The organism is Microbulbifer thermotolerans (assembly GCF_900112305.1).
GTDB lineage: Bacteria > Pseudomonadota > Gammaproteobacteria > Pseudomonadales > Cellvibrionaceae > Microbulbifer > Microbulbifer thermotolerans.
The window spans coordinates 115,344-230,686 of sequence record NZ_FOKT01000006.1 but is presented as its reverse complement, the minus strand read 5'-3'; the positions used below and the strand labels follow the sequence as shown (position 1 = coordinate 230,686).

Sequence of the window (115,343 nt, the reverse complement as noted above, 5' to 3'; positions counted from 1 at the left end):
TCCGCGTCGGCATCAGCATCTGCGTCGGCATCAGCATCTGCGTCGGCATCAGCATCTGCGTCGGCATCTGCATCTGCGTCGGCATCAGCATCTGCGTCGGCATCTGTGTCTGCGTCAGCATCGGCATCAGCATCTGCGTCGGCATCTGCGTCTGCATCGGCATCGGCATCGGCATCCGCGTCAGTATCCGCGTCGGCATCTGCATCCGCGTCAGCATCGGCATCTGCGTCGGCATCCGCGTCCGCATCCGCGTCAGCATCGGCATCGGCATCTGCGTCGGCATCCGTATCCGCGTCGGCGTCGGCATCAGCATCAGCATCGGCATCGGCATCGGCATCCGCATCCGCGTCAGCATCTGCGTCGGCATCAGCATCTGTGTCTGCGTCAGCATCGGCATCTGCATCCGCGTCGGCATCTGCATCCGCATCAGAATCGGCATCCGCATCACATTCGATATCGATATCTATGTCGATATCGATATTGATCTCGCAGTCTTTGCCATGCCCCCGGTCAATATCTACGTCGACATCAAAATCAATATCTTTGATTTCGCAATCCTTATCACAGTGCCAACCGGGTCCACCCCAGTCTGCATCTGCGTCCGCATCCGCGTCAGCATCGGAATCTGCGTCTGCATCACAGTCACAGTCGATATCTATATCGATATCTATGTCGATATTGATGTCGCAATCGGCATCCGCATCGGCGTCCGCGTCGGCATCTGCATCTGCGTCGGCATCTGCATCTGCGTCTGCATCCGCGTCTGCATCGGCATCTGCGTCCGCATCAGCATCAGCATCGGCATCCGCATCAGCATCGGCGTCGGCGTCGGCATCTGCGTCAGCATCGGCATCTGCGTCAGCATCGGCATCGGCGTCCGCGTCGGCATCTGCGTCTGCGTCCGCGTCTGCATCTGCGTCCGCATCGGCATCCGCGTCTGCATCCGCATCCGCGTCAGCATCGGCATCCGCATCGGCATCCGCATCGGCATCCGCATCTGCATCTGCGTCGGCATCCGCGTCGGCATCTGCATCCGCATCCGCATCCGCATCCGCGTCAGCATCGGCATCGGCATCCGCATCGGCATCCGCGTCTGCATCTGCGTCGGCATCTGCGTCTGCGTCCGCGTCGGCATCCGCGTCAGCATCGGCATCCGCATCCGCGTCAGCATCGGCATCGGCATCGGCATCGGCATCCGCATCCGCATCGGCATCCGCGTCTGCATCTGCGTCGGCATCGGCGTCCGCGTCGGCATCTGCGTCTGCGTCTGCGTCCGCGTCGGCATCCGCGTCAGCATCGGCATCGGCATCGGCATCGGCATCGGCATCGGCATCGGCGTCAGTATCCGCATCTGCATCTGCGTCCGCATCGGCATCTGCATCTGAGTCCGCATCCGCATCGGCATCTGCATCGCCATCGTCGGGTGTATGGTTTCCGGTTTCTCTGAATGGGTCGTCATCGTCATCGTCGCTGGCGATAAGGGCAATCACGCCAAGTGCTCCTAGACCAGCCAGAACCCAGGGATATACTGTTGCCGCCGGTGCAGCTGCAGTTGTAACGGCCGGCCCTGCGGGAACCGGTGTCCCGGGGGGGCCCGCCAATAACACGGGGGTTTCCTCTCCCTCCAGAACCAGTTCGCTGTGAAATCCTTCCTCATCGGGCTTGAAAAAATTCGCAATAACGATGGTCTGCCCTGATTTGAGAATGATTACCAAGTTGAGTCCATCCCTGGCATAGGAGGCAATTTCATCTTGCCCCAGCGGAAGCTTCACTATGCCGGTCGAGGACAGGTCCAGTGCACCAAGCGGCCGTTCTACAACCGTACCGCTGAGCTTGTCGAATATCGTCGCGATCATGCCATCACCTACTACAACCCGATGAAATAGCCCTTGTGAAAACGGACGTCGGGCTTTACTTCTTGAGAGCAAAGCCGTAACTGCTGCGATAGGAAGGGTGAGCTAGCGCGAGAATGATCCTGCTAGTGCAATCCCTGCTTTACGCCACTTACAGCTGTACATTTTTTGAACAGCTTTTATTGGTATGGACTGCGCAGTGGCGCTTTTCAAGCTCGATAGAGGAAATTAAATGTCAGTCCTCGTGCAACACCATTTTTCAAGAAACCGGCATGGCGGCTGGGACATTGACTCCCACAGTGCCTTGTCGAAAAGAAGGTGAAAAAGGCGCTGTTTACACCCGCTATACTGAGCGAGTCAGTGAGGGACGGGCACAGATAGGGAACCTCTGATTGAGCCACTTTCTGTTGGCAGAGACGCTTCAGGGCGGATGTGAAGCTCAGGTGATAGGGCGTACATTTCGAAACCGTCGGATACAGGGATGTATCCGTCGGAGCTACAGGGAAGTACTCGTGCGTTTTCGAAATGTACGTCCTATTACCTGAGCGCCCCGGAAGCTACCATAGTGTTCACGCGAATTAGTCAGAGGTTCTATAGGGAAACAGAAATATTCAATGAGCAGGGATGCAAAGGCTGGGATTCAATCCGGCATTCAAAATAATGAAACTCCTGTCGTGGATTGCCCGACAGGCCCTATTGTCGGCACCGTCGATCAAAAGACCGGGGTTAATAAATTTCTCGGAATTCCCTATTGCCACCCCCCAATCGGAGATCTCCGCTGGCTGTCGCCACAACCAATGCAGCCCTGGCAGACACCTTTCCGTGCCGTGCGTTTCGGTATGCCGGCGGCGCAAAATCCATCGCTGCTGATGCAGGTGCAAGGGCCCTGCGGTGAACCGCCTGAGAGCGAAGATTGCCTGTACCTAAATATTTACGCACCACCCAAACCGGGAACTGGCAAGCTACCAGTGATGCTGTGGGTACACGGTGGCTCCTTTTATATGGGTTCCGGATGCCAGGAAATCTACGATGGCTGTCACCTGGCGGCCAGCGGGCGCGCGATTGTGGTGACTTTTAACTACCGCCTGGGGGCTTTCGGCTTTCTGCGACTCCGGGATATCTGTGATATTCCGTCAAGCGGCAATGAGGGTGTGGAAGATCAAATTGCAGCCCTGAATTGGGTGCACAGGAATATCGCCGCTTTCGGTGGCGATCCAGACAATATCACTTTATTCGGCGAATCCGCTGGTGCAATGAGTATTGCCACTTTGCTCGCCGCCCCAGGTTGCCGCGGTCTGTTTAAGCGTGCCATCGTACAGAGTGGCAACCCTCACGCCCTGCACACACCCAGGCGGGCAAACAATCTGGCATTGGCTTTTGTGGAACACCTGGAAAAAATTTGCGGCCACCAATCGTTGCGCAAAGCCAGCACAAAATCCCTGCTTCAGGCTCAGCATGCGGTAATGACGGACCCGCGCATGGAGCGAAGTTGGGGACAGCTGCCATTTAAGCCGGTGCTAGACGGCAAACTGCTGGATGCCGACCCACTTGAAGCGCTCGCGCGCAAGCGGGCGTCTGGAGTCACTCTGCTACTCGGCAGCAATTTGGACGAATGGAATCTATTCAGTGCAATCACACCGGAAACCTTTACGCTGGATAACAAAAAAATTCGTGCGCGTCTGGAGTGGCTCTTTCCCCATCATCTATTGGCCCCCTTGTTGAAACACTACTACCGGCTGGCAAGGTCTCAAGAGGAAAACCCATGGCCTGAATGGCCGCGCACCTGGAATCTGCTGCTGACAGATATGGTTTTTACAGTCCCCGGTATACGCCTTCTAAAAGCGCATTGCGATGATTGCTATCACTACCATTTTGCCCAGCCACTGGCCGCCCAGCCATTGCTGGGTGCCTGCCACGCAGTGGAACTGGGCTATGTTTTTGGGACTTACGGGGCTGAATCCTTGCGGCCCCTCTATGGCGCGGAGGCAAATCCGCACCGCTTGAGTGGCGCCATGCAGAAAGCTTGGCTAAATTTTGCCGAGTGTGGTGATCCCGGCGCCGAATGGCTGGATTTTGGCAGTGGCCACAGCCGCCGTTTTGGCGATCATCCTCGGGCCCGCCCATTCGATGCGGCGGAGTTGACGGCACTGTGGCAAGATATACCGGATAATTTGCTAAACGGTTATCTGTAACAGTGACAAAAATTTTACTGATACGCCACGGCGAAGCGGCAAAAGGGCCGGATATTCCCGATCCGGAGTTAACGGCGCTGGGACACAAACAGGCCGAAAATCTCGCGCGAGAATTCGCCGCGGAAAACCCCATTGCCCTTGTAAGCAGCCCCAAACTGCGCACACAGCAAACCGCACGGCCGCTGGCAAAGGTGTGGCGGCGTCCCATTGCCTTGGAAGCTGCGGTCACGGAAATTCCGTCCCCCGCGCATATACCACTGCAAAAACGCGCGGCCTGGATACGCTTATTGCTCGAAAGCGACTGGGACGAAAATGATGCGCAGCAGGTGGCGTGGCGCCGGGGTGTTCTGGAGTATCTGCTCACACTTGAGCAAGACACGGCAGTCTTCTGCCATTTTATGGTTATCAATTCCGTGGTGGCACATATTCGCAACCACCGAAAGATACAACAATTCCGCCCGGACTATACGTCAGTGACGGAATTGTGTCGGAAGGGAGGGGCGCTGGAGTTGGTGCGCCTTGGAAAAGAGAAAAGCAGCCGTATTCTTTAGGCAACCTCTGATTAATTCGCGTGAACACTAGGGGCGCTCAGGCAATGGGATGGACATTTCGAAAATGCATGAGTACTTCCCTGTAGCTCCGACGGATACATCCATGTATCCGTCGGTTTCGAAATTTCCACCCCATTGCTTGCGTATCTCTTCCGGCTACGGGGCTTTTTTGAAGTCCGAGACTGAAGACTCAGAAGCTCCGCTTTTCGGTTATTGCAGGCTTTTGCTCACCACCTCATAGAGATCTGCAGACAGCTTGCCGGATTGCATCACACTTTCCAACGACTGCCGCATTTTTTCACCCAGTGCCGAGCTGTATTTTTTCCAGCGGGTCAGCGGTATCACCAGGCGCGCCGCAATCTGCGGATTGAGTTTATCCAAGGCAATCACCTGTTGTGCAACAAACTCAAAACCACTGCCGTCGGTGCGATGAAACTGGGCGAAGTTGCGGTTGGCAAAGGCACCGATTACCGCACGCACTTTGTTGGGGTTTTTCAATTCAAATGCCGGGTGCGCCATCAATGTCTGTACTCTTTCCAAAGTTCCCCATCTGGCGCTGCCGCTCTGCAGAGAGAACCAGAGCTCTACTACCTGGGTATCCAGTTTCCAGCGTTCGTAGAAAGTCTCCAGACTCTTATCCACATCGGTTTCATTACCGTAATTGACCAGTGCCGCCAGGGCCGCCGCACAGTCAGTCATATTGGCCGCTTTATCGAACTGTTGTTGCGCCAACAGCAGTGCGTCCGCGTCTTCCGTGGCACAGAGATAATCCAGGCAGGTATTTTTGAGACTGCGCTCGGCGATATCGGCCGCCTCGGGGCTGTAGGGTTTGTCTTTGTGCAGGCGCCGATAAGATTCCAGCAGATCTTCTTTTAACGCTTCCGCCAGGGCGTGGCGGGCAAACTTGCGCGCTTTGATAATGGCTTCCGCATCGATCCTTTCGGCTTCCTCTGCCAGCGTTTGTTCACTGGGCAGCGCGAGCATTTTCGCTACCAGGGCCGGGTCCAGATCGCGGTTGCGCAGTACACTGCGGTAGGCTTCCACCAACTCCGGCTGCAGCTGTAGCGTTTTACCGTTTCGGTAGTCTTTTTGCAGCTGCCCCAGTGCAGCAAAAGCCAGGCGCTGACCCGCGTCCCAGCGATTAAAGGCGTCGCTGTCGTTGCGCATGAGAAACAGGAGCTGTTCGCTGCTGTAGTCGTAGCGCACTTTGACCGGCGCGGAAAAGCCGCGCAGCAATGACGGCAGCGGTTTTTCCGCGAAACCGCTGAAGTGGAATGTCTGCTCCGCCTCGGTCACCGGCAGAACCAACTGGGTATTGCCCGCTTCGTCCAGTGGCAGATCTTTACCCTCGGCGCTCAGCAGGCCTAGCGCCAGCGGGATATGAAACGGCAGCTTTTCTTTCTGGCCGGGCGTGGGCGGGCAGGATTGTCTTACGGTAAGTGTGTAGCTGCCCGATGCCTCATCGTAACTGTCGGTCACATCCAGTACCGGTGTACCCGCCTGGCTGTACCAGCGGCGGAACTGTGTCAGGTCGACGCCGTTGGCATCCTCCATCGCCTTGACGAAATCCTCACAGGTCACCGCCTGGCCGTCGTGGCGGTCGAAATAGAGATCACTGCCCTTACGGAAGCCCTCGGCGCCGAGCAGCGTGTGAATCATGCGCACAACTTCCGCCCCTTTCTCGTACACCGTCAGGGTATAGAAGTTGGATATTTCCATATAGGAATCCGGGCGTACCGGATGCGCCATGGGGCCCGCGTCTTCGGCAAACTGCTGGGTGCGCAGCAGAGATACATCCTCGATGCGTTTGACCGCGCGAGAATTCATATCGGCGGAAAACTCAGCGTCCCGGAAAACGGTAAAACCTTCCTTCAAGCTCAGTTGAAACCAGTCGCGGCAGGTGACACGGTTTCCAGACCAGTTGTGGAAATATTCGTGCGCGACAATAGCTTCAATGCGCTGGAAGGTGGCATCAGTGGCCGTCTCCGGGCTGGCCAGCACACAGGCGGAGTTGAAAATATTCAGCCCTTTGTTTTCCATTGCGCCCATATTGAAATGGTCTACGGCCACGATCATAAAGATATCCAGATCGTATTCCCGGCCGTAGACCTCCTCGTCCCAGCGCATGGCTTTTTTCAGCGAACGCATGGCGTGGGCGCACTTGCCGATATTTTTCGCCTCGGTAAATATCTGCAGCGTCACCTGGCGACCACTGGCCGTGGTATAGCTGTCCTCCACGCGCTGCAGATCACCGGCCACAAGCGCAAACAGATAAGCGGGCTTGGCAAAGGGATCTTCCCAGGTAACGAAATGGCGGCCGTCCTCGGTGGCGCCGCGCTCAATTTCGTTGCCGTTGGAAAGCAGCACCGGGTACTGTCGCGGCGCCACAATGGTGGTGGTGAACTTTGACATCACGTCCGGCCGATCCGGATAGTAGGTGATTTTGCGGAAGCCCTCTGCCTCGCACTGGGTACAGTACATACCGTTGGACAGGTACAGACCTTCGAGGGAGGTATTATTCTCCGGGCTGATACGGTTACAGATTTCCAGCTCGAACTCGGGCTTCTCCACCTCAATCGACAGTCCGGCCGGGATTTCCTGGTAGCGGCTGGCGGGCACCAGCTGGCCGTCGATGGAAACGGACAAAAGCTCTAGTTCCACCCCGTCCAGTAACAGCGGCGGCAACCCTGCCCCGGCCGCTGGATTGCGCCGGACTTTCAGCTGCGATTTGACCAAGGTACCCTTGGGTTGCAGTTCAAAATGGAGTTTTGTGCTATCGATCAGGTACTCGGGTAGTTTGTAGTCCTTCAGGTATACAGTGTTTGGTTGGGCATCTTTCATAGTGAATACAAGGATATTCCGTTCTGACAAACCGTTCCCTCTCGGGGGCACGCGAATACTGCCACCCACTATATAGATTTCACTGCCGGTGCCAAGTGCCGGCTGTGCTCACGCAAATGCTCTAGAGCTTCCGTAAAATGGTATGGAGCGCCACTATTGCTTAATTTGAGGAGCCCCCGTGCAGAGAAGACGCGCGCTACTACTCGCCGCAATTCTGATCATCACCGCAACCGGCAGCTGGATCTGGCTGGATAGGGAGCGACTGGCAGTGGCACTGATCAATCCGCTGTTGCAAACCAGCCGCATCGATAGTCTGCGCGGCCTGCAACCCGGCATCGATGCCATCACTGTGGACGAAGTGCACTTGTCTCTCGCTTCCGGTGCTTCTATGCGCATGGAGGATCTCCGCCTGAGCCACCCCTGGGAGCTGATATTCACCGGCGAGCGCAATCGCAGCCGGCTCGCAATTGCAAGTCTGCAGTACACCCCACCCCAGCCACAAGCCGAAGCCGCCCCGGCGCCCACCAACACCAATGGCAAAGCGGTCTCAGCAGAGGACGCAAGCCTGCGGACGCTGATCGCCCTGCTCCATAAAACACTGCCTGAGCACGTGCAGGTAGAAGAATTCCGTTGGCTCGATGACACGATGCACCGCGGTCAACTGCATATTGCCCGCAATGATGACCGCCAGTCCGTTAAAGCCAATGCCACTTTCGACCGTCAAGAGCTCACCCTCTTATTGCGGTCCGAAGGTGGGCAACTGCACCTCTCCGCGCAACTGGATGACAAAAAGGATGGACGGATACTGTCTTTCACAGGTGCGTTGCTTGCGGATGCATCGGATCTTTGGCTCGCCACTATTACCCTCCAATCCGACCTGCAAAAGCTGTCCCAGCTACCACTTCCGGACAAACTGGCCCAGTTTAGCCCCGGCGCCACAGGCGCGGTGTCTGCCCGACTCCAGGCGCGGTTACCAGACCGCGTATTGCGACTGGAAGAATACGCGGATATCTCTGTGAAACTGGAAAAATCATCGATTCAACTGGCCCTGCCCCAAGCACTGCTGGGCACGGAAGCGGCGTTCAATCTTACGGTCGACGACCACTTGGAGGTGAAACTCGCCGCTCTACGCCCACTGGAGGCAAAAAGCCTTTCCGGCAGCGGAAACATAACACTGACCCCCAAAGACATGCCCACCCTGCTCCAGGCCCGGTTTGCATCCACGACCAGTCAGGGACAGCCGCAAATCACCGCCGCTGGCAATCTTAACCTGCAGGCGCTCACTCCCTGGCTGCAATCCTCTGTGTTGCAGGACAAGTTACCCGATCTACGGCTGACTTCAGCCGCCGGGAAACTACAATTCCAGGGATCGGCAACCGCAAAGTCTCTCACCGCGCTACCGGACGGCCGGCAAAGCTGGCTGGACCGCTTTGACCTATCTCTACTACCAGACAGCGGGCTCGAACTCTCGGTTTCTCAACCCGGAGCCAGTCCGGATGGCTGGCAAAACGGGAAAATTGCTATCCATCTACCCGAGGTGCTGGCAGTACGGACCGATCAGTGGCCGGGGAAAATGCAGCTTAACAGCGCTGAAATCAGACTGCGCGCACAAGAGAAAGACGGAAATATCAGCGTCAATGCACGGTTGCAACAGATAGAATGTAGTCTCCTCACTCAGACGCGCTGTTCATTGGAGATCTTCGCCGAGTCACCGGAACGGCTGGCGTTACCCGGCACTCTGATGCTGGAAAATTTTTCCATGAATAGTGAGTTGCAATTTCACACGGAAGATAACCACCAGCAGTGGCTACTCTCCCAGGCAGAAGTCTGGGCCGACGACCTGAAAGGTCCCTCATTACAGGCCGAACGGCTGTCTCTAACAGCTCCCCAGCTCCAGTGTCGTGTGACAAATGGCAGTGCACACTGCGAAAGCATGGAAATTACTGCCGCCTTTTCCACGCTGGACACGCCCGGACTGCGCACTTCTGGCGCGCTGACTTTCAGCGACGTGCAGTTCCGCGAGTCGGGCCGAAGAACCGAATTGAATGCGGGGTACCACGCAAACCAAATCAGGCTGAAAACCGCAGAAAATTATGCGTTGAACATCGATATACAGGGAAATCTGCTATTAGAGGACGCGATGCTGCACGGGGAAAGCCAGCTGCTCTCAGGGCCGGTGAAACTACAGGCACAATGGCAGCACAACTTGAACAACGCAGAAGGCACGGCAGATTTTACCTTTCCGAAGACAAGCTTTAGCCGCACACATCCTCTCTCCCGGGCGATAGAAGGACTGCCGGTGGATATTGTCGCCGGAACGCTTTCCGCCAGCGGGCGCTACAGTTGGCCAATGGGCACAAAGGACCACATTCACCTGCAGCTTGAGCAGGCGGCCGCCGTTTTCGGGGATAGCTTTGCCGCGGGCGTTGCTGGCGAAATTTCCCTTTACCGGCGGGGTAATCTATGGCTCACGGACCAACCGCAGGCGGTACAGGTGGATCGGGTCGACGTCGGACTGCCGATCGAAAATATCCATTTCTCAATTTCTCTCGACGAGAAGCGAGACTTGGCTTTTAACGCGGTTAACGCGCAACTGCTCGGCGGCACTCTGGAGTCTTCCCGGCTAGTCTGGAACCTGGACGGAGAAGAGCGCACAGGGAAGATCCAAATCCAGGGCATATCCCTCAGTGAACTGGCAAGGGAAATGGAGGCGGAAAACTTTGCCGCTACAGGCACGCTGGATTTGGAAATACCGATGGCTACCAGTAGCGAGGGCGTGACGGTGAGGCGCGGACAGGTAAAGGCGCGGCCACCAGGAGGCAGGTTACGTTACTACGGCGCCTTCTCCCCGCAGATGCTGTCGGGCAACCCGCAGTTGAAACTGCTCGCAGGCGCCTTGGAAGACTACAACTACAGGGCACTTTCCGGCACACTGGACTACCCGTCCAGCGGCGACATGCGCATGCAGCTCAAACTTGTTGGGCGCAGCCAGTCGGTGGCGGCGGACAGGGACCTGATTATCAATCTGAACCTGGAAAATAACATCCCGGATATGCTCCGCTCCCTGCAGGCGAGCAGGGATTTGACTGAGGCACTGGAAAAGACGCTTCAGTAAAGCCTGGGTTCAGGTTAGTCCATTACAATAACCCCTATGTTAAATCCTGAGGAGCGTCAGATGACGGCCACCAGACTGTTTTCCACACTATTGATGGGGGCGGCCATTACAGCTGGCTGCACGCCCACGGTCGCCGTGCAGGCACCCAGTGAACCGATTACCGTCAACTTAAATGTGAAGATAGAGCACGAGATCCGCGTAAAGGTCGACAGAGAGCTGGACGACCTGTTCGAAGACAAGGAAGGCATTTTCTAAGGAGGCGAACCATGAAACTTTTCAAGACTGCCCTGTTGTGCTTGAGCCTGCTATTCACCCTGCCGGCCCTTGCGATTACTCTGGATCAGGCGCGAAACCAGGGACTGGTTGGGGAAGCAAACAGCGGCTACATTGCCGTAGTCAGCAAAAGCACCCCCGAACTGGAAAAGCTGGTGGCGGATGTGAATGCAAAACGCAAAGCCGAGTACGCCAGGATCGCCAAGCGCAACAATATCGACATTGCCCAGGTCGCGGCACGGGCCGCGGAAAAACTGGAAGCCCGCCTGGCGACGGGACACTACTACCAGGACAGCCGGGGTCGCTGGGTGCAGAAAAAGTAGACGCACAGGCCCACTCCCTAACGACCAGGCAAAAGCAAACCGGGTGGGTACAACCCACCCGGGTGCTATCTACAGATTGCCAAACAGAGACTGGCCGTCTAGTCCCTGTTTCTCCATCACCTCTCGCAGGCGTTTGAGCGCATCCACCTGAATCTGTCGCACCCGTTCACGGGTCAAGCCGATTTCCCGGCCCACCTCTTCCAGAGTACTGGCTTCAAAACCGCGCAAGCCAAAGCGACGGGAGACCACCTCACATTGTTTCTCGGGCAACTCGCTGAGCCAGCGGTTGATACTCTCGAACAAGTCGCTGTCCTGAAGCAGTTCCGCAGGGTCGGACTCCTGTTGATCCGGAATGGTATCCACCAGGGTTTTTTCCGAAGACGGGCCTATTGGTGTGTCCACCGAAGTAACACGCTCGTTCAGACCCAGCATCCGCTCGACATCCTCCACCGGTTTTTCCAGCAGGTTCGCAATTTCTTCCGCGGAGGGTTCGTGGTCGAGTTTCTGGGCCAGTTCACGTGAAGCGCGTAAATAAACGTTCAGCTCCTTGACGACATGAATGGGCAGGCGAATAGTCCGGGTCTGGTTCATGATGGCCCGCTCAATTGTCTGACGGATCCACCAGGTGGCATAGGTGGAGAAGCGGAATCCGCGTTCGGGGTCAAACTTTTCCACCGCGCGAATCAACCCCAGATTGCCCTCTTCGATCAGATCCAGCAGAGCCAGCCCGCGCCCGACATAGCGGCGGGCAATTTTCACCACCAGGCGCAGATTGCTTTCGATCATCCGTTTTCGCGCCGCCGCGTCACCGCGCAACGCCTTGCGCGCGTAATAGACTTCCTCCTCTGCGGTGAGCAGTGGCGAAAAGCCGATTTCGTTCAGATACAGTTGCGTGGCATCGAGGTTTTTCTGCAAATGGCTGTCGTTGTCCAGTTTGCGCGCCCGCGCCTTGAGGGGGGTGGGTCCGGAATCTTTTTTGGCCGCTGTGCTCCGGGGGCGGCCAGGGGAATAGTCCTCTTCTTGACCTGTCTGATGTTCGTTGTGATCAATTGCCAACTCTGGAGGAAGTTCATCTACATGACCCGTCATCAACCGGTCTTGACGTCGTGCTTCCATTTCCCCAACTCCTTGTACTTTGCCAATATCAGCCGCACCACAAACCGAGATCAACCAACCCGGCTATGAGGGGTACGACAGTCTCCGAATCTGCGAACAGCAGGCCGACTGAATGCGAGAAACGCCGCAGCAATTTCCCATCGGCCTTGCGGTCGCCACGAGTCCGGTGACTACCTCAAGTGGTACACATAAAAATCCATTTTTATTTGCAGGGCTTTCTGACGCCTACAGGAGCTATGGCAAATAGGCCAGGGGGTCCACCGGCTGACCGTTACGGCGAATTTCAAAGTGGAGCTTATTGCGGTCGGTACCACTTGAACCCAGTTCCGCTATCCTCTGCCCCGCCTTGACTTTGCCGCCCTCTTTCACAAGCAGCTTGTGATTGTGGGCATAAGCACTCAAAAATTCATTGCTGTGCTTTACGATCAGCAGCTTCCCATAGCCCCTCAACGCACTCCCCGCGTAGATCACGGTGCCATCGGCCGCCGCTACTACAGAGTCTCCCTTTTCACCGGCGATATCAACACCCTTGCGCAAGGGGTCTCCCTTCCGGAAGCGACTGATCACCTTGCCCTTTGCCGGCCATTGCCAGCGAATCGAGGATTTCGATACTCGGGCGGTTGCTTTGGTCGATTTTGCAGGTGTTAAAGATTTTTTATTTGTTTTCGTCGTTTTTGCCACAGTCTTGGTTTTTTTGGCAGAGCTGGACTGGCGTTTCGTTGCGGTCGACGACACCGGGGAAGTTACCTTGGCGACCTGGGACGTCTTGGATACCTTGGTCCGGGATGTCTTGGATACCTTGGCCTGAGATGTCTTGGATGCCTTGGGCGCAGTGGAAACCACTTTCACAACGGGGCGCCCAGTTAAGCGTAATCGTTGTCCGGGATAGATGTTATAGGGGGCAGGAATGCCATTGATAGCGGCAAGTTCCCGGTAATCCTTACCATAGCGCCAGGCGATGGAATAGAGCGTCTCACCACGGCTGACAATATGATGCTGAATTTTGATACTCGGCGGCTGCTGTAATGACGCCGTGGGTGCAGGTGGGGTGGCGCAGGAGCAGAGAAGCAGAGCCAGGAGCACCACGATTAATATATTTAACACTGGGGAAGCTAGCCGGATTACGATAAGACTAATATCCCGCCATGGCCGATGCGCATAATGTGTTAACAAACGACATTCCATTATTCTCTTTTTACATCAGACGGCCGCATTTATGGAAAAAGTGTCTAAAAAAAACGCCGAAATTACCACCAAAATCCTCAGAAAAAACCGCCTTACCGATCTTGGGTAATCCTCTGACTATTGGCGCACTGAGAATGTAAAGCCCGGTGCCTGCGCCCCAGGTAGTCCACGGACAGCACAAGGGTCGCAGCGGCAACGGCGGCGGCCAGAGCAGCGGCCAGATAGGCACTGTCTCCGGTGTGGGCCTCGTAGCCCTGTGGAGAAGCATTGGACATCAATGGCGCAAGTTTATCTCCATCACCGGCAATCCCCACCAGGGGAAGTTTCCACGGCCAAATTATTTTCAAGCTCCCGAGCAGTATACCGGCCAAAAAGGCCAGGGAGCGTGCGATATACCTGTGCATCAACCAGGAAAGCAGACGACTGAACATCAGCAATCCAGTGGCGGCTCCGGCTGCGAAACAGAGAAGATTCAACAGCTGCAATTCGTGTACCGCGGCGAGGACCCTTGGATAAATCCCGATCAACAGCAAAATAAAAGAGCCCGAGATACCAGGCAGTATCATCGCACAAATGGCCAGGGCTCCGGACAGAAAGAGGGTCAACGGCGTAGCAGGTACTTGGCCCGGGCGCAGCTCACTGATCAGAACCGCCATGGCGGCGCCCGCTAAGAGAAACAACACCACCGACCCGGACCATCGCGGAATGCTGCGCAGTATGGGGACCGCCGAGGCGAGCACTAAGCCAAAAAAGAAAGCCCAGAGTACTATCGGGTAAGTCTCCAGCAGATGACCGATCACCCTGGCCAAAGTGAAAATACTGAAGAGAATTCCGCAAAACAGCGCCAGCAGAAAATTGCCGTTGATATATTGCCAGGTCACAGCAATGCCGTGACGCCGCAACACCGTGATGCAGTGGGGACCAATGCGGCTAATTGAATCGAGAAGTTCCGTGTAAATACCGGTGATAAAGGCAATAGTGCCGCCGGACACGCCGGGCACCACATCCGCAGCTCCCATCGCCATACCGCGGGCAGCTACACCAAGGTAGCGGCTGCGAAATAATCTGGTCATATTCATCGAACAACACCGCCGAGCAGAGGGACAAAGCGCACGGATTCCAGCTTCTCCACATCAAACCGGTCACTGTCCTCGCGCCGGGTGACGATTGTCAGGACCTGGCGCTCCGAGCCAACTGGAATTACTAACACGCCATTCGGCGCCAGTTGTTGTCGCAACTCATCGGGAACCACCGCCGGTGCGGCGGCAGTCAGTATGGCATCGTAAGGCCCTTTGTCCGGCCAGCCGAAGCCGCCGTTTCCAAGTTTGAATTCCACATTGTGAATCTCCAGCTCCCGCAGACGCCGACGCGCCTGCTGTAACAGGGGATCGATGCGTTCCACCGAGTAGAGTTTTTCCACCAGGCGCGCAAGCACCGCCGTTTGGTAGCCGGAGCCGGTACCCACTTCCAGCACCCGCTCGAGGGATTTTGCCCGGCCGAGGAGCAACTCGGTCATACGCGCGACAATATAGGGCTGAGAGATGGTCTGGCCGTAGCCGATGGGAAGTGCCGTGTCCTCATAGGCGCGCAGGGCCAAGGCTTCGTCGAGAAACAGGTGCCGCGGGGTGGATGCCATGACATCCAGCACCTGTTCGTTGCGGATACCTTCATCCCGCAGCCGCTGAATCAGGCGGTTGCGGGTACGCTGGGAGGTCATCCCCAAACCTTCACGTCTCAAGCGATCCATATTTGTTTTTATTCCAAACTTCTCGGGTGTGTCTCCACGATCGAGTTTTCGCCAACAGGTGCAAAACGGTCCCACAGCCGCGCCCATTGGCTAATCGGCCTTATTCAATACATTTGAGGCGCCGGTACCGCTTTGGGATCGGATTCTATTGGGCGCCGGATACGTTGACCAGCGCCGCGGCCTCCCGCAGCACCGCCGTTGCGAAAGCGCCCACCGGCAAAGCGAACTCCAGTATCAGATCACCATTTTCCCACTGCCGGGAAAATGCCCGCGGCCGCAGCACCAGAGGGCGCCGCTCCTGCTGCAAACCACAGTGCTCCAACCAGTCACACCAAGGCTTCCAGGGCGCCAGAACCCGGGATTCCAGCTCGGCAAGTTCACCTTCGGCACGATTTCTGCCGCGCCCCCAGATGGGGCCACTGGGCGCCGGCTCGGGCTCGCCGGCGATGGACTCCCGCCAGCACCCCAAACGCACCCTCTCCGCCAGCACAAGATTAAACAACCAACTGCGCGCGGCGGACATGGCAAAAGACTTTTCACTTCTGCGGCAGCGCCCCGCCTCTTCCGCCAGGCGCCGCGCCAGGTCGAGGTTATTGCCCTCGCGGCCAAAGCGCTGTTCGCCGAAGAAATTGGGTACTCCGCTGGCAATCCGCTCCAGCACTTCCTCCGCCTTCGGTCGCTCGCCGCGGATATTGCGCAGCCGAATGATGAAGCGGTTGCCGAGGTGCTCGCCGCGGCGCAGCTTGCGCGGTCCCCGGTAACATTGCAGCACCTTTAATTCGGCACTGTTCACCCGAGTCCAGTCCGGCTCCGGTTTCTGCCCCAACCAGACGCTGAACCATTGCGTAGTGACGGCGTGGCGATCCTTGAGACCGTAAAACCCCACATCCCGGCTATGCACGCCGGCCAGATCCGCCAGTTGACGGGCCACCCAAGCGGTATTTGCGCCGCGCTTGCGTATTTGCAAATAGATGTGCTCGGCACCGCCACTGTCATCCCGCGGCGGTTCAGCCAATTCATCGACGACAAAGTCATCGGGAGTACAGCGGAAATCGCCTGCAATTGCCGCGCCGCCCAGAGCCCGGGGCCAGTCCAGATTCCAGTCAGTCATCGGCGCGTTGAAGCAAAACTGTTGCCTGGGCGGCGATACCCTCTCCTCGCCCGGTAAATCCGAGCTTCTCGCTGGTGGTGGCCTTGACGCTGATCGCGCCGCGATCCACTCTGCAATCCGCAGCGATATTCGCTCGCATCGCCTCGATATGGGGGGCCATTTTGGGTGCCTGGGCGATCAGGGTGCAATCCGCATTCACCAGGCGATAACCGCGCTCGGCAATCAACCCCATCACATGGCGCAGCAGCAAACGGCTGTCTGCACCGGCATAGGCGGCATCGGTGTCGGGAAAATGATGGCCGATATCCCCCAGGGCCAGAGCGCCTAGCAGTGCGTCAGCCAGCGCATGCAGCAGTACGTCGCCGTCGGAGTGCGCCTTGAGGCCGCGTTCATGGGGAATCGCCACACCGCCTAGCATCACATGGTCGCCCGGGCCAAACGCATGCACGTCAAAGCCCTGGCCGATTCGAAAACTCACTATCGATTGTCCTCTGTAGGGGCATAGCGCAGTCGCAGAATGGTTTCTGCCAGCACGATATCGGGGGGATGGGTGACCTTGATATTGTCGCTGCGGCCGGGCACCAGCCGCGGGCTGTGTCCGCAAAACTCCAGCGCACTGGCCTCGTCGGTCACCTCGGCGCCTTGTGCCAAAGCGCGGCGCAGGCAGGCGTGCAGCAGTCCCAGCGGCGCCCGCTGAGGGGTCTGAGCCAGCCAGATACTGCCGCGGTCCAGCGTCCTGTCAACACTGGGCCCGCTTTCATCTTTGCGGCTCAGCTTGACCGTATCGCTGGCGGGCTGTGCAAGCAGCGCAACGGGCTCCGCCCGCAATAGCTTTTCGATATCCTCCAGCGCCACGCAGGGGCGGGCGGCATCGTGTACCAGCACTGGTGTTTCGGGTGCTTCCCGCGCAGCGAGAAAATCGAGCGCGGCCAGTACGGAATCGGCACGCTCCGCACCGCCAGTCACCCGGTGTACCCGCGGGTCCTTCGATTCGCTCAGATAGGAAAAGTCGCTATCGCGGTCAGACAGTGCGACCACCACACCGGCCAGCCCGGGCCAGCCCAAAATATTGCGCAGCGTCAGGGACAGCAGTGGGCGTCCCAGCAAAGGCAGGTACTGCTTGGGTCTGTCCGCCCCCATGCGCCTGCCGACGCCGGCGGCGGGCACGACTACCCAGAATCCGCTAATCACGTTTCTTGACCTCTTCCGGGTCGAGGAAGATAAACAGGGTTTCGCCTTCCTTGATTAGGCCGAGGTCGTAACGCGCCTTGGCCTCGACACCATCGGTACCTTCCTTGAGGCTGCGCACTTCGCGCAGCAGTTGACGATTTTCCCGCAACAAAGCGGCATTCTTTTTGCGCTGCTCGGCCAGCTCGCGCTTCAGACGCGTCACTTCCGCCAAACTGCCCTCACCCACCCAGAGACGGAACTGGGTGGCGATCAGCATGACAGAGAGAAGTGCCAGCAGCCATTTCATGGGAAATTACATTTAATAAAGCGGGGCCGGAAAGCCGTACCGGACCGGGCACCTCCGCTGTCTACGGAAATACTCCGGTCCAGGGCCCGGGTGGCTTAACGGAATTCGGCGCGGCCGCGGTAGGGTGCCGCACCTTCCAGCTCCGCTTCGATACGCAGCAGGCGGTTATACTTGGCCACGCGATCGGAGCGGCACAGGGAACCAGTTTTGATCTGACCCGCGGCAGTGGCCACTGCCAGATCGGCGATGGTGGTGTCCTCGGTTTCCCCGGAGCGGTGTGAGATCACTGCAGTGTAGCCCGCGTCTTTGGCCATTTTGATGGCGTCCAGCGTCTCGGACAGGGAGCCGATCTGATTAAACTTGATCAGGATCGAGTTGCCCACGCCCTTTTCGATACCCTCCTTGAGGATTTTGGTATTGGTCACGAACAGGTCGTCACCCACCAGTTGTACCTTGCCACCAATCTTATCGGTGAGCAGTTTCCAGCCATCCCAGTCACTTTCATCCATACCGTCTTCGATGGACAAAATGGGGTAGTTGCCGGACAACTCGGCCAGGTAATCGGCGAAACCGGCGCTGTCGAATTGTTTGCCCTCACCGGAGAGCTGGTATTGCCCGTCTTTGTAAAATTCAGAGGATGCACAGTCCAGAGCCAGAGTGATGTCCTCGCCCAGGGTGTAACCCGCCTTTTCCACGGCCTCGGCGATCACTTGCAGAGCCGCTTCATTGGAGGGCAGATTGGGCGCGAAGCCGCCTTCGTCGCCAACAGCGGTGTTCAGCCCCTTGGCGGAGAGTACTTTTTTCAGGGTGTGGAAAACTTCAGCGCCCTGGCGCAGCGCTTCGGCAAAGCTTGTGGCCTTGACCGGCTGGATCATGAACTCCTGAATATCCACGTTATTGTCGGCGTGTTCACCGCCATTGAGGATGTTCATCATGGGCACCGGCATGGTGTACTGGCCAGCGGTGCCGTTCAACTCGGCGATATGCTGATACAGCGGAATGTTTTTACTCGCCGCCGCCGCCTTGGCCGCCGCCAGGGAAACCGCCAAAATGGCGTTGGCGCCCAGTTTGGATTTATTTTCGGTGTTGTCGGCGTCGAGCATCGCCTTGTCCAGGGCGCGCTGATCGGTTGCGTCCATACCCTTCAACAGGTCGGCGATGATGGTGTTGACGTTTTCCACGGCTTTCAACACGCCCTTGCCCAGATAGCGGCTCTTGTCGCCGTCGCGCAGTTCCAGCGCTTCGCGGGAGCCAGTAGAGGCGCCAGAGGGGGCACAGGCGCTGCCGATGGAACCATCTTCCAGGATGACCTCCGCCTCAACGGTGGGATTACCGCGGGAATCCAGCACTTCAAACGCTTTTACGGCAACAATCTTGCTCATGAACAAGGGCTCCATGTTTGTGGGTGAATGGCAAATCGATGGTTGTTTTTGTGGGGCCGCATTCTACCGGGCAAGCCGGTGCGCGGGCCCCGGTATCATTTATTGGGTATCCAGCGGCGCAAAGCCCTTGACCAGGTCGTCCACGGCTTTCATCTGCGCCAGGAAGGGTTCCAGTTTGTCGAGCGGCAGCGCACTGGGACCGTCGCACAAGGCCTTATCCGGATCTGGATGGGCTTCCAGGAAGAGGCCCGCGATACCGATGGCGAGGCCAGCGCGCGCCAGCTCCGTGACCTGGGCGCGGCGCCCTCCGGAAGCGGCACCACCGGGATCGCGCATTTGCAGCGAATGGGTGACGTCGAAAATCAGCGGGGCGCCACCAGAAGCATCTATCATGGTGCGGAAGCCGAGCATGTCCACCACCAGGTTATCGTAACCAAAGCAGGCGCCGCGCTCGCACAGTATGATTTTTTCATTGCCGCATTCGGCAAATTTCTCCACCACGTTTTTGACCTGTGGCGGGCTCATAAACTGCGGTTTTTTCACATTGATCACCGCGCCGGTCTTGGCCATAGCCGCCACCAGATCGGTTTGACGGGCGAGGAAAGCGGGCAGCTGGATCACATCCACCACTTCCGCCACCGGTGCTGCCTGGTGCGGTTCGTGAACATCGGTGATCAGCGGCACATTGAAGGTCTTTTTGATCTCCTCGAATATTTTCAAACCCTCTTCCATACCCGGACCGCGGTAGGAGTGGATAGAAGAGCGGTTGGCTTTATCGAAGGACGCCTTAAAGATGTATGGAATACCCAATTTCTCGGTGACCGCAACATAGTGCTCCGCCACCCGCATGGCCAGGTCGCGGGACTCCAGCACATTCATGCCACCAAATAGCGCGAAGGGTTTGTCGTTCGCGACCTGGATATTTCCGACTTCAATGGTTTTCATAGCTTCCTTTTCCCCGTCCCCGGTAAACCGGGAGCGGGGCTCGTCGTTAAGATTTTCTTGCGCGGCTCCAAGTGCAGCCGAGCCGCCGCACCAAAACTTTATTTTTTATGCTGCTCCATTGCCGCAGCGATAAAGCTCTCAAACAATGGGTGGCCATCCCGCGGCGTTGAGGTGAACTCCGGGTGGAACTGACAGGCGATAAACCAGGGGTGCTCCGGCAACTCCACCATTTCCACCAGGGTGTCGTCCGCGGACCAGCCGCCGATTTTCAGCCCGGCTTTTTGCAGGCGGTCGACGTAGTTGTTGTTCACTTCGTAACGGTGGCGATGGCGTTCGACAATGACGTCGGAACCGTATATTTCCCGCGCCTTGCTGTCCTTGGTCAGGCGGCATTCCTGCCCTCCCAAGCGCATAGTGCCGCCGAGATCGGAGTGCTCGTCGCGCTTCTCCACATTCCCGTCGCTATCGATCCATTCGGTGATGAGACCGATGACCGGGTGTGGGGTCTTGACGTCGAACTCTGTGCTGTTGGCATCCTTCAGGCCCAACACATTGCGGGCGTATTCGATTACCACCGACTGCAGGCCGAGGCAGATCCCCAGGAAGGGAATGTTGTTTTCGCGCGCGTAGCGCACCGCTTCCAGCTTGCCCTCCAGGCCGCGCTCGCCAAAACCGCCGGGTACCAGAATGGCGTCGGCGCCTTTAATCAGCTCTATGCCGTTCTCACCCTCCACATCTTCAGCATTGATATAGTCGATATCCACCTTGCAGCGGTGTTTGATACCGGCGTGGGTCAGGGCTTCGATCAGGGATTTGTAGGCGTCCAGCAGCTCCATGTATTTGCCGACCATGGCGATCTTCACTTCGTGCTGCGGGTTCAGCTTGCCATCGACCACCGCATCCCATTCGGACAGGTCCGGCGCATCGCACTCCAGCTGCAGCTTTTCGACCACGATATCGTCGAGACCGTGGCTGTGCAGCAAGCGCGGTACACCGTAGATAGTCTTGGCATCCGGCAAGGGCACCACTGCGCGCTCTTCCACATTGGTAAAGAGGGCGATCTTACGGCGGGAATCTTCATCGATTTCCCGCTCGGAGCGGCACAGCAGTATATCCGGCTGCAGACCGATGGAGCGCAGTTCTTTCACCGAGTGCTGGGTCGGCTTGGTCTTGGTTTCACCGGCAGTGGTGATGTAGGGCACATAGCTCAGATGGATCAGCAGCGCCCGGTTTAGCCCGAGCTCCACGCGCAACTGACGCACGGACTCCAGGAAGGGCTGAGACTCTATGTCGCCCACGGTACCGCCAATCTCAACGATGGCCACGTCCACATCGCGGCCGCCCTCGACCACGCGGCGCTTGATCTCGTCGGTGATATGGGGGATCACCTGAACGGTCCCCCCCAGATAATCGCCGCGGCGCTCTTTGCGCAATACGGTTTCGTAAACACGGCCGGTGGTAAAGTTGTTGCGCTTGCTCATGCGCGTGCGGATAAAGCGCTCGTAATGGCCCAGGTCCAGATCCGTCTCGGCACCGTCTTCGGTGACATACACCTCGCCGTGCTGGAAGGGGCTCATGGTGCCCGGGTCCACATTAATGTAGGGATCCAGCTTGAGAATGGTGACCTTGAGGCCGCGGGCTTCGAGAATGGCGGCCAGGGAAGCGGAGGCGATACCTTTCCCCAAAGAGGAAACCACGCCACCAGTGACAAAAATATAGCGCGTCATGCAAAACCTTGGTCAGTTGAATGCCCGATGGGATCGGGGATGCGGGGCCGGCCCGGGCGACTTTCCGGAACTGCCCTGGAGGCTGCTCCGCCCATCCCGGTGCCTTATAGAATGGGGCGCCACACTACCAGAAAGGCGCTCCCTTCTCAATCAGCAAGCGCGTGGGCCACGGCCTGTACACCGCCGTCAGGGCCCGCGGTAACACCATTCGAGTGAGCCCGCAATACCTTCGTCACAAAGAAAGAGCCCCCCCACTGCGATTAAACGTTCACCGCGGTATACCAGAGGAATCCACTCCCTCAGCCAGGGCTCCAGCGCCGCTTCCTGCAGTAATTTTTTCAGCGTCTGTGAGTGGCGCCGTCCCACGGGCCTGGCCCGCTCGCCGCCACGGCGGAATCGCACGGTGTAATCCCCTTGCGGCCACCCGGAGCGAGCCCGCAATTCCCAGCCGCCGGGCAATTGCAGAGCCGAAGTTCCCTGCCAATGCCATTCGCCGTCCGCCAGTCTCCCCAGGGGCGGCGTTAAGTAGAGGCGATTGCGGTAGCGGCGCGCCACCCGGCCGCCGAGCCCGACCGCCATGCGCCGGTCGGCGCCCGCCTGCAATGCCTGATCCAAGGCCTGTTGCAGGTGCGGCGCCTCGGGCATATCACCACCGCTGTCCGCCAGCCAGCAGCGCAGCAGGTTTTTCTGGCGCCGCCCCGGCAGCCGCCGCAACATCTCAAGGTCCAGGCTTTCACCGAAAGACTCGCGCCTCCGGTCGCAAAGTTCCAGATCCCCACGACCCAGGTCACGCAGCAGTTCCGCGGCCTCGCGCAGATTATCCGCCGCCCGTGTCACCCGCTCGCGCACCGGCCAGCGTTCGCGCAACGGTGGCAGCACCACTTGGCGCAAGTAGTTGCGATCCAGAGTCTGATCGCTATTACTCTCGTCCTCGATCCAGCGCAACTTCCGCTCGCGGGCATAGGATGCCAACTCGGCGCGGCTGGTGCCGAGCAGTGGGCGCAAGACCACCGCGCCCCCCAACGGCCGGCTGGTGGCCATGGCCGCCAACCCCAGGGCACCGGCACCCCGCAACAGGCGCAGAAAGAAGGTTTCCACCTGGTCGTCACCGTGCTGAGCGAGCAGTAGTGTATCGCCCGGCTGCAAAAGTTCACCGAACACGCGGTAACGGGCCTCGCGGGCGGCCCGCTCCAGTCCGCCCTCCTTCGCATCCACCCGCACGCGCCGCGCTGTGAAGGGCACCCCCAGGGCTTCGGCAGTTTCCGCACAGTGTGCCAGCCAGGTATCTGCATTTGGGGACAGGCCGTGATGGACGTGCACTGCGCGCACTTCAACACCCAGCTCACACAACAGGTACAGCAATACCGTGGAATCCAGACCGCCACTGAACCCCAACCAGCGCACGCCCTCGCGCGGCTGCTGCTGCAGTGCATGCTCCACTTGTTTAAGCAGTCGATTCACGCGGCTCTTCCTAAAGTCTGACTTTTTACCCGGTTCAACTTTGTGCAAATACCCAATGTCGGACGATATGCGGTCGCTTTTTAGGCAATGATCACCCGTCGCTGCAGCGGCCATATTTTGGAGGCATGCTCACTCTGCATCCGATAGTCGCGTTTCGAGATACGAACCGAGGAACAGGTCCATCGCGGCCGGCGAATACAGAGTGAACAGGTCCTAAAGCTCAAACAATAACAGGAATAGGCAGTCCCTTATGGAATCAGCTGAGAACATTCTCGAAACTAACCGAAGCCACCGGCAGGAGACCCCGCCCCTGCCGTTCATTATTTTCATCTGCGGAATCGCCACCCTGGGCGGGTTCCTGTTTGGATTCGACAGCGGCGTTATCAACGGTACAGTGACCGGACTCCAGCAGGCGTTTAATTCCGATACCGCCGGCACCGGCTTCAACGTGGCTTCCATGTTGCTCGGCTGCGCCGCCGGTGCCTTCTTTGCCGGCCGCCTCGCCGATGCCTGGGGGCGACGGCAGCTGCTGCTCGTTTCCGCTGTCTTCTTTCTGATCAGTGCCTGGGGGTCCGGCGTGGCCGAATCCTCAATGGAGTTCGTAGTTTACCGGATACTCGGCGGTCTGGCGGTGGGTGCCGCCAGTGTAATGTCGCCGGCTTACATCAGCGAAGTAGCCCCGGCGGACTGGCGCGGGCGCCTGATCACCATCAACCAAGTGGCGCTGATCTGCGGCCTCTTCGGAGCCTTCGTCAGTAATTACCTGCTTGCACAAACTGCGGGCTCCGCGACCACTCCGCTGTGGATGGGCTATGAGGCCTGGCGCTGGATGTTTTGGATGGAAGCCCTGCCCGCTGCCGTGTTCCTGCTCGCCCTCCTTTGGATTCCGGAGAGCCCGCGCTACTTGGTGTTGTCCAGAAAGATAGAAAGGGCCCGTGCTGTGCTCGGCAAGCTGTACGGACAAGAGCGGGTAGAGGAGAAACTGAATGCCATCAGGGGCTCCATTGCGGTGGACCACCGCCCGCGGCTCACCGACCTCCTGGACCATGCCGGCAAAATCCGCACTATTGTCTGGGTCGGCATCGGGCTGGCGACCTTCCAGCAATTGGTGGGTATCAACGTCGTCTTTTATTACGGTGCGGTTTTGTGGCAATCGGTAGGCTTCTCCGAAGCGGACGCATTGATGATCAATATCATCTCCGGTGCCGTGAGCATAGGCGCCTGCCTGATCACTATCGGTTTGATCGACCGCATCGGGCGCAAACCGCTGCTGCTGGCGGGCTCCATCGGTATGGCGGCGACATTGGCCCTGGTGACCATTGCCTTTACCACCGCGAGCCTGGACGGCAACGGCAACCTGGTGCTTTCCGACTCCATGGGTCTGCTGGCACTGGTGGCCGCCAACGCCTATGTCTTTTTCTTCAATGGCTCCTGGGGACCTGTGATGTGGACCATGCTCGGGGAAATGTTCCCGAACCAGATCCGCGGATCGGGGCTAGCGGTTTCCGGGCTTTCCCAGTGGGGAGCCAACTTCGCCATAACCATGACCTTCCCCATTCTGCTGACAGGAATCGGCCTCGCTGGAGCCTACAGCATCTATATGCTGTTTGCGCTTCTCTCGGCCGTTTTCGTCCTTCGGCTGGTACGGGAAACCAAAGGTATGGAACTGGAGCAGATGGTGGGCTGAGCCCACCCCACCGCATCACGCCCGGGCACTTGCCGATTTTTCCTCCGGGCGGTTGCGTTGCCGGTATTGGGTGGGGGTCATCCCCACCAACTTCTTGAACAGGGAGTTAAAGGTGGCCTTGGTATTGAAACCCGACTCCAGCATGATTTCCATCACCGTTTGATCAGCGCATTCCGGGTCGGCCAGGCGGGCCTTGGCTTCCTCGATGCGGTAGTGATTCACAAACTCGAAGAAATTGCGCTCGAAATGGCGGTTGATTGTCATGGACAGGGTCCGCCTCGGCACACCGAGCTGATTGGCCAGTTGCTCCAGAGTTAGTGCCGGTTCGAGAAAGGGCTTGGCCTCCTGCATGTGGCGCGATAGCTTTTCCACCAACGCCATATCAACCGCAATCTTTTCGCCGCCTGCTGGTTCTTTTTTATCGCCGGCTTCCTCTTCCCCACTTTCCAGACCTTCAAACATGGACGAATAGCTGAGGCTGAAGAAAATCATGGCGCTGACAAGGATAAACACCGTGTAATTGCTGGCCAGCCCCATTAGACGGTAGTTGATATATGTGTCCAAATGCGCGGAAAAAATGATGGCGATATTTACCAGCACCGCCCAACCGCGGATGACGAGAAATCCCCACACGAGGATCAACAGCCACTTGAAGTCAATCGTTTCGATATTGGAGTAGCTGTCGCGAATCTGACGCCGGCAGCTGCGGACTTCCAACAAACAAAGAATACCGAAAGTCAGGCGCAATGCCTCGCGCGCAAATCCAATACCGTGAGTCAGTATCGATTCCTCATACAGGTTGTAATTCTGTAGCATCGCTACCTTGGTAGCGGTATCAAAGCGGAAATAGTCGAAATACTCATAGAGTGCGTAGGCGGCAAAGGGCAGCAGGTACACCAGATCAAAACGGGTCAGCCGGTAATCCCGGTAAATCAGCGAACGCGTGTACCAGAGGAGTAGTGGCCCCTCCAACCAGTAGGCGAACCCGAAGACATAAAAGAGGTTCGGTGAAGTCTGTATGGCCCACTGGCGAAAACCGGCCCCGAAGCTGATCAGGATATCTATTGGGATCAGCGCCTGTGAGAACAAAAACAGCGCCAAAAACAGATTGCTCAGTCGATTTTCCCTCTTGACGACAAACAGCAACAGCCCGAACAGGGTGCATTGATAGCTGGTCATCAACAGCACGACATCGTGGAAATTGAACAGCAGGATATCCATCCTCAGCGTCTTCTCTCAATCATTGTTGTTATGCGGCCGAAGGTTAATTGGCCAGCTCCCACCGTGCAAGTGCGCGTAAACAGCCCGTCGCGCCCGCGTCTGACTTTGGGATTTACCGGTATTTGAACGTCCAAACTTGCGATCAATCACGCATAAAGACGATCGGCCGGGCGACTTGATTCAAAGTGCTCCGATGCCGGCCCCCGCGCCGGCAACCTCTGACACAATAAAAAAGGAGTAACAGTGATGATGAGATTCAAGAGAAACCAACTGGCCGGGGCGGTAATGGCATTCACGGCCAGTATTGCCACAGGCTCTTTATCTGCGCAGAGTGGAGAACAAGCTGAACACAGTGCACTTGAAGAAGTGGTGGTGACCGTGGAACGTCGCGAGCAATCGCTGCAGAGCGTAGCCGGCGTTGCCCAGGCATTCGACCAGGATAGCCTCAACCGCCTCGGCGTGGGGACCTCATTTCAAAATCTACAAAATATCGTACCTGGGATGAATATTGCCGATCAGGAAGGCAATATGGAAATTTATATCCGCGGGGTTGGCTCCAGCAACAACACCGAGCTGGGGGACCCAGCCGCGGCCACCCACCTCAACGGTGTCTACATCCCCCGCCCCAGAGGGGTCGGCGCCATGTTTTACGATATCGAACGGGTGGAGGTGAAAAAAGGTCCCCAGGGCACGCTGCGCGGGCGCAATGCCACTGCGGGAACACTCAATATCGTCACCAAGCGGCCTGACTTCGATAACTTTGGTGGCGACTTCGAAGTGACTACAGGCAACTACAGTACCTTCGGTGTGCGCGGTGCGGTCAACCTGCCAGTGACTGATAACTTTGCCGTGCGCTTCGCAGCCTATACCGAAGAACACGATCCCTACTTTAGCAATGCCTCTGCCGACAGCAGCCTGGACGCCGCGGGCAGTGAGGATGTGCAATCCTTCCGCCTTTCCGCCCTGTGGGAAATCAGTGAGGCGACCAGCCTTTATGTGGTTGCCGACAGCACCGACGAGGGCGGCACCGGCTATCCCGGTGCCCAGATCAAGCAGGCACTGCAGAACGGCTACGACTTCGATGACCTCGACGACCCTCGCGAGGTGCTCTATCGCGGTACCGAGGGGGATCTGGACTCCAGCCACACGGGCGTGATGGCAGTACTGACCCACGAATTCGACGGGTTTTCCGTGGAGCTTTCCAGCAGTTACCGCGACCTGGACTTTGAGCAGGTCAACGCCGCCAACGACGGGGTCTACTTCCCGGGCCACGACGAGGTCAACCAGCAGAATTACAGCAGCCAGTATTGGATAACTCTGTCGGAATCCACCGTTCACGAACTGCGCCTATTCTCCAATGGCGACGGCCCCCTCACCTGGAGCACCGGTATCTTCCACTTTCAGGAAGACCAGCAAGCGGCGCTCTTTAGTCTGACAGATGGCGGTACCTGGTACACGGGCACCGAGTGGGTAATGCCGGATGTCGACAGCAGTTCAACGGCGGTTTATGCCGATCTGTCCTACGACTTCACAGACGAACTGACCGCATTCGCCGGTATCCGCCATACCACGGAAGAGAAATCCCGCTTTGGCACTGGCGGCAACTGGGCCTTCGCTTTCTTTGAAGCTGGCGATGAATGGGGCACCGCCCTGCCCTCGCGTATCGGCACCCCCGGCTTTGAATACGATGGCCTGGGCCGGAGCAACTATGACATCCTGGGCGCCAGCGACGCGGAGCTATACGCCTACCTGCTCGACGGTATTGGCAGCTGGGGAGTTGACGACAACCTGGATGACCAGATCGCCTGCGTGACAGACCCCTCCTGCACCGACATCACCATGCCCTGGACTGTCGGTGCACCGGTACAGCAGAAGGGCAGCTATGAAGACGACTATATCGACTTCCGCACCGGCCTCACCTACCAACTGACCGACAGCAGCATGCTTTTCGCCAGTATCGCCAGTGGACACAAGTCCGGCGGCTTTAACGATACTCTGGTGATGCCCGACGGCGAGCTGGTGGCCGAGCCCTACGCGCCGGAAAAACTGGTGATGTATGAAGTGGGTACAAAAAACGAATTCGACCTCGGCCCAGTACCAACACGCTTGAATGCTTCATTCTTTTATTACGACTACACCGACCAGGTCTTTCAGATGATCGTCGCCACCGGCGACGACGAAAGCGCCAGCTCTCTGCAGAACCGCAATATTGCCGACTCGGAGATTACGGGGCTGGAAATTGAGAGCAAGTTCCTGCTGCCGGCCAATCTGACCCTGGATATGACCGCCCTATGGCTGAATGCCGAAATCAAAGAAGGGGTGATGGCCGACACTCGCCAGGGATGGGGCACCGATCTGCCAATCGTCGACCTCAGTGGCAATACACTGCCCCTGGCCCCGGACTTCACCTTTAATCTGGCACTGTCACAACAAATCGAATCGGATCTGGGCACATTCGACTGGACACTGTCAGCCCAATATCGCAGCGATTATTACCTCACCATCTGGAACAATACCGACTACGATCTGGTGGACGGTGAAACGGTGGTCGGCAGTGACCCGGATTACGCGGATGCCGTGGACGGTTATCTGAACCTGGACGCGGGCCTGGGCTTTACCGACAACAGCGGCCGCTTCCGGATCGAAGCCTATGGTGCAAACCTCACCGATGAAGTGGTCTCGCAAAAAGGGATCATCGATCACGGCAACAACCTGCGCTTTACCAATTTGCCGCGCACCTACGGCATGCGCTTCAAAGTCAACTTCTGACTCGATCAAAAAGCGGGGGCTGGCCCCCCGCTTTTTTACCCGATATTTACCGCATCCCAGGAGTATCTATGTCCTTTGGAAAAGTTGTATCCGTCGGCATATTGCTGATCTGCGCGGGACTTACCGCCTGCGGCGACGACACCCCACCCAAACCCACCAATAATGAACGCACCGACACCTGGCCCAGGCTGGCACCGGCACTGCCGCAAGATCCGGAACTGGAGGCCAGAATTGAAAGCCTGCTGGCGCAAATGTCCATAGAAGAAAAAGTCGGCCAATTAATTCAGGCGGAAATCAAATACGTCACCCCGGAAGACGTGAGAAAATACCATCTCGGTTCCATCCTCAACGGCGGTGGCACCTACCCGAACAACGATAAATTCGCTTCGCCCCAGGACTGGCTGGCAATGGCCGACGCCTACTACGAAGCCTCTATGGACACCTCCGATGGCGGCGTGGCGATACCGATTATCTGGGGTTCCGATGCTGTTCACGGCCACAATAACCTAGTGGGCGCGACACTGTTTCCCCACAATATTGGCCTCGGCGCCACACGCGACCCGGATTTGATCCGCCGCATCGGTGAGGCGACCGCACGGGAAGTCGCCGTAACCGGTGTCAACTGGACCTTCGCTCCCACCGTCGCCGTGGCGCGGGACGACCGCTGGGGACGCACCTACGAAAGCTACTCCGAAGACCCGGAGATACTGGGGCCTTACGCCGAACAGATGATCAAAGGCATTCAGGGGGAAGTAGGCAGCACAAGTTTTCTCGACGGATACCACTTAGTGTCCGCTGCCAAACATTTCGTCGGCGACGGCGGTACAACGCGGGGCAGAGATCGCGGCGACACCCGAGTTTCAGAAAAGGACTTGGCAGAAATTCACGCCGCTGGTTATATCTCCGCACTGAAAGCCGGTGTGCAGACCATCATGGCATCCTTCAACAGCTGGAACGGCGAGCGCCTGCACGGCCATGCCTATCTGCTGACGGAAGTATTAAAAAACCGGCTCGGTTTCGACGGTTTTGTAGTCGGCGATTGGAATGGACACAGATTCGTACCCGGCTGCACCGTAGAGAGCTGCCCCCAGGCTATCAACGCCGGTCTGGATATGTTTATGGTTCCCTCTGATTGGAAGGCTCTATACGAAAATACCCTGGCACAAGCCAAAAGCGGGGAGATTTCCGCAGAGCGACTCAACGACGCCGTATCGCGGATTCTGCGGGTCAAACTGCGCGCGGGACTCTTCGAGCGCAATCAGCCACTGGCGGGCAAAAGCGGCATCCTGGGCAGTGCCGAACACCGGGCCATCGCCCGCGAAGCCGTGCGCAAATCCCTGGTACTGCTGAAAAACAACGGCGGCCTGCTGCCGCTAGACCCCCGCGGGAAAATTCTCGTCGCCGGAGACGCGGCGGACAATATCGCCAAGCAAAGCGGCGGCTGGACCATTTCCTGGCAGGGCACAGGCAATACCGATGAAGATTTTCCCGGCGCCACCTCAATTTACGACGGTATTCGGGACGCGGTAAAAAAAGCCGGCGGTGAAGTCCTGCTGAGTGTTGACGGCACTTACACCAAAGACAGTTTCAGTGACGGCGGAAAACCGGATGTCGCCATAGTGGTATACGGAGAAGACCCATACGCCGAATGGCACGGTGACCTGGCCAGTATTGAATATCAGCTGGGCATAAAAACCGATCTGGCGCTGCTGAAAAAACTGAAGGCGCAAAATATACCCGTGGTCAGTATTTTTATTTCGGGGCGCCCCCTTTGGGTCAACAAAGAGCTGAATGCATCCGATGCCTTCGTTGCCGCCTGGCTACCGGGTTCCGAGGGAGCAGGTATCGCCGACGTGATACTGACCGATGCCGAGGGCAATATCCAGCACGATTTCACTGGACGCCTGTCCTTCAGCTGGCCGCGGCTGGTGCACCAGACAGTGCTGAACCGGCGGGATGAAAACTACGATCCTCTGTTTGCCTACGGCTACGGTCTCAACTATGGCGATCAGACACAAATCAGCAACAATCTACCGGAAGACGGCGAAACCTATGTCGAAGGCAGACTGGAAGACGCCTGGCTTCTGGTATCCCGCCCGCGCTCGCCATGGCAGCTGTTTATCGCCGATGCGGACAAAGCGCCATTGCCTGTTACCGGGAACCGCGCCAGTAGTGGCAGCGACGAGAATATCACCGTGGCATCCATCGACATGGAATCCCAGGAAGACGCGCGTCTGATCCACTGGAAAGGACTGCGGGACGGCAGCGTGCAGCTGGTGGCCCCAAAACCGCAAAACCTAAACCGCTATTTGAAGGAAAATGCCGCTCTGACCATGGATATCCGCGTGGACCAGCCGCCGGAAGGTCCCGTTGATGCGATTATCGCCTGCGGGGACGACTGTGCTGCGGAGTTGCCACTGCAAGGCCTGCTGCAACAGCAGTCTCCCGACACTTGGTCCAATGTATCCATCGATCTGCAGTGCTTCGTCCGCGCCGGTGCGGATTTCAGCCGCATTTCCAGTGGCCTAACACTCCGCAGTAAAGGCCCCCTGTCTCTGGCTGTGGCAAATATCAAATATGTGCCTGGCGCCGCGGAATCGGCGGAATTGAAATGTCGCGGTTGATTGAGAAAAAGGACCTCTGAATTTTTTCAGTGAGTGCCGCAGTTGATTCTGGGGCACTCAGACAATCGCACGGACATTTCGAAAGCACACTTCCCTGTAGCTCCGCCGGAGACACACCTGTATCCGGCGGGTCTCCCCTCCGGACTCGAAACACCTTTAAGCCTGGCAGAGAATTAATAAGAAGCGCCCCCAGGGGGCCGTTTCATTGAGCGTCGAAAGACGTGATCAATCTGCTGGCACTATCGTAGGCAACGCCTCAACCTCCTCCGCCTGACGATACTGGGAAGGGGTCATACCCACGGTCTTCTTGAAGAATGTGTTGAATACGGATTTACTGTTAAACCCTACGCTGAGGTAAATGTCTGTGATGGTCCTGTCCCGCGCCGCTTCTGAACGCAGCAACCTGCAGGCCTCCCCGACACGATAGCGATTGATGAACTCGTAGAAATTAACCCCAAAATGGCGGTTGATCACCATGGACAGGTCCCGCGCCGGCATGGACAGCCGTTCCGCCAGGATATCAAGGGTGATGTCAGGCTGCAGATAGGGTTTGTCGCGCTCCATCGCGGCATCTATCTCCGACGCCAACTCCGGGTTCAAAATCTGCTCAGTGGCCGGCTTGCGCCCCTTTTCCCGCTGGTGCACCCCCTCAAAATAGGCGAAATAGCGGATACCGGTAAACACCAGCAGATTAATCAACATAAACAATGTGTAATAGCCAGTGAGTCCGATCACCTCGAACACCCTTAAATCGTAGTGTTGACGCAGGCTCGCCAGCTTGGCGACACTCAATACGACCTCCATGGACATTACCACCAGGAAACCCGAAACCAGCACCTGCATCCAGGTGAGATCCACTTTTTCGACATTGGAGTGGGTGGACTTCAACAGGCGGATGTACTGCAGCATCAGCCGCAGAGACCAGAGGCAATAGGCCACCCGCAGGCATTTGCACAGGAATTCCACTAACACATAGTGCCAGCTGTACACCAGATCCTCGCTGTGAATCACTGCCAGGCGCTCCGCTAGGGGCAACCTAAAGAAAACCACAACCATGTAGATAAAGAAGAGCACCACAGGCAGTAAATGTAGGAGGTCCCGCCGGCGAAGAGCAAAATCGCGGAAGACGAGGGATTTCACACAAAAGAATAGCAGAGCTCCGTCGAGGTAATAGGCAAATCCCCCGAGGAAGTAGAGCTGTGGCCAGAAATCCCGCACCTTAAACTTAAACTCAGCACCCCAGAGGATCAGTTCATGCAGAGAGATAAAAGCATGGGCAAACAGGAAAGCGGCCAGAAAGCGGGTGCTTGTCTGTTTATGGCTGTTGGTCGCAAGCAATAGCACAGCGAAAAACAGGCACTGCATGGCCGTCATCCACAGGATGATATCGTGGAAATTAAATAGAACTTCACTCATCGCTTTTGTTTTTATTGCCAGTTAGAGAATCAAAATTTTTATTTTCTGGCTTTTCCGCAACGTTCGGCTAATCCACGGCAGCCGAACCTCGCCAATCCGTTGAGGTTCGCCTGCAGTTCGGATTCTCTCCCTTCAGCCGAACGACCTTATTGTGTCCCAAGTATAAATTGACCCAGCGACCACAGCTTCTGTGTATCGCATACCAAACCAATATAATAAAGGACTATCGAGATGAGAAAGATAATACCCACAATCGGTGGTAAATGGTCCACCTCCCACAAAAAAATTTCCTCGCGAGACAGGTCGCCAGGGATCGCCAGTACCCTGTTGTTGGCCTTGGCCTTTCTCTGGGGCGATACAGCTCAGGCGCAATACCTGCACACTGAGGGTACACAGATTGTCGACGGCAACGGCAATCCTGTTCACCTCAACGGCATCAATCTGGGCAACTGGCTGTTGTGGGAGGGTTATTTGATGATGGGAGATTTCAATTACCGCACCCATACCCAGTTCCTCAACAGCCTGGCCGACACCTTTGGCAGTATGGCCCAGGCCAAGGAATTCGAACACCAGTGGCGCCTGAACTACGTGACGGAACGGGAAATCGCCGATCTGAAAAGTCTCGGGTTCAATGCGGTGCGCGTCCCCTTCCACTACAACTTGTTCTGGGAAAATGGGCAACTGTCGGATCACGGCTTCCAGTACTTGGATCGCCTGATCGACTACTGCCGCACCCACGGTCTCTATGTACTGCTGGACATGCACGCCGCCCCCGGCTACCAGAATCCCGGAGACCACAGCGATAACATCGATTCCAACGCCAGCCAGCCGCGGGATTCCGTCAAATTCTGGGATGGCGACAATGTGCTAATCGCCAGCCAGGTATGGCGTCATATCGCCGACTACTACAAGAACGAACCGGTGATCTGGGGTTACGACCTGATCAATGAACCCGTCCCTCAGGCCGGGCGCGAGTACGAGCTGTTGCCCTCGCTAATCGCCATGCGTAATGCCATCCGAGAAGTGGACAATAACCACGCGATCATCGCGGAAGGCAGTTGGTGGGCATCAGATCTGCAAAAGATCGACTGGACCGACTCAACTACTCAGACCAATACCGGTGTCAACAGCCGCTGGGACCACAACCTGGTGTATCAGACCCACCACTATGTATTCGGCAATGCCGGTGCCGTCTCAGACCTCTACCCTCGCGCGGACCGCACCAACAACATGGGGGTACCGTTGATCCTGGGGGAGTATGGTGAAGACAACAACGACATCATCCGCCAGCTCACCGACTGGTCCGCAAACAACATCGCCGGCCAGTTTCCCTGGTCGTTCAAAAAGATGAGTCACGATCGCACCCTATGGACCATTCAGCCCAATAGCATTTACAGCCAAGTCGTGGATTACATCAATCACGGCGGTACCCCCCCGGCCAATGCCTATGCGGGCATGATCGATTTTGCCCAAAATCACATCGGCAATGGTTCCGCCAATGTGAGCTGGCATCAGGATTTCTACGATGCCATCAAAACCAACAGCAGCACACCGCCACCAGCCAGTTGCGACAGCGTCACCCCGCACAGTACCGGCCGTATTGAAGCGGAAAGCTACTGTTCCATGTCCGGAATTCAACTTGAAGACACCAGTGACAGCGGCGGCGGACAGAATGTGGGCTGGATCGATAGTGGTGACTGGCTGGAGTACCGGGTCGATGTGCCGCAGAGTGGTGTTTACACATTGACCTATCGCATCGCCAGCACCACCAGCACCGGGCAGCTGCGACTGATGAGCGACGGCACTCAGCTGGCCGACACCAGCTTTCCAAACACCGGCGGTTGGCAGAATTGGCAGTCGGTATCCCTGAATGTAAACCTGTCTGCGGGCATCCAAACCCTGCGCCTGCAAGTAGCCGGCGGCGGGTTCAATCTGAACTGGATTGAACTGGGAGCAAGCAGCCAAGATCCTGGCAGTATCGCCAACGGCGAATACCAGATCCGCAACCTGGCCAGCGGCCTGTTGCTGGGTGTTGCCGACAGCGCAACCACCAATGGGGGTAACGTAATCCAAGGCGGCAACCAGTCCTGGCAGATCACTGCCCTCGGCGATGGCAGTTACCGGCTGGAAAACACCTACAGCGGCTTAGCACTAGATGTGCAGGACGCATCCACAAGTAACGGCGCCAATATCCAACAGTGGGAATACGGCGGCGGTGACAACCAGAACTGGCTGATCGAGCAGGTCGACGCCAACCGATTCCGCATCATATCCGTCCACAGCGGCAAATCCCTGGACGTTCAGGACGGCTCCACCGAGCCCGGAGGCAACATCCAGCAGTGGACTTATCACGGCGGTGACAACCAGCTATGGCTGCTTGAAAAGTAACCCAAAAGCCAACAATCTAAGCCGAAATACAGGAGCCGCCGACACCTGTCGCGGCCCCTGTCACTTGTGGAAGCCAACTGGCGCCCTCAACTGAACACACACTAACCCATTGATTTTAAAAGACTTTTAAAGCGTACGACTGATCAAAACTACTCGAACCCCCCAAAAAGCTGGATTTTTCGTTCGAGTAACGGTACCCGAACGCACGGCCAAAAGGTCTTTGGCAGAGTTCCTCCTCCGTCACAGCAGGCGGCATAAAACAATAACCATATCTCAGAGGAAAACGATGATGAGACTGCACAAGCCTTTGGCGCTCTCCATTGCCCTGGTCAACACGGGAATGGCTCTTGCCCAGGAGGAAGAGAGAAACTCACAGTACGACGCTTACCAAACCAACTCTCTGGAAGAAGTTACCGTTACCGCCACCAAGCGGGAAACCAACCTGATGGAAACCCCGATTTCCATCACCGCCTTCAGCCAGGAAAAACTGGACCGCGAGGGCCTGACCAACATCAAGGATATGGCGCAAATGGTGCCGAACATGGAAATCTCCATGGACTCGTCCCAGACCGCGCCGGTGGTTGCCATGCGCGGTGTGCGGTCCACCAATATCACCGAGCTGGGTGATCCCTCAGTGAGCTTACACCTGGACGGCATCTACTCTCCCCGCCCGCAGGGCGCCATGGCGTTGATGTTCGATGTGGAGCGGGTGGAAGCCATGCGCGGTCCTCAAGGCACGCTGTTCGGGCGCAACTCAACCGTGGGTAACGTCAACATCATCTCCAAGCGCCCGGACTTCAACGAGTTCGACGCGTCCATCGGCATCGAACTCGGTCGCTGGAACCACCAGCAGACCCGCGGCATGATCAATATCCCGGTCAGCGAGACCTTTGCCCTGCGCGCTTCCTTTATGCAGGAAACCCGCGACTCCTATCTCGACGGCTACTACGACCCCAACCAGTGGGATGTGCGCTACCTGCCGGAAGAAATTCAGAACGCCCCAGTGTATACCGGTGCTGATGAAGACCGCAGCCTGCGCCAGCGCGAGCGCTGGGGCAGCGGTGAAGTACAGGAGCTGGTCAAGGCCGACCCTTCCGACTTCTACAACAACTCCGATCAATACGCCTTCCGCATCAGCGCTCTGTGGGAACCCGTAGAATCCCTATCGTGGATGCTGGCCTATGAGCAATTCCAAGACGACAGTGCCGGCGGTACCGACACCCTCAACTGTGATATGGCCGCCAAGCGCATCCGCAAAGACGATGATGGCAACTATCTGGATGCCGACGGCAATATTTCCGATGTACCAATACCCGGCCAGCTGGGTTGTGAAAGCGTATATGGCCCCGGTGCCGACGACTACACCGTCAACGTCAGTGTGCCCGGATTTCTCGACCTGAATATCGAATCCGTACGCTCCAATTTGAGTTGGGATCTTTCCGACGAAATCGCCTTGGTGTACAACGCCGGCTGGAGCCAGCAGGTGCGCTCACAGCGCTCCGATCAGGACCGCGGCATCACCGGTTGGGATATGTCCATCTTCTTTCGCGATGCGACCTTTACTTCCCAGTCCCACGAATTCCAGTTGCAGTCCACCGGCTCTGGCCCGCTGCAGTGGATTGCCGGCGTTTTCTATTTTGAAGAAGACAACAATATGCAGGGTGGCTGGATCAACAGTGGCCAAAATGCGGACTACTGGAATCAGCCTGAGCGTACCCTCAAATCCCAGGCCCTTTTTACCCAGGGCACCTACGCCATCACCGACCAGCTGAACCTGACTCTTGGTGTGCGCTACACCGAAGATACCAAGCAGGATGTGGGCGGTCACAATATGGCCTGTAACGCTGACACCATTAATCCACAAACCGGCGAGGCTTGTTTCCCGGCGTGGGATCGCGATGCGTTCAATCAGTTGCCCACGGATTACTTCGAGGACTCCTCCATCTACAGCATCGTCAGCGACAACCAGACCAAAGGCAGTTGGGATTTTACCAACTATCGCGTGGGCCTGGATTACATTGTCAACGACGACCTGATGGTATTCGGGTATATAGCCAACGGCTTCAAATCCGGCGGCATCGGCGACGTGTTTGTACAGTATGAGCAAGACCCCACCACTGCAGAATACCTGACCGATGCCAATGGCGACCGCATCATTAAAGAGCGCCATCAGAACACCTACGATCCAGAAATCGTGACCACCTACGAGCTGGGCGCCAAGGGCACTTACCTGGACGGCAACCTGAACATCATGGCGACGCTCTTCTACAGCGACTACGAAGATATGCAGGCAGCATCGGCCAAAGGTATCTTTCCCTACTATGTGGAAGAGCGGGATGACGAAACCGGCGAGTTAACCGGTGAAATCACCACTGAAACTCAGACGGTTTTCCAGACAGACAACATCGGCAGCGCCGTAATCAAAGGTCTGGAAGTGGAATTTGACTGGGCACCGATTGAAAACGGTCGCTTTGAAGGTTACCTGACCTGGCTGGACACCGAAATCACCAGTGATTTTATCTATCACTGGGATTTCGCAGCCACTGACCTTTTCGAAGTGGATCACGGCGTAGCCACCAACCCAGACAACGATGCAATGAAAGTTAACCTCAAGGGCAACGAACTGGCGGCATCCCCGAAACTCAGTGTCAAGCTGAACTACACCCATACGTTTCGTTTCGACAACGGCTTCGCCATTATTCCTCACCTCAGCTACTTCTGGCGAGACAAGTCATACCACACCTTCCTAAACGTGGATAAACACTACGATATCTTCGCCACGGAAACTCCCGACGCCTTTAGCGATGTGCGCCCGGCATTCCACAGTGTAAACAGCACCCTGAAGCTGGAAGCGCCGGATAACAAGTGGAGTGTGGAAGCCTTCGTTTACAACCTCACCGACCAAAAAGAAACCTATTGGGCCGGCGGTGGCGACGGCGTTATCAAAGGCCCGGTTTCCATGCCGCGTTTCTATGGCATCCGCGGCAACTACAACTTTTAACCGACTGCCGGATTAACAGTAAAGCGATCTTCACCTTCGCTTGTCGTCCTAGCCCCCACCTATGCTGGCGGGGGCCTTTTTCCCCGCGCCGATTTTACGCGCAAGCAAACTGATGTCAGTAGTACCTGAGAGAGATTAGTATGAAAAAGTATCCCATTTATATTGCCGCTATGGCCGGGCTTCTCTCGCTCGCCGCCACTCTGCCACTTCAGGCCGCCAACGAATCTGTGGCTACCACCCAATCCCACAGCCAACAAAATGCCATCGAGTCCCGTATCCAGAGCCTACTCGCACAAATGTCCGTGCAGGAAAAAATCGGTCAGCTGGCACTGCGCGACTGGGGAACCTTCAAGGCCGAGGATATGAAAGATATCAAGCAGGCAATACGCGAAGGACGCGTCGGAGGGTTCCTGAATGTCAACTTCAGTTCCGTGGATAACAATGCATTCGAGGAATTGCAACGCCTCGCCGTGGAAGAAAGCCCCCGGGGCATTCCGCTTCTGTTTGGGCAGGATGTAATCCACGGCTACGAAACCATTTTCCCAATTCCTCTCGGCCAAGCCGCCAGCTGGAATCCGGAACTGATTAGAAACGGGGCGCGCATCGCCGCACAAGAGGCCAGCGCCGATGGCATCCGCTGGACCTTTGCACCCATGATCGACATCAGCCGCGACCCGCGCTGGGGCCGCATCGCCGAAACCCTGGGGGAAGATCCTCTGCTGACCTCGATCCTCGGTGTCGCCATGGTGGAAGGTTTCCAGACTGACAACCTCTCCGATCCCACCAGCCTCGCTGCCTGTGGCAAACACTTTGCCGGCTACGGTGCCGCAGAAGGCGGCCGCGATTACAACAGTGCTTATATTCCCGAGCGCCTGCTACGCGATATCTACCTGCCGCCGTTCAAGGCCGGTATAGACGCAGGTATGCAGAGTATCATGAGTACCTACAGCTCCCTCAACGATGTCCCCGGCACTGGTAGCCCCTTCCTGTTCAAACAGATTCTGCGAGACGAATGGGGGTTTGACGGCTTTGTAGTAAGTGACTGGAACGCGGTGATGGAAATGATTCCTCACGGCTATGCTCGCGACGCCAAGCACGCCGCCGCCCTTGCCGCCAATGCGGGCATCGATATGGAGATGCACACGGACACCTACGAACAATTCCTGGCAAGATTAATGGACGAAGGGGAATTTACCGAAGCACAGTTAGATACAGCGGTGGCCAATATCCTGCGGGTAAAACTGCGCTTAGGACTGTGGGAAAACCCCTACCCCCGAGCAAAAACGCCAGCCGAGCGTGAGCAGATCATCCGCAACGACCAATTCCTGAATGCCGCCAAAGAGGCCGCCAAGGAAACCTTCGTCCTACTCAAAAACGACAAACAGCTGCTGCCGCTGAAGAAAGGCCAGACGGTCGCACTTATTGGCCCATTGGCGGATGCCCCTCACGAGCAGATGGGCACTTGGGTGTACAACGGTAACAAAGAGCACTCGCGCACCCTGCTACCTGCACTGCGCGCGATGGTGGGTGATAAAGGTAAAATTCTCTACGCCGCCGGCCTCGAATACAGCCGGGACACCAGCACGCGCGGTTTCAAAGCGGCAATCAAAGCGGCCAAAAAAGCCGATGTAGTGCTTTTTGTCGGCGGCGAGGAAGCTATCCTCTCCGGCGAAGGCCACAGCCGCGGCGATATTCGCCTGCCCGGCGCACAGGCGCAACTGCTGGCAGAGCTGGCCAAGACCGGCAAGCCGCTGGCAATGGTATTGATGGCTGGGCGCCCGTTGCAGCTGGATCAAACCCTCGAACAGGCCGACGCAGTGATGATGGCCTGGCACCCGGGAACCATGGCCGGACCGGCACTGGCGGAGGTGCTCTACGGAGAAACCTCACCTTCCGGCCGCCTGCCGTTGAGCTGGCCGGTGGGCGCGGGCCAGATCCCTATCTATTACAACCACCTACCTACTGGCCGTCCGGCAACCGATGACAATTACACTCGTATCGAAAAAATCGGTCGCGAGGTGTTTCAGCATCAGCCGGGCAACTCATCCAATCTGCTGGATTACGGGCACAAACCGCTGTTCCCATTCGGTTACGGCCTCACCTACAGCGAATTCCATTACAGTGAACTGGAACTTTCCGACAGCACTCTGGATGCAGATGGACAATTGCATGTTTCCGCCACCATCACCAACACCGGCAAGCGCACCGCCACCGAAACCGTGCAATTGTATGTGCGCGACTTGGTGGGCAGTGTGTCGCGACCGGTACGGGAATTAAAGGGTTTCGAGCGTATTACCCTGGCGCCCGGAGAATCCCGTCGCGTGAGTTTTACACTTAAAGCCAACCAGCTGGCCTTCCACAACGCGCAGATGCAACAGGTGATCGAGCCCGGTGAATTCCATGTATGGATTGCACCAGACGCAGAATCGGGCTTGCAGGGCAGCTTTACCCTGCAATAAGTGCTCCATAAAAAATAGTTCAAAATAAACGGATAGCGCTGCCCCGAGTTCCGTAAATGGGGTGGCGCGCGGGTAAAAGAAATATGGCAGTGAATACAGAATTCGCTGCCCCACAACTTCCCTTTTTTTCGGCACCAACTGATAGAAACGTAATTCCAACCGTTTTCGCACCTTACTTAGTAAATCCACACAAAGTGGAACAGTTTTGTCACACCAAAATATCGCAATCAACGGCCCCTGCGGATTACGTAAAGAAGAACTTCGAACCCAACACAATAACAACCAAACACCTAAAAGCAGGAAGTAACCAATGCAAGCGTATGAGAAATCCACTGAAGGCAACCTGGAGCCTCTACAGGAGCGCCAAGACGCGGCGCCCCTTCCCCTGATAACCCTGATCTGCTGTGTGGCCACCATCGGTGGCTTCCTGTTCGGGTTCGACAGTGGCGTGATCAACGGCACTGTGACCGGGCTGCAGCAGGCATTTCATTCCGATACCGCCGGCACGGGCTTTAACGTAGCCTCGATGTTGCTGGGCTGCGCCGCGGGTGCCTTTTTTGCCGGTCGCCTGGCCGATCTTTGGGGACGCAAGACACTGCTACTGATTGCGGCGGTCCTGTTTGTCGTCAGCGCCTGGGGTTCCGGCATTGCCACCGGCTCCGTGGAGTTTGTTTTCTACCGCATTCTCGGCGGTCTCGCGGTGGGCGCGGCCAGCGTAATGTCACCGGCGTATATCAGTGAGATAGCCCCGGCGGCCCTGCGCGGTCGGCTGACCACCATCAACCAGATAGCAATCATTTTTGGTCTGTTTGCAGCATTTGTAAGCAATTACTGGCTGGCCCAGGCTGCTGGCTCTGCGGTTAATGACTGGTGGCTGGGCTACACCGCCTGGCGCTGGATGTTCTGGATTGAAATCGTTCCGGCGATGCTGTTCTTTTGCACCCTACTACTGATTCCGGAAAGCCCCCGCTACCTGGTGCTTTCCCGCCAGACAGAGAAAGCCAGGGCTGTATTGAGCAAGCTCTACGGTAAAGCGGCTGCAGCCGGCAAACTGGAGAGCATTCGCCAGTCCACCGTTAGCAACCGCCGCCCGCGCCTGTCAGACCTGCTGGAATCCAATGGCGGCGGTGTGGGCAAGGTGCGCAAGATTGTGTGGGTGGGCATTGGCCTGGCTACCTTCCAGCAGCTAGTCGGCATCAACGTTGTCTTCTATTACGGCGCGGTACTGTGGCAGGCGGTGGGTTTTTCCGAAGCAGATGCGCTGCTCATAAACATCATCTCCGGTGGTGTCAGCATTGCAGCCTGCCTGATTACCATGACACTGATCGACAGGATCGGCCGCAAACCGCTGCTGCTAGCGGGTTCCATCGGCATGGCGGTGACGCTTGGTCTGGTGGCCTTCGCCTTTGCCGGCGCCACCGTGGATGCAAACGGTAAACTGCATCTCTCTCAGTCCATGGGCTTGCTGGCACTGATCGCGGCCAACGTCTACGTGTTCTTCTTCAACGGTTCCTGGGGACCGGCCATGTGGACCCTGTTGGGCGAGATGTTCCCCAACCAGATCCGCGGCTCCGGCCTTGCAGTTTCCGGCCTCTCCCAATGGGTTGCCAACTTCGGCATTACCATGACCTTCCCGATCATGCTGACGGGAATCGGCCTCGCCGGAGCCTACGGCATTTACACACTGTTTGCTCTTCTGTCCATTGTCTTCGTGGTCTACCTGGTGCAAGAAACCAAGGGGCTGGAACTGGAGGAAATCCGCGGATAATTGCGGCGGAAGGGATCGATCCCCGACCGCTCGCGCCGGTTTATTCCGGGACTGGTACCAACAGCCCCACCCGTACTATCGCGCGATTGCAGGGGGCGGGGCGCATGGCACGGGCCAGCAAAGATAAAAACAGAAAGGTAAGGGCGAACCCTGTGTTCGCCCGAGCGGGTATCAGGAAGCGATATTGCCGTAGCTCATCAACCGCTGGTAGCGCTTCTCCAACAGCTCGTCGATGGGCGTGCTGGTCAGCCGTTCCAACTGATCGCCGAGGCGTTCCTTCAAGCGTGCGGCCATGGCATCCGGATCGCGATGAGCCCCACCCAAAGGTTCCGGAATTGTTTCGTCGACGATACCCAGCTCTTCCAGCACACTGGAAGTCACCCCCATGGCCTCGGCCGCCAGCGGCGCCTTCTCCACGGTTTTCCAGATGATATTGGCGCAGCCCTCGGGAGAGATCACGAAGTAAGTGGAGTACTGCAGCATGTTCAGCTGGTCGCCCACACCGATCGCCAGCGCGCCGCCGGAGGAGCCTTCGCCAATCACGGTGCAGATGATGGGGGTGCGCAGACGGGACATCACCGCCAGATTTTGGGCGATGGCCTCACTGATGCCCCGCTCTTCACTGTCGATGCCCGGATAGGCTCCGGGAGTGTCGATCAGGGTCAGCACCGGCAGTTTGAAGCGCTCGGCCATCTGCATGATACGCAGCGCCTTGCGATAGCCTTCCGGCTTGGGCATACCAAAGTTGCGCGCCACCTTTTCGTTTACGGAGCGCCCTTTCTCCTCACCGATCACAGCCACCGGTTTTCCGTTCAGGCGCGCGATGCCGCTAATAATGGCTTTGTCATCGCCGAAATGGCGATCGCCGTGCAGCTCATCCCAGTCGGTGAAAATACGCTCAATATAATCCTTTGAATAGGGGCGCTGTGGGTGGCGCGCCACCTGCACCACCTGCCAGGGGGTGAGGTTGGAGTAGATGGATTCGGTCAGGCTCCTGCTCTTCTCGCGCAGCCGGGCCACCTCGTCGGCAATATTCAGATCGACATCGTCACCCACATGCTGCAGCTCTTTGATCTTGCTTTCCAGCTCAGCGATCGGCTGTTCAAATTCGAGAAAGTTGAAATTCATGAAGTCCGCGCCTTGATATTTGGGAACCCGGGAGCGCCGGCCCCCGTTCAGCTCGCGGGCCGCGGGCCCGCATATTCGCTGTTACTTAAAAATGTCGGCTAGCTTACCAGATAGAACCGCCTAGTCGAGCCTGCGCCCAGGGAATATCTCGCAAGCGGCCAGGGCCAATTTAGCCACGCCGGCGCCGCTCAGTGTAGTCGAGCGCAACGCGCTCCCGCCCGAGCAGCTCGCGCAGGGACTGGACCAGTTGATCGCTCGGCTCCACCTGCCACTGCGACGGCAGCCGGTAGGTGCCGCGAGCATCGCTGCGCACCACCTCGAGACTGACGGTGCAGGCGCCGCCGGTATAGGGCTGCAGGCAGGCAGCCAAACGCTTGGCCAGCCCCGGCGTGGCCGCAGCGCTTTCCAGCCGCAGTTGCACCCCGGTGACACTGTCGCGGCGCAATTCATCCAGGCTGGCGACGCTGTTGACGGTCATTTTCAGGCCGCCGCTGTAGTCGTCGTGGGCAACCGGGCCGTCCAACACCAAGAGGGCGTCTTTGGCCAGTTTCTCGCGGCACTCGGAGAAAGTCTCGCTGAATACCGCCGCCTCTATACGCCCGCTGCGGTCGTCGAGGGTGACAATGGCCATAGTGTCGCCGCGTTTGGTTTTCATCACCCGCATGCCCACTACCAGGCCGGCCACCTTCTGGCTGTCCTTGCCCGGTTTCAAATCCGCAATTCGCGCCTTGACCAGCTGCTTGAGCTCATCCTCGTATTCATCGATCGGGTGGCCGGTAAGATAGAGACCGAGGGTATTTTTCTCCCCTTCCAGGCGCTCGCGGATACTCCAGGGTCGGGTGCGGCGGAAATCCGCATAGACATCACCATCGGAAGCGCTGGGGACCACCTCGCCGAACAGATCCATCATCCCGGCGCTGGCGTTGGCGGCCTGTTGCTCAGCGGCCTTTACCGCCTCATCCAGTGCATTAAACATCACTGCACGAGCGTAATTGAGACCGTCCGCACCGTCAGCGCGCGGGCCGATACTGTCCAGCGCCCCAGAGCGCACCAAGGCTTCGAGGGCCCGCTTGTTGACCTTGCGCGGATCGACGCGGGAGCAAAAGTCGAACAGGTCGGTGAAGGGGCCACCCTCCTTGCGCACCTTAATAATGTTCTCAATGGGCCCTTCGCCCAGCCCCTTGATGGCGCCAAGACCGTAAATAATGCGATTGTCCGCATCTACGGAGAACTGGTAGCTGCCCAGATTCACATCCGGCGGCACCAGCTCCAGGCCCATGGCCCGGCATTCCTCGATAAAGGTCACCACCTTGTCGGTCTTATCCATATCCGAAGACATGGTGGCGGCCATAAACTGCGCCGGATAGTGGGCCTTGAGCCAAGCAGTTTGGTAGGACACCAGGGCGTAAGCCGCGGAGTGGGATTTGTTGAAACCGTAACCGGCGAATTTCTCCACCAGGTCGAAGATCTTCATCGCCAACTCGGGGTCCACGCCCTGCTTCTTGGCGCCCTCCTCGAAAATGGCGCGCTGTTTGGCCATCTCCTCCGGCTTTTTCTTACCCATGGCACGGCGCAGAAGGTCCGCACCGCCGAGGGTGTAACCGGCCAGCTCCTGGGCGATCTGCATAACCTGTTCCTGGTAGACGATAACCCCGTAGGTGGGCTCCAGGATGGGCTTGAGCTTCTCGTGCTGGTACTTGGCGTCCGGGTAGGCCACCTGGGCGCGGCCGTGCTTGCGGTTGATAAAGTCGTCCACCATGCCCGACTGCAGCGGGCCCGGACGGAACAGCGCCACCAGGGCGATCATGTCCTCGAGATTATCCGGCTGCAGGCGTTTGATCAGATCCTTCATACCGCGGGATTCCAACTGGAAGACCGCGGTGGTCTCGGCCCGCTTGAGCATCTGGAAGGTCTTTTCGTCGTCCAGCGGCAGGGCGGCGATGTCCAGCGGCGGCAGTCCCTCGCGGGCCCGCTGCTCATCCACCATGCGCTTGGCCCAGTCGATAATGGTCAGGGTGCGCAGGCCGAGGAAGTCAAACTTCACCAGGCCCGCGTCCTCCACGTCGTTCTTATCGAACTGAGTCACCAGGCCCGCGCCCGTCTCATCGCAGTAGAGAGGCGCGAAATCGGTGAGCTTGGTGGGGGCAATCACCACACCACCGGCGTGCTTGCCCACGTTCCTGGCCACGCCCTCCAGCTGCACCGCCATTTCCCAGATTTCCTGCGCCTCGTCGTCTGTCTCGAGGAATTCCCGCAGTACCTCTTCCTGTTCATGGGCCTTCTGCAGGGTCATGCCCACGTCCGGCGGGATCATCTTGGAGAGCTTATCGGCCAGGCCGTAGGATTTGCCCTGTACCCGCGCCACGTCGCGCACCACCGCCTTGGCGGCCATGGTGCCAAAGGTAATGATCTGGCTCACCGCCTGGCGACCATAGTTGTCCGCCACATAGGCGATCACCCGGTCGCGCTTTTCCATACAGAAATCCACGTCGAAGTCCGGCATGGACACCCGTTCCGGGTTGAGGAAGCGTTCGAACAGCAGGTCGTATTGCAGCGGGTCCAGGTCGGTGATTTTAAGTGCATAGGCCACCAGCGAGCCGGCACCGGACCCCCGCCCCGGCCCCACCGGGATATCGTGATCCTTGGCCCACTGGATAAAGTCCATCACGATCAGGAAGTAGCCGGGGAAGCCCATCTGGATGATGATGTCCAGCTCGAAGCGCAAACGCTCCTCGTAGACAGCGCGCCGCTCGGCGTAATCCGGTGCGGACTTGTCGAGGATCTTATCCAGACGCCGCTCCAGTCCTTCAAAGCAAACCTTCTCGAAGAACTGGTTCTCGTTCATCCCCTCGGGGATGGGGTACTCCGGCAGGAAATACTTACCCAGTTGTATCGGCGCTGAACAGCGCTTGGCGATCTCGACAGTGTTTTCCAGGGCTTCGGGAATATCCGCGAACAGCTCCCACATTTCCTCCGGCGTGCGGAAATACTGCTCCGGTGAATAGCGGCGCTCGCGCCTTGGGTCGTCCAGAGTGCGCCCCTCGTGGATGCACACCCGCACCTCGTGGGCCTCGAATTCGCTCTCATCCAGAAAGCGCACGTCATTGGTTGCCACCACCGGCAGTTCCAGCGTCTGCGCCAGGTTTACCGCCGCGTGCAGATATTCCTCATCGCCGGGGCGGCCGGTGCGCTGCAGTTCCAGATAGTAGCGGCCAGGGAAAACCTGCGACCATTCCCGGGCCAGTTCCTCCGCCTGCTGGCGCCGCCCGGCGATCAGGGCGCGGCCCACGTCGCCAAACCTGGCACCGGACAGCATCAGCACACCCTCGCTGTAATCCTTTACCCACTCCCGCTTTACAAAGGCATTGCCGTGGTACTGCCCCTCCATCCAGGCACGGGAAATCAATTCGGTGAGATTGCGATAGCCTGTGCCATTCATCGCATAGAGAGTGATCAGGGTCGGCTTATCCTCGCCGCCCTCGCTGAGCCAGAAGTCAGCGGCGCTTAAAGGCTTGATTCCGGCCCCCAGGCAGGCGCGATAAAACTTGATCTGCGCGAAGAAGTTGGTCTGATCACTGAGCGCCAGAGCGGGCATCTGCAGTTCCGCCGCCCGCGCCACCAGAGGTTTGATTCGTACCAACCCGTCGATCAGGGAATATTCGGAGTGAACTCTTAAATGGACAAAAGGGTTTGTCATTGTGTGTTTGCTTCTCGGCATTAACTCTATAGACGTACCCCTCAGGGACACATCTACATTGCATTCTTCAATCAGCTACCAGATGCGGCCCATCCGGCGCGCGCGCTCGGTACAGCTTCTCAAAACGGCACGGCGCTCCTCATTACTCATCCTCCCCCAGCGGCTGATCTCCGCGCCGGTGCGGAAACAGCCTTCGCAGATATCCTCCGCGTTGAGCGCGCAAACTGAGATACAGGGGGACTTTACCGGCTTTTCAGCCTTGTTCCTGTGATCGGACATCACGTATCGGAAACAGGTATCAGCTGTTCGGCAAAGCGTTTACCGTTAGCTACATAGTGATCGCTGCTGGCCTTGAGCAGCTCGAATGTGGATTCATCCAGACTTCTGACTACCTTGCCGGGACTGCCCAGCACCAGCGAGTAGTCCGGGATTTCGGTATTCTCTGTCACCAGCGCATTGGCGCCAATAATGCAGCACTTGCCGATCCTGGCCCCGTTCAACACCACCGCATTGATACCGACCAGGCTGTAGTCGCCAACGGAGCAACCGTGCAACATCGCCTTGTGGCCGATGGTTACCCCATTACCGATGGTGAGCGGAAGGCCCGGATCTGTGTGCAACACCGCCCCGTCCTGCACATTGCTGTAGGCGCCGATGGTAATCGGGTCGGAATCGCCGCGCACCACGGCGTTGAACCAGACAGAGCTGTGGCCGAGCATCCTCACATTGCCAACCACTTGGGCCCCGGGAGCGACATAGTGCCCCTCACCTTCCAGTTGCGGCTCTTTGTCCCCCAGTTTGTACAGCATTTGACCTCCGCGCCCGGTGAAATCGAGGGGCTATTATCCCGGTCGCAGAGGGCGGTGACCAGAGAATCTCCGTTTGATACGCGCCGGGGAATAAAAGAAATACGTTTTCTGAGAAAAGGCGCGCGGGAATGGGGTGAATATTGCACACAGGCAGGCAGATAAACCCGCAATTACAGCGAGTGCTCCTGCTGTACAAAACGGGCCCCCTCCAGGGCCAACAGGCGCGCTTTGATGTCCAGACCGCCAGCGTAGCCGGTCAGGCTGCCGTCGGCGCCGATCACTCTGTGGCACGGAATCACAATGGCGATAGGGTTGGCGCCGTTGGCCCGCGCCACGGCGCGCACCGATTTCGGATTGCCCATCGCTTCCGCCTGTTGGCGGTAACTGCGGGTTTCGCCATAGGGAATCCGCTGCAGCGCCTCCCAGACCCGACACTGAAAACCCGTACCGCGCGGGCACAACGGTAAATCGAACTCCCGCCGCTTACCGGTGAAATACTCTTCCAGCTGCCCCGCCGCGCTATCGGTCAGCGCCGACGAGCGCCGATCCCAGTGGGACCCGGCGCACACGGGCCGCGCGTCGCTGTGAAATGCCAGCGCCACCACCCCCCGGGTATCCGCGGCGATGGCCACCGCACCGAAGCGAGTGGTGTAGATTTCATAGTTGATCATTTCAATTCTCCCGGTTTCGCCGCTTGCCACCGCGAATCCGCGACACCCGGAGAGAAGCGGGCCGGATGCGCTGCAGTTTTTCCCAATGCTCGGCGCAGTGTAGAGCTAGCCCCCCTTGCAGACCAGTGATTTCCTCACCACCGCTTGCGGTGAGCAAACAGCAGCTCCAGCCCCCGTTTGACAAAAAGGGCAAACGCCGCCTCATGTGTCGAACTGCGGTGCCAATAGATGGACGAGTGCCGGAACCTGGCCTAAACCTGATGCGCGGACCACAAGTCCGCAACGCATTTCCTTCTCCGGAAATAGCACACGGCCAAACAGGGATGTCAGGCTGTGGCTCCGGCGGCCACCTGCCGCATCGGTATACGGTAGCGCCAGCGATAGTTTGCTGGCCCCGGCGGCGCAAGGCACCTGCCCCAGAGCTATCGCCCCTCCCTGTGGCCTACCCCACCATACACAGCGGCACTTGTGCCAAGGAGATTTCGTTCATGTTACGAATACCTATTCTGTTTTTCGCTTTGGCGATGGCAGTCCTAACGGGCTGCGACGCCGACGGCAGTACCGGCCACCCGCCACCATTCGTGGATTCGGATTCAGATACTATCCCCGACTCCGAGGATAACTGCCCAACTGTACCCAACCCCAACCAGAGAGACCTCGATGGCGACGGCCTCGGCGACCTCTGCGACGACGACGATGATGGCGATGGCCAGCCCGATGGCTTCGACAACTGCCAATTCGTCTCCAACCCCGACCAGGAAGACTCCGACGGTGACGGCATCGGCGACGCCTGCGACGACATCGATAACAACGATGACGACGGCGACGGCATTCCCGACGACGACGACAACTGTCCCAACACCCCCAACCCCGGTCAGGAAGATTCGGACGGTGACGGCATCGGCGACGCCTGTGACAACGACGGCGACAACGACGGTGTCAACGACGACGCCGACAACTGCCCCAATACGCCTAATCCGGGCCAGGAAGACCAGGACGGCGACGGCATCGGCGACGCCTGTGACGACGACGTGGACGGCGACGGCGTGGACAACGACAGCGACAACTGTCCGCTCGTGGCCAACAGCGATCAGACAGATACAGACGGTGACGGCATCGGCGACGCTTGTGACAACGACAAGGACGGCGACGGTATCACCGACACAGAAGACAACTGCCCGCTGACACCCAACCCCGGTCAGGAAGACGCCGATAGCGACGGTATCGGCGATGTCTGTGACAGCGACCGGGACGGCGACGGTGTCGACAACGGCGTTGATAACTGTCCGGACACCCCCAATCCCGACCAGATGGATACGGACGGCGACGGACTCGGCAATGCCTGCGACAGTGATGACGACGGCGACGGCATCGACGACGGCGCCGACAACTGCCCGCTGATCGCCAACGCCGATCAGACCGACACCGACGGCGACGGCATCGGTGACGCCTGCGACAGCGACGACGACGGCGACGGTGTGGACGACGGCAGCGACAACTGCCCGCTGGTACCCAACCCCGGCCAGGAAGACACCGACAACGACGGCGTCGGCGACGCTTGTGATTCACTCACCGACTCCGACAACGACGGTATCGGCGACGACGTGGACAACTGTCCGACAGTGCCCAATCCGGGACAGGAAGACCTGGACAGCGACGGCCTCGGCGACGCCTGCGACAACGACGATGACGGCGACGGCGTGGACGACGGTGCGGACAACTGTCCGACAGTCCCGAACGTGGATCAGAGCGACACCGACGGTGACGGACTCGGCGACCTATGCGACAGCGACGACGATGGCGACGGTGTCGACGACGGCGTCGATAACTGCCAGTTCATCGCCAACCCCGATCAGACCGACACCGACGGCGACGGCATCGGTGACGCCTGCGACAGCGACGACGACGGCGACGGCGTCGACGACGGCGCCGACAACTGCCCGCTGATTGCCAACCCCGGTCAGGAAGACCAGGACGGCGACGGCATCGGCGATGCCTGCGACGACGATGTCGATGGCGACGGCGTCAACAACGATGTCGACAACTGCCCGACCACAGCCAACGTCGGCCAGGAAGACCTGGATGGCGACGGCATCGGCGATGCCTGCGACGATGACACCGACGGCGACGGTGTGGACAACGGCGTCGACAACTGCCCGCTGATCGCCAACCCCGGTCAGGAAGACCAGGACGGCGACGGCATCGGCGATGCCTGCGACGATGACGTGGACGGCGACGGCGTGGACAACGACACCGACAACTGTCCGCTGGATGCCAACCCGGCCCAGACCGACACTGACGGCGACGGCCAGGGCGACGCCTGCGACAGCGACGACGACGGAGACGGTGTGGACGACGGCAGCGACAACTGCCCGCTGGATGCCAACCCCGGCCAGGAAGACCAGGATGGCGACGGTATCGGCGACGTCTGCGACGATGACTCCGACACCGACGACGACGGCCTGGACGACGGCAGCGATAACTGTCCGTTGGTTCCCAACGCCGATCAGACCGACACCGACGGCGACGGACTCGGCGATGCCTGCGACAACGACGACGACAACGACGGCGTTGAAGACGGCACCGACAACTGCCCGCTGATCGTCAACCCGAGCCAGACTGACACCGACGGCGACGGAATCGGCGACGCCTGCGACAACGACGACGACGGTGACGGTATCGACGACGGCAGCGACAACTGCCCGCTGGATGCCAACGCGGATCAGCTGGATACCGACGGCGACGGACTCGGCGACGTCTGTGACAGTGACGACGATGCCGACGGCGTGGCCGATGTTGCCGACAACTGCCCGCTCATCGCCAATCCCGGCCAGACCGACACCGATGGCAACGGTATCGGCGACGCCTGTGACAACGACGATGACGGCGACGGTATCGACGACGGCGTCGACAACTGCCCGCTGATCCCCAACCCCGCCCAGGAAGACACTGACGGCGATGGTCTGGGCAACGTCTGTGACAACGACGACGACAACGACGGTGTCGCCGACGGCCTGGACAACTGCCCGCTGGTGGCCAATGCCGATCAGCTGGATACCGACGGCGATGGACTGGGCAACGCCTGTGACACCGACGATGACGGCGACGGCATCGAAGACGGCAGCGACAACTGTCCGCTGAATTCGAATTCGGATCAGACCGACACGGACGGTGACGGCATAGGCAATGCCTGCGACAGCGACGACGACGGCGACGGTGTGGACGACGGCGCCGACAACTGTCCGCTGGTACCCAACGCCGATCAGACCGATACCGACGGCGACGGACTCGGCGATGCCTGCGACAGCGACGACGACAACGACGGTGTCGACGACGGCAGCGACAACTGTCCGTTGACCCCCAACCCGGGACAGGAAGACACTGACAGCGACGGTATCGGCGACGCTTGCGACGCCCTTACTGACTCCGACGGTGACGGCATCGGCGATCTCGTGGACAACTGCCCTGCTACACCCAATCCCGGCCAGGAAGATCTGGACGGCGACGGTATCGGCGATGTCTGCGACAGTGACGATGACGGCGACGGCGTCGACGATGGCACCGACAACTGCCCGCTGATCGCCAACGCCGACCAGACCGACACTGACGGCGACGGACTCGGCGACGCCTGCGACAACGACGACGACAACGACGGCGTTGACGACGGTGCCGATAACTGTCCGCTGGTTTCAAACGTCGATCAAACCGACACCGATGGCGATGGCGCAGGCGACGCTTGTGACAACGACGACGATGGTGACGGTGTCGACGACGGTGCCGACAACTGCCCGCTGATCCCCAACGGCGATCAAACCGACACCGACGGTGACGGTGTGGGTAATGTCTGCGACAGCGACGACGACGGCGACGGTGTAGATGACGGCGTCGACAACTGCCCGCTGGTATCCAACAGCGACCAGACCGATACCGACGGCGACGGACTCGGCGATCTATGTGACGCTGACGACGACGGCGACGGCCTCGACGACGGCGCTGACAACTGCCCGCTGATCCCCAACCCCGGTCAGGAAGACACCGACGGCGATGGTATCGGCGATGCCTGTGACAGCGATGTAGACGGCGACGGTGTCGACAACGGCGTCGACAACTGCCCGCTGACCCCGAATGCCGACCAGGCAGACGTGGACAGCGACGGTATCGGCGATGCCTGTGACGATGACCTGGATGGCGACGGTGTGGACAACGACAGCGACAACTGCCCCATCGACCCCAACCCGGGTCAGGAAGACCAGGACGGCGATGGTATCGGCGATGCCTGTGACAACGATCTGGATGGCGACGGGGTCGACAACAACGTCGACAACTGCCCGAATATCGCCAACGCAGATCAGGCGGATACCGACAGTGACGGCATCGGCGATGTTTGCGATCCGGACTTCGCCAGCTGCGGTAACAACCAGGTGTACGAGCCAATCACCGTGCCCAACGCCACCGTCAGCAGCGGCACCGAGGGCATCTGCCTGCTGTGCACTGTGACCGACGAAGCGGACGTGATTGACAACAACCTGAACAACGCAGCGCGCATCTCGGTTCCGGTCGGTGTGGCAGGCAGCGGTTTTGTCCGCGTCACCGATACCGGCACTACCTATACCGGTACCAACAGCGTCGGCTTTGTGCTGGAAAACCCGGATACTCTGCTGGATCTGACCATACTGCAGAGCATCACTATCTCCACACTGCTGAACGGCACCGTGGTAGACAGTGCATCCGGTGGCAGCCTGCTGGCACTGAACCTGCTGGGCAGCGGCGACCGCAAACTGGTAGTGTTCGAAGCCAATGGCAACTTCAACCAGTTGCAAGTCAATGCGGGAGCACTAGTAGACCTGCTGAATCAGATTGATGTCTACGCAGCCTGTGTTCGCCCAATAACCCCCTGAGGAAAATAACAGTATCACCCGGCCCGCTCACAAAGCGGGCCAACACCTGGCCCCGGCACTTGCCGGGGCTTTTTATTTTTGCAAAGCGCAAAAACCGACAGAGCCAACCGCTCAATCACTTCGTGGAGTTACCGCACTGGCTCCGCGGCTAAACAAATACTCTGGTGAACTCCCTTGGCAGGCTACAAGCGGGGGCTTCAAAAATAAAAAAACCCGGCAGATGCCGGGTTTTTATTGCGGGGCAAATACAAACTTACTGAAGTCCCAAAACTTCCTTGCCCTGAATAAATGTCACATCCACGGGAATATCCGCTTCCGACAAACGATCCAGATCGGCCTGCAGCTCGGCACCGACCACACCTTTGGTTTCCAGCAGTTCTTTCGCTTTCTCGTAGTTGCCGTCGCCCTGAATGGTCAGAATCAGATTGGACAGACTGGTCATGGCTTTCTGCATCTTTTCGAAATCCACGCGATACTGGCCAGTTTCTGAGTCCCGGGTAAAGGCGCCCTGCTCCTTGAAGTAGTTGAAACGCACCATATTCGCCTTGCCGTGGGCACTGGCGGCACCGAAGCGCACGCTGCGGAAGATACTGGCGAGGAAGGTGACGTAATTGTCCATCAGCTCGCCCTCTTCTATTTCTCCCTTGTTGTGCAGCTCGGTCACCATATAGAGGCCGAGGATATCCGCCTTGCCTTCTTCCAGAGAGGATGAGGTTTCTTTCAGCGCCTGACGCACATTGCTGCCGTCGGTGACGGTTTTCTTGATGCCGAGGCCGTGGGCCACTTCGTGGAACATGGTATTGGCGAAGAAAGCCGGGAAGGTGATGTGCTTGCGCTGGTCCTCGGCGATCAACACTTCGCTGATGGGCACCAGTATTTTGTCGAACTTGGCGCGCATAGCGTTCTTCAGCTGCAGACGACGGGTGCCCTTGGCCAGTTGCACTTCCTCGTCGTTGGGCAGGTTGATGGCGATGGTTTTGGAGCCCGCGTTGCTGTGGCCCGCATAGTACAGAACATCGTAGGCATTCAGATCCGAGTCGGTGCCCGGTACTTCGGCCTTGTATTTTTCCTCCACCGGCAGCCCCTTCTGCAGCTCCGGCAGGAAGGCCGCGTACTTGGCCAGCTTCTCGCTCCAGGCCATGTCTTTCAGCAACACGTAGGATTCATAGGCAGTGCGGTAGGCAAACAACTGATCCTCGTAGTTTTCGATTGGGCCGATCACTACGTCGATACGGTTGTTCTTCATATCCATCCAGGCCATATCACTGGGGCGGAAATCATCGCTTACCAGTGCTTTGGCGCGCATCCGCAGGTAATTGCCAAATTCCTTATCCTCGGCCAGCTCAGAAGCCTTTTGCAGAAGATCTGCGGCCTTCTGCAAGTCGTCTTTATATGCCTCGTGATAAGGCACCAGTTTGAGCTTACCGTCTTCATCACGGCGTACCAGAGAGTACAGGCCGTCCTTGCCGGCCTGATCCCAGGCCTCGAATTCGGCCTTGGTCATGTCTTCAGGATAAAAACGTGCACCCAGGGGCTTGGGACCGTAGCCTTCGATAAAGGGTTCGTTGTCGTCCAGGCGATCCCAGGGGCCGTAATTGATTTTGGCAAACTCGCGCGCCCGGGCGTCCTCGATGCCTGACAACAGATCTTCCGGGGAACCGTAAGACTGCAGCCAGAAGAGGCGGTCCATAATCTGGCTGGCCTCGATCAGAAGACCGATCATCTGCCGCTGATCGTCACTCAGATCTGAAAGATCCGCATTCAGAGCCACGGGAGCATAGATATCAAAGCGAGCCTGGCTTTCTTCTGCGGCCTGTTGCTGTGCAACTTCCTGCACTTGCTGTGGGGCCGCTTCGCTCGCGGCATCGGACTGCTGTTTGTCTTTCGGCGAACAACCGCTCACCACAGCGATTGCCAGCAGCGCTGCGGCGATCTGTTTGTACTTAATAGGGGTTGTCATAAGAATTCTGCCTATCGTTTCTTTTGATCCGGCGCCACATTAGTCCGGCGGAGGGCAATTATCAAGGCACTGGGGTAACGGTATATGGCGATCCCGGAATGATACCGCCGACGGCGAGAGGGCGTTTCAGCCCAGGACCCGCATAGGGACGCCATCCCGGTGCCCGATGGGCGCGCCGAGAATTTTGACCAGGAACTCGGTCAGTACGCCAGCAGTGAACCCCCAGATTTCGTAACCGCGGTATTGGTACGCGGGCAGGTAGATATCGCGCTTGTCGATAGTAATGCGATCCGTGCGAATGCGCGGATCGGCGAAGAAGAAAGACAAGGGAACGCGGAAAATCGCATCCAGCTCGCCGGGATTCGGCTTGAGGGGAATATCCGGGGAGATAACGCCCACCCAGGGGGTCACATGCACCTGCCAGCGGGTGGTGCGCGGCCACAGAGGGCCGAGCATCCGCACGCGCTCCGCCGGCAGGCTGATTTCTTCCTCGGCTTCCCGCAGCGCAGTGTATTCCAGGGATGGGTCCGTCTCATCCCAGCGGCCGCCGGGCAGGGATACTTCACCGGAGTGGGTGGAAAGATTCGCGGAGCGCTTAGTCAGTATCACCTGCGGGTCCGGCTCGTCAGTGAGGGCCAGAAGCACCGCTGCGTGCCCGTGCAGGTCCGGCCCACTGGGTACCCGGGCCTGTATATGGTCCCGCAGCTGGAATACTTTTTCTTCGATACTGGCTAGCATGGTAATGGGTCACACTTCTACTACGCACATGGCGCAGCTTCCATCATATCTGTTCCCTGTGACAGGGTAAGTCAATTATTGCTGATTCCCGAAGCCGCTTATTCCACCTGTATCACTCTTTAGGGGTCTGCACGCCTTTGATCTTCTCTCGCAGCCCCTGTACCAGGGCATAGTACACAGGCACCAACAAAGTCGCGAAAATACTCGCCGCAGTCATGCCACCGAAAACAGCCAGTCCCAGGGATACGCGGCTAACGGCACCCGCGCCTGTGGCTAACAACAGAGGCACCACCCCGAGAATAAACGACAGGGCCGTCATCAAAACGGCGCGGAAGCGCAATTTGGTAGCGCTTACCGCGGCTTCGACAATAGGCTTGCCCTTTTCCCGTTCCACAGAGGCAAATTCGGTGATCAGGATGGCGCTCTTAGCTGCCATGCCGATCAGCAACACCAAGCCTATTTGAGTGTAAAGGTTATTTATGGAGTCCGTGACCCACACTGCAAACATCGCGCCAGCTATGGCAATAGGCACACACAGGATCACCGCGAGCGGGATGCTCCAGCTCTCGTACTGCGCCACCAGAAACAGGTAAACGAACACTATCGCCAGTGTAAACAGTATCGGCGCCATATTGCCGGAACTGATTTCCTGCAGACTGGCCCCCGTCCACTCATAGCCGTAACCTTCCGGCAGCTGCGCGGCGAGCGCCTCCATGGTTTTCATCGCCTCGCCACTGGAGCGGCCCGGCGCCGGCGCGCCGTTGATGGTGACGCTATTGTAAAGGTTGTAGCGGGTAATATTCTGCGGAGCCACCATGGGAGCTATATCCGCGACGGATGTCACCGGCACCAGACCGCCGCTGTTGGCGCGCACATAAAAACCCGCCAGGTCCTCTTCCTTATCGCGGAACTGGGCGTCCGCCTGCACCATTACTTTGAACACCTTGCCGTACAAATTGAAATCATTGATGTAGTAACCGCCGAGCAGCGTCTGCAAGGTGGAGTAAACCTCCGGCAGTGGTACGCCGAGCACATGGGCCTTATCTTTATTCAGAATCAGTTGCAGTTGCGGAGTCGTGGCTTGGAAACTGGTAAAGGCCTGGGCGATTTCCGGGCTTTGGTTGGCCTCCCCCAACAAACCGTACATCACTTGTGCCAGTTCACTGGCGCTGCGCCCCTGTAAATCTTCGAGTACAAATTCGAAACCACCCACGGTACCGATACCCGGCAAAGGCGGTATTGCAAAGGTCATGACCTGTGCGCCGGGAATTTCCGCAAACCTTGCCTGCACCCGCTCCATGATTGCAAACTGATGGTCCTCTTTTGCGGTGCGTTCCTCCCAGGGCTTGAGAATCGCGAACATCATGGCGGCATTGGACACCGCACTGCTGGACAACATGTTATAACCGGGAACACCCACCACGTGGGCCATCCCCTTTTCCTCCATCAAAATGTCCGTCACCTTGTCCACCACAGGGCCGGTGCGCTCCAGAGATGCGCCATCCGGCAACTGCACGTGCAGCATGAACGTGCCCTGATCTTCATCTGGAATAAACCCGGTGGGGACATGGGTAAAAAGCCAGTAGCAGAGCAGTAACAGCCCCACGATGGATGCAATGCCCAGCAATGGTATTCCCACCCAAAAACGCACCATGCGCATATAGAAATTGGTCGCGCGGTGCAGAATTCGGTTGAAAAAACCGAAGACGCCTGTTTCCCTGGCGCCAGCCGTCTCACCGCCCCGCTCGGCTTTTAACACACTGGCGCACAATGCCGGGCTCAAGGTCAAAGCGTTAATGGAGGAGATGATGACGGCCATCGAGATAGTGATGGCGAACTGCTGATACATCTTGCCGGTCAGCCCCGGCATCAACATCACCGGCACAAATACGGCGAGCAGCACCAGCGTGGTGGCAATAACCGGACCCGTGACCTCGCGCATGGATTCCAGCGCCGCTTCTCTGGGCGCCAATCCTTCCCCCATTAAACGCTGGGTGTTTTCCACCACCACGATGGCATCGTCCACAACAATGCCGATGGCGAGAATCAGTGCAAACAGCGTGATGGTGTTAATGGTCATGCCCAGCGCCAACATCAGCGCAAAAGTACCGATCAGGGATACCGGTATGGCAATGGCGGGAATCAGTGTGGAACGCCAATCCTGCAAAAAGATAAACACCACCACAATAACGAGGATCAAAGCGATAATCAGGGTCTCGGTCACCTCCTTCATTGATGCCTCAACAAAAAGCGTGGTGTCGTAGAGAATTTCCGCTTTGAGGTCCTCGGGGAAGCGACGGGAGAGCTCCGCTACCTTGGCTTTGATTCCGTCCGCCACCTCAATGGCATTGGCATCGGGCAGTTGATAGATACCGATCACCGCGGCCGGCTTGTTGTCCAGTTGCCCATAAGAGGCATAGGATTCACTGCCCAGTTCCACCCGCGCTACGTCCTTGATTTTCACCATGCCCCCATCCGGTTTGGCGCGGATGGTGATATCGGCAAATTCCTCCGCGCTCACCAGTCGGCCCTGGGCGATGATGTTGTACTGAAATTGCTGCTCTTGCCGGATGGGCGGGGACCCCAGCTGTCCCGCAGCCACCTGGATATTCTGCGCCTCTACGGCACTGATCACGTCGCTGGTGGTAACATCCAGAGATGCCATTCGGTCCGGGTTTAACCAGATACGCATGGCGTAGGTACTGGTGCCGAAAATCGTCACGCTGCTGACACCGGGTACCCGCGCCAGCTCATCTTTTAAATAAACCTCACCGTAATTGTTCAGGAAAAGTTCGTCGAAGGTTTCATTGGGGGAAAAAAGGTTCACCACCAACAGCAAGGTGTTGGACTGTTTCTTCACCGTGACACCATTGCGCTTGACGTCTTCCGGCAGCGACGGCGTCGCCTGCTGAACCCGGTTTTGGACATTGACCTGGGCCATGTCGTCATCTATCCCGGATTCAAAGGTAACTGTCAGGCTGTAGGAGCCGTCGTTGCCGCTGGTGGAGGACATATAGGCCATCCCCTCCACCCCGTTGACCTGAGTTTCAATGGGCACCGCCACGCTGTCGCGCATTACGTCGGCGCTGGCACCGGAGTAAGTGGCGGTGACACTGATGGTCGCTGGCGTAATATCCGGAAACTGCGCCACCGGCAGCAGCGGCATGGACAAGAGCCCCGCCAGGGTAATCAATATCGAGATGACAAAGGCGAACCGCGGCCGCCGGATACAGAAGGCACTGATCATGTAATGGTCGCTTCGCCCTCCGGCAACAGTAGGTTATTTACTGTCATCGAATTCCCCTGTGTCGCGACGACGCTCTCCGTCCGCGTCATCGGACATCCCGTTCTGATCCGGTGACGGCGGCTCGGGCGGCACCGCCTGATCGTAGGGATTGCGCGGTGTGTTCTGCGGTGTAACCGGCTTGTCCGCCACCACCCGCTGCAGGCCGTTGACGATCACTGTCTCCCCGGCCTTGATACCGTCTTCCACCGCCCAGAGCTCACCCTCCCGCTGTCCCAGTTCCAGGTAGCGTTTCAGCGCCACATTGCCCTCACCCAGCACGTAGACATAGCGGCCCTGCATGTCCTCCATCACCGCCGACTGGGGCACCAGCGGCTTGATGGCCTCCTCTCCAGTGAAGACGCGAATCGATACCCGCGCATACTGCCCCTGGACCAACAGTTGTTGCGGATTGGGGAAACGCGCCCGCACGGCGACGGAACCGGTATTCGGATCTATCTGGTTGTCCACAAATACAATGACGCCCCGGTAGGGATAGAAGGTGCCGTCCGGCTGCTCGATTCGTACATCCAGTTGTACCGGGGCCAACCCCTCCTGGCGACGCTGCCCCTCCGCCACCCGCACGGAATAAAGGCGGTCTTCAGGCACTTCGAACAACACATAGATCGGGTCCATCTTGACGATGGTGGCCAGGGGATCAGTGGCGGGTCCCACGAGAGATCCCTCGGTGTAGTCGGTGCGGCCAATGAGTCCGGTCAGCGGCGCATAGATCTCCGTATAGGAAAGGTCGAGCTCCGCCTTGTCCACATTCGCTCGCATGGCTTGCACTTGCGACTGCGCCTCCTCGAATGTGCCGGTAAGCTCATCCATCTGCACCTGGCTGATAGCACCCTGATCGACCAGCTGCAGGCCGCGGCGGTAGTTCCGCTCCGCCACCCGCAACGCCGATTGCGCCTGGGACAAATTGGCGCGCTGGTTTTCCAGCACGGCGATAAAAGGCTTGGGGTCAATCTCAAACAGCAGCTGACCTTTCTGTACCGTATCGCCCTCGGTGAAATGGCGGCTCTGGATATAGCCCTCCACCCGGGGGCGCACTTTGTATTCGTCCGTCGCTTCTACCCGCCCAACATATTCGAAGCGCGGTATCACCGGTTGTTCGCGCACGGTCAACACTTCTACCGGCGGCGGTGGCGGCGCCTGCTCCTCACCTTTTCCGCCACCGCACGACACCAGCGAGACCAGTAAAACGCCAAACAAAAAAAATCGCGCCATGGGACTACAACCATTGCCAACAGCAAAGGAACTCCACTATCAACTATAGGCGGTGGCTAAAAAGCCCACTGGCGGCTTTTGTCCCGGCGGGTATACTGGCTCGATGAAATACTGCAGTCATTGCGGCAGCGATGCCGTTACCTTTTCGATTCCCAAAGGCGACGACCGCCCCCGCCACTTATGTGGCAACTGCGGCGCTATCTACTACATTAACCCCCGAATTATTGTCGGTACCCTGCCCTACCTCGGAGACAAGGTGCTGCTGTGCAGGCGCGCCATAGAACCCCGCCGGGGCCTGTGGACACTGCCGGCAGGATTTATGGAAAACGGCGAGACCAGTGAGGAAGGGGCACTGCGGGAATCCTGGGAAGAGGCGCGCGCCAACATACGTGTAGATGATCTCTACACCATCTATGACATACCGTACATCAACCAGCTTTACCTGATGTACCGCGGCGAATTGACCGACACCAGCTTTGGTCCCGGCCCCGAGTCACTGGAAGTGAAACTGTTTGAAGAAAAGGAAATCCCCTGGGATGAAATTGCCTTCCCCATCATCCAAGAGACGTTGGCGCACTACTTCGCAGACCGCAAAACCGGCAGTTTTCCGCTGCGCCGGGGAGTGATTCACCGCAAGTTGTGATTTTTATTACCCAAAGAAAGTGCCCAGTGTTTGCTGCTCGCACAACAAATCCGCAAGGTATTCACGCTGAGTTGCAAGTATCCGAAAACAGATAGGCGCCAGTAACGGCGCCATCAGAGAGAAGCCATCCTGGGAATTAAGGATTCAACCGCAGCGCTCATCCAAGCGCCACAGGTCAAAGGCCGGCTCCTCGTAGGGGTGGGCCTGGCGCAGGGCCGCCAAGGCTGCGTCCACCAAATCGTCAGCGCACACCATTTCCACCCGGTATTCCGTCACCTGTTCCACCTCCCCGGTCTGGCCAATATAAGGTTGGCTACCGTCCAAGGGACGAAATTGACCACAGCCTTTCACCTGCCAGCAGCAGTGGTCATAGTCACCGATACGTCCCGCACCGGCGGCAAACAGTGCCTGCTTGACCACTTCGAGATGAGACTCGGGGATATATACGCAGAGCTTGTACATGATCAATAAAGAAGGGTCATTAACTTGCGCTGGTATTGGCTTGCCAAGGGATCTCCGGCACCGAGACTTTTGACGATATCCAGATAGGCCTGCTTGGCGGCGCCGTCGGCAAAGTTCATATCCCTGCGCAACACATCCAGCAGAAGATCCAGAGCCTCCTGGTGGCGGTGTGTCTGACTGTACTGTATTGCCAGCTTGTAGGCGGCTTCGCTGTCCTGAGGGTTTTGCGCCAAAGCCTCCTGCAGGGCTTTGATTTCCGGAGACTCGGCAGCCTTCTGCTTCAATTCCAGTTGGGACATCAACTGCTGATAATCGCTATCCTGATCCGCCAGCAATATCTTGCCCAATACCGTCTCCGCTTCCTGAACCCGGTTCAGCTCCAACAGCACCGCCGCCAGCTGCTTGGCGATATCCGCGCGCTCAGAGGATTCTGTATAGGCCTGGCGCAACACCGGCAGTGCTTCCGTCAGCTTGCCCTCTGCCACCAGTTGCTGGCCCTGGGCCAGCTTCAAGTCCCAGGGTTTCGGCAGGTACTTGTCGAGCATCTCGCGGATCTGCTTTTCCGGCTGCGCGCCAGCAAAACCGTCCACCGGCTGCCCCTCCTTGAGCACCAATACTGTGGGGAGACTCCTCACGCCCAATTGCGCTGCGAGCATCTGCTCGCTGTCCGCATTCACCTTTGCCAACAGAAACTGACCCGCGTACTCATTAGCCAGTTTCTCAAGCACTGGCATCAGCTGCTTGCACGGCTCGCACCAATCGGCCCAGAAATCCACCACCACCGGGCGCTTCATGGATTCCTCGATCAGTACCTGCTGGGCGTTTTGCGCCGTTACCTCGACAATAAATTCGTTCACAACCACTCCTGTGTCAGATGGGACTAGCGGTATATGGTATCAGTACCGTATGCCAATTCGAGAGTCTGCCGTTCCGCTTTGCGCAATCCCCGGACCACAAGCCCATAGGACTTGTCCATCATGCGCTCGATTTCGCCATCTGGTACGCTGCCATCGAACAACACCGTGTTCCAGTGCTTCTTGTCCATATGGTAGCCGGGCAGAACGCCAGCAAATATATCGCGCAGCGCCTGAGCTTCATCCGGATCACATTTCAGATTGGAGCGCACCACCCCATCCTTGCCGACGGTCAGGGTGGCAAACATTTTTGCCTTGATTTTGAACACTGCCACTTCGGGGCCAAACGGAAAGTCCTCTACCGCTTCGGGGCGGGAGAGCAAATAATTTCGTGCAGATTGATAATCCACGATCCTCTCCGACCAGTTGTGTGACGGCGGCAGTCAGGGCTTGGCAAACCTTCGACCGCGACTCAAATAGCAATTCACTTGTGCATAGACAACAGAAAAGCGGCTATGTAAAAGCCGCTGTTTAATACATGCGCCGCTACAATTGTTTTTGCACCGCTCCGACAAAGGGTTGGGCATTTCGAAAACACTCGGGACGTCCCTGTATCCGGCGGTTCTGAAATACCAGAGCCGGGGAGAATTACCTAGGGAACCTCTGATTAATTCACTTCCTGACGTAAAAACTCTTTGGAGCCAGATGAGAAGCTCAGGTGATAGGTTGGCCATTTCGAAACCGTCGGATACAAGGATGTATCCGTCGGAGCTACAGGGAAGTACTCGTGCGTTTTCGAAATGGCCATCCTATTGCCTGAGCGCCCCTGATTCCGCGGCACAGGCCTGCCTCAGCTCCCGTCCGCATCCCGTCGAACCGGTTCCCCAGCAGCTTTTTCCGCCGCCGCTTTTACATCCCTGGCTTCCGATACGGCTTCCACCATTTCGGCCTCTTCGGAAACCGGCGCCCGGCTCAGTACCAGAAAGCCCAGCACACCCGCGATCACTGAGGCCAATAGCACACCCGCCTTGGCCTGCACCAGCAATTCCGATTGCCCCGCGAAGGCAAGTTCTGAAATAAAAATCGACATGGTGAAACCTATACCGCCAAGCAGTGCAACACCGACAATATGGTGGAAGCTGGCCCCTCTGGGCAGACGCCCCAAACCAAGTTTCCAGCCCAACCAGGTGGCGCCGGTGATTCCCACCAGCTTGCCCACCACCAAGCCGGCGATAACCCCCATGGTCAGGGGATTAAACACTGCCTCGCTGCTGGTGAAGCTGTCGAAGGGTATCCCCGCGTTCGCCAGCGCAAAAATCGGTATCACCAGGAATGCCACCGGTATATGCAAACGGGTCTCCATACGCTGCAGCGGCGATTGCGCCAGGTTGACACCGTTACCCAGGGCCATTACCCGGGCCCGCAACGCGTCGTTGGCAATGATGTTATCGCCGGGGCGAAAGCAGCGGTCGAAACTGCGGATAATATCTTTGACAAATGAGCTGAACGCCACCGGGTCATATTTTGGCCGCGCGGGCAAGGCCAAAGCGGTAATGACACCCGCCAGGGTAGCGTGCACCCCAGCCTCGTGCAGCTCATACCAGAGCAGCATACCGACGAAAACATAGGCTGGAGAACGGCGCACCCCAGCCGCCTTGAACAGCCACATAATCAACACCAGGGCGCCCGCGGTCATCAGCGCCGTCATCTTGACGTCCTCGGTATACCAGATGGCGATCACCAGAATCGCCCCCAAGTCGTCGACAATCGCCAGAGCCACCAGGAACATGACTACTGAGCGCGGTACCCGGTTGCCGAGAAGCGCGATACAACCCACGGCAAAGGCAATATCCGTGGCCATCGGGATGCCCCAGCCGGGCTCCGCCTCGGTTCCACTGTTTAAGCCCGCGTAGATCAGTGCCGGAACCAACATACCGCCGACGGCGGCGAGCACCGGCAACACCGCCTGCTTGAGATCGGAAAGCTCCCCCACCAGAAATTCACGTTTCAGTTCCAGGCCAACGAGAAAGAAAAAGATGGCCATCAGGCCGTCATTAATCCAGTGGTGCACCGTGAGTGAAAAGGTCCAGTCGCCGATATTGAGGCTCAGCGGCATGTGCAGTATATGTTCGTATGCGTGCTGCAGAGGAGAATTGGCAATCAAAAGCGCCGCCACGGCACTTAGCATCAGCAATATGCCACTACTGCTCTGGCGGTGGATAAATTCCTCGAACGGGGTTACCAGCCGTCCAAAGGCATTTTCCAGGGGCGCCTCAAACACCTTCCCCTTGCGAATCTTGAATTTATCCAGCACCCTTTTTGCCATCGGCCACCGACCTCCTTTCTTCTAGAGTAGTTCGCACCCGTGCCGCCAAGCATCCAAACACATGCGGCAACCACCGTAGTGCGCCGGTACTTCTATCAACGGGAGTCGGAGGGTAGCATGGCAATCATTTCCTCCTCTACACCTTTTGGACAATAGCCTGTTTCGTGACCCGTCTGGATATTTTGTTAGTACAACGCAACCTGGCCAACTCCCGCACCCACGCAAAAAAACTGGTGGACGCAGGCAGGGTAATGCTCTCCTCCGGCGGCCACTGGCAACCCGCACGAAAAGCGGGCCAGCCGGTTGGCGAAGACTGGGAACTCAGAGTGGAACCACTGCCGGAAGACTGCTATGTATCTCGCGCCGGACTAAAGCTGGCCGCCATACTCGACCACACGGGGCTGGACGCGAGCGGCTGGAATGCCCTGGACGTAGGCTGCTCCACAGGTGGATTCAGCGACTGCCTGCTGCAGCGTGGCGCGGCACAGGTGGTGGGCGTGGATGTGGGCCGCGATCAGCTGGCGGCCAAACTGCGCGAGGACCCGCGCATGCATCTATTCGAAGGCATCAACGCCCGCAGTCTGACCGCCGCTCAACTGGCACCCTATGGCGACAGCGGTTTCGATGCAATCGTCATGGATGTGTCCTTTATCTCCCAGACATTGATACTGCCGCGGCTGCCGGCACTGCTCCGCCCCGGTGGCGAGCTGCTCAGCCTGGTGAAACCCCAATTCGAGGTGGGGCCGGAGGGCATCGGCAAGGGCGGTCTTGTGCGGGACACAGCACTCTATCCCAAAGTACAGGAGAAGGTCACTGGGATGTGTAAAGCGCTGGGATTGGAGGTCAAGGAGTACATCGACAGCCCCATCCGGGGCGGTGACGGCAACCGGGAGTTTTTGCTCTGGGCAAGCCGCGGCACCGGTATACCCCGGTGATGCCACGGGCACCGAGCGGCCCGTCTCTTCCCGGCAAAGGGCAACTTATTTCAGCAATTTTTCCAGTTTGGCCTTGAAGCGCTGCGGCGGCCGCTCCGTGGGTGAGTGGCTGCGGGGCGGGCGCAGCACCAGCTGCCCCTGACAGTTGGGACAGCACATCTCCAGCTGCCGGGCACAGTGGGGGCAGAACGTACATTCAAATGAGCAGATAAAAGCGCGGTCGGTGAGCCCCAGCGGAGCGCTGCAGCGCTCGCAGGTGGACTTCATTCTCAGCATGGCGGTCCCGTACCTTTACAATCCTGGCATCAGACATAAGCGGCGGTCCGATGAAAGTGGGACCACCGATCCTGACGAAGCGGGCCGCCAGTGGAAACTTCCGGCTACTCCGCCTCAAGCTGCTGGTCGGTACGTGCGGCCATGATGAAGTCGTTCTTGTGCAGCCCCTTGGCTTCGTGGCTCCACCAGGTCACGGTCACTTTACCCCATTCAGTCAGCAGCGCCGGGTGGTGACCGGCCTCCTCCGCGATGGCACCCACGCGGTTGGTAAACGCCAGCGCCTGCTTGAAGTTACGGAACTTAAAGACCCGCTCCAGTTGCAGAATTCCGTCGCGGGTTATCGGTGTCCAATCGGGGATCTGCCGCAGCAGCTCTGGGAGTTCTTCATCGCTGACCAAAGGGGCATCGGCGCGGCAGGCTTCACACTGTTGTTGGGCGAGTTCGGTCATAGGAGAGTCCTCAAGATATTGTGTTTATTATGGCTTGTCTTGACTTGGACTGACTCTAACCGCCACACCCGAAGGAAACAAGTGCACCGACCAAAAACCGATTTTATATGGTTTTGACCGCGCTAAATGGGACAGATTACTAAAAACGACACAGGAAAGTGCCGTTTGAGCCCCCTATCCTTCTCCGCCTTCCCCAAAAAAAAAGGCCGGTCTCAAAACGAGACCGGCCTTTTACCCACAAGGGATCGCCCCTTAAACCGCACTCTCTGCGATTTTTTCTTTCCAGATCAGCGGGCCGCTGCTGTGTACAGAGTCTCCCTGGCTATCTACAGCCACGGTCACCGGCATATCCTCCACCTCGAACTCGTAGATGGCTTCCATCCCCAGCTCCGGGAAGGCGACGACCCGGGCCTCCTTGATCGCCTGAGCCACCAGATAGGCGGCACCGCCGACAGCCATCAAATAAACGGCTTTGTTGTCGCGGATGGCCTCGATCGCGGCGGGGCCGCGCTCGGCCTTGCCTATCATCCCCAGTAGACCGGTTTGCTCCAACATGGTGCGGGTGAACTTGTCCATGCGGGTCGCGGTTGTGGGACCTGCAGGACCCACCACTTCGTCACGCACGGGGTCCACCGGGCCCACGTAATAGATAAAGCGACCGGACAGGTCCACCGGCAGTTTCTCACCTTTGGCAAGGATATCCACCATCTTCTTGTGCGCGGCATCGCGGCCAGTGAGCATTTTACCGTTGAGCAGCAGGGTTTCGCCGGGCTGCCAGCTCAGCACATCCTCGCGGGTGACGGTATCCAGATTCACCCGCCGCGCACCACCGCCCGCTTCGCGGGTGATTTCCGGCCAGTCTGACAGTGCCGGCGGCGTCTGACGCGCCGGACCGGAGCCGTCCAGAGTGAAGTGGGTGTGGCGGGTAGCGGCGCAGTTGGGGATGATCGCCACCGCCTTGTTGGCGGCGTGGGTCGGGAAATCCTTGACCTTCACATCCAGCACAGTAGTAAGGCCACCCAGGCCCTGAGCACCGATCCCCAGCCTGTTGACCTTCTCATACAACTCCAGGCGCAGCTCTTCGGCGCGGTTGGCGGGACCACGCTCCTGCAGTTCCTGAATATCGATCGGGTCCAGCAGGGATTCCTTCGCCAACAGCATGGCCTTCTCGGCGGTTCCACCGATGCCTATGCCCAGCATTCCCGGGGGACACCAGCCTGCACCCATCTGGGGCACCATCTGCAAGACCCAGTCTACGACGGAGTCGGAGGGGTTCAGCATGGCGAACTTGCTTTTCGCCTCACTGCCACCACCTTTGGCCGCCACATAGACTTCTACGGTGTCACCGGGCACGATTTCATAGTGAATCACCGCCGGGGTGTTGTCGCCGGTGTTCTTGCGGGCGCCGTCCGGGTCCGCGAGGATGGACGCGCGCAGAACATTGTCCGGGTTTGTGTAGGCGCGGCGCACACCCTCGTTGACCATCTCGGTCACACTCATCTCCGCATCCCACTGAACATTCATACCCACCTTCATCTTCACCGTGACGATGCCGGTGTCCTGGCAAATGGGGCGATGGCCCTGGGCACACATGCGCGAATTGATCAGTATCTGCGCCATGGCATCCTTGGCCGCCGGATTGGCTTCCTTTTCGTAGGCTTTGTGCAGGGCCTGAATAAAGTCCCGCGGGTGATAGTAAGAGATGAATTGCAATGCGTCGGCGACGCTGTCGATCAGATCATCCTGGCGGATAGTGGTCATGTCCGACTCCGGTTAACGTCTCGGGGAGGCGGGCAATTTTACACAATTTGTGGGGGTATTGCGGGAAATGCTGAGCTGACCGGCTAACACGATCGCTGATCGCTCTAAGAGTCCTGAGAATGATCCTGTGGGAGAGTAGACTGTTCGGCGATTCACAACCCTCCGTTAGTGCCATCGGGTACGTCCCTGTACCCCGCTGCTTCAACTCGCCGATCCCGTCACATAAGCTTTCGATCCGGGACTACCGCTCGTTGAAGCTTCATATGAAATTGGTCAGCGGTTCCTTAAAGGGACGATGCGGCAGTGCTGGAACCGGACTGCAGGCTGCGAATGGCCTCGCGCAGCTGCACCAGGTCTTTATTCACTGAGCGGCGATAGGCGTCCATGGATTCGACCGCTTCTTCGTTGGCGCCCACACGGGCGGTGAGATCAGAACGCACGGAAGCCAGCTGGCGTTCCAGGCTAACCAGTTTGTCCGCCGTTTCGCGCTGCTTTTCGGTAGTGCTCTTACGCAGCTCCGCCAGGGAGGATTCCACCGCGGCAATCTTTTGCACACTGGCGCTCAGCCCATTGACCTTGCCCGCCAGGGCAGCCAGCTCTTTCTTGTTGGCAGCCGCGGACTTCTTATTGGCGGCAATGCTCTTGCGGTTGGTGTCGTATGACACGCCCCAGAGCTTGCGGATTTCGGAGGCGTTCTCTTTGACCTTGGCGTTGAGCACCTCGACAGACGCCGATGCCTCTTCGTCCGACATTTCAAAACGCTTCTCCAGCTCGGCGATACGGGCCTCCGCATCGACCAATTGAACCCGGCTGGCCTGCCACTGCTGATACAGGAAGGCCGCCGCACCCAGTCCCGCCAGAGCCAGTATCAGCGCAAACAGGGCCAGTACCGGGAAGCCGCCGCCCGGTTCCTCCGCAACGGGCGCGGGCTGCGGCGTACGCGGGCTGCGCCCGATGGGCCCGGTATCCAATTGCGGCTCGATGGCGGCGCTGCTGTCCAATGTTGGCTCTCTGCGTTGCATATTGACTATTTACCTGATGATTTCACTGATCCGGGCACCCGACACTTGGTATCCGGATCTGTCATGACTTGAATCCAGCGGCAGTTATACCAAAAGCTGACGAAAAAGTAAGCGCTCCTCTATAGCCTAGCCGGAGGCCACAGGCGGGACAAACGGCGTCTCGTAACCGCGCAGACACCAAAAGCCAGAAGGATTCTACATCCCCCCTTGCGATTGAGAAATCCGCCCCCATACGCGTTTCTCCGCTATCCCGGCTTAATAACGCCCGATGGCCCGTGTAGAATGCCCTCACCAACAACCTGTCACAAAGGAAGGAAAACACCATGGCTTTCGAACTGCCTGAACTCCCCTACGCGAAGAATGCCCTGGAACCGCATATCTCTGAGGAAACCCTCGAGTACCACTACGGCAAGCACCACAAAACTTACGTAGACAAACTGAACGGCCTGCTGGAAGGTACACCCGACGCCGACAAATCTCTGGAAGAAGTCATCAAAACCTCTTCCGGTGGTGTGTTCAACAACGCAGCCCAGGTTTGGAACCACACTTTTTACTGGAACTGCCTGAGCCCCAATGGCGGCGGCGCCCCCACTGGCCCTGTTGCCGAAGCGATCGACAAGGCGTTTGGCTCCTTTGACAAGTTCAAGGAAGAATTCAGCACCAGTGCCGTAAACAACTTCGGCTCCGGCTGGACCTGGCTGGTCAAGAAGAACGACGGCACCCTCGCCATCGTCAACACCTCCAACGCCGGCACACCGCTGACCGAAGCCGACCAGACTCCCCTGCTGACCTGTGACGTTTGGGAGCATGCCTACTACATCGACTACCGCAACCTGCGTCCGAAGTACCTCGAAGCTTTCTGGAACCTGGTGAACTGGGACTTCGTGAACCAGAACTTCGGCGCCTGAGAAGACACCGAAAACGCATAAAAGCGGGCCCTGCGCCCGCTTTTTTTGTAGAGACCGCACCAAAAACAACAGCAAAGATAACAGGGGAGATGACGATGAAGCTAATAACCACCCTGTTCGCCACTGCCATCAGCGCAATAGCGATGACCGGCTGTGACCGCGATCGTAATTCCGAAATTTCACCGCAAATCAAGCGGGAAAGTACCGAGGCCACTCAAGCAGCCCCACAGACGCTCCCGGCTCCGGGAAGTGCCGACCCGGCGGCCATCGCCCAAGCCAACCGGCTGTTCGAGGACTTTTTCCAGGAGCATCTATCCCGCAGCCCGCAATTTATGACCTTCCTGGGCGTAAAAGAGGACTACGGCAAATGGGACGACCTCTCCCCCGAGTTTGCCCAGGAGACACACGATATCAACCTGCGTCAGCTGGCCACACTGAATAAGCTGGACCCGTCCAAACTCGACGACGCCACGTACTTGAGTCTGCAACTGGCCAAGCGCAAACTGGAACAGGAGATCGAGGCCTACAAATGGCGCCTGCACAGCTACCCCGTCAATCAAATGTATGCGGTGCACACGGGCGTCGCATCACTGTTGATCAACCAGCACCGCATTGATAACGCCGATGACGCAGAGGCCTATATCGCACGCCTCAACGCCCTGCCAGCGCACTTCGACCAATTGCAGAAAAACCTGGAGGCGTGCGCCGAAGCCGGAACCATAGTGCCTAAATTTGTCTTTCCCTATGTGATCAGCGATGCCAGAAACCTGATCACCGGCGCTCCTTTTGACGACGGCGATGACAGCACCCTGTTCGCGGACTTCAAGGGTAAGGTGGAACAGTTGGCGATCGACAGCGAACGCAAAGAACAGCTGGTAGGCAAAGCCAAGTCAGCGCTGCTTTCCAGCGCCGGCCCCGCCTACAGGAAACTGATCGCTTACCTTCAGCAACTGGAGAAGCGCGCCACTACCGATGACGGAGTCTGGAAACTCGCCAACGGCGACGAATTCTATGCGTTCAAATTGCGGCAATACACCACCACAGATCTGAGTGCAGACGAGATCCATGAAATCGGCCTGCAAGAAGTGGCGCGCATACACGGCGAAATGCGCGAAATCATGCAGCGAGTGGCGTTTGACGGCAGTCTGCAGGATTTCTTTGAATTCATGCGCACCGATGAGCAGTTCTACTATCCCAACACCGCGGACGGTAAACAACGCTACCTGGAAAAGGCCACAGAAATTATCGACACCATGAAAGGCCGCCTGGACGAGCTGTTTATCACCAAGCCCAAGGCGGATTTAATCGTCAAAGCCGTGGAGCCTTTCCGCGAAAAATCCGCGGGCAAGGCTTTCTACCAGCGACCCGCCCCGGACGGCTCACGCCCCGGCATCTACTACGCCAACCTGTACAACACCAAAAACATGCCCACCTATCAGATGGAGGCCCTGGCCTATCACGAAGGGATCCCCGGCCACCATATGCAGCTATCCATTGCCCAGGAACTGGAGGGAATTCCCAAATTCCGCAAGTTCGGCAGCTACACCGCCTACACCGAGGGCTGGGGGCTCTACGCCGAGCTGGTTCCCAAGGAAATGGGTTTCTACCAGGACCCCTATTCCGATTTTGGCCGCCTGGCGATGGAACTCTGGCGCGCGGGCCGCCTAGTGGTGGATACAGGCATCCACAGCAAGCGGTGGACCCGCGAGGAGGCCATTAACTACTTGCTGCAAAATACCCCCAACCCGAAAGGTGATGTCGTCAAAGCCATAGAGCGCTACATCGTCATGCCGGGCCAGGCCACCGCCTATAAAATCGGTATGCTCAAAATCGTGGAACTGCGCGAAAAAGCGAAACAGGCACTCGGCGACCAGTTTGATATCCGCCAGTTCCACGACACCGTTCTGGCCAACGGCGCAGTGCCGCTGGACATTCTGGAAGTACTGGTGGAACGCTGGATTGAACAGGAAAAACAGCGCTGAAGAAAACCTTGGTGAATTCTTCTGAGGGGCCTCTGATGTATTCGCTTCCAAGCGATTGAGCACTTCCGGGGCACTCAGGCAATAGGATGGCCATTTCAAAAACGCACGAGTGCTTCCCTGTAGCTCCGACGGATACATCCTTGTATCCGACGGTTTCGAAATGGCCAGCCTATCACCTGAGCTTCTCATCTGGCTCCAAAGCGTTTTTACGTCAGGAAGTGAATTAATCAGAGGTGCCTTAAGAAGCCCGGGTGATGGGATGGGCATCGCGAAACCGTAGGGGGGGCTGAGACCTACTCGTGCGTTTTCCAAATGCCCATCTCGAGGAACATCACCAGCTCGATATCCCGCTGGATACTTCACGCTTTCACCGGGGAAACAAAATTGCTCGGTTTCATCGCCAGGAGCGAACAGCGCACTTTCTGCAAAATATTTTCCGCCGTGTTCCCCATAATAAAGCCGGGGATACCAGTGCGCCCCACTGTGCCCATCACCAAAATATCAAAGCGTTGCTCATCGATCAGCATGGGAATATAGCGATCCGGTCGGGCAATTTCATGGTGCACCGCCAATGTTCCTCCGATGCCCGAGGCATCAATCAGTGCATCGAGCTTTGCCCGGTGCGTCGCCCGTGCCGCTTCGACGGCCCTGTTCAGCTCCTCGTCGGACGCGCTGAGGGGAAAATTGTGGCGCAGGTATTCGTCCACGTCGTAGTCCCAGCAGGAAATGATGTGTAACTCGCCGCTGCACGTATCCGCCAGCGACCTGGCACAGCGCAGCAGGCCAATTGCAAGTTCGTAAACACTCGCTTCCCGGCATTCGGGATCCACAGCTACGGCCACACGGATTTCCCGATGCGGTTTATCGATTGGGCGGCACAGCCACACCGGACAGGGACATTTGCGCAACAGCTCCATATCCATGGCCTTGAAACCCAAACGCTGAGCTGCGCCCTCAACATTTTTGACCACGAGATCGTACCCTTCCGCGAGCACCCTGCGAATCACCCGCTCCGCCGGGCGACTGCCGCAGTCCGTTTCCACTTCCAGCGCCAGCGCATCCTTCTCCAACGCCAGTTTTGCCCGCACCTTGTCGAGCGCTTCATCCAGCCGCGCGGCCAACGCATCCATACAGACCTGGCTGAATTCCTCGAACCCATCTGGTATCGCAGGACAAACGATCAACACTTTCACCGCCGCGCCGTTGTTGCGCGCCGCTGCCAGCGCCTGCAGCAGCCCTGCAGTCTCATCGCCTGTGGCATGGCTGACATAAAGAATATTGTGAAAGTTCTGCATAAGGCTTACCCCGGCTGCGCGACTTCTGAAGTTTGCGGGCACTATAGCCTTGCCCCGGCCACACGCTGAGAACCTCTGATCGGCCCGTATCTGGGACCAAAAGCGCGCCATACGCTCGCACCAATGCGTCAGGGGTTCCCCAGTAAATATAGTGGCAGCAGTACTTCCAACCTGCTTTTTACGGAAAAACGGGACATAGGGAACCTCTGATTAAGTCACTTTCTGGTGGCAGAGGTGCTTCGGGGGCGGATGTGAAGCTCAGGTGATAGGACGGACATTTCGAAACCGTCGGATACAGGGGTGTATCCGCCGGAGCTACAGGGAAGTACTCGTGCGTTTTCGAAATGTCCGTTCTATTGCCTGAGCGCCCCGGAAGCCACCATAGTGTTCACGCGAATTAATCAGAGGTTCCATAGTGCGGCGGTGCGGCCACAGGGCCGCCACAAGTGGATCGAAGCGCGGGTCAGATATTCAAGACCTGCTTGACGAAAGGAATGGTGATCTTGCGCTGGGCCATCAGGGAGGCGCGGTCCAGCTGCTCCAGGCACAGGAAGAGCGCACGGGTGTCGCGGGGGGCGCGGTGAAGTATGTACTGGGCCACATCTTCCGGCAGATCGAAGCCGCGCAACTGGCTGCGGCGACGCAAGGCCGCCACCTTGTCGCTGTCGCTGAGCGGGCGCAGCTGGAACACCAGCGCCCACTGCAGGCGCGAACGCAGATCCGCCAGCCCGATATCCAGACCGCGCGGGGACTTGCGCGCCCCCAACAGCAGCTGACCGCCGCCATCCTTGACCCGGTTGTAGAGGTGGAAGAGCGCCGTCTGCCACTCAGAGTGCCCCTCGAGCAGGTGCAGATCGTCGATACACACCAGCTCCAATTGTTCGAGTCCGTCCAAAATCACCGCCGGCTCCATCGCCAGCAGGTCTGCCAAAGGCAGGTACTGGAAGGAGCGGCCGCTGGTTTCGGCACTCTGACAAACCGATTGCAGCAAATGGCTGACCCCGCTGCCGGCATCACCCCAGAGGTAAATAACCGGCTCGGGGTTCTCCCCGCTGGCGAAAGACTGCAGCAGAGCCACCACCTGGCGATTGGGGTCCGCCTCGGAGAGATAGAAGTTATCGAATGTGGCGTCATCCCGCATGGAAACTCCCAGCGGCAGTTGCTGCGGTACGCCCTCGTGTACGCTCATTTCAGTGCCAGCGGTAATGCAGAGGGTTATCCGCGCTGCCAAGAGGGGCGCGGTAGCCAGTCAAATCTATGGGGTCACTGTCCGCCCCAGCCTCCAGCTTGCGATTCAACGCCAGTGCGTCGCGCAGCTTCTGCAGCGTGGCGGAGGTGGTCAGGGCAAGCCGCATGCGGTCGCTGTCGACCGACAACAGATCCGCACTGCTGACCTGGGCCAGCCCCTGCAGATAGGCGGAGGCCTCTGTGTAATCGGCGAAACTGTCGATCCCCGAGATTTCAACGATAACTGTGCCCCGGGGGCCACTGTCACCGCTCGGTCGCACAGCGTAGCGCTGCGCCATCAAATTGGCGGCCTCATCGATCCCTCGCAGGGCCACCTCTTCCAGGGACGTACCGCTGGCATCAAAGGCGTAGCTGCGCCCGCCGTGTATCAACAGCCAGCTGGCCTGCCAGCGCTCGCCGGACACTTCCAGCAATCGGCCCATCAGGGTGGCGTCCGGGCCATAGCGGACGCTGGCGCGCTCGGCGGCGCGCTCGTCCAGGGCCCAGAGATTGCCCAGGGGCATATTGCGCTGGTCATTCAGGTCCATTACCGGGAAGTCCACCGGCAAGCCCCGCTCTAGCGCCATGGCTTCCAGCGCCGCGTAGAGTTCCGGATACTGCTCCTCGCGCAGAGCGCTGCGACCTTGCTGCAGAGTGTCCACCGCTACCCAAACCAAAGTCGCCGGGCGATTGTTCGGCCACATGGGTAGGCCCAGGGTATGAACCTGGTCGGACACGGCCTGGGGATCAAAGGAGAGATGCAGATAAAGCTGGTTGTCCTCCCGCGTGTATCGATACCCCTGCAAGTACTGTTGGGCCCGCTCCAGCACCGTCTTCAATTGAGGGTTGTCGCCAATTGTGGCGTCACCGGTCACGCGCACGAACACCCGCTCCAGCCCACGACTGCTGGCAGAAGCCCGGTCCATAGCACCGCGGCTCGGCACTGCCTCCACCACTTCATACAGATCCGGTATCACCCGGGCCTGAGCGGGCAGAATCAGTGCGCACATCAACAGTGCCAGTACCTTTGACGCCAGCCCGTGCCTGAGCAACTTACGCATCGGATTTCCCCCAAAACCTCTTGTCTTTGGAAGCGACCACCCCACGGAAAGACGCGGGGCGGTGTAAAAAAGGGGCTATTGTATCAGTGTCGGCTATTTCTCCCAGTACCTGGCACGCATTTCTCGACATGGATTTCGCTGAGAAATGGCGGTCTATTCCCACAATCGGTTGAAATTCCACTAGAATACGCGCCCTCTAAAAGTCCACGCAGGATGAACCATGAGCGATTCCAAGCCGCAATCTCTCTCCTATAAAGACGCCGGTGTCGATATCGACGCGGGCAATGCCCTGGTCGATCGCATCAAGCATGTCGCCAAGCGCACCGCGCGCCCGGAAGTGATGGGCGGACTGGGCGGTTTCGGCGCCCTGTGCCAGCTCCCCAGCGGATACAGGGAACCGGTACTGGTGTCCGGCACCGACGGGGTGGGCACCAAGCTGCGCCTGGCCATGGACCTCGGCATCCACGACAGCATCGGTATCGACCTAGTAGCCATGTGCGTCAACGACCTGGTGGTGGCTGGCGCCGAGCCGCTGCTGTTCCTTGATTACTATGCCACCGGCAAGCTGAATGTAGATATCGCCGCTGAAGTGGTTTCCGGTATCGGTACGGGGTGTGAGCAGGCCGGTTGCGCCCTGGTGGGTGGAGAGACCGCTGAGATGCCGGGAATGTACGCAGGTGAAGATTACGACCTGGCCGGCTTCTGTGTGGGTGTGGTGGAGAAGTCCGAAATCATCGACGGCAGCCAAGTCAGAGCGGGCGACGTGCTGATCGGCCTGGCTTCCAGTGGCCCCCACTCCAACGGCTACTCCCTGATTCGGAAGGTACTGGAGATCAGTGGCGCCGACCTGCAGCAACCCCTGGGCGACACCACCCTTGCCCAGGCGCTGATGGCACCGACACGTATCTACGTCAAAAATCTGCTGCAACTGATAAAGAAAACCCAGGTAAACGCCCTCAGCCATATCACCGGCGGCGGTTTGCTGGAAAACCTGCCGCGGGTGCTACCGCAAGGCACCCGCGCACGCATCGATGTCAACAGCTGGGAAATGCCGGCCGTGTTCCGCTGGCTGCGCGAAGCCGGCAACATCGACCAGCGGGAAATGTACCGCACGTTCAACTGCGGGGTTGGTATGGTCGTCTGCGTGCCCGCCGACTCCGCCGATACCGCGCTGGATACACTGCGCCAGCTGGGCGAGGATGCCTTCGTGATCGGTGCTATCGAGGCCGCTGGTGATAACGCGGACCCTGTGGAGCTGGCGGGTATTTAATGACCGGGAGCAAGTGTAAAACAGTAGTACTTATCTCCGGCAGCGGTACCAACCTGCAGGCACTCATTGATACTGCCGCAAGTGAAGGTGCCGAATTCTCCGTCTGCGCGGTGATCAGCAACAAATCCGATGCTTACGGCCTGATCCGCGCCTCCGATGCAGGCATAGCCACCTCGGTAGTCAACCACCGGGACTTCGACGATCGGGGTAGCTTTGACCGCGCCCTTATGGAGGAAATTGACCGCCACCAGCCAGACCTGGTAGTGCTCGCGGGCTTTATGCGCATATTGACGCCGGAATTCGTACGCCACTACAAAGGCCGCCTGCTGAATATCCACCCCTCACTATTGCCCAAGTACCAGGGATTGCACACCCACAAGCGGGCACTGGAGGCAGGTGATGATGAGCACGGCGCAACGGTGCACTTTGTTACCGAAGAGTTGGATGGCGGTCCCGCCATTGTGCAGGCCGTGGTGCCAATTGAAACCGGCGATACCCCCGAGCGGCTTGCAGAGCGCGTGCAGGTACAAGAGCATGTAATTTATCCGCTGGCGGTTACCTGGTTTGCCCAGGGGCGGCTGCGCATGATGGGGGACCAGGCCGAACTGGACGGCGAGATCCTTCCGCGCAGCGGTAAAAAAATTACAAGCTAAGGAACCTCTGATTAATTCGCGTGAACACTACGGTAGGTTCCGGGGCGCTCAGGCAATAGGATGGCCATTTCGAAAACGCACGAGTACTTCCCTGTAGCTCCGACGGATACATCCTTGTATCCGATGGTTTCGAAATAGCCAGCCTACCACCTGAGCTTCTCATCTGGCTCCAAAGAGTGTTGACGTCAGGAAGTGAATTAATCAGAGGCTCCCTAAGACGGCACTTTTTGCGGCCGATGTTGGTCTAAGAGTTCAGGGAAGCCACAGCGCCCCGCACATTGGGCGGGGCAGGACAAAAGGAGGCCGCTGTGTCCTTGCGCCATAATCTTTATTTTCTTTCACTCCTATTCCTGCTCTCTTTATCCTTCCGGCTGCAAGCCGCGGAGCTTCAACCCTTTTCCGCCACTTACTCCGCCAAATTCAACGGATTCAGCGTCACCGCCAAACGTGAACTTTCCGGCAGCAATGACAGCTGGCGGTTGGACTTCCGCGCCGATTCCATTTTCGCCAAAATCCGCGAATATTCCCGCTTTGCCAGCAGCAACAGCCAACTGACACCGCAACACTACGAGTACCACAAGACAGGGCTGGGCCGGGACAGACACACAGTGCTCAATTTTGAGCCAAACGAAGGGCGCGTAGTCAATTTGTCCGATGCCGAGCACACACTGGAAAATACCCCCGAGGACATCCAGGACAAAATCAGCTATCAACTGCAGCTGGCCCTGGATGTCGCTGAGGGTGATAAAGACCTGAAATATCAGGTGGCGGACGGCAAAAAAATTCGCGAATACCGCTTCGCCGTCACCGGAACCGAAAAACTGCAAACGCCACTGGGAGAAGTAAACACGGTCCTGGTGGAGCGCATCCGGGACGGCGGCGCCGAGCGCGAAACCAAAATCTGGTTTGCACCGCAGTGGAACTACGCGCTGGTGAAATTAATGCAGACGGAGGAAGATGGCAAAAGCTATCAGATTTCCTTGACCAAATTGATCATTGACGGAAAAACCATCAGTATCGACTAACAAATTTTCCTTTCCACTCTATTAGCCGACAAAATATCACTATATTCCATAGATTTTTCGGCATTTTATCTTTATAAAGTCGCTGGTTTCCACTGTCCGAGAAGTTTGGCGCTGCTACACTTTTCGGCGGGGAACAACTTGCAATAACCACATACATACTTAATAGGTTTTACAGCCACCGTTCAGCGTTATCTCAATCCTGTTTGTGGCTTTCTATTAACAGCGATAAGAGTGGGACCTTATGAAAAAGACAATTCTGCGTCGCGCAGCCCTGGCTGCCGCAATCAGCACCACCTCCAGCGGGGCCATGGCCGCCGGCTTTTACCTGAATGAAACCAGCATCTCCGGCCTGGGCCGCGCCTTTGCGGCAGAAAACACTGTCGGCGACAACGCCGCAATCCTGGCGCGCAACCCAGCCGGTTCCGCTCTCTTTGACACTATCACCCTCTCTGGCGGTGTTATCTATGTCAATCCGGAAATCGACGCTGAGGGAGACGTTACCTATTTCGCCGCGCCGGATACCCCTATTGCCACCCTCTCTGACCAGAAGGCCACTGACTACGCCCCAACCGCCTGGGTACCCAATGCTTACCTAGCCGTGCCATTCAACGAAAACTGGTCCTTCGGCCTGGCCATGTATTCCAACTACGGCCTGGAAACCGATTTTGACAGTGACTGGCCGGTGACCACCATTGCCGACAAGACCGAGCTGCTGACCGTCAATATCGCTCCGTCGGTAGCCTACGACTTCAACGATCAGTTCAGCATTGGCTTCGCAGTGAACTTCCTCTATGCCGACGCCACTCTGAAAACCATGGTTCCAACCAACTTCGGGCTAAACCCAACCGTCGCTGGCGCCGACATTTTGTCCTATGACGACGCGGATGACTGGGAAGTGAGCTGGACCATTGGCGCCCTGTGGAATATCACCGACCGCACCCGGTTCGGTATTTCCTACCACGCAGAGCTGGATCCCGAACTGGAGGGTGACGTCAATTCCGATTTGGTACCCTTACCCCTGTCTCCGTTCAACGACGCCAAAGGCAAGGTGACACTGGATCTGCCGGACACCCTGGAACTGGGCCTGTACCACCGATTCAACGAAAACTGGGGCCTGGCTCTGGGCGCCCTGTGGACCGACTGGGATGACTTCGAGCGACTCGAAGCCTTTATTCCCGCCGGTGGCGAAGGCTTCAACCCGCTGCTGTTCAAGGAGGAAAACTTCCAGAGCGGCTGGCGCTACAGCATCGCCGGTGAATACTACCCCTGCGAGGAGGTCACCCTGCGCATCGGCTATGCCTACGACGAAGGTGCGGCGCGGGACGGCTTCAATACCGGAGACGCCGCAGCCAACGCCTACGGCCTGCCCATCACTTGGCGGACCCTGTCCATCCCGGATACCGACCGCAACTGGGTAACCATCGGCGGCACCTACAAGTTCAACAACCAGCTGAGTATTGACGGCGGTCTGGCCTACCTGTGGGGTGACGACGAGACCATCCAGGAATTCACTACCGTGCCGGCACCCACCTACTTCGATGGCGGAACCACCAATATCGAAGCCTGGCTGGCAGGTGTTTCCCTGAACTACGCCTTCTGATTGGGCACAGCCCACAAAAAAAGGGCCGGATTGCAAAATCCGGCCCTTTTTTTGTCCCAATCCCGGCTCTCGATATTCACAAGCACCATCCGGCGCTAAGCAGAGGCTGTCCCCGGGACCAGGTATGGATAACTTAACAAGTACGCGTTACTCCCAGCCGCACTGACGCCCTTTATTCTGTTCCTCCAGATACGCCATCAGCGGTTGGAAGTAATCGATGATCGCCGAGGCATCCAGCTCGCGCTGGCCGGTCAGCGCCTCCATGGCATCCGGCCAGGGTTTGCTGGCCCCCATGGCGAGCATATCCCGCAGTTTTTTGCCGGCGGCATCGTTTTTATAAATGGAGCAACGGTGCAACGGGCCAGTCTCGCCGGCGGCCTCACAGAGTGCGCGGTGGAACTGGAATTGCTGTATACGCGCGAGGAAATAACGGGCATAGGGTGTATTTCCAGGGATATGGTACTTGGCACCCGGATCGAAATTGGCCTCGGTGCGCTCAACCGGCGCCTGTATGCCCTGATACTGCTCGCGCAGCTTCCACCAGGCCTTGTTGTAATCTTCCGGTTTTACTTCGCCGTTAAACACCTGCCAGCGCCACTTGTCCACCAAAAGACCGAAAGGCAGGAAGGCAATCTTGTCCAGCGCCTGCTGCATCAGGAAACCGATATCTTTGCTCTCGTCCGGAATTTCATCCATCAGGCCAATCTGCTTGAGGTATTTCGGCGTGATGGACAGGGCGATGGTATCGCCAATCGCCTCGTGGAAACCGTCGTTGGCGCCTTCCTTGTACAGGAAAGGCTGGTGCTTGTAGATACGCTGGTAGAAGTTATGCCCCAGTTCGTGGTGAATGGTGACAAAGTCCTCACCAGTTTTCTGAATGCACATTTTGATACGGATATCATCCTGGCCGTCCATATTCCAGGCACTTGCGTGGCAGACGACATCGCGATCACGGGGCTGGGTAAACTGGGAGGTTTCCCAGAAACTCTGCGGCAACGGTTTAAAGCCGAGAGAGGTGAAGAAATTCTCGCCCACCTTGACCATGTCTTTTTCACTCATGCCGGAATCCACCACCAGCTGAGTCAGGTCATAGGGCGCCTGCATATCCTCGTCCTTGACCAAGTCGTAGATATTGCCCCACTCCTGGGCCCACATATTTCCGAGCAGGTGCGCCGGAATCTTTCCTGTGGACGGCACCACCTCATCCCCGTAATGCTCGTTCAGTTTGGCCCGCACATGACAATGCAAGGCCTCATAAAGCGGCTTGACCTTGTTCCACTGGGCATCCATATCGGCAGAGAAGGCGTCCGGCTCCATGTCGTACTTGGAACGCCAGAAAACACTCAGGTTGTCGTAGCCCAACTCCTGCGCACCGGCATTGCCTATCTCTACCTGGCGCTCGTACAGAGGCTTCATCGGCGGAGAGATCTCGCGCCAACCCACCCACAGCTCCTCGAGCAGCTCGGGGTCGCGGCTCTCGGCCATCAGGCGGCCCATTTCGGTCAGGGTATAACACTTCTCCCCGCCATCTTCCTCGCGGCAATATTTTCCGGCTCCGTACATGCCCTGCATCTTGGAGCCGATCTGCGCAAGCTCCGCAGTCAGTGCCGGATCTTTGGGCGCCGGGAATACCAAGCCCTGTTTGAGCATGGTTAACTGACGGCGAGTATCTGGATCCAGATCCAGGCCGTTGAACTTGGCAGCTTCCGCAGCCAACTCCACCGCCATAGCGGTGTAGCGCTCAGAGGCCAATGCCTCGACAAATTGGGAGTCCCCGTTGATATAGGTAGCCGCCAACCAGCTTGCGCGGCTCGCCTCTTCTGCCATTGCCTCCAGACGCGACTGTGCGTCCTGCAGAAATACCTTGGCATCCTCCGCGGTCAATTGCTTGTTAGCATCCCCGCCAGACACAGAATCGGCCTTTTCGCCTTGACATCCGGCCAGAGCCACAGTCGCGGCAATCGCTAGGGCAATTTTCTTCATGCTCTCCCCCAAATCATTATTGGTTCACTTATTCACTTATAAGTGCCGCCGTTTATAGCATAAGGAGAGCAAGCAAAGGGACGGGACCACTAGTGGCAGGCACATATCGGTACAAAATTTCCCGCAACAAAACAATTTTGGAGAAATATCTTGAGAGAGAAAGGGTGCAGCAGCGGAAGGGAAATATGGAGGCAGCCCAACCAGCAACACCCCCGGCACATGACGTCACTGCTACCGTTGCTCCCTTCCGGGCCTGGCGGGGTTCACAGCTGTTCATTGCGGGGGGACCGGAAGGGCCGCCACAACACTCTTCGCGATATCCGAAGAGGAGCGGCATTATAAGGGAACCGCTGTTGAAGTCCATAGTCCCGTCCCACCAATCCCACTAAAAATGCGGCCCGGGCGCGCCGCAGCAACCCCAGCGGCTGAGCGAATTAATCAGAGCTTCCTTAGGGAACCTCTGATTAGTTCGCGTGAACGCTTTGGTTAGTTCCGTGGCGCTCAGGCAATAGGAGGGCCATTTCGAAAACGCACGAGTACTTCCCTGTAGCTCCGACGGATACATCCCTGTATCCGACGGTTTCGAAATGGCCATCCTATCACCTGAGCTTCTCATCTAGCTCCAAAGAATTTTTACCGTCAGGAAGCGAATTAATCAGAGGTTCCTTAGCGGCTCGCGCTCCGGACCGTTATACTGTGCGCGCCTAAATCCTTCCCGGCCAAGAGTTATTCATGCACCTGTTCGTCGACAATCTCACCAACGTAGATTTCAGCTATCTGGACCACCAGCGCGGGCTGGTGGGCGAGACTTGGCTGGCAAGCGCAAGCCTCGATGGCGCCCTGGACAGTCAGGGTATGGTGTGCGACTTCGGCATTGTCAAAAAGACACTGCGCCGCTGGCTGGACGAACAGCTCGACCACCGCCTACTGGTCCCCATTCTTTCACCGCATTTACAGCTGCAAAAAAACGCCGGGGGCATTGCACTGACCTGGGCACTGCACAGCGGCGGGCAAATTTGTGTATCCGGGCCCGAGCAGGCATTCGCACTGGTTGAGGCAGAAGCGATCAATGCGGACAGCGTCGCCGCCTGGAGTATTCGACAGCTGACCATTGCCTTTCCGGCCAGTATCGAACGGCTAAACCTGTGTTTCGCCAGTGAGAAAATTTCCACGCCCTACTACCACTACAGCCACGGCCTCAAGAAACACGCGGGCAACTGCCAGCGCATCGCTCACGGCCACCGCTCCAGAATCGAGATCTACCTCGACGGAGAGCGCTGTCCCGAGTGGGAACGCCGCTGGGCCGAGCGCTGGCGCGATATCTACCTCGGGACACGCGAGGACCTGTGCAACGATAGCAGTGAGCAGGTACTGCATTTTGCCTACTCGGCACAGCAGGGCGAATTTTCCCTGGAGATCCCCGCCGAACGCTGCGAGCTCGTGGAGTGCGACACCACAGTGGAGCAACTGGCACAACACATCGCCGATACCATCGCCCGGGCACAACCGGACACGGAAGTGCGGGTACGCGCTTACGAGGGACTTGGAAAAGGGGCCGTGGCCGCGGCGAAAATCTGAGCCCCCCAGGTGCCAAGTGACAACAACGAGTAAGGCAGATTGAATCTAATCATTCTGGAACAGAGCGACTTTGTCGCGCCCGACCGCGTGCGGTTGCGCGGGCGCCGGCAGCAACACATCCGCGAAGTACACAGAGCCACTCCCGGTGACCGGCTTCGCGTTGGCCTCTTGAACGGAGATATCGGCCACGGCGAAATCACAGCCCAAAACGGCGATTTCATTGAACTCAAGGTGGACCTGCACCGCTCCCCCCCTGACGCCCTGCCCCTCACGCTGGTACTGGCCCTACCGCGGCCGAAAATGCTCAAGCGGGTAATAGAACACGCCACCGCACTGGGGGTAAAAAATCTCTACCTGATCAACGCCTACCGGGTGGAAAAATCCTACTGGCAAACCCCCTGGCTGCACGAAAACAAATTGCGTGAACTGTGCCTGCTGGGCCTGGAACAAGCGGTCGACACCCGGATGCCGCAAGTGCATTTGCGCAAACGTTTTAAACCGTTTGTGGAAGACGAGCTGCCAGGGATTGCCGCCGATTCGCTGAAGCTAGTGGCGCACCCCGTGGCGGAGCGGCCCTGCCCGGTGGATATCGCCGAGCCCGCGACACTGGTGGTGGGACCAGAGGGTGGCTTTATCCCCTACGAAGTGGACAAATTGCGGGAGAATGGATTTGAAGCAGTGCATCTGGGGCCGCGGATACTGAGAGTGGAAACAGCCCTGCCGGTGTTGCTCGGCCGCATCTTTCCGGGGCGCTGACCGCCCCAACTCCGGGAGTTGCCACACATACCTGCAGCGAGGAGACACAAAAAAGCCGCGCATGGCGCGGCGGTAAAAGATGGCTCCTGTCACCGAGCCTCACAGAGTGGGGGAAGAGACGAATCCCCCGGAGAAAACTGTTTACCCGAAAAAGACAAGCGCGTTACGAAATACCATTCACACGGCGGCCAAAGGGCCGCCGCTTGTCATTAGGCCAGTGCGTCTTCCGCCACGGCGGATTTCTGCAGCGCCAATTTCGGGTCTACATATTCGTAACCCAGCACGTCGGCCACTGCCTGGTAAGTCACCATGCCCGCATGGACATTCAGCCCCTCCAACAGGTTGGCATCGTCCAGCAGTGCTTTCTTGGCGCCCTTGTTGGCCAGTGCCACCGCGTACGGCAAAGTGGCGTTGTTCAGAGCCATGGTGGAAGTGCGCGCAACACCGCCGGGCATATTGGCCACACAGTAGTGCACCACGCCGTCGACCACGTAAGTCGGCTCCTGGTGTGTGGTCGCCTTGGAAGTTTCGAAGCAGCCTCCCTGGTCAATGGCCACATCCACCACCACGGCACCTTTCTTCATGCGGCTGACAATGTCGCGAGTCAACAGCTTCGGCGCGGCGGCTCCCGGGATCAAAACGGCACCAATCACCAGGTCCGCTTCCAGCGCGTGCCGCTCAATGGCATCGTTGGTGGAGTACTCAGTACGTACCGCGCCGCGGAAGATATCGTCCAGCTGGCGCAGACGCGGCAGAGAGCGGTCGAGGATGGTCACATCGGCACCCATTCCCACTGCCATCTTGGCGGCATTGGTACCCACAACACCGCCGCCGATAATCAGCACCTTGGCCGGCGCCACACCGGGAACACCGCCCAGCAGCACCCCCAATCCACCTTGCGCTTTCTCCAGGTGATGGGCGCCACACTGTACAGACATACGGCCAGCAACTTCGGACATGGGCGCCAGCAGCGGCAGGCCACCGAAGCGGTCGGTTACGGTTTCATAGGCAATGCAGGTTGCGCCGGATTTCACCAGCAGTTCAGTCTGCTTGGGATCGGGCGCCAGGTGCAGGTAGGTGTAAAGCACTTGTCCGGGGCGCAGCATTTCACATTCGTTGGGCTGCGGCTCTTTTACCTTGACGATCATGTCGGCGGTGGCGAAGATCTCCTCCGGCGTATCCGCGATGCGGGCGCCCGCCTGCTGGTACATTTCGTTGGTAAAGCCGATGGCCGCACCGCCGTCTTTCTCTACGACAACCTCGTGGCCGTGGCTGATCAGTTCACGAACACTGGCCGGGGTCAGACCGATACGGTATTCGTGGTTTTTGATCTCTTTTGGGACACCAATCAACATTATTTTCGCTCCTCACTTTCGGCCGACACGCCGCGAAGGCGGAAGTGGCCTTATCTTTACCTCAGCGATCTGGCTAGTATAGATCCGTCTTAAAAGTGGATTTATAAAAAAATTCTACTTAAATTAGTGGAACCCACTGGTTCAACCCTTTTTCTGATCATTTATTGATCTCACAAAAGCATCGGAGCCCCTGTATGCGCAAACGCGCCAACGAACTGAGCACCATTGACCGCAATATATTGCGTGTCCTGCAGAAAAACGGCCGTACAAGCTATGCGGAACTGGCGCGGCAGGTGGGGCTGACGCCCACCCCCTGCGTAGAACGGGTAAGGAGGCTGGAGAGTGAAGGCGTAATCCAGGGATACACAGCTCTGGTCAATCCGGAATTTCTCGATGCCGCCCTGATGGTCTTCGTACAAATACGCCTGAACCGGTCAGCCCAAGATGCTTTCGAGGAATTCCGCAACGCTGTGGCCGCACTGCCTGAAGTCCAGGAGTGCTACTTGGTATCGGGCAACTTCGATTACCTGATTAAAGCGCGGGTCGCCGACATGAATGCCTATCGCAAATTTTACGGGGAAACTCTGCTGAGCCTGCCGGAGGTACTGGAGTGCACCAGCTACGTAGTGATGGAGCAGGTAAAGGAAACGCTGGAAGTACCGGTGCACTACAACCGGTAAGTGAACTGGAGGAGCCACAATTGCTTCGCCGATTCCAGGCCCTCGGGCAATGGGATTGCGGTTTGCGCGAACGCTCCCGCACCCAGGGGCCTAGAACCAAGGCCCCGCTGGTCACTAGGGATATGCCCGAGACCTATACATCGCCAGCCCCTGTAAACAGGTCAGTATTTGATACCGAACTTGCGATAAATAAAACCGATAACCCAGGCTGGACCAATCAATAAAAACTGCAAATCTTTGAAAAATGAGGGTTTCTTACCCTCTATGTAGTGGCCGATAAACTGCAAGATCCACATCAAGACGAAAACGGCCAACGCCGTCTGCCAAACGGGAAGCCCCAGCCGTTCCACCACCGACCACCCCCACAGGCACACAACACTGATTGCCGCTATACCCAGAGCCAAAGGGAAAGACAACAGCAGGTAAAAGATCAATGTCGGCACCAGCGCCACTACCGCCCAGTTCAGCCATGGAATGGCCTCCATAAAGGCCGGTTGCGGAATGGCCCACAGAAGGCCCACAACAGTCGCGAATATAACCGGAACAGCCACCCAATGAATGGCTTTGTTGGTGGGATTTTGATGGCTCTCGCCGTATTCGGCGAACCATTGTTCCGCGCTGCGCATGGTCTCCTCCTCGCTGTTTTTATTGTTGGAAGCGGATCAATCATCCGTTATCGATGACTGCAAATCAATATTTATTCACGATCGTGAATAATTAGTCAACGTTCTTCACTGACCCCGAGTTTCTGTCGGTACAGTCTATCCAGCATCTCATCTAAGCAGCAGAAGACTATGCGTTGAAGCTGACAATTGCCATCCAGGTGCTGGCGCACCTCCGCCACCGCGATATCCACCGCCTGCTCCGGTGGATAGTCGTAAACACCGCAACTAATGGCGGGAAAAGCAATGGATCGCATATGTTCCCGCCGGGCAAGCGCCAGACACTGGCGGTAACAGCTGGCGAGCAGCTCAGGCTCGCCCAGGCTGCCACCCCGCCAGACCGGGCCCACGGTGTGGTAAATACGTTTCACGGGTAAATTGAAGGCCGGTGTGGCGCGAACCTCCCCTACTGGACAGCCGCCTATTTCACGGCAGACTTCCAGCAGACCGGGGCCCGCCGCACGGTGAATGGCCCCGTCCACACCACCGCCGCTCTGAAGGTGCTGATTGGCGGCATTGACGATTACATCGACTTGTAATCGAGTGATATCACCGAGATGAACTTCAATCACTCAGTTTCTCCAACCGCTTTTGGAATAATCGCTGCGGATGGACGTCCTTATCACTTCACAACAGACTCGCGACGACAGGCGGCTACTATCCCAGGGACGGCCGCAGCCGCTGTCACCCCAGCAACTGGCGGTGGCGCGAGGCCACTGCCGCGGGGCATTTCGTCACGGCGCTAACTATGACAATAGCAGCTGCAGAGAAAACAAAGCCGGGCAACAGCTCATAAATATCGAATATACCTCCGGAGAGCTGCCCCCAAATGACCACCGTCAGGCCCCCAACCACAACACCTGCAATGGCACCGGCGCCGGTCATACGCGACCAGAAAAGACTGATCAAGGTGACCGGGCCAAAGGCTGCACCCAAGCCGGCCCAGGCATAGGCCACTACATCGAGCACTTTGGAATCGGGGTCCATGGCCACCCAGACCGCGATCAATGACAGGGCCACCACTGCCCAGCGTCCCACCTTCACCATCGCTTCCGGACTGGTTTCGCGTCCCCACCACACATGGTAGATATCCTCCGCCAGGGCGGCAGAACTCACCAGCAATTGGGAATCCGCAGTGCTCATGATCGCAGACAGAATTGCCGCCAACAGGATACCGGCCACCAGCGGGTGGAACAGGGTTTCCACCAACGCCATAAATACCCGCTCCCCATCGGGCAGCACCTGTTGCAATTCCAGGTGGCCGAACAAACCCACCGACAGGGCCCCGATAAACCCGAACAATGACCAGATAGCGGCAACCGAGGCGGCCACCGGCACATCGCCTGGATGACGCACGGCCATGAAGCGCGCCAGTATATGGGGCTGGCCAAAGTAGCCCAGCCCCCAGGCCAGCGAGCTGACAATCGCCGCCAGCCCCAGTGCCTGGCCCGTATTGTCGCTCATCCAATGCATCAATTCCGGCACCTTCGCGTGCAACTGTGCCCAGCCAGCGCTCAGCCCTCCCACGTCCCGAATGACGATTACCGGCACTATCACCAGCGCCAGGCTCATCAACAGCCCCTGAAACACATCCGTCCAGGAAACGGCCAGAAAACCACCGAAGAGTGTGTAGGAAATCACCGCCACAGCGCCAATAATCACCGCCCAGCGGTAATCCCAGTCGAACACAGTTTCGAACAGCTTGCCGCCGGCAATCAGCCCCGAGGCCACATAGAAAAGAAAAAACAACAAGATGAACACGGCACAGACCGTACGCAGATAGGGATGCCCCATGTCAAAACGCCGGTGCAGATAGGCCGGTACAGTCAGAGCATCGTCCAACTCATAGGTATATATCCGCAGCCTCCGCGCCATGCTTACCCAGCTGATGACAATGCCGCTGAACAGCCCGATGGCAATCCAACTCGAAGAAAGGCCCGCTGTGTAAGCTGCACCGGGCAGCCCCAACAGCAACCAGCCGCTCATATCCGAGGCGCCGGCGCTGAGCGCAGCTACCGCTGGCGGCAGGCTGCGGCCACCGAGGAAGTAGTCACTAGCATTTCTAGTGCGCAGATAGGCATAGGCACCGATGGCGAGGATCAGGGCCAAGTAGGCGACAAACGTGAGGGAGACGAGCCATTGTTCAGACATAGAGAACCTGTTATGTGGAGTATTATGGCGGTGAAGTGTAGGGCTCAGATTATGATTATTTTTTAATCAATTTCCAGCTCTACAGGAGCTGTTACAGTCAAATTTTGTGTTTATTACGCACAAATCTACTCATTCACTGGCAGCGGCTCAATCCGCCAACTACATATTGGGGGACACACGGAAAAACCTGACAACACTATGGGCATCTGTCTGGACGAACTACGGCTACTGGTCATTCGTCCCACCCTCAAGCACTTGAAGGCCTGGTCGCCGGGAATGGAAAACCTGCTACTGGGCACCGCCGCGCAGGAGTCGCAGCTGGGCTTTCACCTCAAACAGGGGCGGCGCCACGGCCTCGGCATCTACCAGATTCAGCCGCACACTCACCGAGAGATCTGGGATGAATACCTGATCGACCACCCCGCTCTGGCATCCAAAGTGCGCGGACTGGCGAGTCAATGGGACTTTCTGGACCACCCGCACGAGGAGCTGACCACCAACCTGCGCTACGCCACTGCGATCGCCTGGCTGATATACCGCGCCGCCGGCGTGAACAAGGTACAGGAAAACGACGTGGTGGCCATGGCGCGGCTCTGGCACCAGCACTTCCACCACGGCCCCGCGGCAACAGTGCGGGATTTCCAGTGCAGCTACGCGCGCCTGGTCAGTGCCGCAGATCCTACAGATTCAGCGCCTCGATATACTGCGGCGGCGCCTCCGCTTCACCATCGGGAACCCACGTCTGCACCTGTCGCTGGAGCGCATAGTCATCGCGCGCGGCAGCCGATGGCGTAGAGCGGTCCAGCTCAAGGCTTTCGAAATCGTACAAATCCCTGTCCGCCAGTTGTGAAGGCGATACCCGTGTGAGCGCGGCAAAGATGTTTTCACTGCGGCCCGGAAACTTCTTGTCCCATTCCCGCAGCATTTGCTTAATCGCCTGGCGCTGCAGGTTTTCCTGGCTGCCACAAAGGTTGCAGGGAATGATGGGGAATTCCTTGTACTCGGCAAAGCGCGCAATATCTTCCTCGCGGCAATAGGCCAGGGGGCGGATCACGATATTGCGCCCGTCATCCGCGCGCAGCTTCGGCGGCATCGCCTTCAGGCGCCCGCCGTAAAACATATTGAGAAACAGCGTCTCGACAATATCGTCCTTATGATGGCCCAGCGCGACCTTGGTCGCCCCTATCTCCTCGGCAAAGCCATACAGAGTACCGCGGCGCAGGCGAGAGCAGAGGCCGCAGGTGGTCTTACCCTCCGGCACCACCTCCTTGACCACCGAATAGGTGTCCTTTTCGATAATGTGATAGGGCACCCCCAGAGACTGCAAATATTCCGGCAGCACATGTTCCGGAAAACCAGGCTGTTTCTGGTCCATGTTCACCGCTACCAGATCAAAGTGCACCGGTGCCGTTTTCTGCAGATTCAGCAGGATATCCAGCATCGCATAAGAATCCTTGCCTCCGGACAGGCACACCATGATCTTGTCGCCCTCCTCGATCATGTTGAAATCCGCAATGGCGCGGCCCACATTGCGGCGCAGGCGCTTCTGCAGCTTGTTGAATTCCAGGCGCTCGCGGCGACTTTCCAATTCGGGCATGGCGGTTCTCTTACGACTGAGCTTAGTGCTTGCAACAAGGGTGTAAGGAAGGCCGGCTGGCGGCAGCCGGCCTCTCTAAACAGGTGGTGACACCTTAATCATTGGCCCGCGATTGTACGCATTCCAATCACGGAGTACAGGACTCATCGCCAACCGCCTGTCCCAGCAGCACCTGAACACAGGGCCAAATATGGTCAAGCAGCACCGGCTGGGCCACAGCCGTGGGATGAATACCGTCGCTCTGCATGGCGCCATCCATCAGCGCCACAGGTTCCAGAAAGAAGGGCACCAGCGGGATTTCTTCGGCCTCGGCCACCTTTGGATAGACAGCGGCAAAAGCCTCGGTATAAGCGCGGCCATAATTGGGGGGCATACGCATTCCCAGCAAAAGCACCTCGGCCCCCGCATTTTGCGCCAGATTCACCATTTTCTGCAGATTGCGCTGCAGAGCCAGGGGCGGATAACCGCGCAGGCCATCATTGCCCCCCAGCTCCACGATCAACCAGCGCGGCCGGTGTTCCTCTAACAAGCGCGGCAGACGCGCCAGCCCACCGGACGATGTCTCCCCACTGATACTGGCATTGATCACTTCAATGGGCTTCTCGGAGCCCTGCAGGCGTTCGCGCAGCAACTGCACCCAGCCCTGCGCCTCATCAATTCCGTAGGCGGCGCTGATACTGTCCCCCAACACTACCAGCCTGTCCGCGGCCCGCGCCTGTCCGAGTGGGATAGACAGCATTAGACACAAGCCAAAATACAGGTACAGCCTCCGGAAAAAATCTGTCGTCATGTCATACTCTCCAATTCTCCTGTGTAAGACGCTGCAGAAGGAACACTGAATGTCCGCCATGCTAAGGGCCGAAAACCTGTACCACCAGGTCAGCACCGGCGAGGGACCGCTGACCCTATTAAATAATATTTCCCTGCAACTCGCCCGCGGCGAAAGTCTCGCGATCACCGGTGCCTCTGGTTCCGGCAAATCCACCCTGCTCGGGCTGCTGGCCGGTCTCGACAAACCGACCGGCGGTCGCATATGGCTCGCCGGCGAAGAGATCACCCGGATGGATGAGGAACAGCGCGCCGCTCTGCGCGCCCGCTGCGTCGGTTTTGTGTTTCAGACCTTCCAACTGCTGCCCGGGCTCACCGCGCTGGAGAACGTCATGCTGCCGAGTGAACTGCGCGGAGAAGGCGGCGCCGCCAAGCGTGCCGGCAATTTCCTCGACCGGGTCGGCCTCTCACACCGGCTGCATCATTACCCGCGCCAGCTATCCGGCGGCGAGCAGCAGCGGGTCGCCATCGCGCGGGCATTTGCCAGCTTTTCCGGTGACGACGGCATTCTTTTCGCCGACGAGCCTACCGGCAGCCTCGACGCCGCCAACGGCGAACGCGTGATCGAGCTGCTGTTCAAACTCAACGCAGAGTCCAACACCACCCTGGTGCTGGTCACCCACGAACAGCGTCTGGCCGAGCGCTGCGGCGTGCAGATGCGTATGGTAGCGGGCGAGATAGCGGCGGGAGAAACTGGCAGCGGGTCCCTGCCGGAGGTGTCCACCTGATGCTGCCCCTCAAACTGCTCTTCAGAGACTGGCGCGGCGGCGAACTGGCCCTGATCGCCTCGGCGCTGGTATTGGCGGTTGCGTGCGTGACCGCCATCTCCCACGTGACCGACCGCCTCGCCCGTGCGATGCAGCAACAATCACTGACCTTTCTCGCCGCCGAGCGGGTGCTGCGCAGCAGTCAGCCGGTGGATCCGGCCTGGCTGCAAGAAGCCCGCGAACGCGGCCTGCAAACAGCGCAAGTAGTGCAGTTCGCATCCATGGTCGCCGCTGGCGACCAGTTCCAGTTCGCGTCGGTCAAGGCCGCCGGAGAGGGCTATCCGTTACTCGGCGAGCTGGAAGTGCGCGATCGCGAAAATGGCCCCACACACCAAGTGCAACGAGGCCCCGCGCCCGGTGAAGCCTGGGTCGAGCCGCGCCTGCTGCCCCTACTGCAATTGCATTTGGGCGAGTCCCTGCAACTGGGCGACACCAGTTTGAAAATCACCGGCCTGCTCGAACGGGAACCCGACCGCGGCACCAGCCTCTTCGACATGGGCGCCCGGGTATTAGTGCACCTGCAAGACCTGCCCGCCGCCGGTGTCATTCAGCCGGGCAGCCGGGTGCGCTACCGCTATCTGTTTGCCGGCGACGACAAAGTGCTGCAGAGCTATTTCACCTGGCTGAAACCGCAATTGACCGAACACCAGCGCGTTATCGACCTGCGCGATGGCCAGCCGCGAGTGGCCACGGCTCTTGAACGCGCCGAGCGTTTTCTGTTCCTCGCTGGCAGCCTTGCCGTACTTCTGGCCGGCATCGCCGTCGGCTTGGCCGCGCGCCGCTACGGTCTGCGCCACACGGCTTACGTGGCGGTGATGAAAAGCCTCGGCGCCAGTCGCGGCAAGGTCTTGACCATCTACCTGGGCCAGCTGACCGCACTGACCCTGCTGGCCACCGCTGTCGGCCTGCTCGCCGGCAGTCTGATCCAGTCCCAGGCCGTGGCCCTGATGGCGGATGTTTTTCCGGTGGAACCACCTCCCAGCCGCTGGAACCCACTGCTCGTCGGCCTGGCCACCGGCTTCGCCTGCGCACTCGGCTTTGCTGTGGCTCCCCTCGTGCGCCTGGCGCGCACCGACCCCATGCAGACTCTGCGGCGCGACTGGAGCAACCCCGACCGGCGTGAATGGCTGGGGCTGGTGCTCGGCCCCACTTCCATGCTGATCCTGATCTGGTGGCTGTCCGGGAGTCTTGCGATCACCGCGGCCCTCTTTAGCGGCCTGGCACTGTTGGTTAGCGGTGCGGCCCTCGTCAACCGGCTATTAGTGCGCGGGCACCTGGCATCCTTCGGTGGTGCCTGGCGTATCGCCCTGGGCAGCTTGCAGCGCCGCGCCGCCTTTAACACCCTGTTGATCGCCGCCTTCGGCACCGGACTGCTGGCAATGCTGGCACTTGTGTTCGCGCGCACGGCGTTGATCGATGAATGGCGCATGCAGCTGCCGGAAAAGGCCCCCAACCACTTTCTGCTGAATATCGCCCCACACGAAGTTGAATACCTGCGCAAAATGCTGGCAGACAACCGTATTGTCAGCACCGAAATCTACCCAATGGTGCGCGGGCGCCTGGTGGCCATCAACGGTGTGCCGGTAAAGGAGATCAAAGAGAAAGACAACGCACTGCGCCGGGAACTCAATCTCAGCTGGACTGAAACACTGGCGCCCGACAACCGGATTTTGGAGGGCGAGTGGTGGGACAAAGTCAATGAAGGCGTGTCGGTGGAAGTGGAATTGGCGGCGCGCCTGAACTTGTCCCTGGGCGACCAGCTGCGATTCTCCGTCGGCGGCCTCACCATCGAGGCGCCGGTCGCCAGCTTCCGCTCCCTGAACTGGAACAGCATGAGGCCCAATTTCTATATGCTGTTTGCCCCAGGCACCCTGGAGGATTTCCCCGCGACCTATATCACGAGCTTCTACTTGCCGCCGGAGCAAAAGCTGTTGATCAACGACCTGGTACGCGAATTTCCCAGTGTCAGCGTGATCGAGCTGGACAAGATCATCCAGAGTATCCGCGATACCATCGGCCAGGTGTCCCTGGCCATTGAGTCCGTCCTGGTATTGATGCTGGTGGCCGGTGTGTTGGTACTTTTGGCCGGTGTGCGCGCCAGTATCTCCGAACGTTTGCAGGAGGCAGCGATTATCCGCACACTGGGCGGTCGCCGGCGGTTGCTGCTGCAGAGCCTGATACTGGAATTTGGCCTGCTCGGTGCCGCCGCCGGTATGCTAGCGGCCATCGGCGCCGAGGCGACACTGGCGGTACTGGCACAACGGGTTTTCGAGCTGCCGCTCACCTTCCACCCACAATTGTGGCTGCTGGGCCCGCTGGCGGGCGCGCTGCTGGTCGGCACCGCGGGCACCCTCGCCTGCCGCCGCTCAGTCAGTCAGCCACCGCTGAGAGTACTGCGCGAACTCGCGTGAATGTGAATTTATCTCCCAGCGGGAGCGGCCGGAAGCGGGCCGCTCCCGCTGGGGCAACTCCGAACTGAGTCAAAAAAAGCTGTATGGATCTGGACTTCGATCGCGCCCATATATGGCACCCCTACTCCTCCCTGATTGACCCGCCGCCTGTCTATCCCATAGCGCGCGCGGAGGGCGTACACCTCTACCTCGAAGATGGCCGCGCCCTGATCGACGGCATGTCCTCCTGGTGGTGTGCCCTGCACGGCTACAATGTGCCGGAGCTGAACACCGCCTTGCAAAAGCAGATGGAAAAGATGTCGCACGTGATGTTCGGCGGCCTCACCCATCAGCCAGCCATCGACCTGTGCAAAAAATTGGTGGAGATAACCCCGCAACCGTTGCAGCGGGTTTTTCTGGCCGATTCCGGCTCGGTGTCTGTGGAAGTTGCAATCAAAATGGCGCTGCAGTACTGGCATTCCCAGAGGCGCCCGGAAAAAAACAAACTGCTGGCGCTGCGCAACGGCTACCACGGCGACACCTTCGGCGCTATGGCCGCCTGCGACCCTGTCACCGGTATGCACCACCTGTTCGCGGGCCAACTGACTCAACACTTCTTCGCCCCCGCACCGCGGCCCACCTTTAACGAGCCTTGCGAGGACGCGGATATCGCCGAGCTGCAACAATTGATCGAGGAAAACCACGGGCAACTGGCGGCGGTGATACTCGAGCCAATCGTCCAGGGCGCCGGCGGTATGCGCTTTTACTCACCGGAATATTTACAGCGTGTGCGCGAACTCTGCGACCAGCACGAGCTGCTGTTGATCGCCGACGAAATCGCCACCGGTTTCGGCCGCAGCGGCAAGCTATTCGCCTGTGAACACGCCGGTATCAGCCCGGACATCCTGACCCTCGGCAAGGCACTGACCGGCGGCACCATGACCCTGGCCGCAACCCTGTGTACCGATAAAGTTGCCGAAGGCATCTGCCGGGGCGAAGCGGGCGTTTTTATGCACGGCCCCACGTTTATGGGGAATCCCCTCGCCTGTGCCGTATCCAATGCCAGTATCGACCTGCTGCTCTCCAGCCCCTGGCAACGGCGTGTCGCCAGTATCGAACAGCAACTACAGAGAGAACTGGCTCCATTGCGCAACGCCGATGCCGTCGCCGATGTGCGCTGCCTGGGCGCTATCGGCGTGGTGGAGATGCGCGAGCCGGTAGACATGGCGCGGGTACAAGAGGCGCTGATCGCGCGCGGCGTCTGGCTGCGGCCCTTCGGCAAACTGGTTTACGCCATGCCGCCCTATGTAATTTCAGAACAGGATCTGAGCCAACTGACAAACGCCATGGTCGACGTCCTGGCCTAACAATTCCCGTGGTGGGTGGATTGCGCTTAGTCCACCCGGCAAATGTATTTTCCCGGAATTTTCTCGTGCAAGCGCTGTTAAAAGTTACTGACCTTGAATGCCGTTACGGCGAAAAAGTGATTCTCGAATCTGTCTCCTTCACGCTCGACAAAGGGGAGATCGCCTGTCTGCTCGGCCCCAGCGGTTGTGGCAAGACCACACTGCTACACGCCATCGCGGGCTTCCAGTCACCCTACAGAGGCTGTATTGCACTGGGAGGGAAACCAATCGCCACCCCCGACGCCATCACCCCGCCGGAGAAGCGTCATATCGGTGTCGTATTTCAGGACTACGCCCTCTTCCCCCACCTGAATCTTCAACAAAATATCGCCTTTGGCCTCAAATCCCTGCCCGCCCCGGAACGGGAGGCCCGTGTGCGCCAACTACTGCAACTGGTGCGCCTGGAAAGCTTCGCCAACCGCTATCCACACCAGCTCTCCGGTGGTCAGCAGCAGCGCGTCGCCCTGGCCCGGGCACTGGCGCCGCGCCCGCAGCTGCTGCTGATGGATGAGCCATTCTCCAACCTGGATATGGAGCTGCGGCGCAGTTTGGCCACCGAAGTACGTCAGATATTGCGCGAAGAGGGTATGGCTGCACTGATTGTCACCCACGACCGCGACGAAGCCTTTGCAGCCGGGGACAAACTGGGCGTACTCAGCGGTGGCCGGCTGCAGCAGTGGGACACACCGGAAAATACCTACCGCACACCGGCCAGTGCAGCGGTGGCACGTATCGTCGGAGAAGGCAGCCTGCTGCGAGGAGAATTGCGACAACCGGACCTGATCGAAACAGAAATGGGGCGGATGCCGCTGCCTCCATCCGTCCAAGCGACCTGTACTGAATTCCAGATTTTTGTGCGCAACGAAGACCTGCTACCCGGTGAACATCCAGATGCGGTAAACGCCGAGGTAGTGGATAAGCGCTTTCTCGGCAGCAGTGTACTGTACAAGTTCCGCCTGCCCTCGGGGCGGATAATAGAAACAACCTTGAGCGCAGAACTTCAGTTCGCCCCGGGCAGTGAAGTTCCCTTGCGCATCAACTCACCGGTAATCTTTACTGAACCTCAGCGAGCGGATCTCAAGCAATGAAGGGGAATCTCTGATCAATTCGCTCTCAGGGCTTAAAGGTACTCCACTCTCGGGCGAGAAGTATCTTCACCATCGGGAAGCGAATTCATCAGAAGCTCCCTAAGGGCGGCCAGCGGTGGGATCACAGAGTAGGCGCCTCACTCTCCACCAATTCAGCCACCTGCCCTTCTCTGCGGCGCCCCATCGAACGGCTCAGAAGTATTACCGGCAGCAACCCCACCAACACAATCATCAACGCGCCCAATGCGGAACGTTCCAGCATCTCATCGGACGCAAACTGATATACATGGGTCGCCAGCGTCTCAAAACCAAAAGGACGCAGTAACAGCGTGGCCGGCAGTTCCTTCATACAGTCCACAAACACCACCAGCGCACCACTCAGAAGCCCGGCGCGCACCAGAGGGAAGTGAACCGCCCACAGTGTCTGCCAGCTGTTGCGCCCCAGAGAGCGGGCCGCGCGGTCCATCGACGGCGTAACCTTGTCCAGACTGGATTCTATGGCACCGGCAGATACGGCGAGAAAGCGCACGGCATAAGCAAATACGATCGCAAAAACACTGCCGGACAGTAGCAGCCCGGTTGAGATACCAAAGTGCTCGCGCAGCAGCGCGTCCAGTGCATTGTCGAAGGCCGCCAGTGGAATCAGCACACCGATGGCCATTACCGCACCGGGCATGGCGTAGCCCAGCTTGGCAAAACCGACAAGAGACTTAACCGACCGCCGTGGATACAGGCGCTTGCCGTAGGCCAGTAACAATCCCAGAACCGCTGTCACCACTGCGGCTGCACCGGAGAGCAGAAAGCTATTGCGCGCTATGGCGAGGAAATCTCCGCTCCAGTAACTGGAAAAGTTGTCCAGCGCATAACCGCCCAACACAACAATCGGCACACCAAAACCGCTGATCAGAAGCAACGCACAGAAAAGACTGGCTGACAAAGCGCGCCAACCACGAAGGCGATAGAAATCGCTGCCCGCCACGGGAGACTGCACAAAATGCCGTTGTCCCTTGCGCCCCCGGCGCTCAAGCGCGATCAACAGCACCACGAAAACCAGCGTGCTGCAAGCAATCTGGGCGGCGCCTCCCAAATTGCCGCGGCTCAGCCAGGTATCGTAGATGCCCACACTGAGTGTGCGCACCGCAAAGAAATCCACAGTGCCGAAATCATTCAGTGTCTCCATCAGCACCAGAGAGAGGCCCACTGCAATCGCCGGGCGCGCCATGGGCAGCGAGACCCTTAAAAAGCTCTGCCAAGGTGTGCAACCGAGGGAGCGGCTGGCGGCGCGGATACTCCCGCACTGCTCGATAAAGGCGGCCCGCGCCAGCATATACACATACGGATAGAGGACCAGAGATAGCATGGCAATAGCACCGCCCATGCTACGGATTTCCGGGAACCAGTAATCCCGCGCCGTCTGCCAACCACACAACGCCCGCAGAAATTTTTGCACCGGCCCCGCGTATTCCAGCAGATCCGTGTACACATAGGCGATGACATAGGCCGGCACCGCAAAAGGTAGCAACAGCGCCCATTCGAATAAACCCCGCCCCGGAAAGCGGCACATGGTCACCAGCCAAGCGGCGCCCACGCCTGCCAACAAGGTCAGCACAGCGACGCCAAACGCCAACATCAGGGTCGCAGAAATATAGTGGAAAAGTACCGTATCCAGCAGATGCGGCCAGATATTCTCCTCGGGAAACAGCGCCAGCCAGAAAACTGACAACAGCGGCAGAGCCACCAGCAGTGCTATCGCCGCCACCGACAATATCCACCGCAAACCGGAAAAATTTCGGCGGGAAAGTGAAGATGCAGGGGTCATAGAATCAAAAAACGCGGCTCCCGCCGGAAAGCGGGGGCCGCGCCACAACAATTAATCGGGTCCCACGATTTTAAAAATCGAAGCCCACCTCGTCCACCAGACGAGAGGCAGCAGGTACCAGGGCGCCGATTTCCGTCAGGCTTAAACTATCTTCCTTAAACTCGCCCATATATTCCTCGATCAGCTCGGAGCGTTTCGTACCAGGCCGCACGGGGAATTCGAAGTTTTTCTCCGCATACAGGTACTGGGCTTCAGAGCCACTCAGGAACTCCAGCAATTTGACCGCGTTTTCCCGGTTGGGGGCATGCTTGGTGAGCACCGCTCCGGAAACAAACATATGGGTGCCGCGATCCTGCTGGTTGGGGAACACCAGATTGACCGATTTGGCCCACTCAATCTGCTCCGGCTGCTCGGTATTGGTGATCATCTTGCCAAAGTAGTAGCTGTTGCCCAGAGACAGATCGCACACCCCTTCCTTAATCGCTTTTACCTGGGCGCGATCGTTCCCTTGGGGTTTGCGCGCTAGATTCGCTTTCAGTCCCTGCAGCCACTTTTTGGTCTCCGCCTCACCGTGGTGGGCAATCATGGAGGCAAATAAGGATAGATTGTAGGGGTGTTTGCCACTGCGAATGCAGATACGGCCTTTCCACTTGGGGTCCGCCAGATCCTCATAGCGGGTAATCTCACCGGGCTTGACCCGCTCCTTAGAGGCATAGATCAAACGCGCGCGTGTCGTCAGGCCAAACCAATTTCCGTTCTCATCGCGAAACTGTGCGGGGATATTCCCTTCCAGCACGTCACTGCGCACCGGCTGGGTCAAGCCCTTGGCGAGCAAATCCATCAGGTTGCGGGTATCGGAAGTCAGCACCAGATCCGCCGGGCTGTTGCGTCCCTCCCGCTGCAGCCGCTCATTCAGGCCGCTTTTCGCATAAACGACCTTGGTTTCGATGCCAGTTTCCTCTGTAAACTTGTCCAGCACCGGCTCGATCAGAAACGGCTGGCGGTAGGAATAGATATTCACCCGCTCCGCAGCACAAACCGCAACCGCACTGCCCAGTCCTGCAACAAACATTGCGATGAAAGAAAAAGATCGGATACGCATCATTAATCCATGCCCTGCTCCAGTAAGTTGAGAAACATTCTCATTTTTACCCCAGATAAAGTCAACCGCCTGCAGTGCCGCCAAATTCCACCTATGCTTAGAAACAAACGGCGACTTGCGGAGGCCCCATGTACCACCACCTAGCACTCATCGCACTCGTACTCACCATCGGCCTAGCCGGCTGCGGCCGCAACAGTGATACCCACGATCCCGGCGATCACCAGACTACACCGCCGGATCAAGGCGCCACCGAGATGATGGAAGAACCGGTTACGCCACCTGCCCCACCCGAATCCGCGGAACCCCCATCTGACGATAGCGCCGCGGCCACCATCTGCACGCCGGAGTGGTTTGTATGGGTACACGAGCAAGTAATAACGATGCAAAACGGCGACATGGCCGAACTCTACCCCGCCGGCCTGCCGGAAGTCGGAACCGATGAATGGTTCCTGGCGATAGACAAACTCACCGGCGGCGACGGAACCCACGGACCTGACGGCGGAAGCGAAGAATGGTGCCGCATGATTCAGCAACGTCTGGAACAGAGCGGGCAGTGAATCATCTGCCCGCTGCGTCTCAATACCAAAGAATTTCTGGTTAATTCGTTCCTGTAGGATAAAGAGGCACCTTACCCAAATGAGGTGCTCGGGCAATGAGATTGAACATTCGAAACCGCCGGATACAAAGACGTGCCCAGCGGAGCGACAGGGAAATACTTGCGCGTTTTCGAAATATCCATCCCACCACCCGAGCACCACGGAACTGCCAACAGTGTTTATACGATTAATCAGAGGTACCTGGGAAACCTCTGAATAATTCATTTCCTGGTAGCAGAGGTTCTTCGGGGGCGGATGTGTTCACGTAAATGAATCAGAGGTTCCCTAGTGCGGAATTCTGCCCGAATAAATATGGGAATTTTGGTCTCCTCACATTATCAATCAGTATTCTGGGTAGTGAGAGGAGTTACACATGAGTTTTGTTGCCACGGTATTGCTCGTAAACGCCCTAACCTTTCCCATTCCCCCGAACCTGAACCCCAACACCCCGGCTCCGATTTACGATAGCCCCGATCTGTATGGCGATAAACCCTCCGAAATCGCCCTAGATTACTCCACTATTCGCAGCAAACTACACAACCTCGGTTTTAGACCGATTACCGAAGCAACGTTTGCCGGAGGACGTTGGAAAATAAAAGCGCTTTACGGAGGCAAGCCGCGCGCGCTGGAAGTGGATCCAGACAGCGGCTTAATTATTTCAGACCGCCCGGACCGGAACTGAGGATATCGGTTTTCCCGATGTCCAAAGTGGCCTTTACTCGACGCCGGGGAACGGCACTTACTCTCCTTTGCCGTAGTCTGCCATTCCCTGGAAATCCACAACCACTACCGGCTCATTCCCTACCACCCAGCATCGTGTCCCGTGGGAAGTAACAGCACATCACCGGGCTTACAATCAAACTCTGTGCCGTCATCCATTAATATCCTCAATCTGCCGAAAACTTAATATTGAAAATGCGGTGCATCACAGCTCTGTGTATTTAAAATCGGCCTCACTGATTCCGACCATCGCCAGCCCGGCTCGAAAATAGCGCGGCCGACGACACCGCCACCGATCTTCATCAACTCTACCCTTACCTTTGGAAACTCTCGCACTTCATCCGGCTCAGAGAAACTTCTAAGTTCTGCCTTATCCATTCGAAAGCCCTATTGCTGACATTGATTGAATATAGGTCGCAACAAAAATTAGCTTAAAAAAAGAAAAACATGATTTACTGTATGTTATCTCGCGCTGCAAAAACAAAAAATGACTAACGTGGCCTTTATATTCACGCATCGAATACAGGGAAGAGTCCACTCAAGCTGAAAATCAGATCATTGAATACAAATATTTTACGGCTGTCTTATGCAGTATTTGACGCCAAAATAGGACGCCAACCCCAAGACAACTCAGAAAAACATGTAAAACCTAACTTGCATCACATACTTTTCATAGCCATATGAAACAATCGGATAGAAACTCGCAGTCCATAAAGTGCTCCCAAGAAATCATCGTGCTGGGATACTCTCTAAGATCCAACAGGTAAATTTTAGTCAAACCACCTATTTCCGTGCCCATATTGCCCAGCACCGTCAATCACTGAGCATTTAAACAAGAAAATTTGAACTGCGCTATAGCAGCAGTTCCAATAAATAAATAGAGACCTACCTTCTACTGCCGTACTTATTCGAATTAATTAAAGTCTAACTCATCAAACCGAAAGGTATTCATATGGACAACACGCTCATTCTACTCAGTTTTGCAATGGTTAATCACGGCTCTACATTTGCCCATTGGCTACGGGACAAATTAATGAAACATTACAATTTGTATCACGTAAATGCTGTATACCTAGATTCTGTTGTATCCCGATCTGGTAATACCATGCATGCAAATACATTTGGAAATGCTGTCCCGCCCCCAAATGTCGCTTTTGTCTCACCAGATTATCGCTCACATATGCGATCCCCAACGGGAGCCATACCCATTGGCGCCAGAAGAACTGACTGGAATGAGCTCTACACCAAGGCCATGTCAGAAGCCAAAGCGATGATTTTTGTGTATACAGACGAATTTGCCCACAGCCAGTGGTGCATGCAAGAGTGGAGCCAGTTCATAAGCGAAAGCAAACGCCGCCCACTACAAAGACCGCTTAAAGGTATTGTTCTAGATCTCTCAGGAAATTCATCCTTAGTACTAAATGGCGTCCCTGTTCAACGAGTAAGTGCCGCAAAGTTCCAAGCGAAACATGATCCTCTAGCCTGGGACAAAGGCGATTTTATTATTACAGAATCCGCTCTTCAGTCACTGATCGACGCCATAGGCAATCTGTAATTAAAAAGACTGGTAAACTGTCTTTCTATAAATTTAACCATACGCGACCAATTAAAATCAGAGCATGTTAAACCAATTAACGCAAAGTCTTAGACTTTCTAAAGAAAGAAGATGTAACCCGAGACAGTGAATATAAAAAATATCTAAGGAACAACAGATTATTTCGTTCCTGAATAATAAAGAAACGTCCAAAATGAGAATCACAGGCTGCGGGGTGGATTTTTCAAAACTATCGGGCACAAGGGCATACCCGTCGGCGCTACAGGGAAGCACCCGTGCGTTTCCGAAATATCCATCCATTGTTTAAGCGCCCAGAAGCAATGACAGCACTCAAACGAACCCATCAAGCGCTCTTGATGATTAGTACCCGTTCTCGAGTAGCTAAGGATCAATCTGCACCTCTACCCGAATCGAAACATCGAATGCCACTTCAAATTTCTGATTGATACTGTCCATTCAACCCACTCAACATACCAACTACTCAGTGATGGTAACTTTTACCTATGGCCGCGCATATACTACATGCTCATTTTTCCCATCCTTCATTTGTAGGCGTTCATTACTCTCCACCCTAAACTATAATCCAGCCATTTATCGATAAATTTTCAGAATTCTGCACGCAAAGGTAATTATCATACCGATAATAAGTGAAAAATTTATCTGTCGCCTCAGAAATGAGATTTTCCTTATTCAGTATATGCCCAATAACTTCATCTTCGATATCCGCCACTCTAATCGGTCTCACACTTCCCGCTTTCGAAAATAAAAAACCAACCGCTTTGCGTTCTACATAAATTTCAAAAGATTCTGAAGCCAATCCGAAAAAATGCCCCCTATCATCAATAGTATAATTATATGAAGGATGAACATCTGCGCAGACAACCTCAAAAGTTCCTTCTATTTTGTCGCATTCAACATCGACAGAAAATGAATCCATCCAGACAGGAGAATTATGGGCCAATCCCCACACGGCCCTATCCAGCCCCAAAGGCTCTATATACCCGGAAAATCTGTCATGAAATTCTAGCCATTCTGGAATACATGGATATTCATTATCAGACAGAATGCGCTCTATCTCTCTAGTCGGAATAGAGGGCACCCGTTCGAGAGTCGCCAGATACTTTTTTGCCCTGTCAGTCAACATCTTTTCTTCCTTATATCAATAATGGAGACCACCACCCGAGGACATTTCACACGGTTTATAAGTTGCAAAAAGATCACGCACATGGATACAGCTTCTTTTATCTAGCCTAACGTCTTTCGATCAATTTGCTGGTTCATCAAAAGAGCACCCTCCTTCAGTTGCCGGCATAAAGACAGAATATCCGCAATCAACAGTGCCAGGTCATCCTGGGGAAGCACTATTGGAATAAAGGGCCACGGAGAATAGTCTGCTCCTGCAATTGATACGGAACCGCAATTTACATCTTATCGCACTGATGACCACCAACTAGCGAGACTCAAGCAGTTAGAAATCGGTCCGAATCGCTAACACTACCTGAACCGCAAACCCGAAAGTGGAAATTGCGGACCACACAGACAGCCGTGGCAACGACGACTACAACCTGCAACTATCCAGTGAACGAGCCGAAGCTGTACGCGCTTTCCTAATCCAAAACGGGGTCGATGCCACCAGATTGACAGCAAAAGGTTATGGAGAACAACAACCGGTAGCAAGCAATGAGGCTGAAAGCGGTCGCGCCCAGAACCGGCGGGTAGAAATGCGCTTCTGCTGAGCAGTCAGCGAGAAGTAACTTTTCAGCCGGGCTTGCTCACAGTGTAAGTAGCGAACAAGCCCGGCCAGCATAGATACCTCGAATACCTACACACCCAATCAAGTCGGGGCGCTCTTGCCTACAGGTAGTGGCGAAGCAAAGACACCCCAGCTGATAGCCACCTCATTCTCATCCATATCGTCCACAGATACAGTGGATAACTCTATGTATATTCCGCTTACAAACGCCTCCAGCGCCCGTATAACCAGCACAACCCTTTTGTGGAGAAAATTTAACCAACGCTATAAATACTGACAAATCAACAAATTATGGGCCACACTAAAAAAACCTTGACAAAAGCGAGGTTAACTATATGCAAATACCGAATCTTGTACGACATAGCCCCAACGACTCTATGAACGCTCGCAGAAGGGCGCTCCCGGGTACTGATCTCATTCTATCAACATCAGCTCGTTGAGCAGAACCAGGAAAGCCGAGGCCAGCCCATCAAATCCTTGATCAGAAAGGATTTCAGCCATAGCTGATATTGCTGCTGTATTCTCATTATCGTGGGTCACGGTTATCTCCTTTTAGACTGAATGTTTGGCGACTATCAGTCTAACCGTGGCCCGCTCCTAGATCACGCGCGGGTAAACTAACAGAAAGGATGATTCACTACCCCGCAATATGCGCACAAGATAAGATATCCCGCGAAGGGACAAAGACCTGGAGCAAACGGCCCGGCCTTGTTATGCATAGCCACTACGCAGCCAGCTTTTGTACCGCCAAAACTATGGCAACAAAGAGCCCAAGGTAGTATGCGTTCCACAAGTTGAACTGCTTATCACGTAGTTTCTGGATACCGCCAAACAGTAGAAATATAGAAGGTATAAGAACGAAGTTCATTAAAAGGCCAAATATTACGGGTAAAACTGCTGCCTCATTTTGAATGATGGCAACTGGAGCCAGTGAAACTAGCACACCGACGACAGCCAGTGCAATTGCGATTTCCTTAGGGAATTTCTTCTTTTCTTCCATTTCTACATTATTCACTTCAAGTCACTAAGATGCATAACACTGCCAGCAGGAGCACGAAAACCGCAGCAAAGCGGCGAGTTTTGTGTCCCTCTGACTGGCCTTGTCAGGTGCTAGATTCACGCTATTCATGGACACTTTTAAAACGCCATTCACTTTCTAAAGTTTTTCCTTTCCTTGAAAAACACTATCGCGAGATTCCGCGAAGGACTACTGCGCCACAAAAAAACGGTTTGGCGCAACTCCGCTCGGAACGTCGGCTCTATTTCCCCGTATAGCAAGCTGCGAAAAAAAGACTAAATATGTACGACCCCATAAACTTACTTTTAAATTATCGAGAGTTCAATTTTTCTATGGCTATAACTTAAAAATGAAAAAGAAGACAACACCCAGGGAAGCAGCCAATAACCCACCGACAGTGCCATAGGCTGCAACTCTTTCAAACCCATTTGCATATGACCTGACATCCAGCCCCGGGTAGATTAACTGAAACCTTTCAAGCTTCTGAACGCGACGCATTGTGCAAGCCCAGGCAAATATTGCGGTATTTATAAAACCAAAATCGATGGTACCACTCTCCCAGTAGTCTCCGGTTGCCTGCAGTTTTTTCTTAAGGCGACGAGTTAGCGTTAGGCGGAGAAGCAGAAGACCGAGCATCATGCTTGCCACACCTCCGAGGGCTATGACGACAAAAAATAGCATCAAAGAATGATTATTCATGATTACCACTAGTCATATATCCACCCAACAATTTCTTTGACTCCATAGCCCACTCCAACGGCGGCTGCACCTCCCACAAAAACGCCAACAATAAACCCAACAGACGTCATCGCTATAAGCGTACCAACCAATACCCCAGTAGCAATGCCGGCCCCAAATGAAACGCTCACAACAACCGCTTTTCGCTACCAATCTAAATCTTTGTTCCTTCAACTATTGTAAACACTGTTAGCACGTAGATAGCCATCGAGAGCGATAGTGCCAGGGTCCACCACCCTGCCAACCTTCGCAAGACATTTTATCCTAGCTTTTCCATCACGTTTTCAATTGGTGGGTGTCCAGTTTTGTCACCACAGGCTCATCCCCAACCACCCAGGCATCGTGTCCCGTGGGCAGCAACAGAACATCACCGGGTTTACAATCGATTTCTGTACCGTCGTCCGTTAATACCCTCAATCTTCCGGATATTTGATATTGAAAATGCGGAGCATCACAACTCTGTGTATTTAAAATTGGCCGCACTGATTCCGATCAACGCCAGCCCGGCTCAAAGACAGCGCGGCCGACAATCCCACCGCCTATCTTCAGCAACTCCACCCGTCCCTTGGGAAACTCACGCACTTCATCCGGCTCAGAGAAACTTTTCAGTTCTGCCTTATCCATCCGAACTTCCCATTGCTGCCATGGGTTGAACACAGAGTCATCGGATACACTTGTGCAGGCGATTTTCCGGGTTTTCTATGGTTAGTATCTATAGTAGCCCCTCAAGATAAAATCAGTACATTTTCTTATACCAAGGCTCCATTAAGAATTGGAGTATGCCACATTAATATACAATGCCGTATTTCTTGATTTTGTTGTATTCCAGCTCGGGAATAACCTATGTAAAGGAATCTCTGATTAATTCGCGTGAACACTATGGTAGTTTCCGGGGCGCTCAGGCAGCAAGACGGATATTTCGAAAACGCACGAGTACTTCCCTGTAGCTCCGACGGATACATCCCTGTATCCGACGGTTTCGAAATATCCGTCCTATCACCTGAGTTTCACATCCACCCCGAAGCGCATCTGCTACCAGAAAGTGACTTAATCAGAGGTTCCTTAAATACAATTAGCACGGCACCACCGAGAAGGCAGAACCGATCGCATTAGAAATGCCATTTAAAATTTCACTCGTGATCCTTGCTTTATTAAATACAATATCTAATAGTACAGCAAAAATCACCGATATATAGGCCAGATACCCAAACCCCATATAATCATTATACAAAATTGTATAAAACCAATCCTGACCCCAAATATATATAGATGAAGATATTATCGTTGATAATAGCAAAAGCATTCCTGGTAAAAACAGGTGGACAACAGCTTTCGGCTTAGCAAAAGATATTCCCAAAAGAATCAAAAACATTACAAAATTAGTGCCAAGAAATATCCGAAGGTCTACTTTTAAGTTACCCACAATTTCAACATATTTACTCTTTACAATATCACCTAACGTGTTTTGAGCGATCTCAATACTTTTAATACGCTCTAAATAGCCAGACGTTATAGATTGCGCCAAAATTTTCTTTTTTTCACAATCATAACCGCACATTGCGGCAACTATACTCGCAATCTTCTCGGGTAGCTTATTGTCGATATTCTCTTGAATTTTTTCCTTTTCAAACCCCAGCCTACTAGCAATATTCAAAGCCTTGGTAGCGACATCAGATTCTGTCAAAACTTGATGCTTTTCACGGATTTCTTTCTCAATTTGATATTTTACAAAACCCTTGGCTGAATGCTCGATTCTCTCAGGAGAAACAAAGGTTACAAAGAACAAGACTCCAAATAATAGGACACCGAAAACTCCAATTGATCTTAACGTTATATTCATAATTTCCTTAGGGTAAAACTGATCATTATCCAATGTTGAAAACTCTCCTAGGCATGTAACTCCCACGGTAGGAGCGGCTTACCTTATTCGCGATTTGCGGCTGGTTTGGAGCGCCTTCCAGCGGGAGGCCGGTCCGACAACAGCGCCTTGTTAAGGAACCTCTGATTAATTCGCGTGGACACTATGGTAGCTTCCGGGGCGCTCAGGCAATAGGACGGGCATTTCGAAAACGCACGAGTACTTCCTTGTAGCTCCGACGGATACATCCCTGTATCCGACGGTTTCGAAATGCCCGTCCTATCACCTGAGCTTCACATCCGCCCCCGAAGCGCCTCTGCCACCAGAAAGTGACTTAATCAGAGGTTCCTTAACTCTGCTCTGGATATAGCTCTTGAACCTTCTTCTCAAGAAACTCACCAAGCTCACCATACCCATTAAGCATATTCGAACACCAGATTTTCCCAATGCCATCAACCACAATGAAGTCAGCTTGGAGTAGTTTAGAGTAACCTACATCTATGAGATTACCCCACGGCTCTTTCTTTGTTCCCACCAAGGGGCTTTTATAATAAACGAATTCGTCATCGTAGCTAAACCTTACGAAGAAAGCTTGGTAAGGGAAAAATATGGCACCCGAAACAAAACCCAATGCAACAAGAAACGCCGGTATTTCTTGACCTTTATATGATTGGGAAACTGCATAGACCACGAAAACGGAAAAAGGAATTAGCAGCAAAGCAAATATCTTGAAAGGCTTCCCGTAATGTAGATGTCTTATACTGCCTTCATGCTTTCCTTGATCTTTAGTGAATGCGACTAACGCCCAGACAAAGAGTCCGCCCGCTAACCCGCTAAGTATTGGTCTTACCCAGTTAAATATTTCTTCCATGCGGCCTCATAGAGTTAACACTTGTAGCAGTTGCGCGGGCTTTTTCGCGTCGACTGCCTGTGATTGTTATGCGAGGTCTAGCAATAAAGCTTGGCCTCGTGCAAATCATTAGTTAAAAGCTTTTTTAACTGACTACAAAATTCAATTAAAGCCTGCATCACGGGCTTGAGTCAACTTTAACACAAGCGATTTCCTCAGTACGGCAGCCCGTATAGGGATGATCTGCGAACTCAACTTGAACACCTACGCGATAATTTGAAAGTGAGTAGAACCGAAGAGATAATAGTTTGTTTATCAAACTCCCCTCGCCATCCAAATTACCCCCAAAGATTTCTGGAGGGTTTTCAGTGGTTTTAGCAAAGTGCTCTAACTGCTCTGAAAACTCAATGACTTGAGATACGTTAAACCAAGCTTCGCCCGTACCTGAAAACCCTCGTGCTGAAACGATTCCGTTCAAACCTACGGTCCCATCATCTTCAACATCTGCAGTGATTACCAAATAGTTGTCTTTCATTTATTTCACATAACTCCTTGCTCAGAGGCAGGAAAAGTTGGGTGACTTTTGTGTGACACGCGAAGCAAATACACAAAAGGCGCACAGCTTTGACTGTCCGGTGGAGACGCGAAGCGCCCGAACGAACTGCAGCAATTTGTTAGGGCTGGCCATGGTAAACACTCTACTAATGACCAAAAACATCTGGTCGTTTTTCTTTAATAAACTCTATTTCTCTCTGAATAATTGAAAGAACTTTTTCTGGGTGTTTTTCATCGAACTCACTAACACCAAATATCTCAAGACTACCATCTGGCGCTTTCATAGATTGATTAAATGTTAGGTCATATTTGGTATTTTTGTGGACTATAAATGGGAGAATAAAAACGTTGAACCCCTGTAATTCAATATCATGTTCATCTAGCAGCACTTTAGGCCAGTTATTATGATTTTTAAATATATCTTCAAGGAATGTATTAGGAACATGAGCCGAACCAGAACCTTTGGCGACGTCTGTAAGCAAACTAGGTTGTTTTAAGTGCAGTAAAGTATGCATGGCCAACCAAGGGGTCAGACCTTTTGCATTAAACATGTATTTTGGATCTATCAGGGCTCCCGTGCTAATTGATGACTGAACCTTTACCATCCGAATTAGACCTTGTGCCATTTGTTGATTTAAGCCAACTTCGCTAATTGGGTGTTTGGTGATACCAAAGAAATATAGATGTTTCCAGTCACCTGCACTAATTTCACCTGTATTGTCAGCCAACTTAACTTCCTCTTTTTTCGTATTACTCGCAAAACTGTTGCTCGACAATAAAATGTAACTTAGACCGAGAGCAGTGATGATAATGAATATAAGTTTGATCATATATGTGCCCTAACGCCGCCAGCAGGGGAAGCTTAACTTGTGCGCCTTTTGCGCGAAACTGGGATGCGCAAAACGCGCACAAGGTAAGCCGTCCCACGGAGGGCCGAAGGCCTGTAGCAAACTGTCTGGCCTTGTTATAAATTTTCACCGGCCTCCGAACCTACCTGAACTAGATATCTCCTTAACCTCAAAAAGAAGACGATCCAACACACCTAACTCTTGAAGAGCGAAAGCGAGTACAAGTAGATCGACAGAGAGCCATAACAGAAACGATGGTGAAACTGCTGAGTAATCTCTGATGTATTTTTCATTCGGATTGAGCTTTGCGATTTCTTCCTCAGATAGCCTATTCACTCTCTTTTCACTCATTCGATTTATAACGCCCTGCAGCATGGGCCACAGTGGAGTTGTTGGTTTTTGCGGTAGCGTAGCGCCAACTGCATAAATCAACGACAGAACGGATGTCCTGCCTGGCTGAGTTGGTTATGCATTTATATACCGCCAAGGCCAGCCAATGCTATAACACTAATCAACTTACTAACTAACACTAGTAAAATAAGGTCTGGCCAAATATCCGATTCCGTGCACTTTTTTAATAAATAGAAAAAAGCGATTATTGAAAGCAACCAGCCAATACCTGGAATGAAACCAAGCACCGACGACATACCCACGCAAATCACAGCGTCTTTAAAATCAATTTTCACCGCAGTTAATTTGCCAGCCAGAAATACGATAAAGCCTGTAATGACTGCGTCTAAAACTACGTAAACAATTGCTTCCATATTTTTTCAATTTTCTCTAATAATGCATAACGCCCAGCGCAGGCGCAGCCAGCGAGGAGCACTTTTGTGTTAATGTTTGAGCGCCAGCGAGCAGCACAAAAGGTGCGTAGCGTTGGCTGTCGCTCTGCCGCTGATTTTTATGCCTAGCGGCTGACATACGCTTCATACTCCTTTCCTCTATTGTCTTTCAAATAGGCTTTAACCCATATTTGATGTGATGGAGTACGAAATATATCGGTACGCATTTCCGTGATAATACTTGCATCGACGCCGTGGCTTGCTAAGTGCTTGGGCAGCCAATCCTGGTTTATCGCTATGGACTTTCGAACTCTTTTTGAAAAATTCGATGAGTCGTAGTTTATTCTCGGAATCCATTGAATCGAAATAGTTTCACCCTTGGCTTCCCGTGCCATGACAATCAAATCATCAACAACGTAACCATCATCAATATAATTCATTAGACTCACGAATGAGTGACTGAAGTTGTGAGACATTGACTTTAAATTTTTGTATTTCATAGCTAGAGTTTTGACTTTTGCGGAGCAAAAAACAGACAAAAAATAGTTGACATTGCGGCAGAAAATTTTTGCCGCGCCCTTTACGCCTTGCTATGCCGAAGGCATGGCGTAAAGGGCGCGGACTCCAGAAATGTGTAAGTTGCACTACTGGATCTGGAGGCCGCAATGAACGCGAAGAGATGGGCCAAAATCCCTCGCGAACTGCTTAATTGGATTACATTTCTAGCACAAAGTCTACCTGCGAGGTCGGTGCGCACTTTTATCGAACTGCTGATCGGCGCCATGCTGACACCCGCAGGCTTTGTAACCGAGGCCTACCTGATGTTGGATATGCGCAACCACTGGACTAGTTACTACAAGTGGTTACAGAAGGGAAAGTGGTCATGGCTCGCGCTGGTGAATCAGTTTTTGCGGTTAGCGTTGTCCTTACATGGTGAGGAAGTCATCCATCTGGCCATTGACGACACCCTGACTCTAAGGGCATCAAAGAAGGCACCGGCCAGCCAGATACACCACCAGCACGGCAACAAAACCAATTTGGCGAAATTCGTACGAGGCCAATGTTTTGTCAGCCTGGAGATGGTAGTCAAGCGCGGAGCCCGGCAGTTTGTGGCCATACCGCTGTTGAACCGGCTGAGCCCAAGCGCCGGTAACACCGGCAAGTTGAGAGCGGCGCAGGTGCTGATTCGCGCCATATACCAGCGATTTTTGGGCAAGCCGGTTCGGGTACTGATGGACTGCTGGTACATGCGGCAAAGTTTGATAGAAACCCTGTGTGGTTATGGTTTCGCGGTGATCGGTCAAGTGCGTATAGATACCCGGCTATGCGATAGCCCGCCACCGAGAAAGCCCGGGCAACGCGGTCGCCCCAGGAAATACGGAGATCCTTATACCCCAGCGCACCTGAAGAGAACCGAAGTCACCCTTTGGCTGCATGGGCGCTAGCAGAAGGTCCGCTATCGCAGCAAGGTGCTCATGGCCCGGTTCTTAAGTGGTCGGCAGGTACGCGCGGTCTGGTGCGAATACTGGGACAGCAAAAAACAAGACTCGAAGGCCGAACGATTACTGCTCTCGACGAACATCAGTCTGACTGCGGAAGAAGTGATTGATAGCTACAGCCGGGTCAGTCGCAACAGTGTCCGTACTACGCTGTATATGGCGACACATAGCGCGATATGGCGACACATAGCGCGGTCCGGTGTAACCCAATAATCGGCGGAATCTATCGACACCTAGTCAAACAGGGAAAACATAAAAAGGTCGCACTGACGGCCGCAATGAGGAAGTTTTTGACGATTCTTAATGCAATGGTACGAGATGGCGGAGTGGGCGTACTAAATATTTTCGCTAGCGCTTGAACCACAGTCGCTTGTTACGTGGTTGTGGCACGGACTATGACTCTCGCACATGACTTCGGGGCCGTTTGAGCAATGAAGTGTCCGCCTTCCACAGATTCGATACTTAACTGGGGATAAATATTACTCAAAACTTTGATTGCATCATACGAAACCAAGTGATCATTTGTTGGCCGGATATACACGGCTGTTGTTGATTGATGACCTTTTGGCTCATCAAGTTCAGCAATATTCAATAAGCGTTGCTTTAAGACGTTTGGCCCAACCTGAGCAATAGCTTGGCGAACTTGATCCATTAGCGCCCTATTACCACGGCCATCAAAACATAGCATTTTCATAAGCCAGTTTGGGAACAGATTAGGCTTAAGAAAACACTCCGGAAGGACAGCAGCAAGCTTTGCTAGCCTTCCAGGGCAGGAAACAAAGCTAGCGATAAAAACTACCTTCGAAACTCTGCTGCCAAGGATATTGCATAATTCATACGCAATTTTTCCAGAATATGATTCAGCGACTACTACAACACTTGACGATCCGATTTTTGCGGCTATCTGCTCAGCTTGCTGGCGATAGCTCACACCCTGTATTTCGTTGAGGCAAACAACCTCTCTATCTATTTCTTTTGGGATATTCAGGATTAGCTTATTGAAGAGTAATCCCGTTCCATCCATTCCTGGTAGAAATACAAGTTTCAATGTTTAGCTACCATCATGTAACGCTTTTGTAAAAGGCGCGACGTCAGGAGTGTCCTTTTGACAAACTTTTTAACTGCCGCCTGCGCCATAGGTAACCTTAACCTTGTTCAGAATACCCCAGCTAGACTCAGCTTTATGTTCAGAACCGTTCAAACTTCTCTCTATTCTCAGTTCTTTGTTAGAAACCCACCTTACTTGAGGAGAGACATCCTTTGGGTGACCTTTGATAATGTATATATTGCCACCCTCATTTTCGAGCTCATCGTCAGATACGATTATTGAAACCTGGGTGCTGAAACCAGTCGTTGCTCCACAATCCCTTTGAAACACGACTACTTTATGCTCTTTATTGGGCGACATAACCTCAGTGTAAACTTCGTTCCCGCACATGTCGCTGGTTGCATAAATGAATAGTCCTGCGATTGCTAGCGGAACGCCAATAACCAAAATACCGAAAGAGATAGCAATTTTCTTCCAAACTTTCATAGGCAGTTAACGCCATGGATTTGCGGCGTACCGGAGCGCCAGCGCAGGTGCGTCCGACAACAGCAACTTGTTATGCG

Annotated in this window: 94 protein-coding genes, 1 other RNA gene and 1 pseudogene (2 of these 96 cut by a window edge); 35 read left to right on the top strand and 61 right to left on the bottom strand. The window is 56.5% G+C overall.

The window, feature by feature from the left end:
• On the bottom strand, positions 1–1,856 hold the 5' portion of the coding sequence (locus tag BM155_RS11465; protein WP_139223238.1) for a BapA/Bap/LapF family prefix-like domain-containing protein. 805 nt of this gene lie to the left of the window's left edge; 1,856 of the gene's 2,661 nt are visible here — the first part of the coding sequence; it begins with the start codon at positions 1,854–1,856; its stop codon lies beyond the left edge, outside the window.
• Between the two features lie 611 nt (positions 1,857–2,467).
• Here BM155_RS11465 and BM155_RS11460 point away from each other — a divergent pair.
• Together BM155_RS11460 and BM155_RS11455 are read left to right on the top strand one after the other, a co-directional pair.
• The gene (locus tag BM155_RS11460) at positions 2,468–4,045 is read left to right on the top strand and encodes a carboxylesterase/lipase family protein (protein ID WP_074903195.1); all 1,578 of its coding nucleotides are present in this window, start codon (positions 2,468–2,470) and stop codon (positions 4,043–4,045) included.
• Positions 4,046–4,047: 2 nt separating this feature from the next.
• Positions 4,048–4,596 (top strand): histidine phosphatase family protein, encoded by a 549-nt coding sequence (locus BM155_RS11455; RefSeq protein ID WP_074903193.1) that lies wholly within the window; start codon positions 4,048–4,050, stop codon positions 4,594–4,596.
• 210 nt (positions 4,597–4,806) lie between these two features.
• Here BM155_RS11455 and pepN read toward each other — a convergent pair whose 3' ends face one another.
• Complete coding sequence (gene pepN, locus BM155_RS11450) at positions 4,807–7,437, bottom strand: aminopeptidase N (RefSeq protein WP_074903191.1); 2,631 nt, start codon at positions 7,435–7,437, stop codon at positions 4,807–4,809.
• Positions 7,438–7,615: 178 nt separating this feature from the next.
• On the opposite strand from pepN, the gene BM155_RS11445 reads away from it, so the two are divergent.
• The 3 genes from BM155_RS11445 to BM155_RS11435 are packed head-to-tail and all read left to right on the top strand — an operon-like array spanning position 7,616 to position 11,148.
• The gene (locus BM155_RS11445) at positions 7,616–10,552 is read left to right on the top strand and encodes an intermembrane phospholipid transport protein YdbH family protein (RefSeq protein WP_074903189.1); all 2,937 of its coding nucleotides are present in this window, start codon (positions 7,616–7,618) and stop codon (positions 10,550–10,552) included.
• A gap of 60 nt (positions 10,553–10,612) precedes the next feature.
• Complete coding sequence (locus BM155_RS11440; protein WP_067154201.1) at positions 10,613–10,807, top strand: YnbE family lipoprotein; 195 nt, start codon at positions 10,613–10,615, stop codon at positions 10,805–10,807.
• Between the two features lie 11 nt (positions 10,808–10,818).
• Positions 10,819–11,148, top strand: a complete 330-nt coding sequence (locus BM155_RS11435; RefSeq protein WP_067154204.1) for a YdbL family probable chaperone protein — start codon at positions 10,819–10,821, stop codon at positions 11,146–11,148.
• A 69-nt stretch (positions 11,149–11,217) separates the two neighbouring features.
• Here BM155_RS11435 and rpoS read toward each other — a convergent pair whose 3' ends face one another.
• From rpoS to tilS, 12 genes are all read right to left on the bottom strand, one after another.
• Complete coding sequence (gene rpoS, locus BM155_RS11430) at positions 11,218–12,264, bottom strand: RNA polymerase sigma factor RpoS (RefSeq protein WP_067154205.1); 1,047 nt, start codon at positions 12,262–12,264, stop codon at positions 11,218–11,220.
• 234 nt (positions 12,265–12,498) lie between these two features.
• Positions 12,499–13,368, bottom strand: coding sequence for a peptidoglycan DD-metalloendopeptidase family protein (locus BM155_RS11425; protein WP_254773176.1), 870 nt, complete (start codon positions 13,366–13,368; stop codon positions 12,499–12,501).
• 173 nt (positions 13,369–13,541) lie between these two features.
• Positions 13,542–14,522, bottom strand: a complete 981-nt coding sequence (locus BM155_RS11420) for a DUF368 domain-containing protein (RefSeq protein ID WP_231902358.1) — start codon at positions 14,520–14,522, stop codon at positions 13,542–13,544.
• 2 nt (positions 14,523–14,524) lie between these two features.
• On the bottom strand, positions 14,525–15,196 hold the full coding sequence (locus tag BM155_RS11415) for a protein-L-isoaspartate(D-aspartate) O-methyltransferase (RefSeq protein WP_175487795.1): 672 nt from the start codon (positions 15,194–15,196) through the stop codon (positions 14,525–14,527).
• 145 nt (positions 15,197–15,341) lie between these two features.
• The gene (truD, locus tag BM155_RS11410; RefSeq protein ID WP_074903186.1) at positions 15,342–16,307 is read right to left on the bottom strand and encodes a tRNA pseudouridine(13) synthase TruD; all 966 of its coding nucleotides are present in this window, start codon (positions 16,305–16,307) and stop codon (positions 15,342–15,344) included.
• A complete protein-coding gene (gene ispF, locus BM155_RS11405; protein WP_074903184.1) occupies positions 16,300–16,785 on the bottom strand; it encodes a 2-C-methyl-D-erythritol 2,4-cyclodiphosphate synthase in 486 nt (161 codons plus the stop codon). The genes truD and ispF overlap by 8 nt, the downstream gene beginning before the upstream one ends.
• Complete coding sequence (gene ispD, locus BM155_RS11400) at positions 16,785–17,498, bottom strand: 2-C-methyl-D-erythritol 4-phosphate cytidylyltransferase (protein WP_067154220.1); 714 nt, start codon at positions 17,496–17,498, stop codon at positions 16,785–16,787. The genes ispF and ispD overlap by 1 nt, the downstream gene beginning before the upstream one ends.
• A complete protein-coding gene (locus BM155_RS11395) occupies positions 17,491–17,784 on the bottom strand; it encodes a septum formation initiator family protein (RefSeq protein ID WP_067154223.1) in 294 nt (97 codons plus the stop codon). The genes ispD and BM155_RS11395 overlap by 8 nt, the downstream gene beginning before the upstream one ends.
• Before the next feature lie 95 nt (positions 17,785–17,879).
• Positions 17,880–19,166 carry a phosphopyruvate hydratase gene (eno, locus tag BM155_RS11390; protein ID WP_074903349.1) on the bottom strand — a complete coding sequence of 429 codons (1,287 nt, stop codon included), beginning with the start codon at positions 19,164–19,166 and terminating at the stop codon, positions 17,880–17,882.
• 99 nt (positions 19,167–19,265) lie between these two features.
• Positions 19,266–20,111: a 3-deoxy-8-phosphooctulonate synthase gene (gene kdsA, locus BM155_RS11385; RefSeq protein WP_067154226.1), complete on the bottom strand. Its 846-nt coding sequence runs from the start codon at positions 20,109–20,111 to the stop codon at positions 19,266–19,268.
• A gap of 98 nt (positions 20,112–20,209) precedes the next feature.
• Positions 20,210–21,838, bottom strand: a complete 1,629-nt coding sequence (gene pyrG, locus BM155_RS11380) for a CTP synthase (RefSeq protein WP_074903182.1) — start codon at positions 21,836–21,838, stop codon at positions 20,210–20,212.
• 186 nt (positions 21,839–22,024) lie between these two features.
• Positions 22,025–23,299: a tRNA lysidine(34) synthetase TilS gene (gene tilS, locus BM155_RS11375; RefSeq protein WP_254773175.1), complete on the bottom strand. Its 1,275-nt coding sequence runs from the start codon at positions 23,297–23,299 to the stop codon at positions 22,025–22,027.
• A gap of 250 nt (positions 23,300–23,549) precedes the next feature.
• On the opposite strand from tilS, the gene BM155_RS11370 reads away from it, so the two are divergent.
• The gene (locus BM155_RS11370) at positions 23,550–24,986 is read left to right on the top strand and encodes a sugar porter family MFS transporter (protein WP_083421167.1); all 1,437 of its coding nucleotides are present in this window, start codon (positions 23,550–23,552) and stop codon (positions 24,984–24,986) included.
• A 15-nt stretch (positions 24,987–25,001) separates the two neighbouring features.
• Here the strand turns inward: BM155_RS11370 and BM155_RS11365 are convergent, their stop codons facing one another.
• Positions 25,002–26,207 carry a helix-turn-helix domain-containing protein gene (locus BM155_RS11365; protein ID WP_067154231.1) on the bottom strand — a complete coding sequence of 402 codons (1,206 nt, stop codon included), beginning with the start codon at positions 26,205–26,207 and terminating at the stop codon, positions 25,002–25,004.
• A gap of 246 nt (positions 26,208–26,453) precedes the next feature.
• Between BM155_RS11365 and BM155_RS11360 the strand changes: the two genes are divergently transcribed.
• Entirely contained in the window at positions 26,454–28,976 is a 2,523-nt protein-coding gene (locus tag BM155_RS11360; RefSeq protein ID WP_074903180.1) for a TonB-dependent receptor, read from the top strand.
• A gap of 68 nt (positions 28,977–29,044) precedes the next feature.
• The gene (locus BM155_RS11355) at positions 29,045–31,600 is read left to right on the top strand and encodes a glycoside hydrolase family 3 protein (protein WP_074903178.1); all 2,556 of its coding nucleotides are present in this window, start codon (positions 29,045–29,047) and stop codon (positions 31,598–31,600) included.
• Between the two features lie 225 nt (positions 31,601–31,825).
• Here BM155_RS11355 and BM155_RS11350 read toward each other — a convergent pair whose 3' ends face one another.
• Positions 31,826–33,016, bottom strand: a complete 1,191-nt coding sequence (locus BM155_RS11350) for an AraC family transcriptional regulator (RefSeq protein ID WP_067154239.1) — start codon at positions 33,014–33,016, stop codon at positions 31,826–31,828.
• 231 nt (positions 33,017–33,247) lie between these two features.
• Between BM155_RS11350 and BM155_RS11345 the strand changes: the two genes are divergently transcribed.
• The 4 genes from BM155_RS11345 (at position 33,248) to BM155_RS11330 (ending at position 42,632) form a co-directional block, all read left to right on the top strand.
• Positions 33,248–35,404 carry a carbohydrate-binding protein gene (locus BM155_RS11345; protein WP_083421166.1) on the top strand — a complete coding sequence of 719 codons (2,157 nt, stop codon included), beginning with the start codon at positions 33,248–33,250 and terminating at the stop codon, positions 35,402–35,404.
• Between the two features lie 286 nt (positions 35,405–35,690).
• Positions 35,691–38,405 (top strand): TonB-dependent receptor, encoded by a 2,715-nt coding sequence (locus BM155_RS11340; RefSeq protein ID WP_254773174.1) that lies wholly within the window; start codon positions 35,691–35,693, stop codon positions 38,403–38,405.
• Between the two features lie 140 nt (positions 38,406–38,545).
• Positions 38,546–40,864: a glycoside hydrolase family 3 N-terminal domain-containing protein gene (locus BM155_RS11335; RefSeq protein ID WP_231902361.1), complete on the top strand. Its 2,319-nt coding sequence runs from the start codon at positions 38,546–38,548 to the stop codon at positions 40,862–40,864.
• Positions 40,865–41,174: 310 nt separating this feature from the next.
• Entirely contained in the window at positions 41,175–42,632 is a 1,458-nt protein-coding gene (locus BM155_RS11330; protein WP_083421165.1) for a sugar porter family MFS transporter, read from the top strand.
• A gap of 171 nt (positions 42,633–42,803) precedes the next feature.
• Here BM155_RS11330 and BM155_RS11325 read toward each other — a convergent pair whose 3' ends face one another.
• The 5 genes from BM155_RS11325 to BM155_RS11305 all read right to left on the bottom strand — a co-directional run bounded on the left by BM155_RS11325 (position 42,804) and on the right by BM155_RS11305 (position 48,937).
• Positions 42,804–43,760 carry an acetyl-CoA carboxylase carboxyltransferase subunit alpha gene (locus BM155_RS11325; RefSeq protein WP_067154250.1) on the bottom strand — a complete coding sequence of 319 codons (957 nt, stop codon included), beginning with the start codon at positions 43,758–43,760 and terminating at the stop codon, positions 42,804–42,806.
• Positions 43,761–43,929: 169 nt separating this feature from the next.
• The gene (gene dnaE, locus BM155_RS11320) at positions 43,930–47,457 is read right to left on the bottom strand and encodes a DNA polymerase III subunit alpha (RefSeq protein ID WP_074903172.1); all 3,528 of its coding nucleotides are present in this window, start codon (positions 47,455–47,457) and stop codon (positions 43,930–43,932) included.
• Positions 47,458–47,532: 75 nt separating this feature from the next.
• Positions 47,533–47,736, bottom strand: a complete 204-nt coding sequence (locus BM155_RS11315) for a DUF1289 domain-containing protein (RefSeq protein ID WP_067154256.1) — start codon at positions 47,734–47,736, stop codon at positions 47,533–47,535.
• Positions 47,736–48,266 carry a gamma carbonic anhydrase family protein gene (locus tag BM155_RS11310; protein ID WP_074903169.1) on the bottom strand — a complete coding sequence of 177 codons (531 nt, stop codon included), beginning with the start codon at positions 48,264–48,266 and terminating at the stop codon, positions 47,736–47,738. The genes BM155_RS11315 and BM155_RS11310 overlap by 1 nt, the downstream gene beginning before the upstream one ends.
• A 170-nt stretch (positions 48,267–48,436) precedes the next feature.
• Positions 48,437–48,937 carry a methylated-DNA--[protein]-cysteine S-methyltransferase gene (locus BM155_RS11305; RefSeq protein WP_139223236.1) on the bottom strand — a complete coding sequence of 167 codons (501 nt, stop codon included), beginning with the start codon at positions 48,935–48,937 and terminating at the stop codon, positions 48,437–48,439.
• A 488-nt stretch (positions 48,938–49,425) separates the two neighbouring features.
• On the opposite strand from BM155_RS11305, the gene BM155_RS17890 reads away from it, so the two are divergent.
• Positions 49,426–53,835, top strand: coding sequence for a thrombospondin type 3 repeat-containing protein (locus BM155_RS17890; RefSeq protein WP_074903339.1), 4,410 nt, complete (start codon positions 49,426–49,428; stop codon positions 53,833–53,835).
• A gap of 253 nt (positions 53,836–54,088) precedes the next feature.
• On the opposite strand, the gene BM155_RS11295 is transcribed toward BM155_RS17890, so the two are convergent.
• The 4 genes from BM155_RS11295 to BM155_RS11280 form a co-directional block, all read right to left on the bottom strand.
• Positions 54,089–55,795 carry a DUF8614 domain-containing protein gene (locus BM155_RS11295; RefSeq protein ID WP_067154262.1) on the bottom strand — a complete coding sequence of 569 codons (1,707 nt, stop codon included), beginning with the start codon at positions 55,793–55,795 and terminating at the stop codon, positions 54,089–54,091.
• Between the two features lie 126 nt (positions 55,796–55,921).
• Entirely contained in the window at positions 55,922–56,533 is a 612-nt protein-coding gene (locus tag BM155_RS11290; RefSeq protein WP_083421164.1) for an NUDIX hydrolase, read from the bottom strand.
• A 112-nt stretch (positions 56,534–56,645) separates the two neighbouring features.
• On the bottom strand, positions 56,646–59,780 hold the full coding sequence (locus BM155_RS11285) for an efflux RND transporter permease subunit (RefSeq protein WP_067154266.1): 3,135 nt from the start codon (positions 59,778–59,780) through the stop codon (positions 56,646–56,648).
• 33 nt (positions 59,781–59,813) lie between these two features.
• Positions 59,814–61,049 (bottom strand): efflux RND transporter periplasmic adaptor subunit, encoded by a 1,236-nt coding sequence (locus BM155_RS11280; RefSeq protein ID WP_074903167.1) that lies wholly within the window; start codon positions 61,047–61,049, stop codon positions 59,814–59,816.
• 103 nt (positions 61,050–61,152) lie between these two features.
• Here BM155_RS11280 and BM155_RS11275 point away from each other — a divergent pair, with 103 nt between their 5' ends.
• The gene (locus tag BM155_RS11275) at positions 61,153–61,692 is read left to right on the top strand and encodes an NUDIX hydrolase (RefSeq protein WP_067154271.1); all 540 of its coding nucleotides are present in this window, start codon (positions 61,153–61,155) and stop codon (positions 61,690–61,692) included.
• Between the two features lie 144 nt (positions 61,693–61,836).
• On the opposite strand, the gene BM155_RS11270 is transcribed toward BM155_RS11275, so the two are convergent.
• The 4 genes from BM155_RS11270 to nhaA all read right to left on the bottom strand — a co-directional run bounded on the left by BM155_RS11270 (position 61,837) and on the right by nhaA (position 65,334).
• Positions 61,837–62,154, bottom strand: coding sequence for a YqfO family protein (locus BM155_RS11270; RefSeq protein WP_067154273.1), 318 nt, complete (start codon positions 62,152–62,154; stop codon positions 61,837–61,839).
• Between the two features lie 2 nt (positions 62,155–62,156).
• Entirely contained in the window at positions 62,157–63,011 is an 855-nt protein-coding gene (gene trxA / locus BM155_RS11265; protein WP_067154276.1) for a thioredoxin, read from the bottom strand.
• A 23-nt stretch (positions 63,012–63,034) separates the two neighbouring features.
• Positions 63,035–63,418: an MmcQ/YjbR family DNA-binding protein gene (locus BM155_RS11260; RefSeq protein ID WP_067154279.1), complete on the bottom strand. Its 384-nt coding sequence runs from the start codon at positions 63,416–63,418 to the stop codon at positions 63,035–63,037.
• A 440-nt stretch (positions 63,419–63,858) separates the two neighbouring features.
• Positions 63,859–65,334, bottom strand: a complete 1,476-nt coding sequence (nhaA, locus tag BM155_RS11255; protein ID WP_082817493.1) for a Na+/H+ antiporter NhaA — start codon at positions 65,332–65,334, stop codon at positions 63,859–63,861.
• A gap of 164 nt (positions 65,335–65,498) precedes the next feature.
• Here nhaA and BM155_RS11250 point away from each other — a divergent pair, with 164 nt between their 5' ends.
• On the top strand, positions 65,499–66,269 hold the full coding sequence (locus tag BM155_RS11250) for a TlyA family RNA methyltransferase (protein WP_067154282.1): 771 nt from the start codon (positions 65,499–65,501) through the stop codon (positions 66,267–66,269).
• 45 nt (positions 66,270–66,314) lie between these two features.
• Here BM155_RS11250 and BM155_RS11245 read toward each other — a convergent pair whose 3' ends face one another.
• The 4 genes from BM155_RS11245 to BM155_RS11230 form a co-directional block, all read right to left on the bottom strand.
• Positions 66,315–66,545 carry a DUF1272 domain-containing protein gene (locus tag BM155_RS11245; protein WP_074903165.1) on the bottom strand — a complete coding sequence of 77 codons (231 nt, stop codon included), beginning with the start codon at positions 66,543–66,545 and terminating at the stop codon, positions 66,315–66,317.
• Positions 66,546–66,649: 104 nt separating this feature from the next.
• Positions 66,650–66,994, bottom strand: a complete 345-nt coding sequence (locus BM155_RS11240) for a 4a-hydroxytetrahydrobiopterin dehydratase (RefSeq protein WP_067154288.1) — start codon at positions 66,992–66,994, stop codon at positions 66,650–66,652.
• A gap of 252 nt (positions 66,995–67,246) precedes the next feature.
• Entirely contained in the window at positions 67,247–68,755 is a 1,509-nt protein-coding gene (locus BM155_RS11235; protein ID WP_067154291.1) for a fumarate hydratase, read from the bottom strand.
• Positions 68,756–69,039: 284 nt separating this feature from the next.
• Positions 69,040–69,777, bottom strand: a complete 738-nt coding sequence (locus BM155_RS11230) for a hypothetical protein (RefSeq protein WP_074903161.1) — start codon at positions 69,775–69,777, stop codon at positions 69,040–69,042.
• A 323-nt stretch (positions 69,778–70,100) separates the two neighbouring features.
• Here BM155_RS11230 and sodB point away from each other — a divergent pair, with 323 nt between their 5' ends.
• Entirely contained in the window at positions 70,101–70,685 is a 585-nt protein-coding gene (sodB, locus tag BM155_RS11225; RefSeq protein ID WP_067154297.1) for a superoxide dismutase [Fe], read from the top strand.
• Between the two features lie 95 nt (positions 70,686–70,780).
• Positions 70,781–72,667, top strand: coding sequence for a DUF885 domain-containing protein (locus BM155_RS11220; protein WP_074903159.1), 1,887 nt, complete (start codon positions 70,781–70,783; stop codon positions 72,665–72,667).
• A gap of 359 nt (positions 72,668–73,026) precedes the next feature.
• On the opposite strand, the gene BM155_RS11215 is transcribed toward BM155_RS11220, so the two are convergent.
• The 3 genes from BM155_RS11215 to BM155_RS11205 all read right to left on the bottom strand — a co-directional run bounded on the left by BM155_RS11215 (position 73,027) and on the right by BM155_RS11205 (position 76,250).
• On the bottom strand, positions 73,027–73,962 hold the full coding sequence (locus BM155_RS11215) for a universal stress protein (RefSeq protein ID WP_067154303.1): 936 nt from the start codon (positions 73,960–73,962) through the stop codon (positions 73,027–73,029).
• 463 nt (positions 73,963–74,425) lie between these two features.
• The gene (gene hda / locus BM155_RS11210; RefSeq protein ID WP_067154306.1) at positions 74,426–75,151 is read right to left on the bottom strand and encodes a DnaA regulatory inactivator Hda; all 726 of its coding nucleotides are present in this window, start codon (positions 75,149–75,151) and stop codon (positions 74,426–74,428) included.
• Position 75,152: 1 nt separating this feature from the next.
• A complete protein-coding gene (locus tag BM155_RS11205; protein WP_067154309.1) occupies positions 75,153–76,250 on the bottom strand; it encodes a DUF2066 domain-containing protein in 1,098 nt (365 codons plus the stop codon).
• Positions 76,251–76,470: 220 nt separating this feature from the next.
• Between BM155_RS11205 and purM the strand changes: the two genes are divergently transcribed.
• The 4 genes from purM to BM155_RS11185 all read left to right on the top strand — a co-directional run bounded on the left by purM (position 76,471) and on the right by BM155_RS11185 (position 80,798).
• Positions 76,471–77,520, top strand: coding sequence for a phosphoribosylformylglycinamidine cyclo-ligase (purM, locus tag BM155_RS11200; protein WP_074903156.1), 1,050 nt, complete (start codon positions 76,471–76,473; stop codon positions 77,518–77,520).
• Positions 77,520–78,173 carry a phosphoribosylglycinamide formyltransferase gene (gene purN, locus BM155_RS11195; protein ID WP_074903154.1) on the top strand — a complete coding sequence of 218 codons (654 nt, stop codon included), beginning with the start codon at positions 77,520–77,522 and terminating at the stop codon, positions 78,171–78,173. The genes purM and purN overlap by 1 nt, the downstream gene beginning before the upstream one ends.
• 308 nt (positions 78,174–78,481) lie before the next feature.
• Positions 78,482–79,198: a DUF3108 domain-containing protein gene (locus BM155_RS11190; RefSeq protein WP_231902362.1), complete on the top strand. Its 717-nt coding sequence runs from the start codon at positions 78,482–78,484 to the stop codon at positions 79,196–79,198.
• Between the two features lie 241 nt (positions 79,199–79,439).
• Positions 79,440–80,798, top strand: coding sequence for an outer membrane protein transport protein (locus BM155_RS11185; protein WP_067154316.1), 1,359 nt, complete (start codon positions 79,440–79,442; stop codon positions 80,796–80,798).
• 147 nt (positions 80,799–80,945) lie between these two features.
• Here BM155_RS11185 and BM155_RS11180 read toward each other — a convergent pair whose 3' ends face one another.
• Together BM155_RS11180 and ffs are read right to left on the bottom strand one after the other, a co-directional pair.
• Positions 80,946–82,781 (bottom strand): M2 family metallopeptidase, encoded by a 1,836-nt coding sequence (locus BM155_RS11180; RefSeq protein WP_067154317.1) that lies wholly within the window; start codon positions 82,779–82,781, stop codon positions 80,946–80,948.
• Positions 82,782–82,976: 195 nt separating this feature from the next.
• An RNA gene (ffs, locus tag BM155_RS11175) (signal recognition particle sRNA small type) lies at positions 82,977–83,074 on the bottom strand.
• Between the two features lie 439 nt (positions 83,075–83,513).
• Here ffs and BM155_RS11170 point away from each other — a divergent pair.
• Together BM155_RS11170 and BM155_RS11165 are read left to right on the top strand one after the other, a co-directional pair.
• Positions 83,514–84,359: a 6-carboxytetrahydropterin synthase gene (locus tag BM155_RS11170; RefSeq protein ID WP_067154320.1), complete on the top strand. Its 846-nt coding sequence runs from the start codon at positions 83,514–83,516 to the stop codon at positions 84,357–84,359.
• Positions 84,360–84,398: 39 nt separating this feature from the next.
• The gene (locus tag BM155_RS11165) at positions 84,399–85,115 is read left to right on the top strand and encodes a 16S rRNA (uracil(1498)-N(3))-methyltransferase (protein ID WP_067154323.1); all 717 of its coding nucleotides are present in this window, start codon (positions 84,399–84,401) and stop codon (positions 85,113–85,115) included.
• 209 nt (positions 85,116–85,324) lie between these two features.
• On the opposite strand, the gene ald is transcribed toward BM155_RS11165, so the two are convergent.
• Positions 85,325–86,470 carry an alanine dehydrogenase gene (gene ald, locus BM155_RS11160; protein ID WP_067154325.1) on the bottom strand — a complete coding sequence of 382 codons (1,146 nt, stop codon included), beginning with the start codon at positions 86,468–86,470 and terminating at the stop codon, positions 85,325–85,327.
• 194 nt (positions 86,471–86,664) lie between these two features.
• Between ald and BM155_RS11155 the strand changes: the two genes are divergently transcribed.
• The gene (locus BM155_RS11155; protein ID WP_067154328.1) at positions 86,665–87,150 is read left to right on the top strand and encodes an Lrp/AsnC ligand binding domain-containing protein; all 486 of its coding nucleotides are present in this window, start codon (positions 86,665–86,667) and stop codon (positions 87,148–87,150) included.
• Positions 87,151–87,311: 161 nt separating this feature from the next.
• Here the strand turns inward: BM155_RS11155 and BM155_RS11150 are convergent, their stop codons facing one another.
• From BM155_RS11150 to putP, 3 genes are all read right to left on the bottom strand, one after another.
• Entirely contained in the window at positions 87,312–87,776 is a 465-nt protein-coding gene (locus BM155_RS11150) for an Mpo1 family 2-hydroxy fatty acid dioxygenase (RefSeq protein WP_074903152.1), read from the bottom strand.
• 95 nt (positions 87,777–87,871) lie between these two features.
• The gene (locus tag BM155_RS11145; protein WP_067154334.1) at positions 87,872–88,384 is read right to left on the bottom strand and encodes a macro domain-containing protein; all 513 of its coding nucleotides are present in this window, start codon (positions 88,382–88,384) and stop codon (positions 87,872–87,874) included.
• Between the two features lie 112 nt (positions 88,385–88,496).
• The gene (gene putP / locus BM155_RS11140) at positions 88,497–89,963 is read right to left on the bottom strand and encodes a sodium/proline symporter PutP (RefSeq protein WP_074903150.1); all 1,467 of its coding nucleotides are present in this window, start codon (positions 89,961–89,963) and stop codon (positions 88,497–88,499) included.
• Between the two features lie 198 nt (positions 89,964–90,161).
• Between putP and BM155_RS16800 the strand changes: the two genes are divergently transcribed.
• Positions 90,162–90,758 carry a hypothetical protein gene (locus tag BM155_RS16800; protein ID WP_197462973.1) on the top strand — a complete coding sequence of 199 codons (597 nt, stop codon included), beginning with the start codon at positions 90,162–90,164 and terminating at the stop codon, positions 90,756–90,758.
• Here BM155_RS16800 and ttcA read toward each other — a convergent pair.
• Positions 90,643–91,560, bottom strand: coding sequence for a tRNA 2-thiocytidine(32) synthetase TtcA (gene ttcA / locus BM155_RS11130; protein ID WP_067154339.1), 918 nt, complete (start codon positions 91,558–91,560; stop codon positions 90,643–90,645). The genes BM155_RS16800 and ttcA overlap by 116 nt on opposite strands.
• 127 nt (positions 91,561–91,687) lie before the next feature.
• The gene (locus tag BM155_RS11125; RefSeq protein WP_302848367.1) at positions 91,688–92,299 is read right to left on the bottom strand and encodes an arylesterase; all 612 of its coding nucleotides are present in this window, start codon (positions 92,297–92,299) and stop codon (positions 91,688–91,690) included.
• 100 nt (positions 92,300–92,399) lie between these two features.
• Between BM155_RS11125 and BM155_RS11120 the strand changes: the two genes are divergently transcribed.
• The 4 genes from BM155_RS11120 to BM155_RS11105 all read left to right on the top strand — a co-directional run bounded on the left by BM155_RS11120 (position 92,400) and on the right by BM155_RS11105 (position 98,039).
• Complete coding sequence (locus BM155_RS11120) at positions 92,400–93,116, top strand: ABC transporter ATP-binding protein (protein WP_074903145.1); 717 nt, start codon at positions 92,400–92,402, stop codon at positions 93,114–93,116.
• Entirely contained in the window at positions 93,116–95,566 is a 2,451-nt protein-coding gene (locus BM155_RS11115; protein WP_083421162.1) for an ABC transporter permease, read from the top strand. The genes BM155_RS11120 and BM155_RS11115 overlap by 1 nt, the downstream gene beginning before the upstream one ends.
• An 83-nt stretch (positions 95,567–95,649) precedes the next feature.
• Positions 95,650–96,912, top strand: a complete 1,263-nt coding sequence (gene bioA, locus BM155_RS11110; protein ID WP_074903143.1) for an adenosylmethionine--8-amino-7-oxononanoate transaminase — start codon at positions 95,650–95,652, stop codon at positions 96,910–96,912.
• A gap of 65 nt (positions 96,913–96,977) precedes the next feature.
• Complete coding sequence (locus BM155_RS11105) at positions 96,978–98,039, top strand: ABC transporter ATP-binding protein (protein WP_074903141.1); 1,062 nt, start codon at positions 96,978–96,980, stop codon at positions 98,037–98,039.
• A gap of 121 nt (positions 98,040–98,160) precedes the next feature.
• Here BM155_RS11105 and BM155_RS11100 read toward each other — a convergent pair whose 3' ends face one another.
• Positions 98,161–99,798, bottom strand: a complete 1,638-nt coding sequence (locus BM155_RS11100; RefSeq protein WP_254773173.1) for an ABC transporter permease — start codon at positions 99,796–99,798, stop codon at positions 98,161–98,163.
• 130 nt (positions 99,799–99,928) lie between these two features.
• Positions 99,929–100,960, bottom strand: coding sequence for a Fe(3+) ABC transporter substrate-binding protein (locus tag BM155_RS11095; RefSeq protein ID WP_074903329.1), 1,032 nt, complete (start codon positions 100,958–100,960; stop codon positions 99,929–99,931).
• Between the two features lie 128 nt (positions 100,961–101,088).
• On the opposite strand from BM155_RS11095, the gene BM155_RS11090 reads away from it, so the two are divergent.
• Positions 101,089–101,517 carry a hypothetical protein gene (locus BM155_RS11090; RefSeq protein WP_074903139.1) on the top strand — a complete coding sequence of 143 codons (429 nt, stop codon included), beginning with the start codon at positions 101,089–101,091 and terminating at the stop codon, positions 101,515–101,517.
• Between the two features lie 412 nt (positions 101,518–101,929).
• Complete coding sequence (locus tag BM155_RS11085; protein ID WP_067154357.1) at positions 101,930–102,238, top strand: hypothetical protein; 309 nt, start codon at positions 101,930–101,932, stop codon at positions 102,236–102,238.
• 221 nt (positions 102,239–102,459) lie between these two features.
• Here the strand turns inward: BM155_RS11085 and BM155_RS17450 are convergent, their stop codons facing one another.
• Complete coding sequence (locus tag BM155_RS17450; RefSeq protein ID WP_217641517.1) at positions 102,460–102,654, bottom strand: cupin domain-containing protein; 195 nt, start codon at positions 102,652–102,654, stop codon at positions 102,460–102,462.
• A gap of 574 nt (positions 102,655–103,228) precedes the next feature.
• Between BM155_RS17450 and BM155_RS16795 the strand changes: the two genes are divergently transcribed.
• A complete protein-coding gene (locus BM155_RS16795) occupies positions 103,229–103,831 on the top strand; it encodes a toll/interleukin-1 receptor domain-containing protein (RefSeq protein ID WP_083421161.1) in 603 nt (200 codons plus the stop codon).
• Positions 103,832–104,402: 571 nt separating this feature from the next.
• Here the strand turns inward: BM155_RS16795 and BM155_RS11070 are convergent.
• The gene (locus BM155_RS11070) at positions 104,403–104,975 is read right to left on the bottom strand and encodes a hypothetical protein (protein WP_074903135.1); all 573 of its coding nucleotides are present in this window, start codon (positions 104,973–104,975) and stop codon (positions 104,403–104,405) included.
• A 373-nt stretch (positions 104,976–105,348) separates the two neighbouring features.
• On the opposite strand from BM155_RS11070, the gene BM155_RS11065 reads away from it, so the two are divergent.
• Positions 105,349–105,567 (top strand): OmpA family protein, encoded by a 219-nt coding sequence (locus tag BM155_RS11065; protein WP_074903133.1) that lies wholly within the window; start codon positions 105,349–105,351, stop codon positions 105,565–105,567.
• Between the two features lie 431 nt (positions 105,568–105,998).
• Here the strand turns inward: BM155_RS11065 and BM155_RS17710 are convergent, their stop codons facing one another.
• From BM155_RS17710 to BM155_RS11020, 10 genes are all read right to left on the bottom strand, one after another.
• Positions 105,999–106,124, bottom strand: a complete 126-nt coding sequence (locus BM155_RS17710; protein WP_265964969.1) for a hypothetical protein — start codon at positions 106,122–106,124, stop codon at positions 105,999–106,001.
• 184 nt (positions 106,125–106,308) lie between these two features.
• On the bottom strand, positions 106,309–106,599 hold the full coding sequence (locus BM155_RS11060) for a hypothetical protein (RefSeq protein ID WP_139223235.1): 291 nt from the start codon (positions 106,597–106,599) through the stop codon (positions 106,309–106,311).
• 339 nt (positions 106,600–106,938) lie between these two features.
• Positions 106,939–107,301 carry a hypothetical protein gene (locus tag BM155_RS11055; protein WP_074903129.1) on the bottom strand — a complete coding sequence of 121 codons (363 nt, stop codon included), beginning with the start codon at positions 107,299–107,301 and terminating at the stop codon, positions 106,939–106,941.
• A gap of 531 nt (positions 107,302–107,832) precedes the next feature.
• Positions 107,833–107,964: a cupin domain-containing protein gene (locus tag BM155_RS17705; RefSeq protein WP_265964964.1), complete on the bottom strand. Its 132-nt coding sequence runs from the start codon at positions 107,962–107,964 to the stop codon at positions 107,833–107,835.
• Positions 107,965–108,412: 448 nt separating this feature from the next.
• Entirely contained in the window at positions 108,413–109,213 is an 801-nt protein-coding gene (locus BM155_RS11045) for a hypothetical protein (RefSeq protein WP_254773172.1), read from the bottom strand.
• Between the two features lie 334 nt (positions 109,214–109,547).
• A complete protein-coding gene (locus tag BM155_RS11040) occupies positions 109,548–110,069 on the bottom strand; it encodes a hypothetical protein (protein ID WP_067154376.1) in 522 nt (173 codons plus the stop codon).
• A 157-nt stretch (positions 110,070–110,226) separates the two neighbouring features.
• Positions 110,227–110,583 carry a hypothetical protein gene (locus BM155_RS17105; RefSeq protein ID WP_139223234.1) on the bottom strand — a complete coding sequence of 119 codons (357 nt, stop codon included), beginning with the start codon at positions 110,581–110,583 and terminating at the stop codon, positions 110,227–110,229.
• A gap of 166 nt (positions 110,584–110,749) precedes the next feature.
• Positions 110,750–111,433, bottom strand: coding sequence for a hypothetical protein (locus tag BM155_RS11035; protein ID WP_074903127.1), 684 nt, complete (start codon positions 111,431–111,433; stop codon positions 110,750–110,752).
• 491 nt (positions 111,434–111,924) lie between these two features.
• Entirely contained in the window at positions 111,925–112,215 is a 291-nt protein-coding gene (locus BM155_RS11025) for a DUF4112 domain-containing protein (protein ID WP_074903123.1), read from the bottom strand.
• A 143-nt stretch (positions 112,216–112,358) separates the two neighbouring features.
• Positions 112,359–112,673 carry a hypothetical protein gene (locus BM155_RS11020; RefSeq protein WP_139223233.1) on the bottom strand — a complete coding sequence of 105 codons (315 nt, stop codon included), beginning with the start codon at positions 112,671–112,673 and terminating at the stop codon, positions 112,359–112,361.
• A 225-nt stretch (positions 112,674–112,898) separates the two neighbouring features.
• Here BM155_RS11020 and BM155_RS11015 point away from each other — a divergent pair, with 225 nt between their 5' ends.
• Together BM155_RS11015 and BM155_RS17580 are read left to right on the top strand one after the other, a co-directional pair.
• Positions 112,899–113,678, top strand: a complete 780-nt coding sequence (locus BM155_RS11015) for an IS701 family transposase (protein ID WP_083421160.1) — start codon at positions 112,899–112,901, stop codon at positions 113,676–113,678.
• Positions 113,679–113,908: 230 nt separating this feature from the next.
• Positions 113,909–114,091 (top strand): annotated as a pseudogene (locus tag BM155_RS17580) (hypothetical protein); the annotation flags it as partial.
• 14 nt (positions 114,092–114,105) lie between these two features.
• Here the strand turns inward: BM155_RS17580 and BM155_RS11005 are convergent.
• The 3 genes from BM155_RS11005 to BM155_RS10995 form a co-directional block, all read right to left on the bottom strand.
• Positions 114,106–114,780 carry an alpha/beta fold hydrolase gene (locus BM155_RS11005; RefSeq protein ID WP_074903116.1) on the bottom strand — a complete coding sequence of 225 codons (675 nt, stop codon included), beginning with the start codon at positions 114,778–114,780 and terminating at the stop codon, positions 114,106–114,108.
• A 69-nt stretch (positions 114,781–114,849) separates the two neighbouring features.
• On the bottom strand, positions 114,850–115,266 hold the full coding sequence (locus tag BM155_RS11000; protein WP_074903114.1) for a DUF5412 family protein: 417 nt from the start codon (positions 115,264–115,266) through the stop codon (positions 114,850–114,852).
• A gap of 70 nt (positions 115,267–115,336) precedes the next feature.
• On the bottom strand, positions 115,337–115,343 hold the 3' portion of the coding sequence (locus tag BM155_RS10995) for an acyl carrier protein (protein ID WP_083421158.1). 410 nt of this gene lie beyond the right edge of the window; the window shows 7 of its 417 coding nt (coding positions 411–417); the start codon falls outside the window, past its right edge — the gene reads right to left on this strand; it ends in the stop codon at positions 115,337–115,339.

Bases quoted from the DNA above. Each gene is read 5' to 3' on its own strand.
- BM155_RS11170 (WP_067154320.1), top strand. From the start codon at position 83,514: ATGCACCTGTTCGTCGACAATCTCACCAACGTAGATTTCAGCTATCTG.
- BM155_RS11180 (WP_067154317.1), bottom strand. From the start codon at position 82,781: ATGAAGAAAATTGCCCTAGCGATTGCCGCGACTGTGGCTCTGGCCGGA.
- BM155_RS11310 (WP_074903169.1), bottom strand. From the start codon at position 48,266: ATGCTGTACAAACTGGGGGACAAAGAGCCGCAACTGGAAGGTGAGGGG.
- BM155_RS11360 (WP_074903180.1), top strand. From the start codon at position 26,454: ATGATGAGATTCAAGAGAAACCAACTGGCCGGGGCGGTAATGGCATTC.
- purN (WP_074903154.1), top strand. From the start codon at position 77,520: ATGACCGGGAGCAAGTGTAAAACAGTAGTACTTATCTCCGGCAGCGGT.
- BM155_RS11185 (WP_067154316.1), top strand. From the start codon at position 79,440: ATGAAAAAGACAATTCTGCGTCGCGCAGCCCTGGCTGCCGCAATCAGC.
- BM155_RS17705 (WP_265964964.1), bottom strand. From the start codon at position 107,964: ATGGATAAGGCAGAACTGAAAAGTTTCTCTGAGCCGGATGAAGTGCGT.
- BM155_RS11055 (WP_074903129.1), bottom strand. From the start codon at position 107,301: ATGAATAATCATTCTTTGATGCTATTTTTTGTCGTCATAGCCCTCGGA.
- BM155_RS11280 (WP_074903167.1), bottom strand. From the start codon at position 61,049: ATGGCGCGATTTTTTTTGTTTGGCGTTTTACTGGTCTCGCTGGTGTCG.
- nhaA (WP_082817493.1), bottom strand. From the start codon at position 65,334: ATGGCAAAAAGGGTGCTGGATAAATTCAAGATTCGCAAGGGGAAGGTG.
- ald (WP_067154325.1), bottom strand. From the start codon at position 86,470: ATGTTGATTGGTGTCCCAAAAGAGATCAAAAACCACGAATACCGTATC.
- BM155_RS11460 (WP_074903195.1), top strand. From the start codon at position 2,468: ATGAGCAGGGATGCAAAGGCTGGGATTCAATCCGGCATTCAAAATAAT.
- BM155_RS11315 (WP_067154256.1), bottom strand. From the start codon at position 47,736: ATGTCCGATCACAGGAACAAGGCTGAAAAGCCGGTAAAGTCCCCCTGT.
- BM155_RS17890 (WP_074903339.1), top strand. From the start codon at position 49,426: ATGTTACGAATACCTATTCTGTTTTTCGCTTTGGCGATGGCAGTCCTA.
- BM155_RS11015 (WP_083421160.1), top strand. From the start codon at position 112,899: ATGAACGCGAAGAGATGGGCCAAAATCCCTCGCGAACTGCTTAATTGG.
- BM155_RS11040 (WP_067154376.1), bottom strand. From the start codon at position 110,069: ATGGAAGAAATATTTAACTGGGTAAGACCAATACTTAGCGGGTTAGCG.
- BM155_RS11150 (WP_074903152.1), bottom strand. From the start codon at position 87,776: ATGCGCAGCGCGGAACAATGGTTCGCCGAATACGGCGAGAGCCATCAA.
- BM155_RS11345 (WP_083421166.1), top strand. From the start codon at position 33,248: ATGAGAAAGATAATACCCACAATCGGTGGTAAATGGTCCACCTCCCAC.
- BM155_RS11295 (WP_067154262.1), bottom strand. From the start codon at position 55,795: ATGACAACCCCTATTAAGTACAAACAGATCGCCGCAGCGCTGCTGGCA.
- BM155_RS11235 (WP_067154291.1), bottom strand. From the start codon at position 68,755: ATGACCACTATCCGCCAGGATGATCTGATCGACAGCGTCGCCGACGCA.
- BM155_RS11245 (WP_074903165.1), bottom strand. From the start codon at position 66,545: ATGCTGAGAATGAAGTCCACCTGCGAGCGCTGCAGCGCTCCGCTGGGG.
- BM155_RS11070 (WP_074903135.1), bottom strand. From the start codon at position 104,975: ATGTTGACTGACAGGGCAAAAAAGTATCTGGCGACTCTCGAACGGGTG.
- BM155_RS11285 (WP_067154266.1), bottom strand. From the start codon at position 59,780: ATGATCAGTGCCTTCTGTATCCGGCGGCCGCGGTTCGCCTTTGTCATC.
- BM155_RS11270 (WP_067154273.1), bottom strand. From the start codon at position 62,154: ATGTACAAGCTCTGCGTATATATCCCCGAGTCTCATCTCGAAGTGGTC.
- eno (WP_074903349.1), bottom strand. From the start codon at position 19,166: ATGAGCAAGATTGTTGCCGTAAAAGCGTTTGAAGTGCTGGATTCCCGC.
- BM155_RS11220 (WP_074903159.1), top strand. From the start codon at position 70,781: ATGAAGCTAATAACCACCCTGTTCGCCACTGCCATCAGCGCAATAGCG.
- BM155_RS11365 (WP_067154231.1), bottom strand. From the start codon at position 26,207: ATGGATATCCTGCTGTTCAATTTCCACGATGTCGTGCTGTTGATGACC.
- BM155_RS11205 (WP_067154309.1), bottom strand. From the start codon at position 76,250: ATGCGTAAGTTGCTCAGGCACGGGCTGGCGTCAAAGGTACTGGCACTG.
- BM155_RS17450 (WP_217641517.1), bottom strand. From the start codon at position 102,654: ATGGATAAGGCAGAACTTAGAAGTTTCTCTGAGCCGGATGAAGTGCGA.
- purM (WP_074903156.1), top strand. From the start codon at position 76,471: ATGAGCGATTCCAAGCCGCAATCTCTCTCCTATAAAGACGCCGGTGTC.
- BM155_RS11240 (WP_067154288.1), bottom strand. From the start codon at position 66,994: ATGACCGAACTCGCCCAACAACAGTGTGAAGCCTGCCGCGCCGATGCC.
- BM155_RS11330 (WP_083421165.1), top strand. From the start codon at position 41,175: ATGCAAGCGTATGAGAAATCCACTGAAGGCAACCTGGAGCCTCTACAG.
- BM155_RS11125 (WP_302848367.1), bottom strand. From the start codon at position 92,299: ATGCTGTCTATCCCACTCGGACAGGCGCGGGCCGCGGACAGGCTGGTA.
- BM155_RS16795 (WP_083421161.1), top strand. From the start codon at position 103,229: ATGGACAACACGCTCATTCTACTCAGTTTTGCAATGGTTAATCACGGC.
- pyrG (WP_074903182.1), bottom strand. From the start codon at position 21,838: ATGACGCGCTATATTTTTGTCACTGGTGGCGTGGTTTCCTCTTTGGGG.
- BM155_RS11095 (WP_074903329.1), bottom strand. From the start codon at position 100,960: ATGCGTATCCGATCTTTTTCTTTCATCGCAATGTTTGTTGCAGGACTG.
- bioA (WP_074903143.1), top strand. From the start codon at position 95,650: ATGGATCTGGACTTCGATCGCGCCCATATATGGCACCCCTACTCCTCC.
- BM155_RS11025 (WP_074903123.1), bottom strand. From the start codon at position 112,215: ATGGAAGCAATTGTTTACGTAGTTTTAGACGCAGTCATTACAGGCTTT.
- BM155_RS11335 (WP_231902361.1), top strand. From the start codon at position 38,546: ATGAAAAAGTATCCCATTTATATTGCCGCTATGGCCGGGCTTCTCTCG.
- hda (WP_067154306.1), bottom strand. From the start codon at position 75,151: ATGAGCGTACACGAGGGCGTACCGCAGCAACTGCCGCTGGGAGTTTCC.
- BM155_RS16800 (WP_197462973.1), top strand. From the start codon at position 90,162: ATGGGCATCTGTCTGGACGAACTACGGCTACTGGTCATTCGTCCCACC.
- BM155_RS17105 (WP_139223234.1), bottom strand. From the start codon at position 110,583: ATGAAAGACAACTATTTGGTAATCACTGCAGATGTTGAAGATGATGGG.
- sodB (WP_067154297.1), top strand. From the start codon at position 70,101: ATGGCTTTCGAACTGCCTGAACTCCCCTACGCGAAGAATGCCCTGGAA.
- BM155_RS11440 (WP_067154201.1), top strand. From the start codon at position 10,613: ATGACGGCCACCAGACTGTTTTCCACACTATTGATGGGGGCGGCCATT.
- BM155_RS11275 (WP_067154271.1), top strand. From the start codon at position 61,153: ATGAAATACTGCAGTCATTGCGGCAGCGATGCCGTTACCTTTTCGATT.
- BM155_RS11325 (WP_067154250.1), bottom strand. From the start codon at position 43,760: ATGAATTTCAACTTTCTCGAATTTGAACAGCCGATCGCTGAGCTGGAA.
- BM155_RS11370 (WP_083421167.1), top strand. From the start codon at position 23,550: ATGGAATCAGCTGAGAACATTCTCGAAACTAACCGAAGCCACCGGCAG.
- BM155_RS11435 (WP_067154204.1), top strand. From the start codon at position 10,819: ATGAAACTTTTCAAGACTGCCCTGTTGTGCTTGAGCCTGCTATTCACC.
- BM155_RS11355 (WP_074903178.1), top strand. From the start codon at position 29,045: ATGTCCTTTGGAAAAGTTGTATCCGTCGGCATATTGCTGATCTGCGCG.
- putP (WP_074903150.1), bottom strand. From the start codon at position 89,963: ATGTCTGAACAATGGCTCGTCTCCCTCACGTTTGTCGCCTACTTGGCC.
- BM155_RS11305 (WP_139223236.1), bottom strand. From the start codon at position 48,937: ATGATCAACTATGAAATCTACACCACTCGCTTCGGTGCGGTGGCCATC.
- BM155_RS11035 (WP_074903127.1), bottom strand. From the start codon at position 111,433: ATGATCAAACTTATATTCATTATCATCACTGCTCTCGGTCTAAGTTAC.
- BM155_RS11415 (WP_175487795.1), bottom strand. From the start codon at position 15,196: ATGGATCGCTTGAGACGTGAAGGTTTGGGGATGACCTCCCAGCGTACC.
- truD (WP_074903186.1), bottom strand. From the start codon at position 16,307: ATGACTGACTGGAATCTGGACTGGCCCCGGGCTCTGGGCGGCGCGGCA.
- kdsA (WP_067154226.1), bottom strand. From the start codon at position 20,111: ATGAAAACCATTGAAGTCGGAAATATCCAGGTCGCGAACGACAAACCC.
- BM155_RS11090 (WP_074903139.1), top strand. From the start codon at position 101,089: ATGTACCACCACCTAGCACTCATCGCACTCGTACTCACCATCGGCCTA.
- rpoS (WP_067154205.1), bottom strand. From the start codon at position 12,264: ATGGAAGCACGACGTCAAGACCGGTTGATGACGGGTCATGTAGATGAA.
- BM155_RS11120 (WP_074903145.1), top strand. From the start codon at position 92,400: ATGTCCGCCATGCTAAGGGCCGAAAACCTGTACCACCAGGTCAGCACC.
- BM155_RS11290 (WP_083421164.1), bottom strand. From the start codon at position 56,533: ATGCTAGCCAGTATCGAAGAAAAAGTATTCCAGCTGCGGGACCATATA.
- BM155_RS11215 (WP_067154303.1), bottom strand. From the start codon at position 73,962: ATGCAGAACTTTCACAATATTCTTTATGTCAGCCATGCCACAGGCGAT.
- BM155_RS11085 (WP_067154357.1), top strand. From the start codon at position 101,930: ATGAGTTTTGTTGCCACGGTATTGCTCGTAAACGCCCTAACCTTTCCC.
- pepN (WP_074903191.1), bottom strand. From the start codon at position 7,437: ATGAAAGATGCCCAACCAAACACTGTATACCTGAAGGACTACAAACTA.
- BM155_RS11230 (WP_074903161.1), bottom strand. From the start codon at position 69,777: ATGCAACGCAGAGAGCCAACATTGGACAGCAGCGCCGCCATCGAGCCG.
- BM155_RS11000 (WP_074903114.1), bottom strand. From the start codon at position 115,266: ATGAAAGTTTGGAAGAAAATTGCTATCTCTTTCGGTATTTTGGTTATT.
- BM155_RS11115 (WP_083421162.1), top strand. From the start codon at position 93,116: ATGCTGCCCCTCAAACTGCTCTTCAGAGACTGGCGCGGCGGCGAACTG.
- dnaE (WP_074903172.1), bottom strand. From the start codon at position 47,457: ATGACAAACCCTTTTGTCCATTTAAGAGTTCACTCCGAATATTCCCTG.
- ttcA (WP_067154339.1), bottom strand. From the start codon at position 91,560: ATGCCCGAATTGGAAAGTCGCCGCGAGCGCCTGGAATTCAACAAGCTG.
- BM155_RS11155 (WP_067154328.1), top strand. From the start codon at position 86,665: ATGCGCAAACGCGCCAACGAACTGAGCACCATTGACCGCAATATATTG.
- BM155_RS11420 (WP_231902358.1), bottom strand. From the start codon at position 14,522: ATGACCAGATTATTTCGCAGCCGCTACCTTGGTGTAGCTGCCCGCGGT.
- BM155_RS11340 (WP_254773174.1), top strand. From the start codon at position 35,691: ATGATGAGACTGCACAAGCCTTTGGCGCTCTCCATTGCCCTGGTCAAC.
- BM155_RS11020 (WP_139223233.1), bottom strand. From the start codon at position 112,673: ATGAATTATATTGATGATGGTTACGTTGTTGATGATTTGATTGTCATG.
- BM155_RS11350 (WP_067154239.1), bottom strand. From the start codon at position 33,016: ATGAGTGAAGTTCTATTTAATTTCCACGATATCATCCTGTGGATGACG.
- BM155_RS11395 (WP_067154223.1), bottom strand. From the start codon at position 17,784: ATGAAATGGCTGCTGGCACTTCTCTCTGTCATGCTGATCGCCACCCAG.